Below are 115343 nucleotides of genomic sequence, written 5' to 3' on the forward strand. Positions count from 1 at the left end.
AATAGGATATTTGGTTCCGGAATTGTATGATATGCGAGGGGACTGGATAATGGCCTTGACACCAGGTGGTGTAGACCAAGATTTAGAGCGCCTGGGATACAAAAATATTAAAAGACCGATGTTTCCTTTAGATAAAAACATGGAGGAACCCGACCTCAAAGCCCAATTAGTACCCGCATCCGACGAATTATAATATTCTGGGCACAGCACTAGTGGGGTTCGACCTGAAAAATCTTTTCAATATTATATTTTGAGACCGGCTTTTCAAAATATCCTTGTATTGCGGGATGTTCTTTCGCTCTCTGCAGATCTTTGGAACTTGTAAAAGCCGACAAAATGTATATGGCCGTTTTGCTCGATTTACTCGATATGGTTTTCAATTCGTCTAAAAAATCCCAACCGCTCATATTGGGCATGACAAGATCCAACAAAATAATGTCCGGTAACCTTTTACCGTCCTGAATACAATCGGAATACACCTTTAGGGCTACCTCACCACTATCAAAATCAACCACTCTGCATTTAGGATTACCCTGTTCGATGCCGTATCGGGCCGCGAACAAGGAAACGAGATCATCATCTATTATCCATACCAATGGCTTATCGGCCAGTTGCGAGTTAGGATTCATTTCCCCTTAGTTTAGTTGTATCGGTTACTCAAGTGTCGTAAATCTAGTATTTATGCCGAATTAAAGCAAATAGTTGCCGTAAAACTATGGAATACATATCTAAGTACAGGATTGTAATTATATCTTGTTTGGTTATTTATATTACATTTAGGCAAAACCGAATTACAGTTTGTCAAATGGCTAACAACTCTTCAAGTATAATGAAAAGAATCTATCTAATACTCTGTCTACTTTTATCGATGCATACCTATGCGACCGAAAAATGGGAAATCTTTGAATTATCCATGAAAGGGCCCAAAGTTGAAAATCCCTTTACGGATATTAATGTACGCGCAGAGTTCAAATATAAGAATTACTCGTATTATGTAGACGGTTTTTATGATGGGAACCAAACATATAAAATCAGGTTTATGCCTCTATTCGAGGGGGAGTGGAATTATAGCGTTCACAGTGATAGCCCTGCAATTAAATCTTATACAGGTACCTTTACGTGCACCCCGCCCAAGGCGGACAACCATGGGCCAGTATCTGTTCGCGACACCTTCCACTTTGTGTATGCTGACGGACGCCCCTACTACCCTATTGGCACAACGGCCTATGCTTGGGTTCATCAGGAAAAAAAATTGATTCAAGAGACCCTTGAAACATTAGGGAACCATACGTTTAATAAAATACGTATGACCGTCATGCCGAAATATTATGGCCGTTACGTCTCAAACGAACCGCCACATTATCCTTATGAAGGCTCCCAAGATTCAGGTTGGGACCGTAAAAGGTTTAATGTAGAATTTTTTCAACACTTGGAAAAACAGGTCGACGCTCTAAAAGACTTAAATATCGAGGCCGACATCATTCTTTTCCATCCTTATGACAAGTGGGGATTTGATGAGGGAAGCATTGAAGAGAATAGATTCTATCTCAAATATCTGGTGGCAAGGTTGGCAGCCTATCGCAATGTCTGGTGGAGCATGGCCAATGAATACGATATTATGAACAAACCTGATTCGGAGTGGAAATCATATTTTGAACAACTTTTGTTATCAGACCCTTATAGCCACTTAAAATCCATTCATAATGGTAAAGGATGGTACAACCACTCACTCCCATGGATTACCCATTTAAGTGTTCAAACTCCTTTTTTGGAAAAAACCCAGCAATGGCGAGAGACCTATCATAAACCTGTCATCAATGATGAGTTCGTGTACGAGGGCAATGTTCCTTTCGATTGGGGCAACCTGACCGCAGAAGAGACCGTAAACCGTTTTTGGACGATGTACTGCCGCGGTGGATATGCCTCTCATGGGGAAACCTACAGGCATCCGGAAAATATATTATGGTGGGCAAAAGGGGGCAAGCTCTATGGAAAAAGCCCTGATCGTTTGGCTTTTTTACATAAAATTATGCGAGAGGCACCGAGACATGGGCTACAACCGATTCATACCGCTTGGAACAAAGAGACCTATCTCTTTAAAAATGATTCGTACTTTCTGTATTACTATGGAAATAGCCAGCAGGCCTCTGCCCTGCTCAAACTATCGGAAGACAAGAACTATACGTTAGAAATTATCGATGCATGGAATATGACCATAGAGGAGCTTCCTGAAGTATATCATGGTGTAACCGAGATTGAACTCCCCCAAAGACCCTATATAGCGGTGAGGGCCCGATCAATTTCATCTCATTAAACGGTGATCGCCCTGTTCAGATATTTTCGAAAAGGCAACATTTCTTGATAAACTTCGATGACCTTGTCCTCAAAATGGTCTTGTAGAACTTCTTTTGTAGCAAAAGAATGGACGACGGCAAAAGTCTTATTTCGCAATAAATCGATATGCGGGTGGTCATTCGAAAAACCTTTTGGTGACTTTACCAACTTGGTATCCTCGTAAAGTCCGCCGAATACTTTCTTAAATGATGTTTTTTCCAAGATTTCTTGGAGTTCTTCCCCATTATAGTCGATGGCCTCGCGGATACTCCTAAGGCGTTTGGCTTCCGGTCTCCAAAAGCCCCCGGCCAATAACGAACGTTCTATACCTATTTCAATATAAAAATCGCCCGTTCCGGGGCGCTTGTCCAAACCAGAGCCAAAGTGGTCTTTATAGATGGGCTTTTCGGGATGGAACATAAGGTTATTATTGATTCTGTTGATTCCCTTCCTCCCCGGCGTATCGTAATAATCAGGGTCGATCAACCCCATTTTTACGTTCATATGATCGAGCCAACCAATAAAATCGTTTCGTACCTCTTTGTACCAGTTGCGGTGGCTGTCCATCCATTCCTTGGAATTGTTCTTGTTGAGTTCCTCTAAAAAGTGAATTAAATTTTTGAAATCCATGGGTCGAAAGTACGGTATAGCATCCGGAAATTACAAATTAGTCGAGGTAAAAATATGATCCGAGCAACTAAGTTCCCCGCTATACTGTCAAAACCCAAATAGGTTCTGCCCCACTGGCCAGCGGCCATGGTCCGTATTTGAAGTTAAAAGCGATTGTCGCCATCTAGTAAATCGCCCAACCCCCCAAGAATACTGCCCTCACCTTTGTCTTTGCCCCCTCCTTTTGGGGCAGCGGCCCATACTCTACCGGCCAGTCTACTGAAGGGCAAGGATTGAATGTAGACCGTTCCTGGTCCTGTTAATTTGGCAAAGAAAAGTCCTTCACCCCCAAATATTGTATTTCTGATACCTCCGATAAACTCAATATCGTAATCGACCGTTTGGGAAAAACCTACGATACAGCCCGTATCTACCCGTAGCACTTCTCCGGCGCTCAAGACTTTTTTGGCCAAAGTACCCCCAGCATGTACGAAGGCCATTCCATCACCTTCAAGTTTTTGCATGATAAAGCCTTCTCCTCCGAAGAAACCCCTACCCAACCGTTTTGAAAATTCGATTCCTACTGAAACACCTTGGGCAGCGCATAGAAACGCATCTTTTTGACAAATAAACTTTCCGTTTTTTTCTGAAAGATCGATGGGTACTATTTTGCCAGGATAGGGAGAGGCAAAACTGACTAACTTTTTACCTTGGCCAACGTTTAAAAAAGCGGTCATAAAAAGGCTTTCGCCCGTCAAGATTCTTTTGCCTGCCGAAAAAATCTTGCCCAATACGCTATTATCCTGATTCGAGCCGTCGCCAAAAATGGTATTCATTTGAATGTCTGTATCCATCATCATAAAACTGCCGGCTTCGGCTATTACAGCCTCCTGTGGATCGAGCTCAATCTCGACGTATTGCATTTCTTCTCCGTAAATTTGGTAATCTATTTCGTGTGCATTCATGATTTTTGATACGTTTTATGACTATTAGTGCATGGGTATAGACAAAATGTTACAGTATTGACCCAAAATTTATGAGGTAAAGCATCAATCAAGTTACCTGTCCTTCTTTTACCTTAATGGTCCACTCAAAATCAAAGGTCGAAACAACAACTCCTTCTTCATTAACCCCGGTCGACTTCATCCATAAGGTCTGCCCCTCGCCAGTTTTTAGTGTACGATCTATGGCCCCTTGAATCAAATATCCATCTTCACAGGTAAAGGTTATTTTACCGGTCGCCTTTTTGGAAAAAGTAGCCTTATTATTGGCCACAAGCATCGAAATTTTCTTGCCGCTCTGTCGAATCTGGGTAATCACCATAGCCCCTGTACTAAGTTCGGCGGCCATACCCTGTACTGCCCAGAACATAGATTTAAACGGATTTTGATTGAACCATCGATGTCGTACGGTCGTAATAGCCTTCTCTTCATCGAGATGTTTTAGACGAACACCGCACCACCAAGCAGCGGGCAGTTTGAAGAATAAAAAGGTATTGAATTCACCAGTATTTACAGTCATCAGCGTAGCTTTTCAAGCTAAAAGTAGAGAAAATATTCGAAGCTACGATTGTTAAATAAAAGTTAATATTTAGTACTTTGTTTTGCATAGTACCTTTTTTTAGACATATATTTGCATAAGAAATTACTAAGCGATGGAAAGTACATTGACCAAACACGAAAGAAATTTATCGGCATTGATACATGCCTCTACCTTTTCTAAGTTTTTCATTCCCTTTGGAAATTTTATCATTCCATTGGTGCTTTGGACCGCCAATAAGAAAGCTTATGATTATGTAGACCACAATGGAAAGCAGGCCTTGAACTTTCAAATTAGTATGCTGCTCTATTCCATTGTTTTAGGGGCTATAAGCATTCCTTTTTTTATCGGTTTTTTCCCTGACATATTCAACCTTGACTTTTTCGGTTTTGACCGGTTAAACAGTTACAACAACCTCGATTTTCATTTCGACAGCGATAATTTTATGTTCGGCACGTGGTTGTTACCTCTTGGAATTGCAGGATTGGCGCAAGGTGCCCTTTTTGTTGTCAACATAGTGTATACCATTTTGGCAACTCTTAGAACCAACGAAGGACAATTATTCAAATATCCCCTAACCATCAAATTTATAAAGTAAACGGGTACTCATCACACCCGAAAGCAAGGAGTTTAACCATCAATCAATTATGGAGTTTAATCATCAATCAAATCACCTTATGCCGAATGTCATTCGGGTTCCATTCCTTTTAAATAGGCATTCAGTAGACATTCGGCAAAAGAAAAACGAACAGTCAAATCATGCAGAAAACGGTTTCAACAGAACAACGCTTTCCCCCGAAGTCGGTGGAACTGCATAAAAAGCAAAAAGAAATTATGAATGTAGAAAACACTAAAGCCCAGATGCGCAAGGGGGTTCTCGAATATTGCATTCTTTCGATTCTCAACGGAAAAGACAAGTATGCCTCTGAAATTCTTGAGACCCTGAAAGACGCTAAAATGCTAGTCGTAGAGGGTACGATATATCCACTACTGACTCGTTTAAAGAATGCTGGTCTGCTCAGCTATCGCTGGGAGGAATCGACTTCAGGTCCCCCAAGAAAGTATTATGCCCTAACCGAAACCGGTAAACTTTTCTTAAAGGAATTGGATAGTACTTGGGACGAACTGAGAACCGCAACGAACATTGTAACCAAAAACGACTAACCCTGAAACGAACACCCCAAGAAATATTTGGGACAAAACAGCTAAAAAATGAACAAGACAGTAAATATTAATCTAGCCAATATGCTCTTTCACATCGACGAAGGAGCGTACAACAAGATGCAGCGTTATCTTGAGTCGGTAAAACGCTCGTTTGCGAATACCCCTGGCAGCGACGAAATTCTCGCCGATATAGAAGCCCGCATTGCAGAACTTTTTCATGAGAAATTGGAAAACGAACGGCAGGTCATCACCGAGAAAGAGGTCGATGAAGTCATAGCCATCATGGGCCAGCCCGAAGATTACATGGTAGACGAAGACATCTTTGAAGACGAGCCCAAAACGAAATATTCCGAACCCAGAAGAACCAAAAAACTTTATCGTGATACGGAACACAAGTATGTGGCAGGGGTATCATCGGGGCTAGGCCATTATTTAGGAATTGATGCCCTATGGGTACGTCTTTTATGGATATTGCTGACCATCGGGTCAGGAGGCGGTTTCATCATCATCTACGCCCTGTTGTGGTTACTTATTCCTGAAGCGGCTACCACTTCCCAAAAATTGGATATGCGGGGGGAGGATGTCAACATCAGCAATATAGAACGCAAGGTCAAGGAAGGCTTTGATGATGTTGCCCAAAAAATCAAGAGCGTCGATTACGAAGGAGTAGGAAACAAAGTTAAGAAAGGAGGAAAAACCTTTTTTGATACCCTCGGTGAGGTTTTTATGTTCCTCTTTAAGGTATTAGGTAAATTTATCGGTATTCTTCTAATTATAATAGGGGCATCGACCATAATTGGCCTTTTCATTGGATTAATTACTTTAGGTATAGCCGATATGGTACAGATTCCAGGAATAAATTTTTACCATGTTCTGGATGCAAGCAATATGCCCATATGGCTGGTTTCGCTCTTAGGCTTTTTAGCTATTGGCATCCCCTTTTTCTTTGTACTATATCTTGGACTGAAAATTTTGGTAAACAACCTGAAATCGATTGGCAAAGTGGCCAAATTTTCACTGCTTGGCCTATGGTTGCTGGCCATCATACTGCTGATCGTATTCGGAATTCGTCAAGCTTCGGCCCGGGCCTATTCAGAATCGACCGTAAAGACCGAAGCATTGTACTTTCAAGATCTGAACGATACCCTACAAATAAATTTGGCCTCCTATGACCGTATGTATCGTAACAAAAGAAAGGTGAAAATGGCCAACGGAATTACCATAAGCCGAAACGAAGCTGGCGAAGAGGTCATGGTTATGGACGAAGTTCACATTTACCTTGAAAAATCGAAAGATTCCATAGCACGAATCGAGATTATTAAAGAGTCTGACGGCCCGTCTTTTGAAAAGGCCGAAGCATTGGCAGCCAATATTCAATACAATTACGAGATTGAGGGTAATACGTTGTATTTAGAAGACTTTATTACCACAGCGCGAAAGAACAAGTTGATGAATCAAGAGGTGAGGGTAAACTTATATCTCCCCGAAGGCACGGTCTTGAATTATTTGAACGAAAGTAATTACCGTTGTTGGAGAATCCGTTTCGATAACGACAGAGATTTGGGCAGCTGTGACATGAAAGATTTTACATGGAAAATGGGTGCTGATGGGGAACTCAAGTGCCTAGACTGTCCAGAGCCAGTTTTGGAATCTGAAGAAGATTCTAACGACAAGAATAAGGTAATCATCGACGAAGATGGTATAGACATCGATATCAAAGATGGTAGTGACTCGTTTAAACTGAAAATCAATGAGGACGGCGTGGAAATCAAGGCCAACGAAGGTACCATTGATGAAGATATAAATTCTGACGATACGCAGGAAGAACTTCAGAATGAAGAAGAAAGTCCACGGCCTTAAGATTTGTATTTTTGGTTTCCCCGAATACGGTTCATCACCGTTATTCGACAACTCGAGACTTTAAAAAACCATCATCGTTCACAAAATAAGAATTTTATAAAAACAAAACAGCAATCAGTCCCTTCTAAAATGTAAGGGCTTAAAACATCAATCATGACAACCTTAGCACGAATCGCAATCGCATTTTTAATAGCCTTATTTTTGTCTTCCTGTGGAATGGACATTAATTTTGGAAATTTCGGAACCGGTGAAAAAGGAAACGGCCATATTATTACCGAGACAAGAAACGTCAAGGAAGATTTTCAATCGGTCGTAGCTTCCGAGGGAATCGCCGTATACGTTACTCAGGCAGACGCATTCAAAATTGAGGTCGAAGCCGATGAAAATATTATTGACCTCATCGGCACTGACATTAAGAACGGTAAATTACGTATTCATGCTAGGGAAAATATTGGCAACGCTACGAAAAACGTCTATGTTCACCTTCCTGAAATTAGTGCATTAAGCGGTTCCAGTGGAGCTCATCTCAAAACCGAAAGCCGTATTACCGCTTCTAATCTGGATATTGAAGGAAGCAGTGGCTCCCTCATCAATATTGAATTGACCACTGAAAGGTTAAAAGTCGATACCAGTAGTGGTGCGAACTTGAGTATTTCCGGCAATGCCGACCATATCACCATGCAAGCAAGTAGCGGTAGTAATATCAATGCCAAAGCGCTTAAAACATCTATATGCCAAGCCGATGCCAGTAGCGGTGGGAATATTAAGGTACAAGTAACGGAAACTTTATCGGCACATGCGAGTAGCGGGGGCAACATTGCGTATTTGGGCAACCCTAAGGTTCAAACGAAAAAATCAGTTTCCGGTAGCGTTCATAAATACTAGTTACATACCGAAATACGAGATATGACCTGTTGGTATTTTATGAACCTGACAGGTCTTTTCTTATCTTAGGGCCAAATTTATCACATGCGAATAAGTCTAAGAAAATACATACTGCCTTTAAAGCACACCTTCAGTATATCGCGTGAATCACACGACTTTCAAGACACCCTCATCGTTGGTCTGACCGACAATGGAAGTACAGGATACGGTGAGGCGACTTCAAATCCATATTACCACATCACCATCGAGAGTATGATTGCGGAAATAGAGGCCGTTAGAAATGACATAGAGTCGCAGCATTTTGAAACACCCGAAGCTTTGTATCAATTACTTGTCGCCAAAGAACTTTCAAACTTTGCCATCTGTGCCTTGGATCTTGCAGCTTGGGATCTCTTTGGAAAACAAAGAGGAAAACCACTATACCAACTTTGGGGCACTTCGATAGAGAACTATCCTATTACGAACTACACCATTGGCATTGCTTCAATCGACAAAATGGTCGCCAAAATGAAAGAAACCCCTTGGCCTATCTACAAGATAAAGCTGGGCACTGAAGATGATGTGGCCATAGTAAGGGAACTCCGAAAATATTCGGATGCTATTTTTCGCATAGATGCCAACTGTGCATGGTCGGCCGAAGAAACAGTTTATAATGCCCCTTTGCTTAAAGATTTAGGGGTCGAGTTTCTGGAACAGCCTTTACCGGCTTCCGATTGGGAAGGCATGGAGCAGGTGAAGGCAAAAAGCGTTCTTCCCGTTATTGCCGATGAAAGTTGCATTGTAGAAAGTGACGTGGATCAATGTGGCTCCTATTTCGATGGTATAAATATCAAACTCACCAAATGTGGCGGCCTTACCCCGGCCCTGCGAATGATCGAAAAGGGTAAGCAGTTGGGGTTGAAAATCATGGTGGGATGTATGACCGAGTCGACCGTTGGCATTTCTGCAATCGCTCAGCTCTTGCCGCAACTGGATTATGTCGATATGGATGGCCCTCTTTTGCTAAAGGAGGATATTGCGGACGGAGTTGAAATATGTGATAAGGGAAATCTTATTTTTCCCAGATTGGGGGGAACAGGTGTAACTTTACGATCATGACCTACACAATAGATAGCTTTCCAGGAAGGGAAATACTGATTCAGGGGGAACCTTATCTCTATTTTGGAGGTACATCGTATTTAGGGCTGCAAACAGATGAAGCGTTTCAGCATATATTTTTGGAGAACATAAAGAAGTATGGTACCAATTACGGGGCATCGAGAAAATCCAACCTTCGCCTATCCATATTCGAAGAAACCGAAAGGTATTTAGCCGATATAGTCGGAAGCCCTGCCAGCCTTACCCTATCCTCTGGGTACCTAGCCGGTCAATTGGTAGCGCATCGCTTTCATACCGAGTCTTACAAATTATTTTATGCCCCTAAAGTACATTCGGCTCTTTTTGTACCCACGGTATCGGCGAGTACCGTCAAGGAGTATACTACCTTCACGGCATTGAACATAGCTGTTCGTGCACATTTGGCCTCTAACCATAACAAATCGACCCCCGTGGTGTTTTTGGATGCCATAGATTTTTCAGGTTGCAACTATCCCGACTTCGAAGCTTTAAGGATATTGCCCTTAGAAGATATCATAGTTGTAGTCGACGATTCACACGGCATTGGAGTGGTGGGGCAGAATGGTGGAGGGGTCTATAGAAAACTCCAAGAACTCAAAATGAAAGAACTGCTGGTGTGTTGTTCTTTGGGCAAAGGTTTCGGAATACAGGCCGGTGCCATATTCGGCACGAAAGATCGCATCTCGAGTATGCAACACGCCCCATTATTCGGAGGAGCTAGTCCCGCTACTCCTGCAGCCCTGGCCACTTTATTGGAAGCAGAGCCTATTTTCGAGGCCAATAGAAAAATTTTACAAGGGAACTTGGCCTTTTTTCTTGCCAATCTCACTAAAAAGAAAAAATTTACCTTTATGGAAAACCATCCAGCTTTCAGCTTTTCCGATCTCCAGCTTACCGAATACCTTGCGGCTCATAAAATTGTTGTAACCAGTTTTCCGTATCCCGATGAGCACTCACCGTTGATGAGTCGCATTGTTATCAGCGCCGCCCATAAAAAAGAGGATATCGAACGTCTTTTGGACTGCATCAATATCCTACCTTAAGCAAGATTTTGCCTTACTCCGTATCCCAAAATATGCGATCAAGCAATGTCACCTCGGGTACATTATTACCATTTCGACTGGTCTCACTGTCGGGATAAGGTAATCTTCTAATGAACTGCCCGGATAGATCAGGGTTCAAGTTAGCGGGCAAGGTAAAGTTTTCGTATTGATAGTCAAATCGTCTGGCATCATTCCAAGATTCAGGATGCAGAAATAACGCCACCCACTTTTCCTTGAAAATATCATTAAGCGTAAAAGCGCTCTCTCCCATACTCACATCAGGCCCTGCCAAATAAGTGTCTATATCGGTCTGCGGCACTCCCAACATATTCATATGGGCTACAATGCCATCTAAATATGCCTGATATGATCTGGACTTATCCGTCGCAAATGCGGCTTCAGCTTCAATAAATTTTTGCTCGCTATACGTTGCGATCAATATGGGAGAAGTAACCGAAGTATAATATTGTCCTTCTATCAAAGTAGAACGAGCGCCCTGTTCTGGCGCGTCTCCCCTACCGGCACCGTTTTCTGTACCGATATATTGACCATCATCGGTGGCACCCACCATAAGGGGTAATCTAGGATCCACGGTATTGTATGATGTTCCGTCCAAGGCCTGGATAAATTGTTCGGAAATCCAGCCCCCCAATAATAGATCCGCATTGTCCCTGGCCACCTCTGCCCAAGGATTAATGGATTGCTCAAAGAAATTCACCCCCGCATTGTCGTCTCCAGATTGAAAGCCATTGTCTACCGATGCCAATACCTCTTCTGAACTATAGCTTCCTGTATTCTTAAGATGAATCATATACCTTGCCTTAAGCATGTTTGCGAAGGCCAGCCATTTTGCTACATCTCCTTGGTAGATAAAATCATCACTTCCCATTGTCGCTGTCGTTTCACCATTTAGATGTGAAATGCCTATATCAAGGTAATTCATGACAACCCCATACAGTTCTTGATCTGCATCATATTTAGGGGTTACCGTCTCAAAATTGAAACTTTCGGAAAAGGGAATATCCCCAAAAATATCTACGGTCATGCCCAAATTCAAGGCCATCAAGACTTCGGCAGCGCCTTGATAGTGCCCTGCACCTTGCTCCTCGGCCTTATCGATCAATACCGTTAAATCCGTCATCACATTATACAGACTGAACCACGTATTATTATTGCTCACGGGTTCCATGGTGTCTGAAGCACTAGCCGGGTTGGGCGATGCCAAATATTGCACATAATTTGAAACGATATCCCCAATACGGTAGACATTCAAAGCCGATTCATAAGTACTATTGATCATCAAACCCGATATGGGCGCATCTTGAGGGTTATTGGGGTTCTCATTGACATCTAAATATGAATCACATGCCAAAACCATAAACACCAGCCCAATGGCAACTATTCCTTTTGTTCTATTTATAATTTTCATTTGTATGTTTTTTTAGTTCGCCTAAAGCTTTTAAGTTCGATAGCGTTGCGTTCGATTATAATCCGAAATTAAAGGTTAAGAAATAACTTTGCGTACCTGGAAAACCAAGGCCCGTAAACCCAATGGCATTTCCTCCGGCGCCGGCCGAAAAGGATTCAGGATCAAAACCATCCCACGGGGAATACAGAATGATATTATTAGCGGCCAAGGAAACCCTTAATGACGAAAATGGTATTCTATCTAGAATCTTATTCCCTAGAGTATAAGTCAATGAAATATTTCTGAGCTTGACGAAACTGGCATCCTGTACAAAGTTTTCGGTAATGCCCCTGTAGTCATTTCGCCAGAAACCGGCTCCGTAATCCCTACCGTCGGGGCCAACACCCTGCCCCAACCAAACTTCTTGGGTATTGGCCGAACCATCTTCCAAAACCCCATCGAAAATCCTCAAATCATTTCTGGCCAAGGTATACTCATTCTTTCCAAAAGCGGAGAGAAAATTATCGTATTGGTTATACTGTTCGACATCGGCCCTGAAATCAATTAAGAAGTTCAATTCGAAATTTTTATAGGTCAGTTGGTTTCTCACCCCTCCTATCCACTTCGGAACGGCATTTCCTAAAATAAGTTGATTGGCATTTCTTTCGGGAAAGCCATCGTCACCGATAATAACGGGCAGCCCACGCTGCAAAAACAAGGCGTCTTCATCAGCGCCAAATCGCTGATAACTCGTTCCGTATAAATTCCCATACGCCTCTCCTTCAATTAGTTTCATGGTAACCGTACTGCCCGCATACCCGAACTGACTGCCTACGACAATTTCTTCTATGCCCTCTCTAATGGCCTTGATTTCATTATCATTTTTCGACAAATTGGCAGTAGTGGTCCATTGAAAGTTATCGGTCTTAATAATATCAACACCGAGTACGAGTTCGACACCACTGTTTTCAATCTCACCTGCATTCGTAATATATTCTGAAAAACCGGTGCCGTCGGAAATAGGAACGGGAATAATTTGGTCTTCGGCATTCGACTTATAATAGGTTACGTCAATATCAAGGCGGCTCTGGAAAAATGACAACTGAGCTCCAAATTCGATTGAGGTAGTCAACTCCGGCTTCAAGGAAGGATCCCCGAAAGTACTGTTTCTACTGAAACCCACCTGACCATCAAGCGGGAAAACAGACGGGGAAACAAAGGTCGCTCCCAAAATATGGGGATTTGTATCTTTACCTACTTGAGCCCAAGAACCCCTAAGTTTACCGAACGTAAACCATTGAGGGAGCTCAAAACTTTCGGAGAAGACATAACCTAGATTGACCGAGGGATAGAAAAAGGAATTATTGTCTTTTGGTAATGTGGAAGAAATATCATTTCTACCCGTTAAGTTAAGGTAGAGAAAGTCTTTGTAATTGACCATCAAATCTCCGTAAAACCCTACCAACCGTCGAATACTTTTATTTTGACTTGCGAAGATTTGTCTTGTATTGTTCAAATTATAGAACTCAGGTATCACAAAATCCTCACCTGTAGCGGTGACCCTATCGAATTTTCGTTGAAAAATATCGTTACCCAACCTTAAACTGGTGTTCCAGTCGTCGTTCCATTGCTTCTTTAGAGTAACATAGAGGTTTGAAGTGATATCTTTACTATTGATTCTAGTTTCTTCGATGAATCCGGTAGAACTAAGAGAATTCTCCCCATCAATACCTTTTGGGCCCGGTGTAATCTCGGAACGCATATCACTATAGAAATCCGTTCCGATTCGGTAGGAAAGCATGAGCCAATCGGTAGGGCTATAATTAAAATTTAAATTTCCGATGACACGATTTACGTTGTCTTCATAGGTACTGAAACGGGCATCGTAAATTGGATTTGTATTACCGTATGTCTTCATGGTTCCATCTGGATTGATATAGTCCCTAACATCTTGAGTTTCGGCCCAATACATCATTCGTTCCATGAACCTGTCGTGGGGCACTCTGTTACCTCCTGAATTGGTATAATTGATTGAACCACTAAAATCGAACTTCTCACTTACTTTTACGGTTCCTGAGAGCTTGGCCGAAGTTCGGGCCCAATCGCTGAAAGGTATTATCCCTTTTTGGTCAAACCGGCCGAAAGAACCATAAAAGGTCGCGTTCTCCCCACCTCCGGAAATGCTGATACTGTGGTCTGACTGAACGCCCGTGTTAAAGGCCCTGTTCCAATTGTCTTGATATTTGTGACCCGGAACGGTCTGTGCCACTTCGGAGATAGGTGCTCCCCATGAAGGCCAAAAACTGGTAGGATCGTATTCCCCGCTAAATCCTTGTCCGTATTGGGTTTGCAATTCCGGAAGCCTGTTCAATTCCTCGAATCCTACGGAGGTGTTGAGATTAATCCTTACTTGACCTTTCTGGCCCTTTTTCGTTGTAATAATTACCGCACCATTTGCAGCCCTGACACCGTACAAAGCAGTGGCAGCCGCCCCTTTTAGTACCGACATTGATTCTACGTCCGCTGGATTGATATCGGCTGCCCTATTCGAAAGGCCCCTAGGCGTATTAGGTGATTCTACAGTAGAATTATCGATAGGCACCCCATCTATTACGAATAAGGGTTGATTATCGGCAGCTGGATCTAAAGAGTTAATACCCCGGATAATAATTCTAGCACTTTGACCGGGGGCCCCGCCAGAATTCGTTATTTGAACCCCGGCTACCTGCCCCTGAAGGGCATTGACCAAATTGGTCTGTTTGGTTTGCGAGATGGCATCGGCATCTATACTTTGTGCCGCATAGCCCAAGGCTTTCTTTTCTTGGGAAATACCAAAAGCGGTTACGATTACCTCATCCAATTGTTCCGAATCCTCCTCCATTGAAACATCAATTACCGAATTTAGACCGACGATGATTTCTTTGGGTTCCATTCCGAGATACGTAAATTCAAGCGTATCACCAGTCTCCGCTGTAATCGAATAATTCCCATCGAAATCAGTGGTAGTACCGCGAGTCGTCCCGGAAACAATGATGCTTACCCCAGGCAACGGTTGACCAGAAGCATCGGCAACATTGCCGGTTATAGTTTGCCCTAAGACACTAGAGCACCCTAAGAGTAAAAACAAGATTATAGTAATATTCTTCATAGTGTTTCAAGTTAATTCTTCTATATAAAAGTAAGAATTAATGGCATCAATCTTAGTGGAAACCCTATAATTATGAAAATCTCAAGAAGAGAGGTCCGATTTTGAACAATTGTAGAAGACAACTCCAAAAAAATAAAAAGATCTACTTAGACCAACTACTTTAAAATATTGATATGTTAATATATCACCTTAAAAATTAAGAATATTTTAAAATAAATTGTACCTTATTATGGTAAAACTATTTAAGAACCTCAAAACACTCGAATATGAAAAATTCTATCAAAACTGTTGTTTTGATGTTAGTCTTTGTTTCTCTTGCAGGACTCACTTCCTTAAAACCTCAGAACGCGAATTCCCTAGAAGGAACTTGGGAATTGATCAATCGTTATAATTGGAAAGATGGTAATGTCACCGATACCCTTCCTAATACAAACGGTTATAGACAAGTAAAAATCTACAGTAAAGATAAAGTGATGTGGACCCGTTATTCTCCAGATGACCCCAATGAATGGTTCGGGTATGGATCATACACCAATACCGAAGACCGACTTGAAGAAAGGTTGGAATACGGCTCAAAGGTGATGATGGCCATTCAGGATACTATCGAAGCATTCCGGTTCGAGCTACAGCTCGATAAAGACACGTATAGCCAGATTACGATCGATGAGGAAGGTAATCGCACATTTTCAGAAAATTACAGACGAATCGATTAGAATTTAAAAAAGAGCGGAAATCCGTAGAGATGGACTTCCGCTCTTTTTATCCTTGAAACGTATAGTGTATTAACCGACTTCTTCAGGTGTTTCGATAGTAGCCAAGTACCGTTCGGCATCGAGAGCGGCCATGCAACCGGTTCCCGCAGCGGTTACGGCCTGCCTATATTCCTTATCCTGAGCATCGCCACTAGCAAAAACACCAGGCTTGTTGGTTTTGGTACTCTTTCCCTTTGTAACGATATATCCCGTTTCATCCATATCAAGTTGCCCCTTAAATATATCGGTATTAGGTTTATGGCCTATGGCAATAAAAAGTCCGGTAACGGTAATTTCTTTTTTGTCTCCTGTCTGATTGTTCACAATCCTGAGCCCCTCGACTACTTGATCCCCTAAGACCTCATCAACTTCGGTATTGTACAAAATCTCGATATTCTTAAGGTTGTTTACCCTATGTTGCATCGCCTTCGAAGCCCTCATATAATCTTTACGAACAAGCATGGTCACCTTACTACAGATATTGGCCAAATACGAGGCCTCTTCAGCGGCAGTGTCCCCGGCTCCCACGATGGCCACGTCTTGTCCCTTATAAAAAAAACCGTCACACACTGCACAAGCCGAAACTCCTCCTCCTCTTAAGCGCTGTTCACTGGGTATATTAAGATACTTTGCCGATGCTCCGGTAGAAATTATAATGGTCTCTGCCTCTATTGATTTGTTGTCATCAATGGTAGCTTTGTGAATGCCCCCGACCTCATCACTTAGCTCGACCGCTGTAACCATACCGATACGCACATCGGTTCCGAAACGTTCGGCCTGCTGTTGCAACTGTACCATCATTGTCGGGCCATCAATACCTTCGGGATACCCAGGGAAATTATCTACCTCCGTCGTCGTTGTCAACTGCCCTCCAGGCTCCATACCGGTATAGACCACCGGCTTTAAATCGGCGCGAGCCGCATAGATAGCCGCCGTATAACCTGCGGGGCCTGACCCAATAATCAATGTTTTTATCCTTTCAATCTTTTCAGACATGTCTAAAACTTGCTTTAAAAATTAGTGTAACAAAAGTAGCCTTTTTATAAAAAAACGAATCAACGAGTTATTAAAAGTTTTCCTCTTTTGGTCGCTATAGCTCCTTAAAAATTACAAGTCGAGAAAAGTTCGAAATATTCTTCGCTAAGATGAGATATATCAATCTTACTTGAGAGGATCTAGCGAAACTTAGTTCAGAAACCAAACCTTTCTATTTGTAATCCGTAGGTATAGGTAAGAGCAACACAAAAAGTATGAAAATTCAAAAATTGAACAGTATCCTCATCGAGGATTCCCCATTGCATTGCAAAACCTTGACAAAAATGGTAAAACGCCATCCGAATCTGACTTTACAAGGATATTGTCGTAATGCTTTTAGAGCCCAGCAAATGATTACAGATCTGGATATTGACCTTATTTTTCTTAATATAGAAATACCCATAATCAATGGTTTCGATTTTCTAGAAACCTTGGAAGAGGTTCCTCAAGTAATTATCGTTAGCGATTCAGATAAATATGCGTTAAAAGCCTATGAGTATGATGTTACTGATTATCTATTGAACCCCATTTGCATCAATAGGTTTGAAAAAGCTGTAAAAAGAGCTTTGCAAAACCAAAAAGGGTCTCTTTGTGAACAAAATGATAAACATTTGTTCGTGAAAAGCAATTTTAGAAAGGTTAAAGTTAGATGTAACGAAATAAAATGGATAGAGGCCTTGGGGGATTACGTGCGTCTGGTAACTGAAAAATCGAACCTAGTTGTACAAAGTTCAATGAAATCTTTCTATGAAAAACTGCCTAACGACCAATTCGTACGAACACACAAATCGTACATCGTAAACCTTCGTAGAATTGAAAGATTCAATACTACTGAAATCGAAGTGGATGGCAAGAAAATTCCACTCAGTAGAAAAAGGAGAACGGTATTTATGAACACACTTGGTGTTGAATGACAATGTCAAAATTATACATGCTTTCCGTTTTAAACTATTCCAAAAATAGTTCAGGTGTATTGAGAAAAAAGCCATTTTTTGATTCTCTAATGAAAATAGATCAATTTTTACTTTGAAATCATTACAATTGGTTATTTCAATTAGGCATAACAATTATAACCCTTATATTTGAATTGAAAATCGTTAACAAAAATTGAAGAAAATCCTTAAAAGGTTTAACGACAATGGCCTATCAAGGTTTTTTTCGGAACGCTTAATCTATAATTATGGGCAAACTTAAACTGAAGACAATAGTCATTGACGATTCAAAACTGCAGCGCAAGGCGGTAGTCAAGCTCATTAATGATCATCAGGGTCTAGAGCTGGTAGCCGACTTCGACAATGCCGTAAAAGTGGAAAAAATGATACGGGACACCCACATAGATATCATTTTTTTAGACATCGAAATGCCGATAATCAATGGATTTGAATTCATGGATTCCTTAGCCAATAGGCCACAAATTATATTAATTACCGCCAAACAGGAATATGCCATGCAAGCTTTCGATTACGATGTGACCGATTATTTACTCAAACCTATTACCATTACTCGGTTTAATGCATCGGTCAAAAAGGCGCTATTAAAACATTCCCTAAAGGAAGATACGGAAGAACCTTATATTTTTGTAAGCAGTCAGCTGAAAAAAGTAAAGGTCTATATCAAAGACATTAAATGGATCGAGGGTTGGGGAGACTATGTCAAGGTAGTTACATACGATACCACGCTCTTAGTACTTTCCACGATGAAAGCGTTCATGGAGGATTTGCCGGACGATCAATTTTTGCGAATCCATAAATCCTATATCGTTAATTTAGACAAAGTAGAGAAATTCAACGGTTCTAAAGTCGAAGTCTGTGGAAGTCAAATTCCATTAAGTCGACATAAAAGAACGCTATTGGAAGAAGCCTTATTCAATACCTCCCTAAATTAACCGACGCTATTCGACAACTATTGAAGTACCCCCACTAGGTTTGACCTCAAAGGCTTCCAATTGAATTCCAAATTTATCTTTATAGGATTTCGAGGCACTTTCAATAAATTCAAGGACCGCATCTTGATGTACAATATTTAGCGTACAACCGCCAAAGCCCCCACCAGTTTGTCGAGCTCCCAACACATTCGAATTCTTCTTTGAGAATGCCACCAAAAAATCGGATTCTTTGCAGCTCACTTCATACTGCCTGCTGATACCTTCATGGGCCTCATACAACAGACCGCCCAAGGTTGGCAGGTCTTTTTCCTTGAGTGCCTTGGCCATTTTTATCACTCTTTCATTCTCGGCTATGATGAATTTACATCTGAGATAAACCTTTTGGGAAAGATTATTTTTACATTCCTCAAGCATACTTTGATTTACATCCCTAAGCGAATCGACCTGAGGAAATTGCTTTCGTATGATTGCAACTCCCTGTTCACACTCTTCTTTTCGTGTATTGTATTCGCTAGAAGCCAAATTATGTGATACTTTGGTATTCAACAAAATAATGCGATACGGGAAAAGATCGATCGGTATATAATCATATTTCAAAGACCTACAATCTAGCATGATGACATGACCAGCCTTGCTCATTACCGAAGCAAACTGGTCCATGATACCACATTGTGTTCCTACATAAGTATGCTCGGCTGTTTGTGATAGTTGAACAAGTTGTAATTTAGTTAGACCTAGACCAAATAATTCGTTAAGACCAAAAGCGAGTCCGCACTCTAGCGCGGCCGAAGAGCTTAGCCCTGATCCGGTAGGCAAATTACTTTCAACAATACAGTCAAAACCTCCGAGTTCATTGCTTATTTTAGAAATTTCATAGAGTACCCCTAGAATATAGTTTTCCCATTCTACTCTACTTACCGAAATTTTATTCAGGTCTATTTCAAAACCAGTATCATAAGTACGGCTGTAGACATTGCAATGATGGTCAGAGTCATTTTTTTGTAAACTGAACTTAATATTCTTTTCGATGGCGGTGGGCAATACATATCCCATGTTATAATCGGTATGCTCGCCTATTAGGTTTATTCTACCCGGAGATTTTACGACCAATTCTGGGGAAAAGTGCTTTAAAAAATGCATGGGTACATTATTTGTTCCTATTACGGAGCATATCGGGTGTGGCTACGGTGCGAAAGCCTAAATGCTCTAAAGATGAATCTAAACTGGTCGCCATTCGTGATGATACACGGTAGCTGGCACAATAGGAGGCGTTGCATAAAAAAGACCCCCCTTTCATTACTTTTTCTCGAGCATAGGGATCTCTTTCATTGAACGGGGATTCAGCTCCATTAGGATTTTTGATTATTGTATTTTGTGAGAAAAGATCATTATAATACGTGGTATTGTACCAATCGCTCGTCCATTCCCACACATTACCGGCCATATCAAAAAGTCCGAAATCGTTAGGGGCAAAAGACCTCACAGGCGCACGACGTTCAAAGCCATCAGCCTTATTATTGGTCACAGGAAATTCTCCTTCCCAGGTATTTGCCATTTTCGATAGTGGTGATTCATCATCTCCCCAAAAGTAAATCGTACGTGTTTGATTGCCCCTAGCGGCCCTTTCCCATTCGGCCTCTGTGGGCAGTCGACGGCCAGCCCATTCACAATAAGCCAAGGCATCTTCATAGGCTATATGAACTACCGGAAAGTCATCCATACCCTTAATAGAACTGCCCGGACCATTTGGATGCCTCCAATTCGCCCCTATGGTCCAATTCCACCACTGTGAGAAATCATAGAGATTTGGCACCGAGGTTTTCGTCTTTTTAAAGGTCAGCGAGCCCGGTTGCATAATCGAATCAGGGGGTCTAGGGGTACCTTCTGGTAATTGCTTTTTCATCTCCTCCCAGTCGATTTCCCGCTCAGCAACAGTTTTGTAACCCGTCTCTTCAACAAACTTTTTGAATTGGGCATTCGTGACTTCGGTAATATCCATGAAAAATCCATCAACCGCTACTTTATGGGCCGGTTTTTCATGGTTCATGGCCATCTTATCCTGAGCAACAGCACCTTGATCGAATACGGCCCCTGGAACCCAAACCATACCTTTGGGCACCTCAATATCTTTTGGCTTTTCCTTGATTACCGTAGTATCTCCCTGACGCGATTCAGATTGATCGATAGACGGTGAAGTAACGGTCTTCGTGTTGGCAATATTCTTATCTTCTTTACATCCCACGAAAGCCGTAAACAAAATAAATCCTACTAAAAAACTAATATTCTTTTGCATGAATGGTTCTAAATATTAAGGTTCAAAGTTACCCTATTTTTTTATATCACTTGGCATACCCATAATCATCTTTCGCAAGAATTCATGCAGTCGTTAGTAACAAAAAACCTTTCAATATCTTACTATTAGTAATAAAAATGTCCCTGCCAAAAGACAGGGACATCGCTAAATTAAGTGGAGTGTTTGAAAATTATAGTGCTTACATCACCTCAGTCTTTCCTGGTGTTGGAATCTCATAAGTACCATCAGATTTCGGCTGCACTGGTGCAGGGGAATCCCACGTAAGATTATCGGGGGCCAAATCAAGGTTAGACTGCATGGCTTCGTCCCAGTTGATGACCTTACCGGAATATGTGGCCATTCTACCGATGATTGCACTCATGGTACTTTTCGCGCCATTTTCGGCATCTGCAAGAACACCACCGTTTCGAATAGATTCAAAAAGTTTGATGTGTTCAACCTGATAAGGGTTGGGATCGTCTTTGCCACGGTGTTCGAATATCGTATTACCTCCCCAATCTTTTAGTAAAGCGTTATCGCCTTCGGTAGAAACTGTTCCCTTCGTTCCTTGAAAAAATTCTGAAACACGGCTCATGGTCTCTGGTTGATGACGACATTGACTTGCGATTACCGCCCCGCTCGGATAGGTATATTCAACAAAGTGATGGTCAAATATTTCACCATGATCCTTACCGGTACGTACTTGTCTGCCACCCATTCCTTGAGCCGAAATAGGGTATTCTCCAATAAACCAGTTAGCCACATCAATATTATGTATATGTTGTTCAAGAATATGATCACCACACAGCCAGTTAAAGTAATACCAATTACGCATTTGATATTCAAGCTCCGATTGTTGCGGTTGTCTTTCACGCACCCAGACCCCGGCACTGTCCCAGTATACCTGCCCAGAAACTATTTTGCCTATCGCATCTTTCTTCAAATGCTCAATTGCCGCCAAATAACTATCTTGATAATGTCTTTGAAGCCCGACAACGACGTTCAATTTATTTTCTTTAGCAATTTTGGCTGCGGCAAGAACTTTACGCACCCCTGGCACATCGGTCGCCACAGGCTTTTCCATGAACACATGCTTCCCATTATTTATAGCATATTCAAAGTGTTGAGGGCGAAAACCCGGAGGTGTAGCCAAGATGACCACATCAGCTTGGTCTATTGCCTTTTCGGCAGCGTCAAAGCCCACATACTGATGTTTTTTCTTGACCTTGACCTTTTTTGTCTCCCCCATTGCCTTTGAAATATTCATAAGGCTCGATTGCAACCGATCTTCAAAAGCGTCTGCCATAGCAACTAATTCTACATTATCATCGGCAGTTAAGGCCTGTACGGCTGCGCCGGTACCACGGCCTCCACAGCCTACCAAAGCGAGTTTCAACTTTTTATCGTTAAAGACATTTACCATGGCATTCATTTGTAGATTTGGCAACAACATGGCACTTCCTGTAAACAAAGCCGTGTTCTTAACAAAGCTTCTTCTAGACCCACCTGAGGTAGGAATTTTCTCTTTTTTCATTTGTTTTTATTTACTTTATATCGATGGTTCTTAAAATTCACGCACTGCGTGGGTGAATATAAAGATAATATGACAAATTCTAATGCGATTACCTTCAATTTTCTTAATGAAATACATTAAAAAATGACAAAATTCAATCTTGACCCTTAACATATGATTGACCGATCAAGGTAATAAAAAGAGTTTTTGTGTCCTGCGCTGTCCGTATATCAAGCGTTTTAAAAAACGCTATTTTATTCCTGTTTTTTTAAAGATCCAACAATCTTAAAACCAATTCTTTATTCAAAAAAACTTTGGCCATCCCGATATTGGATTGCAATCTTGAATCAATTTTTTTTATCAATTACATATTTTTAGATTATCTTTCCTTGCGGAATTCTCATTCTCAACCAAGAAAACAAACATATTTTTAATTTTGAAATACCAGTAAACAATAAACCAAATTTTATGGAAACATCTAAAAGTGTTACAACATCAAATGCCAACAGGCTATTTTACGGTAGTTGTTTTGCCCTGATCACTACCGCCTTTTCATTCAGTATCAGAGCGGGTATATTACCTCAATTGGGGGAAGAATTGAGCCTCAATGCGACCCAGCTTGGTTTTATCAACCAGATGTGGTTTCTCGGCTTTCCTATCTCAATGGTCATTGGAGGTCTCATCTACCACAAAGTTGGAGGAAAGGCCATTATGCAATTTGCATTTTTCGCCCATGCGGTCGGTATTCTCATGACCATTTATTCTGGAAGCTATACGGGTCTTTTGATATCAACTTTGCTTATCGGTTTGGGTAACGGTTGTACCGAAGCTGCCTGTAATCCTATGATTGCAGATGCCTATCAAGGAACTAGAATGAGCAAGATGATGAACCGTTTTCATATGTGGTTTCCAGGAGGTATTGTCATCGGTAGTCTAATTTCTAATTTTATGACCGGAGCAGGCATGAGTTGGGAAACACAGATTTGGATCATTATGATACCCACTTTAATATACGCCTATCTCTTTTTTGGTCAGGCATGGCCCAAAGCCAAGGTGGAAGAAGCCGCTACCCTTTCAGGCAATTTCAAGGCAATGGTATCCCCTTTGTTTATTTTCATGGTAATCTGTATGGCTCTAACCGCTATTACGGAATTCGGACCCCAACAATGGACGAGTGTTATTCTTGCCAAAAGTGGAGCACAGCCTATGCTTATATTGGCCTTAGTTACCGGTATAATGGCAGTAGCCCGATATTTTGGAGGTGAAATCGTACATAAATTCGATCAGACCGGCGTATTGTTGGGTTCTGCGGTACTTGCTACCATAGGTGTATATCTGTTTAGTACCCAAACAGGGTCCATGGCCTATGTAGCTGCTATTTTCTTCGCATTGGGAGTTGCCTATTTCTGGCCGAACATGTTAGGTTTCGTAGCAGATAAAATTCCGAGAAGTGGGGCGTTAGGGCTATCCATCATGGGTGCGGTAGGTATGTTTTCCTCATCGATTTTTCAGCCTATTATAGGAAGCTGGATTGACGCTGACCGCGCCGAAGCCTCTGCCCAGGGTCTTACCGGTGATGAACTTGAACTAGTGGCCGGACAGGAAACCTTAGGTACTATGGTGACCTTCCCTGCTATTTTAATTGTACTTTTTATCATCTTATTGTTTTGGGTGAAATCGCGAAAGGCCAAGTCTGAAGCACAGGCCCAGTCAGAACAAGCTACAGCCATGTAAATTTTTACATGAAAAAAAAAGGAGGGGTTCCGATTCGGAACCCCTCCTTTTTTTTATCAAAATCTCAGGTATTCTACCAATTCTCGATTTCTTCTTTAAGGGCTTCTTTATTTTTTCCAGTCTTCTCTTGGAGTCGACCTAGCATTTCATCGAATTTGCCCTCGGCATACGTAGCGTCATCATCGGTTACATTACCGTATTTTTGTTTGAATTCTCCTTTGACCTGCTTCCACTTACCTTCTAATTGATCTTTATTCATGGTTTTACTTTTTATTAATTATTAAACGACTCCCATAAAATTACCAGAAGATTCCTACTTTATTTGACTCCCTTAATTTAAATGTTGACGCGATTGCTGGGTTTCAAATAATCTGGATTCCGACGACCTATCATTTAAAAGTGTGCTGAACATGTAGTCCTAATTTTTAAAACCAAGGTCTTATGAGAGAATTTGGTAAATGTACACTACCATAAATAATGTGGGGCTCTCATAAATAAAGGTGTCCTTAAAATGATAGAAGAAAACTCAAGAAACAAGTATCTATTTATTTATAAAAAAAAGCATCTTTTAAGGTGACACCACAGTACTTAAAATTCCATATCGTTAAATGTATAGCATCAATATTAAGCACTAATGGGCTAACATTCCTACAAGAGTTTAGTTATCCTAGTAGGTGTTTAATAGGAAATAAAATTCCGAGTAATTATTGAACGCTAGGCTTACGAATTTTTAAATACAATGGTTTAAAATTGCACGAGATGAACAGAGAAGAACAAATTAGGTTAGAGAACATTGCCGATACAGAACACGAGATTTTTGCACTGTTAAAACAAAGATATAGTCCCAGAATTTTTGAGGAAAAAATGATTTCCGAGAAAGATTTAAACCGGTTATTCGAGGCTGTACGATGGTCTGCAAGTAGTTTTAATCGTCAGCCTTGGCGGTTTATCTATGCCAAAAAAGGAGAAGATGGATACACGTCTATTTTAGAATGCTTGACCGATGGTAACAAAAAATGGGCAGACAATGCCCCTTTGCTTATGATAACCCTATTCAAGGAAGATAACGATGAAGGAGAGAAAAATTTTCATGCCCTGCATGATTTGGGGCTCTCTTTAGGCAACATGACCATACAGGCGCAATATATGGGTATAGGTTTACATCATATGGCAGGAATAGATCAAGAAAAGGCACAAAAGATGTTTGAAGTTTCTGATGGTTTTAAAGTAGCCTCTGCCCTAGCCTTGGGTTATTATGGGGGTAATATTGAAGCGTTACCCGAAGATTTAAAAAAACGGGAAGTTGCGGAAAGAAAGAGAAAGCGTATCGATCAATTTGCCTTTCATGGGAAGTGGAAAAACTAGCAGCTCACAAAACTTTCAGGAAGAACCTGACCTAAACTTAAAACGCCAAAGAGGCGTCGGGTCTTTGGACAGGAGAAATAACGATAGTATAGAAAAAATATGAACATCCTTTCATTCAAAAGGAAAAAAATAAATAGCAATGAAAATAGGAATAATAGGAAGCGGAAAAATTGGTGGAAATTTAGGAAAACACTGGGCTAAAGCTGGTCATGACGTATTGCTCAGCTCAAGACACCCCGAAGAATTGGGCAGTTTGGTAAAGGAGGCGGGTAAGAACGCCAAAGCCGTTAGTGTAACGGAAGCTTTTGAAGCAAATGCTGACGTTTATCTCTTGGCTATGCCGTTCAAAGCCATAGACAAAATTGCTGAACTTTACGCAGGTGAGTATAGTAACAAGATAATTATTGATGCCACTAATCCCTATCCACAAAGAGATGGAGAGATGGCTCAAGAAGTAAGGGACGCCAATTATAATGCGTCTGAGTATACCGCCCTGAAATTCAGCACTGCCAAAACAGTTAAGGCCTTCAATACGATACAGGCCGAGCACCTAAAGGATAGAGCCTTTGAAGATCGAGATAGACTAACCGTACCCTACGCAGCACAAGATGAAGCGAGTAAATCAATAGCCAAACAATTAATTGAAGATATTGGGTTTGACTCCCTTTATGTAGGTAATTTGAGCGATACGAGGATAATGGATCCCGATCAGGCCATTTACGGCAAGTCCTTGACTCATACGGAACTTAAAAAAGTAATTGATTCCGTAAATGCTTACTAAATGGTAAAATCAAATTACGATTATATGAGACGGGCCTTATTTTTGGCCGTTGAATCACATAAATCGGGAAACGGGCCATTTGGTGCTATTGTAGTCAAGGGTTCTGAAATTATTGCAGAATCACAAAATTCCGTTCACTCCGATGCCGATTGTACCCAACACGCCGAGCTTTCCGTAATTCAAAAGGCCTGCAACGCTCTGCACACAGAAGACTTAAGAAATTGCATACTTTACACGAGTTGTGAACCCTGTATGATGTGTCTCGTTATTCATCAGATGAAAGCAGAAGACGGAGCGAATTTAATTTAAAGCAAATAATGCGCAAGAAGGCTATAACCGTATTTAAAAAAGATTAATTTAAACGTAAGAACTATGCAAATTATATATGAATATCATGATGTTTCATCAAGCGATAGACTAGAACAAATAGTGGCGCAAAAACTATCACAACTTGAAGAGCGATATCAATTTGTTCATCGTGCCGACGTATTTTTCAAAACAGAAAACCGTAGTGATAACGATGAAATGTGTTGTGATATAAGATTAAGCATGCCCGGACCGAGAATTTTCGCTTCTACTAATGCGGAAAATTTCGAAGCCGCCATATCGGAAACCGTGAAAGATCTTGAAGACCAATTGCGGAAAGTCAAGGAAAAGATGAAGGCGAGGTAGCCCCAACTCATACTCTTTTATCTCAATTTCAGAAAATTCTTTTTTATTAGTCGGTGCCATTCCAGATTTCTACCGGTATTTTAACTGAAAGTCGTGTGGAAATCAAGGTAAAATGCTAGGTTAGATAATAGGTTAAGAAAACTAGTAAAAAAACATTCTTGGGTCAAGATCAAAAACTCTCCACATGACATGGGAAATCACGATAATGTTTTTAGTACTGGTCGGCACAGTTGTTCTTTTCATATTTGAGATTTTTCCTGTCGATAAGATAGCTTTTCTAATAATAATTACCTTGGCATTATCGGGGCTTGTCGAACCAGATGAGGCCATCAGCGGGTTTTCGAACACAGCTACGATCGCCGTTCTTGCTTTGATGATATTGGCTATTGCCATGGAGGAGAACGGCGTTATAGAATGGCTCACTTCGGGCGTGGACAGTATAAAATCGTTCCCCCTGTACATCATGGCTCCAATATTAATGTTCGTGACCGCAGGGATGTCCGCTTTTATAAGTACTACGGCCGTTGTAATCGTTTTTGTCAAAATTGTAAATCGGCTTTCAGAGAAATATAAAGTATCAAGTTCAAAACTCTTGATGCCCATATCGTTTGCCGGTATTTTGGGTGGATCGTGCACCCTTATGGGAACTTCGACCAATTTGATCGTAAATGCTGTATCTTCCAACCTAGGTGCTGAAAAACTTGGCTTTTTTGATTTTACCCTCTTTGGCACTATTTTTTTAGTCATTTCCATTATTTACCTTACTGTAACGTTACGCTGGCTTCCTTGGTCGAAAAACAAAGAACTTGTAGAAGATTACAATATACACGACTATATCACCCGTATTTTTATCAGTGCCGATTCCAAATTGGTGGGTAAAAACATTGAAGAGACTTTTCTATATAATAATCCCGAAATATCGTTACTAAGGTTGACGCGCAACAACCGTATACACAATACCCCAGGGAAATACATTACCCTTAGGGCAAACGATGAAATACTATTGATGTGCGACCTTAAAAATTTAGCGCGAATCAATGAATCTGAAGACTTGGGAATCAACGAGGAAAAGTACCTTACGCAAGCTAAAAAAGGGGAAAACGAAAGCGAAGAAAAGAATATTGACATCGATTCACAAATCTTCGTGGAACTGCTTATATTACCTGGTGCCTCCTTTATCGGCAAGACGTTGGGGAACTTGAGAAATACGATCATGCAGAATGTAATTCTGGTAGCCATAAAAAAGAGAAAAACATTGGTAAATCTCAAAGAACGTTTGGTCCGCAGTAGTATGGATTCTTTAGCCATCAAGGCAGGAGACCGGCTCTTGGTAGAGACCACGAGAAATAACCTGAATACCCTAGCCTCTATCGAGAACATAGAACTACTGCAGGAATACGATAAGGTCAGCCATATCTCAAGACGAAAAAAATACTTTTCGCTAATCGTGCTCTTGTCGGTCATAGGTCTGGCGGGGAGCGGCACTCTTTCAATAATGGTCAGCGCCCTGACTGGCATCGGCCTATTACTGATCACCCAAAACCTTGATTTAGCCAGTGTCTATAAAAAGGTAGATTGGCAAATCTTCTTTTTGTTGGCCGGAATGATCCCCTTGGGAATCGCCATGCACAATACCGGGGCAGATATGTGGATTTCTAAAGAACTATTGTATTTTTTGGAAGGAAAACCAAACTACTTTATTATAGGTACTCTGTTCTTAACGACAATGCTATTGAGCGGTGTAATTAGCAATAACGCAACCGCCATAATTATGACGCCCATCGCTTTCGCGGTGGCTCAAGGCATGCAAATGGACTTCAAGCCGTTCATTCTTTCCGTCTTATTTGCCGCTAATTTTAGCTTTTTCACCCCTGTAGGTTATCAGACCAATACCCTTATTTATAGCATTGGCAATTACAGTTTTCGTCATTTCCTTTTTATAGGTGGTATCTTAAGTCTATTGCTTTGGATAACCGCCACCTTTTTGTTGACCGCCATGCTTTGAATTACATTCGATTGAAGTATATCAACGAAGTCCTCTAAGACAGGTTTTAAACTATGAAATAACAGTTCATATAGTGCGTGTTTTCTTCGCCTCCACGGGGAATGGGTCAAGAACATATTGTATCGTGTCAATCTGGCCCAAGTAATTAATTCATCTTTAGTGGTATTGGTCGGTAACACGACTGAACACATATTAAACTTAAAATCATATTTTATGTTACGTTGGACAGTTATATTCGTAGTACTAGCAATTATCGCTGCTATTTTCGGGTTTGGAGGAATAGCCGCCGGTGCTGCAAGCATTGCGAAAATCTTATTTTTCATTTTTGTAGTATTATTCATTATTTCACTCATCGCTGGAAGAAAGAGTGTTTAGATTACTTCACTTCCGACATACGAAGTAGTATGTAAATATCAGTCACTAACCCTTAAATCACTATTTATGAAACGATTACTTTTTATTTTACTTTTCGCACTCAGCACGGGTTCTACTCTAGTACTTACAAGTTGTAGGGAGGATAGAAAAGATGCTGGAGACAAAATTGAAGAAGCTGCAGAAGATACCGGGGATGCCATTGAAGAAGGCGCTGAGGAAGTCGAAGATGCAGCTGAGGACGCCGTTGACGACAATTAGGAATAGTTTCAATTGTCAGATAGATCTTTATACAGAGGTTCTGTTAAGTAAGAGCCATCAAAAATCTACAACATTATAGAAAAAGCGGAACTCATCTGTACTTGATGGTCCGTTTTTTTTTAACAATAACCTTTAATACGAATACCCATGGAAAATACATTTTCGAAACATGAATCAAATTACATTTCTGCCTACGGCCAAAAAGGTTATTCAACCAATTTTCACTTTAATAACGGTGTATTGGTGAGTGGCGAAACCGATACTACATACAAGCCCAAAGATATCCATGTGGTTGCGGAACACCGCTTTGAAGGCATGAGCAATCCCTCCGACTTATCAATTCTTTATATTGTCGAAACCAACGAAGGAGAAAAAGGCACCGTGCTGATGGCCTACGGGCCCAATGGTGACATGGAGCAGGCAGAATTTTTTAAAAAAATTCCTGAATCACAAATTTCCGATAAAGAGAATATCGATGAAAATTGAGGTCGACTTCTTTTAAACAAAATTTCAACCTTTCGAACCTTTATTGCCTTCATTCACTCGAGAAAGTGAATTCTGCTTATGATCACCATCGAATTCACCTATTACGAATACTTCTTTCGCCAATTTGTATCCTTACACACCACCACGCATGAGGCCTTTGGGTATAAAAGATCTGTTGATGGTACATTTCCCTCGATCACTATTTCAAGACTCAAATTTGTTAAAGAAAGTTCCTATATCGTTAACGGCCAAGACTTATAATTGATCTTCATATCTTTTTTCTTTAAAAAATCACATATCTTTCGCCCGAAAAAGAAACAACTTTAAGGTCGAATGACTCTATTTCTAAAATACGATTTCCATCTGGCTTGCAGAACCATTCTAAAGGAGCATCTTGATGCACTTAATATTTCGTATACCCTAGGAAATCTTGGAGAACTCCATATTAAAGGGGATTTGGATGAAAGCAAAAAGGAAGCTTTGGAAAATTCACTTAAAAAATATGGAATACAGTTTTTAGACGACCAAAAATCAACCTTTGTCGAGCGCATTAAAAGTGCCATCGATATGATGTTGAGAGATGAGAACGCCAAGTCAGTGAAAGTGTCTACTTATTTGGCCGACAAGATGAATTACTCGTATTCATATTTATCCAACATCTTTTCCGAAAGTACGTTTACTTCGATCGAAAATTTTGTAATACTTAGAAAAGTTGACTTTGCAAAGCAACTTATTTGCAAAACGGACCTAACATTGACTGAGATTGCATTTAAGTTAAATTACAGCAGCGTGGCCCATTTATCAGGACAATTCAAGAAAACTACAGGTCTTACCCCAAGCACTTTTTTACGAATTATGAAGAACAAAAAAGATTATGCCGAAGAGGTTTAACTTAAACAATGAGTACTAAACTCTTAAATATTGCTTTGGCCGATGATGACGAAGATGACAGATTTTTGTTTAGCGAAGCCATTGATGAAATAGACATCAGAACCAAGTTGTCACTCTTCAACCATGGCCAAGAGCTTATGGACTACCTTAACCTTCCCAAGGTCGTATTACCGAACCTTATTTTTCTAGATTTGAACATGCCCATAAAAAATGGCATGCAGTGCCTGACCGAAATTCGTAAAAATCCGACCCTGAGGGACATTGCCATAGCTATTTACTCCACTTCCTCCTCTGAAAAGGATATTGAGGAAACTTTCTTAAATGGAGCAAACATTTATATAAATAAGCCCAACAACTTTACTAAATTGCAAGAGGTAATCGAAAAAGTACTTCAACTCAATTGGCAGTACCACACCTCTAATCTTAATCGGGAGACCTTTTTATACAGGATTTAGAATTTTATGGATTTCAAACGCGTTTCAACCTCCACCAAGACCTATATCATCTCACTGGTGTTGGCCATAGCGGTTCTTTTGTTCAGCGTGAGCATGACGTATCGACAAATCAAGCGCTCTCAAGAATCATCGGAACTAATTGCTTATACCCTTAAGGTATATAATACACTAAGTGAACTGTCGGCTTACTGTATAAAGGCCGAATCTGAAGAATTCAAGCGTAGCCTTATGAACAGTAAAATTTCTACAGGGGTTCTCGAGGATTACAGATCGCAGGGTAGGGCTATATTAGATAGATTGCGAATTCTGGTCGATCACATCCATTCGCAAAAGCAACAGATCCCTGCCTTGGAGAAATTTATGGAAACATTGCATGGGCAAATGGAAGCTTTAATTCCCCTATCTAGCATGGGCGATGAGCACAATAAAAGCCTTCAATTGGTCGAATCAAATATTGGCACCACGCTGTATCGCATCAGAAGCCTTAAAAATGAAATGCTGAGCGAAGAAAAACAGCTCATGTTACAAAGGGAGGCCGATTATGCTTCCACGAAGTTTTTGGCCCCCGCAACATCACTATTGCTGGGCTTTTTCGCCTTGTTGGTCTTTGTGCTTGCTTTTTATCGTATTTACCATAATAAATTGAAGTTGCGCGAATCGGAAAACTTTTTGAAAAACGTACTATCGACCACAGATAATATCGTTAACTATTATGAACCGATTTTTGGGGATAACAAAGGTATTGTCGATTTTAAGATTGCTTTTGCCAATTCGTGTAATTACGATTATTTCAACCGACAACCTAAAGATATCGTTGGTAAAAAAGTTTCTGAGGTTTTTCCTTTTCTATTGCTCAATGGAGAACTCGAAAAAATGATCAAATGTTACCAAGATCAAAAGAAGGCCGACTTTAAAAGACAGGTGGCCTTTAATGGGGAAAAGATGTGGCTCCATTCGGTGATTACACCAATGGAAAAAGGCATTTTAGTGACCGTATATAATACTACGGCAGAGGAAAGTGCCAAAGAAGCCCAATTGGAACTGAACGAAAGATTAGAGGAACAGAACAAGGAATTACTTGATAATCGAGCATTTCTAAACAACATTTTTAAAAGTATATCCCACGTAGTGATGCATTTGGCCTGTATGCGGGACGATCAGGGTCGAATTTTCGATTTCAGGGTACTGTTCGTCAACGAGCGATTGAACAATATTACCGGACATCTTACGGCGGAAATTTTGAATAAAAAAGCTTCGGAGGTTTTTCCCAACATATTTGAATCAGGAGTGTTCGAGCACCTTGTCGAGAGTATAGAAACGGATAACCCTATAAACTATGAAACCTCTTACACTAACAAAGGGGAAACAAAATGGTTCCGTGCGACTGCCATCAAATTAAACGATGGGGTAACTATAACCACCCAAGAAATAACGGAAGAAAAGGCAAAAGCGAGTCAACTTCAAGAGCTGAACGAACAATTATCTGTACAAAATTCGATTTTCAAAGAGTCGGAACGGGTCGCAAAAACGGGAAGCTTTATCTGGTATCTCGATACCGGGGATGCCGTAATTTCAGAAAATTTTTATCGTATTTTAGGCCACGAACCCGATTCATTTCCGGTTACTTATGAGAGTTATCGTGACTTTGTACATCCTAAAGATCGTGCGGAATACGACAGGGTGGGTATAGAAACCCAAGAAAGAGGCAAAACAGATGTAGAAGGCTATCGCATTATCACCGCTCAAGGAAATGTGAAGTATTTAAGCGTAAACAATTTATACATAGAAAAAGACGGCAGGCCCACATCGCTAGGTGTGGTGCAAGATATTACCGATCGTATCAGAAAAGACGAAGACCTGCGCGTTAGAAATATTCAACTGCGTAAAAGTAACGCCGAGTTGGAATCTTTTAACCGCGTAGCCAGTCACGACCTACAAGAACCGCTGCGAAAAATTCAAATGTTCATTTCCCGTATCGAGGCTACCGAAATGGACAAAATATCTGAAAAAGGTCGCGATTATTTTAATAAAGTGGATAACGCTGCTGCTAGGATGCAATCTTTGATCGTCAATCTCTTGACCTACTCAAGAATCGAGGGGAGGCATGAAAATTTCGAGGAAGTGGACCTAAATGATATTTTACATAAGGCCTTGGACAATCTTTCTACTATTATCGAAAATTCGAATACCAAAGTAAAGGGTACAGCATTGCCCGAGGTTAAAGGAGTAGCTTATCAACTAGAACAGCTATTCAGCAATCTTATTTCTAACGCCATAAAATACAAAAAAGAGAATCAAGCACCCCAAATCACAATAAATTCTGAAAGAATCAATCAAAAGGATATACCTGAAAACTTTTTTAAAAAATCAGATTATTTCCATAAGATAACCATTGAGGACAATGGCATCGGCTTTGGTTCAGAACATTCCGAAAAAATATTTGAAGTATTCCAGCGTCTTCATCAGAAATCACAATACTCGGGTACGGGTATCGGTTTGGCAATCTGCAAAAAAATTATCGAGAACCACCATGGGTATATTTATGCGACCAGTTCACCTGGCGAAGGATCCACATTTATCTTTTATTTGCCCGGCTGATCTTATTGTGTATATCCCCCGTTAAACTTTCCCTCTAAACAGGCTTTGCTTTAAACAAGGTACTTTCCCGCCGTTCGTTAAGATTTTTTAACAACATTTTATTCCTTTTTTGCCCTTATTCCACAATTATATAACACAATGCCAAAATTGTATAACGCAAAAGCTTTGCTCTATACCGACCTTTGAGACCATAGGAATTGAAAACCGCATGAAAGTGCCGATCTACCATCAAATAACGGTTACAGATCTAAAAAGAGGAATGAGATTCTTAACTAACAGCAATCTAAAAAGAGAAACACTATGACATCTACAAAATTAAAGCCCACGTCGGTAAAGAAAATTTTCAATCAACTGCACCAAAATTTTGGTGGTGTTTTGAGTGTCGATTTTAAAGAACACGTATTGAATTTTACCAACGAATTCGGACAAGGAAAAATACGGGGAATCGAATTCAAAGGAGGGATATCGTATTTAGAACTTGATATGACCTGCTCGGAAGATTATAATTTAAGCATCTCAAATTCGGAATATGCTCCTGTTTGTTTTGCCTATTGTTCTAGAGGGAAAATCACACATCAGTTCGATTCGGAAACTAAATCTGAAACAAACCGAGTGGAAAATTTTCAAACCGCAATTTTGACTTGTGCCCCAAATACGGACAATGTACTTACTTTTACTAAAGATGTGCGTACTAAAATGTCATTGATAGTTGTAAATACAGCGTCAAAAACCGCTACGCCAAAACCTACAAGCCTGAATTTTAGGCTTCAAGAATTATTTATGAAAAATGGACGAGTTGAGAATTCTATTTTCATCAGTTCCTATAATCTTAAAATCGCTGATAAAATACAAGATATTGAAGCTATTCGTCAAGAAGGAGTGGTTAGAAATCTATTGCTTGAGGGGCTTGTGCATATGATTTTAGGTTTTGAAATTCAGCAACACGCAGAAGACACCAGCAACAAAAATAAAGGGCTTGGTAGTCTGAGCTCACGTGAACTCGATTCGGTAAGTGAAATTTCGAAATTTGTGAACAATTATCCCGAAACTCAGCTTTGCATTGCGCAACTAAGTAGAAAATCGGGTCTTTCACCCAACAAGTTGCAAGAAGGTTTTAAATTGATGCATGGTACCACCGTAACTGATTATATAAGGGACGTGCGCATTCAAAAAGCCGAGCACCTTATTAAAACTACCGATTTAAATATTTCGGAAGTGGTCTATAGTATTGGTTTTACAAGCCGTAGTTATTTTTCCAAAATTTTCAAGAAGAAGTACAATTGTAGCCCAAAACAATATAAGGACAGGCAAAAAACTGTGTCCGTGGCAGTTTAATTTCAAAATATAGTGAATAGTTAAGGTTGATTACTACTTAAGACCGACTCCATTAGAGTCGGTCTTTCTTTTGTAAACATGCCAAAGAACCTACTTCTATAACCTATAAAATTCTTTTACGACGATGCGATTCGAATAAGAAAAGGGTATGAATGATATGTAGAAAATCTTAGGGTCCTGTTTTTGTTATTTTCAGTATATTTGATAACTATCAACCTACTACATACATGATCAATCAAAAACCACCGGTGATTGCACTAGCGGACGATGATGCCGACGACAGGGAAATCTTTACTGAAGTCTGTGCTGATTTAGGATTGGACCTCAAGGTACTACTTTTTGAAAACGGACGTACTTTGATGAATGCACTGGAACATCCAAGCACAGATCAGCCATCCATAATTTTCATGGATATCAACATGCCCGTCAAAAACGGCTTCGAAGCGCTTAAAAATATTAGAAGTAATCCTGATCTTAAAGGGATCTGTGTTATTGTCTATTCCACTTCCATCAGTGAATCGGATGTCAAAAAGGCAAAGGAGCTGTGTGCCGATGGTTTTTTTCAAAAACCGTCCGATTATTCAAAACTTAGCCGTGCTATCAAACAAATACTCGATACCGATTGGAAAGACCCCTGTGCTGAATTCAACGATTCGAATTTTATAATTTCTATATAGATGATTCGTTTTCCGACAACACTCATAGACAACAAATGCTACCGATTCATTTAGAAATCCCGCAACCGTTAAAAGTTTTAGGGTCAATATTATTAGGGATAAGTATCCTTGAGCAATTGAATACATCTTATTTTAGTACGCATGTTTAAACCCACATTCGTTGTTGTAAAGAATTAGAAGCTTTTTGAAATCAAAATCGAACGTGAAAAAAATAATTGAAAGGATCGCGCTAAACGTTTGAACTATGACACCGCTACAAATTTATTTGACCGACGATGACCACGAAGACCGTGAACTTTTCATCGAAGCCTTAAGAGAACTACCCATTGAAACAGATATAACACAATTCGATAATGGTGTCGATCTAATGGCCGACCTGTTCTCTGACAAAGAACTGCCCGATGCTATTTTTTTGGATCTCTATATGCCTATAATGGACGGATTCGAATGTTTGGCCGACATAAGGAATTTTTCAAAATTTTCTGACATTCAAGTAATCGTATTCTCTTCGTATTACCGAAAGAGAGAAATAAACCAATTAAAGTTGGATGGCGCCAATCAATTTCTCCAGAAGCCTACTTCTTTTGATCAAATGAAATCTTTATTATACAAATCACTTCGATTGATACAAAGTGATTCGGCAACTACCAAAGGTATAACAAACTTTATCGCAATTTCTTAGAATCAACTCTCTCCACATACCTTCCATACTGAATATCAATTGTTAAAGGGTTCCTGCAATGAAGGGTCCAGCTTCACCATACTCCTACTAAGACGGTAGGCAACAGCGAAAATGGAAATCAAAGGGATGGAAAACGGACCATATAGTCTCTAAAATGAGGTTAAGCACGAATTTCTTTTATGAAACAAGGGTAATACTTAAAAATCCCATCTCGGCCAACGAGGTCTGGCCTAATTTTTGTGGTCATCTACGTACATCAAAATTCAGGATTTCTTTTAGCATAAAGGATTTTCTAACCACCAATACAGATATCATGTTCAGTAAATTAACAGAATATTTCAAGCTGACCTCCCAGCCTGGTTGTTTATCCGAAATGGATGTACTCTATAAGGATACTATTTCGGCCTTCGACACCGACCAGCGCATCGCTTATTGTCAAAGGCTCATCCGTAGAACCCAATTTGACTTGAAAAATACCCAAGAAAAACAGAAGAAAAAGGCCTTGAAGGAGCTATTGAACGTTGCCGAGAAAGAAATTTCAAGTTTACGGCCGTAAGCGTACCACATATTCTTGATAAACGACGCGGACCTCCCTCTTTGCATTAGACCTAAATAAAACATACTTTCGGTGTGTCCGTTCATAGCGTCACCCGATGAAAGTTAGGTATTCCATAGTCACCCGTTTCGCCTTATTTTTTACAGGTCTTTTAATTTTTTGCATTTTATTGACAGGATATCTTGTCTTTAATAGGGCTTCTGGAGTCATTGTGGCCTACTCGCAAGAACGAATACTGCATGCCTCGGAGTTGGCCGAACAGTCATTTTACTCCCTTCTTAACGAGGTATCGAACGACATAGCCTTAATTGCCTCAAGCCCTACCCTTCAGAATTACGTGAACCAACCAACGGAAAAGACCAAAGATGATATCGAGCACCTTTTCCGTAGTACCCTTGAAAATAAAAGGTCATATTTTCAGATACGGTTGATCGGAATCGAAAATAATGGCAAAGAGATAATCCGTTTTGATAAGCGAAACAAAAATGTCTTCGCCCCCAAAACCCTTCAAGAAAAGGGAAATCTCGATTACTTCAAAGAGACCGTAAAGATTAATCAAGGTGCGTTATACTTTTCCAAAATAAACCTGAACGAAGAATATGGGGTTATCAGTGACCCGCCTACTCCTACGGTTCGTGCCGCCAGCCCCATTTTTAATAGTGACGAAAAGCTCGTGGGCATACTGGTGATTAACGTGAGTCTCGTACAGTTATATAGAAACCTGGCACAAATATCGGGTAACGAATCAAAATTCTATCTCATTGATAAGCAGGGTCAGTATTTATATGCTCCTGACAAGGAAAAACAATTCGGAATACAAACTCATCTAAATCATAACTTTTTCTCAGACTTCCAAGTGCCTAAAGACAGCTTACTTTCTTCAAGTACCTATTTCGGAAGACTTATTGATGACCAAAACGAGGCCTTTCTAAGTTTCAGTAAAAGACTTTCGTATTTTCAGGAGAAAAGAAGTATTGTACTTATCTCGGCCATACAACAGAATGTACTTCTGAGAAGTGCACATGCCGTTCGGGACGAAAGTATTCAAACTTTATTTTGGGTCTGTGTCTTTTCTATTTTTATGTCCTGGTTCTTTGTCAGCTTCTTCTCGAAAAAAATTGTACAGGTAACCCAAGCCATTGCAAATTATGATAAAGGAATTAGCGATGATATAGACCTTCCCACGAACCGAAAAGACGAAATAGGGGTTTTGGCCAGTACTTTCTCCAAAATGAAAACAAAGATTGACCATAATCTTCGTGAATTGAACGCCGTCATCGAAAAAGAAAAAGAGGCCCGAAAACAGAAAGACGAGTTTTTACAAAATATGAGCCATGAAATGCGTACTCCCTTGAACGCCATATTGGGATTGACGCAGTTACTACGTAAACAGTCACCTCCTGAAAGTCAACTGCCCATCATCGCCTCCTTGGAAAGAAGCGCAACTAATTTAGCGGGATTAATGTACGATGTATTGGACCATCAAAAGCTAGTGGAAGGTAAATTAGAGATTTCATATAAACCTACCGATATAGCCGAACTCATATCGGAAATACATGCAAACTACGAGTATGACGCGCTTCAGAAGGGACTGGACTTTCAAGTGCGTATTGAAAAGAAACTCAGGGAGCGACCCTATCAGACGGATTCGCTTCGACTCTCTCAAATTGTAACCAATTTGGTCATTAACGCCCTTAAATATACCCAGAAAGGTAGTGTTATTCTTGAGGCAAAAATCATCCCTGGGAAGAAAGAAATATTGGAAATTAGGGTTAAAGATACCGGCATAGGCATTTTACCCGAAAATATCGCCAAAATCAATGAGCGCTTTTTTAGGGAAAAACAAGATTTATCCGGGCGTTATGGAGGGTATGGCCTAGGCCTTTCCATCGTAAAACAATTGACCGAATTGTTTGGAGGCACATTACGAGCAACTTCAAAAACCGGTGAAGGGTCTGAATTTTTTGTAAAAATCCCCATTACCGAAGCCCAGTGGACTACATCGGAAATTAAATCGGTCACTAAAAACGTGGCAGCACCTCAATTGACCCACAACTATAAGATACTCTACATTGAAGATGATGCTTCGACCGCTGAATTGATCAAGTATATGTTTAATACTAATAAACTAGTCCTTACTCATGTTAAAGACATAGAAAGTGCTTCCCTGCATCTGGAGCGTGATTCCCCTGATCTAGTGATCAGCGACTTAATGATCGAAGACCAAAGTTTGGTAGACCTTCTTATGGACTGGATTACCACAAAAAAAATTCATTGTCCCCTAATCTTGATTTCAGCCCTTGAGCCGAAAATCATGAAATCCATAAGTACGTTGTATTTCCAAAAACCCTTTGACACCGATAATCTTGTAGCTATGGTGTACCAACTATTAGGGAGTCAAGAATTTGAAACCCCTGATTTTTCTGTAATTTATGCCAATTACGACAACGAAGCTGCTAAAATAACCAAGGTGCTTAAACTACTCCGGGAGGAGTTTGAAACCTATTTGGATAGAATAAATAAAGCCGCCGTATCAAAAGATCAAAATGAATGGGACGCGATATTGCATAAACTTATCGCTCACATCAATACTTTGAACCTTACCGATTTCAAAAAGGCCATACCCAAAAAAGTGACCGATTTAAACGACGACGCCCTTTATACTATTTCAAATGTTTTCAGCTATTACATTTGCTGTTTCAAAGCACAAGAGCATTATTGGAAATCATAAGGTGCGAAGGATTATGGTACGTACGCGACAGCACAATAACTAGTTCAACAGGTTTATTTTTTTGAGTAGTTGTTCTTCATAACGTGAGCTGATTGGAATCTCGTCATTTTTTATCCTAAGGGAATTGGAATCAATAGCCTCTATTTTATTGAGATTTACAATGTAAGACCGATGAACCTTTTGAAAAAAATCGGGCAGTTTAGTGGCTAGGTCCTTAAGGGTCATCAAGGTCAATATTTTCCTATTTTCAAGTACAACCGCAATATAATTTGCCTCTGACTTAAAATAGCCCACTTCATGCAGATCAATCTTCACCAGCTTCTGTCCTTCTTTAATGAAAAGTCTAGAAACTGACGACGTTTTTTTTGCCAGAAAACTTTGTGCTTTTTGAAACCCTTGGAAAAAACGGGCAAAGTCTATGGGTTTAACCAAATAATCAACGACTTGATCATAATTGTAAGAATCGGAAGCAAAATCCCTATTGGAAGTCACCATTATTACCGCCGCATCGGCATTGATGATATTCAAAATTTCTTTGCCGGTAATATCAGGAAGGTCGAAATCAAGAAGAACAAGGTCAAAAGATGAACTGTTAATAAGATTGACCGCTTCAAAACCGGACATTGCCACGGTTACACCGCCAATATCGTTTACCTTTCCGCAAAAATGCTCTAAAAGGTCACAAATCAACGGGTCGTCATCAACAATCAAGCATTTCATAGTTCATCAAATAATTATGGCCTTTTATCAATTTAAACCCGCGGTTCGTACATTCGTTTCCTCGTATTGAATGTAAAATTATATTATTGAACCTTAAATTACTTATGAAATGAAATTAAAATTATTCAGGGTTTCGTTATGTGTCCTTTTTGTAGCCCTATCGGCTCGAGGTACTGAAGGAAAAGACCCTTCCCCAAGCAAACAGATTAAAGAACCTACCGGAAAGGATAATGTAGCCCATCAATGGGCCTATATGGCTCTCGAGGGTACTGCGAACGATACCGACCGTTTTAAGCCAAGGCCAACCATAACTTCAAGGTATCTCGGGCTAATCTTTACCTCAATGTTCGATGCTTGGTCTCGCTACGATGAAAAGGCCAGTCCCCTTTATCTTTCCAAGGTAGACCGTCGTCCTCTAAGTGAAAGAACTTTAAAAAACAAGCAAATTGCGGTGAGTTATGCAGCATATCGGGCTTTAAGTGAATATTACTATTCTGACAGTACCATGTTCAAGGATAAAATGGAAGAATTGGGCCTCGACCCCGATAATATGTCTATGGATCCTGCTACTCCCGAAGGTATTGGAAACTTGGCGGCCAAGATGGTCATTGATATGCGTAAGAACGATGGTTCTAATCAATACGGCGAAGTGCCCGGGTCGAACGGAGAGCCCTATTTCGATTATTCGGGGTATACTCCGGTTAACGATATTGAAACTAATGTAGATATCAACAGATGGCAGCCAAAATATTTTATTAACGAAAATGGCGAAAAATACGACCCGGGTTGTTTGACTCCCTATTGGCAAGAAGTCAAACCGCTGTTATTAAAGAGTGCCGATCAATTTCGGCCTGGCCCCCCGCCTATGATAGGCTCAGAACAATTGGAACAAGAGGTGAAAGAGGTTATTGATCTACAGGCCAATTTAACCCCGAAAAATAAAGCGTTGGTAGAGTTCATGAGAGATGGACCCAAATCGGTACAGCAAGCAGGTCACTGGCTTAAATTTGCCTTGGATGTATCCCTCAGAGACCAAAATACCTTGGATGAGGATGTCAAAATGTATTTTTTGGTAGAGTCGGTGGCAATGGATGCTTTCATAGCGTGTTGGGATTCAAAAATGTACTACGATTTCGCCCGGCCCTATGCATTAGTACATAAATACTATCAAGATCAGGTGATCAAGGCTTGGGGTGGCCCCGAGAAAGGCATGACGGAAATGAAAGGTCAACAATGGAGGCCCTATTCCCCCGATTCTTTTCTCTGTCCGCCTTTTCCAAGTTACGTTTCTGGGCATAGCACAATTAGTGGTGGATGTGCAGAAGCCCTAAAATTATTTACCGGAGACGAAAAATTTGGCGTCGAGGTTGAATTGGTACCGGGAGCTCTCACCGAACCGGATAATTTGGGGGATCCTGTGGTGTTGGAGTTTCCCACCTTTACCAAAACAGCGGAGATGGCCGGCATGTCACGGGTAATGGGAGGGTACCATATTCAAGCGGACAATATTGAAGGACTTGAACTTGGCCGTAAGGTGGCTCGCTATAACTATAAAAGATTTTTAAAGCTTTTGGGAGAAGACGGAGTTGATACCGACAAAAATAGAAAATCGGAACCTTAAAAAGCTGTTAGACCCTTAGTTTATCATTTTCCATCATTTATATTAGTTTCTTAATTTAGGTTATTTGACCCGAACACCAAGGTGTTCGGGTTTTCCCATTAGAAGGAGATACACTATGTTTTTGTTTCTCATGTAAAGAGTCTAAGCTGTAGACCAAAACCTTACCCATTTTGGTATTTGCGATGTACTTCCTTTTTATCGCTTATTGAGAAAGCTATAACAAGTCTAACTGACGATAATATTCGTATAAAAAAAAGCATGCCCAGAAAAATCTGGGCATGCTTTTCAACGAATTATCGATTTGATTAATCTTCCAAATCTTCCAAAGACCTAATTTTATTCAAATCTGTACGTATCTTCATATTTTGATCGCGTATCAATGTAGAAACTCTCATTGGCAACGCTGTATCTTTCAATACTTCTTCGTATTCTTCTACCGAGGCCTTGTCACCCCTAATTGCTTCCTCCAACATAGCCTCATCGCTATTTCCGGAAAAGAAATTCTTAATGTCCATCCAAGTACGGTGTATCGTACCCGTAAAACTGCCGTCATCGTCAATCTCATCATAGGTCGCTACAAGCTCAGCTCTAAGCGCATCATTAAATGACTTCCGCTCGCTGGACTTACGGTTAAAATAGCTCTGCAGACTATGACTCTCGGCATTTTCTGCCGCCTTTGCATATCCTTTTTGCGCATCCCTATTTTTCTCTAAAATTTCCTCTAGTTGATCAACTAACTTTTTACTTTTTGTCTCCATTTTTTTAAGTGTTTTAAGTTCATAAATTGAATAATGAATTTAGGGGTATGACCCTTCTAAACTTGATGCGATACGCTATAATATTGTCCTTATAAAATTGGTGAATGACACACCAGACGGTATCAATAAAATAAAACTTACTTTCAAAGATGACCTATATTCTAAATTAGACTTCGGCATTGCCAGGCCGACTATCAGAGGTCTTTGCTGAAATGCAGAACCATTCTCGTAAAATGCGTAAATTCATTGAAATTCAAAGGATTTTTAATTTTGAAACGTATGTTTGAAGTCATAAGTATTTGAAAAACATTGCATGAAACGACGCGATTACTTGAAAAAAATAGTATACGGAAGTGCCATTCCGTGTATTACTCCCAGCTTATGGGCTCGGACCGATTCAGGGTTATGGCCCTATAAAACAGGGGTTGTCTTTAAAAGCAATTGGCATAATTGGCCCGATACGAAATGGTGTGGCCCAGAATATTGGGGAAACCGATTGCAAGATTGGGAGATAAAAAATGGAGAGGTAGTTTGTCAGGTGACCGACAGCAATAGGAGTCTTCATCTGCTTCCTGTTCAAATACCCGAAACCCAGATCGGGTTTACCGTTTCGATAGGTATAAGAACCTTGAACAAAGTAAGCGCCACCCTTGAGGACGGATGTTTAGGAATACGTCTTGGAGGAAAAGGTCCCACCGAAGATTATAGATCGGCGGCCGTATTTGGTATGGGACTGGATATCGGACTTCTGCCATCGGGGAAATTGAAAATAGGCGATGCGCAAATTGAAACAGGTCTAAATGGTATACCTGAAGGGTTCGGACTTACCGTTGAAGCCATTGCCCGACCTAAAGCGGAAACCTACGAACTCATTGTAAGCATTACCGATTTAAATTCCGACCAGCTTCTCGTTCAAAAGCATAAGAACGCGGCCAGTGATCAAATTAAGGGCAATCTCGCCCTAATAGCCGACTTGAAAGCCGAAAATAATACGGGTTCCGAAATACCCTCTGCCTCTTTTTCCAGTTGGTCGATAACTTCGGAAGAACTGAATTCCAATGCGGAAAACACCTTTGGCCCTGTATGCTTTGCGCAATATACCCTGCATCGGAAAAAGCTAAAACTCACTGCCCAATTGGCGCCAATAGAAGCTATTGATAACCATTCAGTCACCTTGCAAACTAAGGTGAGTGGCCAATGGAAATCAATGAAAACCGATAAAGTCGATCATCCTGGACGAGCAGTTAACTTCACCCTGCAGAACTGGGAAGAAAATGAAGATATTCCGTACCGCCTTGTAGTCGAGCTTCCTTTAAGAAATAAAAACGAACACTATTACTACGAAGGTACGATTGCCAAAGAACCGAAAGAGAAAGAAACTCTTAAAGCGGCTGTTTTCAGTTGCAACTTTGATTATGGGTTTCCTGATAGCGATATCGTAAAAAATATGACCAAGCTGGAGCCAGACATTATTCTTTTTCTTGGCGACCAATTTTACGAGGCCACAGGAGGGTTTGGGGTTAACTTTGGGGGACATTTCGATAAGACTTGTTTAGACTATCTAAGAAAATGGTACATGTTCGGTTGGTCTTATCGTGAACTATTCAGACATAAACCCTGTGCTATAATTCCTGATGATCACGATGTATTTCATGGAAATGTTTGGGGTGAAGAAGGCAAAAAGGCCGATGTCAGCCAAGGGTTCGGAGCCCCTGCACAAGATTCAGGAGGGTATAAAATGCCGGCTGAGTGGGTCAACATGGTTCAATTTACACAAACCAGCCATTTACCGGATGCGGTCGACCCGACCCCTGTAAAGCAAGGTATCGGTGTATATTACACCAATTGGAACTATGCGGGCATAAGTTTTGCCATCCTCGAAGACCGAAAGTTTAAATCTGCTCCGAAACACGTTTTGCCTAAAGAGGCGGAAGTTTTCAACGGATGGATTTTAAACGACGAATTCGATATCAAAAAATATAAACATATCAAAGCCGACCTATTGGGAGAGCGACAGGAGCATTTTTTGGAAGAATGGGTAACGGATTGGTCAGAGGGGACTGAAATAAAAGTTGTTCTCTCCCAGACCAACTTTGCTACCGTGGCCACCTTACCTAAGGAAGCAAAAACAGGCGAAGTTATTCCCTCTTTGTATATACCCGAGAAAGGCGAGTATATAGAGGGAGACCGTCCAACGGTCGATATGGACTCCAACGGGTGGCCATCCGCCAAACGAGATTTGGCCGTTGAAATTATACGAAAAGGCTTTGCCTTTCATATTGCAGGCGATCAGCACCTGGCAAGCTTTGTACAATATGGGCTACAAGAACATGGCGACAGTGGTTTTGCCTTTGCAGGGCCCGCACTTAACAATATTTGGCCAAGAAGGTTCTGGCCCCCGACCAAGAGCCACGAACACAGCTATGAAAATCCGGCCTATACTGGTAATCACATTGATGGGTTTGGAAACAAAATGACAGTTCGGGCGGTCGCCAACCCACATAATGTGCATAAAGAACCAGAAATATTGCACAATAGGGCCGTGGGATACGGACTGGTAACCTTCAATAAAAAAGACCGTACTATCAAAACGGAATGTTGGCCCCGTTTTGTGGATCCAAAAATACAGGGTAATCAATATCCTGGTTGGCCAATCACTATTCGCCAAAAAGAAAATTATGGAAGAAAAGCTATTGCGTGGTTACCTGAGATTATAGTAGAAGGAAAACATCGGCCCGTAGTCAAGGTTTTCAGTTCCGATGAAAAACTGGTACATGCTATTAGAATTAAAGGTAATTCGTACCGGCCAAAGGTCTTCGCCAAAGGGAGGTATACGATTATCGTACAAATTCCGGAAACGGGTTTTGTGAAAAAGTTTGAAAATGTGCGTGCAAAAACGAACCGCACCCGAACCATCCAGATCAAGACAGATGGAGTACCTGCTCAAACCTTTTTCAACCGACCGTAGAAATAGGGGTACGACCAATATCAATGGATTATACATTGGGAATCACGAATCGATACAAAGTGCCTACAGCATATACAAAACAGGCAATAAAATTCTGCATATATATAATGACAGGGTGGGACCCACAATTCGGTTTATCGCCAAGACGAATAAAAGAAGCTTGTCGATCAAATCCCTAAAGAAAAATGCCGAAATTAGAAGAATCTAAATATTACTATCCAAAACAACCAAAAACTGTGTCACGAATTGTTTTTCCACTATTCCTCCTTTTAACCCTTTCATATTCATGTGTACAAAAGGGCAAAACGAATGAAAAAGAACCTCAAAAACCGAACATTATCTATATCCTGGCCGATGATCTGGGCTATGGTGAACTCGGGGTCTACGGACAAGAAAAAATTGAAACCCCCCATATCGATGCCTTGGCTAAAGAAGGAATGCGTTTTACACAACATTATACTAGTGCACCGGTGTGCGCCCCTGCGCGTTATATGCTGTTGACAGGTATACATGCAGGGCATGCCTATATCAGGGGTAATGACGAATGGGCGGAACGTGGGGATGTTTGGAACTATAAGGCCGCTATTTTAGACTCTACCTTAGAAGGTCAGAGGCCTATTCCTTCGAATACAGTTTTACTTCCGAAAAAATTAAAGGCAAAGGGTTATAGCACAGGAATGGTTGGCAAATGGGGTTTGGGGGCTCCACATACCGATGCTATTCCCACAAATATGGGATTCGATTTCTTCTATGGCTATAATTGTCAGCGTCAGGCGCACACCTATTATCCCGTGCATCTATACCATAATGAAAATCGGGTTTATCTGGGCAATGATACCATACCTCCTTCCAAAAAATTAGCAGCTGATGCAGACCCAGGTAATCCAAAGAGCTATCAAGAGTATCGTTTGAAAAGCTATACTCCCGACCTTATGTTCGATCAAATGATGAATTTCATTTCAGCGCAGAAAGCGTCACCTTTCTTTTTCTACTGGGCAACGCCTATTCCACACAACCCCATACAAGCTCCCCAAAGATGGGTCGATTACTATAAAAAGAAATTCGGTAACGAAGACCCTTATTTAGGAGGTCAAGGGTACTACCCCCATCAAAACCCAAGGGCGGGTTATGCGGCAATGATATCCTATCTTGATGAAAACGTAGGTAAACTAGTAGATTACCTAAAAAAAGAAGGACTCTATGATAATACATTGATCATTTTCAGCTCTGATAACGGAGTGACATATACCGGGGGTACGGACGGATCATTCTTCAATAGCTCAGGGCCTTTTGGAGAATCGTACGGCAAGGCAAAGGGCTTTGTGTACGAGGGTGGAATTAGGGTGCCCATGATTGCTAGCTGGCCAGGGCATATCAAGGCAGGATCGAAAAGCGACCTTATTTCTTCACAATATGATGTGATGGCCACGCTCGCCGAATTGGTCGGTTTTGATTCTCCGGATAATGGGGACGGAATCAGCTTTTTACCAACGCTTTTAGGTGAAGACCAACAAAAGGAACATGAATTCCTTTTTTGGGAATACCCCGAATATGGAGGTCAAGTAGCCATCAGAATGGGAGATTGGAAATTGGTTCGTCAGCACCTAAAGGATAAGGAAGAACCTACCCTTGAGCTGTATAACTTAGCGACCGACCCCTCTGAATCCACCAATGTGGCCGATAAACATCCGGAAATTATAGAAAAAGCAGCTTCAATCTTCAAAAAAGAACATCGTGATGCACAAACGGAGCGCTTTAGAATTCCCAGTATTGAAACGGGGTTGCTTTCGGATAGGCCATAAATAGTCACCATGTAAATAGCACCAAGAAGGTCAAAAATAGAGAGCCCTACGGTGTAATTAGTACCGATTGTTTACGACTAAATACGTATTATACGGTCAATGAATATGGACTTCATTGACAATTAATACGATATAAGACAACTTATTTAAGTTGTTCCCTTTTAACGAAAAAAATTATATGGAAAATACAAAAGAAGAACATATGTTAACTTGGTCCGATGTCATACATTTTGCATCAAAAGGCAATCCCGAGCCCGACCAAAGGGTTACAAAGACCGAAGCGGAATGGAAAGCTATTCTGACCCCTGAACAATTTAGGGTAACCCGTAAGAAGGGAACAGAAGCACCTCACAGTGGAGCCTTGTGTAGTACACATGAACCGGGTATCTACAACTGTGTATGCTGCAATACTCCACTTTTTGATTCCACCATAAAGTTCGATTCCGGAACGGGATGGCCCAGTTTTACCCAACCTATCAAAGAAAATGCCATCAAATATAAAAAAGATTCATCCTTTGGTATGATACGGGTAGAGGTGCTTTGTAATACCTGTGATGCACACCAAGGTCATGTCTTTCCTGACGGACCCGAACCCAGTGGTTTGCGGTATTGTATTAATTCGGAATCCCTCGTACTTCAAAAAGGATAAAAACGGTTAAAGAAATGCCAATTGAAAAACTAGCAACCTTGACCGTAGGCGGTGGATGCTTCTGGTGTTTGGAAGCCATTTTTCAACAAATAGACGGCGTTGAAAAAGTTGTAGCAGGCTACTGCGGGGTTACATGCCCAGGGCATCCTACCTATAGGGAAGTATGCTCCGGAAAAACAGGTCACGCCGAAGTGGTACAGGTCACCTATGACCCTAGGGGGGCAACGTATGCGGATTTATTGAAGATTTTCATGTCAAGCCACAATCCGACATTGACCAACGTCGAAAGGTTTAGTTACGGCTCACAATATCGTTCGGTAATCTTTTACCATGATGAGCAAGAAAAAGTAATGGGCGAAACTATTTTAAGAACACTACAACCCCATTTTAAAGAAACGATCGGCACGGAGCTGCGCCCTATAGAACCATTCTACGCCGCAGAAGAATATCACCAAAACTACTATGATAAAAATAGGAAGGCCCCCTTTTGCGAGGCGATTATCGACCCGAAACTATCGAAACTTCGAAAAATATACCCAAAGCTTGGAAGCAATCCCATATTCTAAGCGAAAAAAATACGAAGACGCTAGTGTCCTTGAAATAGGAGGGTTATCGAAAAACATAGCATCAAACGGAAAGAATGAGTGAAACGAGGTCGAACAAAGCATTGAAAAAACGAATTGAACAGTGCACCTTATGTGCTGGTTCTTTATCTCACGAACCGAAACCGGTATTCAGTTTCGGAGCGAATACAAAAATTTTAATTATTGGTCAGGCACCTGGTAATAAGGTGCACCAAAGTGGAAAAGCCTTCGATGATAAAAGCGGGGACACCTTGCGCACTTGGCTCGGAATCGATCGTGACACGTTTTATAATACAGTTTTTTTCGGTATCGTACCTATGGGTTTTTGTTTTCCCGGTAAGAATCCGAAGGGCGGTGACCTTCCCCCAAGACCGGTATGTGCTCCAAAATGGCATCACCAAATATTCGAACAATTAAAAGATCTAGACTTAGTGCTCTTGGTCGGCCAATACGCCCAAAAATATTATTTGGGCAAGACTGCAAAAAGGAACCTTACGGAAACAGTCAGATGCTACGATGAATACTTACCCACCTATTTTCCCTTGGTGCACCCTTCACCACTTAATTTTCGATGGCACGCTAAAAACCATTGGTTTATTGACAGGGTGGTTCCCGAGTTACAAGAACAAGTACGTAAAATTCTTAATGGAATATAAAAAACTAGTATATCATATCGATCGCATTGCTGAAGGCTATTCGGAAGGTCTGTATCATGGAAAGAAATTCGGTATCGTAAAATCGGTTTTCAATAACGGAAAATCATCTAAAGTATATGCCAAAGAACTGGGCGGCAACAATTTTATCAGTTTGAACTACTATATCACAAAAAACAATCATAAATTAAAACCTTGTGAAATGTCAGATGAAAAGGTAATCAACTTTTTGCGGCATGTTATCTTAAAATAAAGTCTATGAAAAACACAAAAAAAGCATACATCGCAGGGGGCTGCTTCTGGGGAATGGAAGATCTTTTTCGAACAAGACCCGGTATTTTGGATACCGAGGTAGGTTATATGGGAGGGAAAAACGAGAGCCCAACGTATCAAAACCATCCAGGCCATGCGGAGGCCATCGAACTCACCTATGATGTGAACGAAACTTCCTTCAGGGAAATTCTCGATTTTTTCTTTAGGGTTCACGACCCTACTACCATTAACCGGCAGGGGAATGATCGGGGAGATAGTTATCGATCGGCCATATTCTACCAAAATGAAGAAGAGAAAAAGATAGCCGAAGAGGTTATCCATATCGTGGATGCGGCACAACGATGGTCGGGAAAGGTCGTCACCACTTTAGAGGCCTATTCCGAATTTTGGCCGGCCGAATCCTATCATCAAGACTATCTCGTTAAAAATCCTAACGGTTATACATGCCATTTTGAACGGTTCGACACCTTTTTGGAGGAAAACGTCCAATAGTAAAAAATCATGTCATGGTCTTTGCCGAATGCGATCTGATAGGCACCTCGTGCTTTCCCGTAAGGAAGGTCAGCTACACCATCTTACACGCAAATGAGCGTAGGGAACATGTGTTGTCTTCCTTGCTAAAGTAGGGGTTATTTCACCCGTGGCACCGTCAAAGGCCACTTTGTACAGCATCCCTGCAAAAAGGGTCGACCAAAGCTTGTACGGGGCTATAAAAAGTGCGGATTTTGCAACCCTCTCAGCTAAAGTTCCACCTGGTTATCCTTTTGCATAAGAGTATTCCCTAAAACCAGCCATCCCAAATCTTTTTCTTGGAAAAGATAAAAACGTATATACTGTATATCCGTTAAAAACTGATTTGTAATTCCCTGAAATACCATTATACTTCAATGTCGAGAGTAAAAAAGGAAATGCCTTCGGGCGGAAACAGAACCCGGTATCCTATAGATTTTTTAATCTCTATGATTGACTATTTTGGCGATAATCGGCAGTACCTGTACAGCATGGCTTTTGAAACCCCTTGAAATTCTGTTTGCGTGCCTATTTAAATTGTATCGAGAATTCCCACTTGGTCTTATAGTTCTTGTTCAACGGTAATTCTTGGATCAGGGCGCGCAACAACTCTATGGGCATTCTTCCTTCTTTCATCACCCTGTCGTGATATTGCTTTTCCGTCCAGCCTTTTTCCAACATTTCGTTCCGCAGCGCATAAAATTGTAAGCCGCCGATCATATAAGCCAGTTGATATAGTGGTGGGTAGCTCGTGGTGAACGAACGACGGACCTCAGCCTCGGCATTGGCATACTCATGCCCTACCCCGTTTACCAATAGGTCGATACACTCTTGTGGAGTCATTTCGCCCAAATGGAACTTCAAAGAGAAAATAATTCGTGCACATCGGTGAATTCTCCAAAAGAGCATTCCTAATTTTTGCTCTGGTGTTTGAGGAAAATCTTTGTTCCACAAAATAATTTCCCAATACAGGGCCCAGCCCTCTGTCCAGAATGGCGTGGAGAAAGCATTCCGGTAATTCTTATGGCGACTGGTCATAAAATATTGCAAATTATGACCAGGTAGCAATTCGTGTTGTACCGTGGGGAATGAGAAATTCGGATTATTCCCTCGCATACTCATCAATTTATCGTCATGGGCCATTTCATGAGTAGGATATGAAATGCTAATCTCCCTTCCCCCGGTGAAAAATGGATTGACTTTTTGCCGTTCCGGGGACATCATGATCATGCCCCAAGTTTCCTTGGCCAGGTCAGGAAGGGTAATCAAATCCCTTTCCTCAATGAACGCCACGGAATGGTCGTAGAGATTCGTAATGGTCTGGGGCTGTTCCCCCGCTGGAACATAGGTGTTTTTTACATGTTCTAGAGCAGCTTGCCAATCATTTCCGTAGCCTAACTCTTGCGAAGCCTTTATCATTTCATTTTTGCACCAGTCAAATTGTTCTTCAGCCGCAGCTATAAGCTCTTCGGGCGTGTAGGGTATAAAAGCCATGGCAAGGCTTTCATTGAGTGCATCCAAACCGATTGGTTTGCCAACAATTCCACTGCCATCATCTTTGACACTATCTTGTGAATAATTGCTTTTTAGGAACTCAATGTAGTATGTTAACTTTTGATCAAGCTTTTCATAGGGTTCTTTTACCCACCATGTAAAATCGGGGTCGTAGCCATAGTAAAAATCATAAGCCTCTTTAACTCCCTCTCGAAATGACACAATCAATTTCGCCGCCTTTTCTGCCGTTTGCCAATCTTTAAAGGGCCTCGATTGCAACGATTTCATTTTCGTTGTCACCGTTTCTTTCGCATCATGGAATTTTTGGGCCACTATTTTTGCATCCGGCTTTTTTCCCCTTCGTCGTTCCTCAATAAACGGAAAAATATCTTTGGTAAAGTGGCCTATTTCGCTCACTTCTTTGAAAGCGGTGTAGTCCAGTTCCAAAAAATACTTCCCTTTGGCAACCAAATTTTTCAATAGCACAAAGTCTACCTTACCCTGTTGGGAGAGTGAATTAAAATCAAGAGCGGCCATTCTCTTTTGCCATTCGTCATAAAAGGTCGAGAATCTAGTATAGTATTCTTCGGATTCTTCTATGTTGTAGGTTCGCTTCAAGGCACTTTTGTCTGCCTCAAATTCGTTTACCAAATCGGCCAATTTGCTATTTTGTGCCCATAGAATGGGGGCAGCCATAACCATCAACGTTAGTATTATTTTTCTCAAACCTAATTTATTTTTGTTTAGTAATTGCTTTTTCATTTTAGACTATACTTGATTATCCAAACTTCAAGCTATGCTTTTCATTACCAATCAACGAGCGCATCCTTTATAGTCAAGAAGGGTTTAAAAATCTGGATTGCCTAATTGTTCAACCCTGATCTATGATACTTTCCATTCTATTTCAAGATAGCATCTAGATGATAAGGATCGACATCTTATTGAAATTTTTTACTCACCAATTTTTGCCCAAGGTTACAATATCGAAAAGTTTCCCCTGCCTTTTATCGTTGGTATTGTTTATAAACCACAAGACATCATTTTCGAGCCCATGAAAATCAAAGGATGCGTATATTACTTTATCGCAAAAAGGGAATCTAAAGCGTTGGCCTTTTTATATTCCTCTACCGTTCCCTGAGCAAATACTTGGGTTGACGCCAATACGATTAAAAAATAAACATATTATTTGCAATAAAGGCTCCGTACCATAAAAGAGTTCAAAACTAAGTATTATACCCCGATACCTATCAGTTTACAGGTAGCTCATATTTTTACTATATAAATCATAACGAGATCATAGAGGAAATAAATTAGTGTACTTAAGCCCTTCTCCCTTAAATGGAATCATATGTTAAAACATGAAGTGGAAGCTACAACGATCAAGAATTCACATATTATGAACTGATTTCCCACAGGCGGTTGACATGCACCAGACCACGTAGAACCGGTTCAAAAACCTGACAAATATCATCTTTTTCAGCGCCCAGGTACCTTAGTTTAGCCATATTTCGAAAAAACAACGATTATCCCATATTTTGCATATTCAAAATAAAACACCAAACAGCTCATTATGAAAACAATCGGCCTCTATTTATCGCAACGCATAGAGGGTAATTCCTTGTTACCTATCTGTATAGGAGTCATTTACATCTGGTTCGGCTTACTGAAATTTTTTCCTGGTGTAAGTCCCGCCGAAACTATTGCCCTGAACACCATTCATGAGTTGACCCTTGGGTATATTCCATCTCGATTATCACTTTTATTATTGGCTTTTTGGGAAACGGCCCTGGGCATTCTATTAGTTACCGGGCTACTGAAGAAAATGGCTTACAAAATCGCACTCTTGCATATGATACTGACCTTCACCCCTTTTCTGTTCTTCCCAGACCAAACCTTTACCAGTGCGCCCTTCGGACTCACATTATTAGGACAGTACATTATGAAAAATATTGTCTTCTTAGGCCTCTTAGTGTTTTTACTCAGAAAAGAACAAAAAGGGTAAATACTTTGAAATTTTAAAAAGGAAAAAACAATTCAGACGGCCCTAATAAAAGACTCCATAAATACAAGGTATACTGACCTTTGACTCATGAGATCAATTGGAAGAAGCCCTCAATGTTTAAGATTTTCTCCCTACCATTTCCTAGCCCTATTTTTTAGACCTTCACACACTACTTCACTAGAATCAGATTGTTTACAAGAGGATCTTATGTTCGGTTTCTTAGCGATTTCCCTAAAATATAGAAACTTTCGAAACAGCATTCGAAAGAAAAGGAACCGAAATAACTCAAAGTTGCTATCGCGTACGGGCCTGCCGGCTGTCTATACAAAATCAAATTTGTAAATAATACTGACTCCGGTCAAGAGCTGCTATTCAAAAAAACACGAAAAAATATGGCTTCCACCACATGCACTTGAGAAGTGTATGATGATATTAATCATAGTTTTCCATTGAGTAGGGTACTACATTTAGACTCATTGCAATCTTGAGATTATGAGAACTATATTGATTCCTACCGACTTTTCACAGAATGCCCAACATGCCATTGACTATGCCCTTAATTTATATAAAGGTGAAAAAATTAACGTCTATTTTATACATGCCTATGCCGACGAGGTACACGGACCTCTTATCAAAGGGAACGGCGAATCTATAGAAGCTCAAAGAAAAGCCGTCAAAGCTAGAACTGATCAAGCACTTGAAAAGTTGACCAGTGATGTACGTGAAAAAACCCTTAATCCGAAACACTCTTATGAATGGGTATCGGCCTTTAAATCGTTGGTCAATGCCATGAACGATTTTGTCAAGGAGCGAAATATCGATTTGGTCATAATGGGCACACAGGGACAATCGGCGAAGAAAAAAATCACCTTCGGTAGCCATACCGTTCAGGTATTTAAATATGTACAATGCCCGGTTTTGGCTATTCCCGAAAATTATGAATTCCGAGAACCGAAAAAGATTGTATTTCCAACTGATTTTTTGCTGCCTTATAAAACCAGGGAACTAAAGCTTTTAAATGAAATCATAGCAGAATATAAATCTGAAGTTCATTGTCTCCATATCTCCGATTTTGATGAGTTAAGCCATAGACAGCTTAACAATAAGCAGTTTCTTCGTGAATCTTTGACACAAGCCGCTATAGTTTTTGAAACAACTCCTGTCAAGAACAAAGCGGAATCTATTTTAGAATATATCAATGAGAATGAAATAGATCTACTAACGATGGTCAATTCTCGTCATTCGTTATTCGAGGACATGCTGTATAGATCTACCATCGACGAAATAGGACTACATCCAAAAGTACCTTTCTTGGTGATGCAAAATCTGTCAAGATAAACCTTAAAGTTTTGAAACGATGAAAAAAATACTCCTGCCCACTGATTTTTCCGACAATGCCTGGAATGCCATTTTTACGGCCTTAAAGCTTTATGCAGACGTAAAATGCCAATTCTATATCGTACACGCATACGAGCCAAAAGCAATAAATCTTCTTGGCCGAAAAACCCAACAACGGCTCGGGGTCATTTACGACTCGCTCTCACAATACTCCGAACAGGAATTAGAAAAGGTCATAGGGTACTTAGATCAAAACCATTCGAATGCCAATCACAGGTTTGAGTCCATCTCAAAATCCGAAACCTTGGAAGAGGCCATAGCGGAAATAATTACCGAACTGGATATTGACCTTGTGGTAATGGGTACCCAAGGCGCATCCGATGTAAAGGAAGTTTTCATGGGAAGCAATACGGTCAATGTTCTAAAAAAGGTCAAAAATTGTCCGGTTCTGGTTGTTCCCTCAACCTATAATTTCCGGCAGCTGCACAAGGTAGCCTTTCCCACTGATTTCATAAGAACCTATGAAAAGTATGAGCTTATGCCCCTAACCGAATTGGTTTCACTTTGGAAGGCTCAGATAGAGGTTTTGCATGTGGGCATCGAATTTGTCTTGAACGATGCGCAGCTATCGAATAGAAAAAATTTGGAGCATCGGTTTTCAAGTGTAAACTACTCATATACCAACGTTCCCTTTGAAGGGAGCGTCTCCAAAAGTGTGGAAAAATACGTTCTGCAAAATGAGGTGGACTTCATGGCCATGATACGCCACCACCATACGTTTTGGGAAAAAGTCATTGGGGAGCCTGTTGTGAAAAAAATCGCCTTTCACTCGAAAGTTCCCGTCTTGATGCTTCCGGAACATTGAAAACCTTGATAGTATAACTTTTCTACTCCATTTTATAGTCAACTACTTCCATTACTTTGGAATCTAATTAGACCCTTTACGTTTGAGTAATTCTCTATGTTCGACTGTTATACTAAAAAGAAAGACATAATACATTGGGCTTTTTCGATTCTCACCATAGAATAGAAGTTCTCATATTTCTTTATGTCATGCGATTTTGTCTCATACCCAAATAGTTAAGCACCGGCCAGTACGCTATGATAAACAACTTCCAAAAACCCAAAAGATTATTTTTCAGTCTATTTAATACTAAGGCAGCTGGACTCTATTTAATTCTATTCGCCGCTGCCATAGGTATCGCCACTTTTGTAGAGAATGATTTTGGCACCAGCGCGGCTCAAAAGGTGATATTTAAATCTTGGTGGTTTGAATTATTGCTCTTTTTATTCGGTATTAGCATTCTTGTAAATATTTTCAAGTTCCGAATGATACCTCAAAGGAAATGGCCTATACTGCTTTTTCATACATCTATACTAATCATTTTAATAGGTGCGGGAGTCACAAGGTATTTTGGCTTTGAGGGCGTAATGCATATTCGAGAAAACAATGCATCGAACAGTTTTTTATCTTCTAATTCATTTTTAAAGTTTAACGTTTCCAAAGGAGGCCAGACCTACGATTTTGAAGAACCGGTATTATTTGCCTCCTTGGGTAGTAATGAATGGCATGAATCTTATTTACTTGGTGAAGATTTAATTGAGATAAAAGTCACAGGTTTTATTCCCAACCCAAAACAAAGGTTGGTTGAGAGCATTAATGGCAAACCCACATTACAACTGGTAATTGCCGGATTAAACGGTAGGGAAGAATATTTCATACATCAAGGTCAAACCAAGCGCATACGTAATCTTGTATTCAATTTCAAGGAAACGTAATTACCTAATGCCTTTAATATTGTTCTTCGCAATGACTCCCTATTGTTTTCTTCCGACAAGACTTTTACACAAACCGTAATGGCCACCCAACAAAAGGATACCATTATTGGCTCCGACACCTATAATTCCCTGTTCTTACGATCGCTGTATTCTGATGGCTTTACAAGGCCTAGACAGCCTCGCTCGACCTAATTACAGAATGTTGACACCACGGAACCTATTCAATAGCTTACGTGTAACTATGAACAAAGTCAACTATAAAACCATGGGTAAAAACTAGACCAGTACTTTAAGTGCATTGGGAAGCACCTCAATTTCTATTTCCTTTTTGTCAACGACCAATGATTCACCATCTTGTTGGGTAAGCCATTTATAGCTTCCGTTTTCACTGACCAATTTTAGACTACGCACCTGTTCATGATGAAGCCCTTTGATACGTTTGGACTGTCTAAGCAGCACTAAGAAGCTAATCCACAAGATTTTTAACTTGTTTGTGTTCTCGATTAAAACTACGTCCAAAAGTCCATCTTTCAACGATGCTTTTTTTGTAAGCGAGACGTTATACCCCAATATGCTGGAGTTCGATATGAAAAATAAAAATGGACTGATATTTCTACTTTTTCCGGCCAATTCGACGGAAATATTCTCCAAAGATTTGAACTCAAAAAATGTGGTAACTATAGACTTTATATAGCCAATTAACCGGTGTCTACCTCCCAATTGATAGCAATTGATGACCTCAGCATCAAAACCGATACCCATATTGCTGAAAAAATAAGATTCATTAGCTCTACCAATATCTATAAGGGAGGTATTATTTCGTTTGATCAACGCAATTGACTCCACTATATCTTTGGGAATGTTCAGACTGGCAGCCAAACCATTACCAGAACCTATGGGTATAATACCTAAAACAATCTCGGAATTCACTAGAATAGATGCGACTTCATTGATAGTTCCGTCACCTCCGCAAGCAACAATGATCTGGGCTTTCTCAACCACAGATTCTTCAGTTAAAAGTTTAGCATGTCCTTTATAATTGGAATATTTGACTACCGTTTTGAATTTATCTGTTTCAAAGAATTTATTGAGATAGTGTTCGGTAATCCAATTTTTTCCTCCTCCTGCTATTGGGTTTACAATGAAATGAACAATTTTCATGGGTTCATTTTTACGGTTAATCCGTGATTATTGTACAAATAATCAGCCACTTGAAAATAGGATATTGTTTCCTTTAAAAATTTATTGTTTAAAGGCAGTGGATCAAGACTGTTATCCGACGTATCCCAGTGATAAAAATTTGCCGTTTTTTGATCTCCAAGCACCATTAACCCATCACTCTTTAAGAGTCCCAATTTTCTGTAATTCCCAATAAATGCCCGTTCATCTTTCTTGGTCATTTTAAAGATATCCTTGCCGAACAGGTTACTTTCGTAATCCCACCCCAATTGAGCGAACAAAGTTGGGAAAATATCGATTTGGGAACATAGCTTGTCTACATGCTTGTTTTTAATTCCCTTCAGGTTCACTATCAATGCCGGTATACGGTAATTGGCAACATCTAATTCCCAACGTCCAGCACTACTCCCACAATGATCGGCCATAAATACAAAAACCGTAGTATCAAACCAGGGTTTTTTCTTTGCCTCCATTAAAAACTCATGAATAGTGAAATCCGTATATTTTATCCCTCCATTTCTACCCGACCCGGATGGAATATCAATTTTACCCGAGGGATAGGTAAAGGGTTTGTGGTTGGAGGTCGTCATGATAAAATTGAAGAACGGCCTGCCGCTAGCTGCATAAATATCCGATTCCTTGATGACCTTTCTATAAATATCCTCATCACAGACACCCCAAGCATTTTCAAACGTCACTTCATCGTCCTCAATATTTTTTCTGGTCGTCACTATGTCACCGTCAGGTAGGAACCCCCTACCCCTATCAACGATATCGAACCCATTACCGCTAAAATATTTGTCCATATTGTCAAAATATCCATCGCCCCCATAAAAGAAAGTCCGGCTATAGCCTTTTGATTTAAATACTTCCCCTATGGTGAACAAGTTTTGGTTCTTCGGTCGCTTAACGATACTTCTTCCAGGGGTTGGAGGTATCGAGAGTGTAATAGCCTCCATACCGCGAACGGTTCGGGTACCCGTAGCAAATAAATTGTCAAACGAAATTCCTACTTGCATTAATGAATCCAAGGTAGGTGTCAGATTTTCTCGATTGCCGAAAGTTCCAAGGTATTTGGCACTTAAGCTTTCGATACATATAAAAATTACGTTGGGCTTCTTTTCTTGCCCTTCATTTTTGACAAATCTTCGTATGCTCAATGACGGCTCAAATCTCTTTTCTTGACCCTCCCTTAGATATTCATTTACTTTCAAAAAGGCTTCTTCATTTTTCTCTGTTCTATAGAACTCGGAATAATTAAGTTCGTTGTTTCTGAAGGCTGCGAAAAATGAATATATTCCTGCTTTTGCTAGCTCATTATTGTAGCGATTCTCGTAAATTTCGGCATACTCGTTTTTAACGAACAGGGTGAAACAAAGCATTATCCCAAGAACTATTGTAGCAGGTAGTATTCGCTTTTTAAAGCTGTGCTTACTCTTAAAGGTCTTTTGAAAAATTCCTACTTTTTCCACAAAGTATATCGTTACGCCGACCCCTACCAAAATACCCCCAATCAAAAGCGGTAAAGGATAGGATTCATTTATATTTTTAACGACCTCATAGGTGTAAATCAGGTAGTCTACAGCTATAAAGTTAAACCTTCGATGAAACTCGCTCCAAAATGTAATTTCCGCAAAGAATGAAAAGTAGATGATTAGAAGTCCTACTGCAAAACCCAAATAACATAAGATTCTATCCACATATGTACCTATGAACTTTTTGGGCATGGCCATAAAATAAAGGGCGGCCACTGCCCCAAAAAAAGATACTGTACCCAAATCATAAAATAATCCAATCAAAATTATTGAGGAGAAACCAAGTACCCCATTGTCGACTTCAGAAAAATTCCATATTAAAAATACCAACCTGAGAATAAATGAAAGGCAGAGAAATATTAAGGTAAATGTTTTTACTAACATAAACCGTTTTGAGAATTGAAAACGCATTTTAGTTCAAACAGTTTTGTCTTTTGTTTAAAAGAAATAAATTATCCGGAGGCCTATAGCACATTTTTTAAACAACCTAATTGACAAAATTACTAGAAAAGTAATGTTAATTTTTTTTTAAAATAATAGACCAGTTGCAACGCATAATGTATGCCATTGACCTCATATCTTTTAGCGTACTGAAAACCTTATTATATACTTTTTTGATACAAAGAAAACCGCATTCAAAAAGTATTAATACTTCTGACTATGGTTCTGATACCTATTCAGGAAAAAATTGGGTTTAATAAGAAACGGAGAAAACGATCAAGTATTGTTTTGAATGAAATGGTCTACCTATTCTATTTATGACCTTATTAGGTTTCGTAAAAAACTAAAAATACATATACTCCAACCATTAATTTTACTCATGAGATTGTGAAGTAAGACCGCCCTATCATAGTCATTTAAAAACAAGTTGGTCTAATTTAATTTCCCAAAAATATCCGAAAAAGTCTATAAGAAAGAAATGCCGAGACAAGTCTAATGGAATTGAATTTTATTTTCTGAAGTCAGAGTCCATACTCGGGTTTAGAGTAAATCGGGTACAGTTTTCTAAAGCTAATGAAAACCACTTCTTAGTCATCACAATCAACTTTGACCTCTTTTAGTCATTAGTAGCCTAGAACTAAAGCATAAACGAAGTGGCATTTGCCCTTAAGAAATGAAGTGCTTTTGTCATCTGGTTTTCTACGGTCTTCACAGATATGCCCAAATCCAGAGCAATTTCTTTATATTTTTTTTTCTGTAATTTGTTTTGGATAAAAATCTCCTTACAACGCGGGGGCAATTCATTGATCAAATCATCCAATTTTTTCAGTTTGGTTTCCTTTAAGTCTTGCTCCAAGGTAGCTTCCGAAATTACATCCCACTTAATCTTATCGAGCTCATCGAATCTAAGCTTCTGGCTCCGAAGGTGTAATAAAAATTGATTATGACATGTCTTAAAAAGGTAATTCTTAAGGGACGATGTAATCAAAATAGTCTTTCTTTTCTCCCACAAGATTACCATAGCACTCTGAACAATATCCTCTGCCAAATGTCGGTCACGGCAAAGTTTGAAGATGTAGTTGCACAGCCAATCATAGTATTCACTAAATAAATAGCGATATGCCTTTGAATGACCCTTTCGTAGTCCGGAGATTACTTTTTGTTCTTTCATTATGGCCGATTATCAATCAAATCTAAGAAAAATTAAAAATAAGTAGGGGTTTTTTGAATTTATTGTATCCGATAGATAAAAGTATTACTGAATGTCTAAACATTTATTACTAATCGATAGGTTTTTAGAGGGCTCGATATCGCCTGATGAGCGCATAGCTTTAAAGAATTGGGTGTTAGAAAGCGAGTCCAACATGGACTTTTTCAAAAAGCGCATTAAAGAACCTAGTCAAGACATCTCTTTTGATTTCGACTCGGATTCGGCATACCAAAAATTTTTGAAGTCCTTAGAATCAGGGAAAAAGCCAAAGAAACATGTCCAAAAACTCTTGAAATATGCGGCAATACTAGCTATATTATTGACATCAGGCATTTATATAAATCGACAACTAAAATCAAGTGCTTCTACTACACCTATAAAAGTCGTCGAAAGCAAGGAAACACCAAAGACCGGTCAGGAAATTATGATTACATTTTCGGATGGAAACTCAAAAACACTGAGCTCCGATGCCACCGAGAAAGTAACGGACTCAAAAGGAAATATCATAGCAAGCCAACGTGGAAACTCACTTAAATTTGGTGGTCAAAAGGAGACACGAGGGTCAGAAGAGTTATACAACGAAATCTATATCCCATTCGGACAAACGTTCAAATTAGTACTTTCAGATGGTACTCTGGTATGGTTAAATGCCGGTTCGAAACTTCGTTTCCCGACAAGTTTCAACGGTAGTGAAAAAACCAGGACGGTGTATTTGGACGGTGAAGCCTATTTAGAAGTCGTCACCAACAAGCAGAAACCGTTTATCGTGAACACACAGGAAGTAGGTGTGAAGGTATTAGGTACCAAATTTAATATCGCTTCGTATGATACCGACGACTATATCGCCACAACCCTGGTAGAAGGGTCGGTAAATGTCTACGAGACAAGAGCTCCCGAAAATGCGATTACACTGAGTCCAAATTTCCAAGCCAAGTATCAAAAAATCGGAAACAATTTTAGCACGACCTTAGTCGATACCGATGTATTTACCTCTTGGATGAGAGACCGTTTAATCATCGATAACTTAAAATTTTCTGAAATCTTGGCAAAACTTGAGCGCAAGTACTTTGTACAGTTCATCAATAAGGCCGGGCACTTGAACAATGAAGTGTTTAAGGGGGAGTTTGTTGATGAGGATATCGAATCCGTACTTAAAACCATTTCGCTGAGTACACCCTTTAATTACGAAATAAATCAAAATACAATCACCATAACACCGTAACATAAAAAAGTAAGGGAAGTGTTGGAGCACTCCCCTTATGATAATGATCATTAATAGACCAGTACTAACAATCAAAAACATTCAAAATTATGAAAAAAAGTGATGAGGACAATTCGCTCGACAAAGAGCGTCATAAAGGATTGCATCTAAAAATGAAGTTTTGCTTTCTTTCCGCTTGTTTGATGATGTTTCAGTTATCCGCCCATACGGTACTGTCCCAGAAAAGGGTCGACTTAAATTATAGTGAAGTACCGTTAAAACGTATCCTGAACGAAATCCAGTCACAGACCGATTATCGGTTTTTTTATAACATCAAAGAAATAGATGACACCCAGAAAACTAGCTTGAGCGCAAGCAAGGCAACTGTACCCGAAGTCTTGAAAAAATTGGCCTTAAAAGCCCATTTTGAGTATAAAATCAACAAGAACCAGATTATTCTTACCCGAAAAAAAGTTGCCGTACTTGAGTTACAAAAAACGCAGATAAACGGTACGGTGAAGGATCAAAACGGTTCTCCCCTACCTGGGGCGAGCATCGTTGAAAAGGGAACTACAAACGGCACCCAAACGGATTTCGACGGCAATTTTACCCTTGAACTTTCGGAGAGCAATAGTATTTTGGTGGTTTCCTATATCGGTTTCGCAACCAAGGAAATAGCGGTGAACGACCAAACGGAATTCGATATCGTCTTGGAGGAAAGTGCTGCTGGTTTAGATGAGGTCGTAGTAGTAGGCTACGGGCTCCAGAGCAAAAGAAAAGTAACCTCCGCGATATCGGAGGTAGATATGGATGGTGCCCAAGACATGCCCAATTCCAATTCGGGCCAAGTGCTTCAAGGTAGGGTCTCCGGTGTTACCGTGGCAGAGAACAACGGATCCCCAGGAGCTGCACCCAGTATCAGGGTCAGGGGAATTAGTTCCATCAACGCCGGAATCGAGCCCTTAGTGGTCATCGATGGTTTTCCCGTCGGTAATGGTATTCCGCAAAGTCTTAATCCAAATGATATTGAGAAAATAACCGTCTTAAAGGATGCGGCATCGACTTCTATTTATGGTGCCCGGGGTACCAATGGTGTCATATTGATACAGACCCTTAAGGCAAAAGAATCTCAAAGTGAGCTGACGTACAATGGAACAAGCGGTTTTCAATCCGTGCCGAATAGTTGGCGTCCCAAAACACTGAACGCCCAACAGTATGCACAATATAATGTCGAAAGAGTACAAGAAATCAATGAAAGGAGTGGCACCGATTCGCCGGTACCCCAGATTTATCTCGACGCTTTAGGCAATTCACGGAATAGCGGAACGGATTGGCAAGATTTGCTTATGCGAAATGCTCTTTTTCAAGACCATAATCTGACCTTTAGAGGGGGAAACAGCAAGTTTAGAGGGGTCGTGTCCGCAGGCTATTTGAGCCAACAGGGTACGCTTCTTAATACGGACTTCTCACGCCTATCGCTTAGGGCAAATACCGATGCATCCATCAGTGACTGGTTAAAAGTGGGCACGAACATGTTTGTTTCATTTTCGGATAACAATTCGATTCCGGAAAGCGGATCAAGGGGAGTAATTATGAAAGCTGTGACGGCAAGTCCGCTTCAATCGCCATTTGATGCGGAAGGTAATCTAAGGCCGTACATCCCCGCCGATTCCCCAGGATATTTTGCCTATGCCAATCCAATATTCGAGGCGCAAGCGGTTACGAACGAACGTATAGAAAGGGACATCAATGTAAGCGTGAACTTGGATATGGAAATTTTACCAGGTCTCCATTATAAGCCCCAATTATATGGGCGTCTCTTGACCCGAGAAGTAAATACCTTTACGCCAAGTACCATCGGAAGATTTGCCATAGGCAACGCCTCCAACCTTTCGCCGGGAGCACCACCTTTTGTGAACTCCGGTACGAATCAAAAAAGTGATATTACCAACTGGGGTATTGATAATCTTTTGAACTATGATGCTTCATTCGGCAATCACTACCTAAGCGTACTTCTAGGTTATACCGCACAAAAGCAGAGTGGGGAACTATCTACTATCAATGGAACCGGGTTTCCGAGCGACGCTACCCTCAATTACCTTGAGGCAGCGGAGGTGTCGGCAGCCGTTACGGATTTGACCAATTGGTCGTTAGCTGCCTATTTTGCCCGAATTAGCTATGACTACAAATCAAAATATTTGTTGGAGATGAATTTTAGAAGGGAGGGGTCATCCAGGTTTGGAGCAGATAACAAATACGGTAATTTTCCCTCAGCCTCGGTGGGCTGGAGGGTTTCCGAAGAAAGCTTCTTCCCAGAGGATTTCGTCATGAACGAACTAAAATTCAGAGCGAGTTATGGGGTAACCGGAAATTCGGCCATTGGAGATTTCGACCGATTTGGTACGTTACTCTCCATTCCGAACCTTAGTAACCTTAGCAATAATTTCAACTACGTGTTGAGCGACAATATTGAAATTGGAAAGTCTTTAACCTCCTTAGGGTCGAGCAACCTAAAATGGGAGACGAGCAGACAACTGGACCTAGGACTATCCATGGGTTTTTTCAGGGATGCGATTACCCTTAATGCCAGCTATTTTGAGAAAACAACGGAAGACATGCTCTTTAACCTTTCCATTCCGAGAGCATCCGGTTTTGGTTCGACACGAACCAACATTGGCGAAATGGTCAATAAGGGTGTTGATATTGAGTTGGCGACTAGAGTGAATGGAGAAAACTTTACATGGAACAGTAACTTGAATCTCTCGTTCATTAAAAATGAGGTCACCTATTTACCGGAAGAAATTTCCCAGATTGTCTCCAGATGGAATATTACCCAAGTGGGTCTGCCCGTAGGCTCTCTACGCGGACATGTCATCGAGGGAATTTTCAATACACAGGAACAACTTGACGACCCTAACCTATTTGCATGGCCGGGTGCGCGGGAACTCGGTGCTTATATTTTTAAGGATATCAACGACGATGGTATTATCAGCGGAGTAGATATGGAGGATATCGGAAATCCCCATCCCAAAGTTATATTGGGGTTTAACAATGTTATCAACTATAAAAACCTATCGCTTTCGATATTGACCACTGGCGCATTCGGATATCAAATCATGCCGCAGGTGAACGAGGTGTTCTACAATCAAAAAGGCAGATGGAACGTGAGTCCAGAAGTAATGAACAGATGGAGGTCGCCCGACAATCCAGGAGACGGATTGCTTCCGGCCATACCTTTTCCGCGCTCGCATAATGCCTCTAATCTTTGGTTGGAAGACGGAGATCATGTATGGATCAAAAATGTTACGCTAGGATACCAAATACCGGTTTCCGCACTTGAAAACACCTTTATTTCGGCACTACGTTTCCATTTTGGCGTTCAGAACTTGGCAAAATTCACCAGTTACTCCGGGTGGAATCCACAGGTGAGTACGTTCGGCAACAACCCACAACAATTGGGAGTCGATGATTTTACCTACCCTACGAACCGCACCTACACCCTTGGTGTCAACCTTAATTTTTAAACCCATAGTGATGAGAAAATATAAATCAACAATACCATCAAAGATTTTACTACTATTGCTGGCCACATTACTATTATCGGCCTGTGATGACGAATTTTTAAACGTTACCCCGAACCATTTTTTGACCGAAGGTAACTTTTACCAAACCGAAGACGATTTTGATCAGGCCGTATTGGGAGTGTATGGAAGTTTACAAGATTATGTACTAAGCGCTCATTTTTTAGAGGAAGGAAGATCTGACAATACCACCTATGACAATCTCTTGGACCAAGGCTCGCTGGGGGGATCAAGGCAGTACGGTTTTCTTGATCAATTCTTATTGACCTCGGACGCAGGACCGATCAGTGAAGCATGGAACACTATTTACAGTGCCATAAAAGACTGTAACGTTACGATGTTCTATTTAAACAATAGCCCGGAAATCGACTCTGCATTTGCAACACAGGCCGAAGCGGAACTACGTTTTTTCAGGGCATTTTACCATTTTGTCGCCGTAAGGTATTGGGGCGATGTACCCTTGCTCATTGAACCGATCGGCTCTGCCGAAGAGGCATTCGCTATCGAGCGAAATCCAATTTCCGAGGTCTATGCCGCCATCGTTCAAGATGCGGAATTTGCCATGGCCAACTTACCGGCTTCCTATTCCGGAAACGATGTGGGGCGCGTCACCCAGGGCGCGGCAAGAATGCTTCTGGCAAAGGTCTATCTGACTCGGGGCGATTACGCCAATGCACAAACCCAATTGAATACCCTTGTTAACTCCAATCAATATCGGTTGCTGAACAACTACGCCGATGTCTTTGACCCGGCAAATAAGAACCATGCCGAATCGATTTTTGAGGTACAGTTCAAGGAAGGTCCGGAAGGCGAAGCCAGTAATTTTATCTACCAATTTGCTCCGGTAGGATCTAGGGGGGTGGTTATCTTAGGGCCGGAAAACAGTCCAGGTCGTAATATCCCAACATTGGATATGGTGGATGCGTACGAGGTGGACGATTTAAGGAAAGATATATCCATTGCTTTCTTTGACAGAGATCCCAGTCCGCTGTATTATGTCAACAAATACGACCACGATTCAGATCCCGATTTCTCAAGGGCACCTGATAATTGGCCTATTTACAGGTATGCCGATGTTTTATTAATGCTCGCCGAAGTTATTAATGAACAAGGCTACCAAACGGGTACGTCATTCGATATGTTGAATATGGTCAGAAGTCGGGCAGGATTGCCAGAACTGACCCCGAGCCAACTGCCTGATCAAGAATCATTTCGCGAAGCAGTTGCCCAAGAACGAAGGGTTGAACTCGCCTTTGAAAACCATCGTTGGTTCGATTTGGTTAGAACAGGCAAGGCTGTTGAAGTAATGACTGCCTTTGGTATTGAAGAAATGGCCAATCCTACCCTTGTACCACCAGATTTTATTGCCTATGGTCCCCAATCATTTCAAATAACCCAAGACAAACTCCTATATCCGATTCCTATAAACGAATTGGACTTAAACCCAAACATGATACAAAACCCCGGGTATTAATGATTCTTTTCAAACCATTACAACGCGGTGTATTTAAACCTAAAAAAGACAGTATGATCAATAAACTATTCCCACTATTAGCGGTATTGACGCTATCTTGTTTTACTTCCTGCAAAGAGGCCAAACAAGAAACCAAGGAAGAAGTTCAAGAAAATCTTCCGAACATTGTATTTATTCTTTCCGATGACCAGGCGTGGACGGATTACAGCTTTATGGGCCATGAACATATCGAGACCCCGAATATCGACAGGTTGGCCAGGGAAAGCCATACGTTCACCCATGGTTACGTGCCCACTTCATTGTGCTCTCCGTCCTTGGCATCAATAATTACCGGGGTTTACCCCCGATATCACAAGGTATTGGGCAATGACCGGGTACTCCCCACCGATGACAAAGAGGGAAAGCCGGCCTGGACCGCGTCTTGGAGGCATGAAAACTATATTCCGGTAATCGAAAACTTCAAAAAACTGAATACCCTGCCCAAAATGTTAAAGGATAAAGGATACCTCTCCTTTCAAACAGGAAAATGGTGGATAGGGAATCACGCCAATGGAGGTTTTGACTATGGTATGACCCACGGCGATCCCGAACGTGGCGGAAGACACGGTGACTATGGGCTTGAAATAGGCCGTAAAGGCATGGATACCCTTTACAGTTATATCGATTTGGCGATGGAGAAAAAGAAACCTTTTTTTATGTGGTATGCTCCATTTTTACCGCATTCACCCCACAATCCCCCAGACAGTCTGTTGCAAAAATATTTACCAAAAGCACCTACGGAATATGTGGCCAAATACTGGGCCATGTGTGAATGGTTCGATACCACCTGTGGTGAACTGATGGATTATATTGAAGAGAAAGGCCAGACCGAGAATACCCTTTTCGTGTATGTTTGTGACAATGGCTGGGTGCAAAACGAAAACAATGGCGCCTATAATCCGATTTCAAAGCAATCACCCTACGATTACGGATTACGGACGCCGATTATGTATAAGTGGAAAGGAAAGATAACTCCGAATTTTGACGAGCGTTCCCTGACAAGCAGCGTCGATATGGTACCCACGGTATTGGATCTTTTGAATATGGAGCGACCTGACAATCTGGATGGCATCAATGTGCTCGATGATACCGAACGAGAAAATCGAGACGCCATTTTTGGGGAGATCTATAACCACGACTTCAATACGGTAGAAGAAAGTTTAAAATATAGAATGGTGATGACAGATCCTTATAAGCTCATCATACCCAACGAAAAAAATAGGCCTGGCGAAACTATTCAATTGTACAATATTTACGAAGACCCCTATGAAGAGAATAACCTTGCGGACAGCCGCCCTGAAATAGTCGAAAAATTGAAGGGTACGATTGAATCCGAATGGAATGAATAATGTATTTCCAATATACACCGAGGCAATAAGAAGCTAGAACTGATTTTTTTGATTTTTGGACCTTCTATTTTCGGATCTTTTCGCGCTGAACATGGGTAAAAAATACTTAAAAGTAATATTAGGGCGGTACACATCATTTCGTCTACCATTTGCATGGTACTTTACTTTAACTTTGATATATGGATGTATCAAAAATACATAAGACTATTGAGCAGTACACTCCACATTTATCATTAAAATCCCGCAAAGAATTTGCTACGCTTTGTGAAGAACAAAACTTTAAAAGTGGGGTGCTTCTTTTTAAACCAAATCAACCCAATGATTCAGAGTATATACTTCTCAACGGTATTGCACGTACCTTTTTATTAAATACCGAAGGTGACGAAACCACACTATCCTTTTTTGAGGACCATTCAGTTTTACCTCCTTATGTCACACGTACTGCAAACGGAAAGTCTTTACTATACTGTGAAATCATTACCGACTGCACCTTTGCTAGAATCAATGCAAAGGCCTTTGAATCTTTGATGATAGATAATCTAGAGATACGCGATTTCGGAAACACGGTGTTGAGGCAAGAATTATTGAACAAAGTGCATAAAGAAATTCGAATGGCATCTTGGTCTGCCAAAGAGCGGTTAGCGCAATTCCGCAAAGACTTTTCCATGTTGGAAAATAAAATTCCCCACCCGATGATTGCATCCTATTTGGGCATAACCAATGTTTCCCTGAGCCGTTTGAGGAAACGACAATAATCGCTTTTTATCATTTGTTAATTTGGGCGGTACATAACCTTTGTTCCTTTGTAGGATACATCCAAAAAAAATGAAAAAGCTAAGTGTGATTATTGAAAAGAATCTTCAGGTCAAAAAAGTATTGGCTCTTTTAATATTGACCAGCTTGATATATCTTATCATGTTGGGGGTAACCATTCCACTAGTTTCCACTTATGCTGAAGAATTGAAATTGTTGGATATGATGCCGATGGGGTACGACTTCGATGATGTAAACGCGCTGTTCAGTGCCCTTGGCCCCAAGGGCAGGAATGCGTATTTATACAATCAGCTTCCTGTGGATATGATTTATCCTGCCCTTTTCGGCATGAGTTTTTGTCTACTGCTGGCTTATCTTCTGAAAAAGCTGAATAGGTATAATGGTAAGCTGTTCTACCTCTGTTTGCTACCCTTGTTTGCGGGATTTGCCGATTATATGGAGAATGTTGGAATCATCGTTCTATTGACCAATTATCCAAATTTAACATCAGGCCTGGTACCAATAACTGCTTTTTTCAGTCTTCTTAAAAGTGGGGTCACGACCTTGTACTTTCTAATTTTAATAGGGACATTTATTCTATTAGGAATTAAAACCCTAAAAAAATGAAAAAATTATGTGTTTATGAATGACGCTGATGCTAACTTCCAGATTTGCCCCATAATACAAAGGAAGTTGGAAGATAAGGAACTTACAGAGGTATTTTTCAGTCATCGTAATTTTTTCATGTAGTTGGAGTTAGGTTGGTTAAAAATTACGTTTATATATTATATGGAAATCCTTTATTCTTTTAAGGCCAGGATATATTCCGCGACGGCCATCTTTGCCTCATCGGAGAGATAATCTTGTGGCGGCATTTCAGGATAATCTTCTCTTAAATTCTTGGGGTTATTGATATAATCAACAATGCCTTGCGGATTACCGCTATGTATGGCCTGCAGAATTTCAGTCGGTGGTCCAATCAATCGCGAACCAAAAGCGTGACAGCCAGCACACACGCCATAATAAGTTAATTCGCCCAGTTGGTCTTTAGAAACCGACCGATCAGGTACAGGTGCCGGAGTCATCATTGTAGGAATGTGTTGGGTATCCATTATTTGTGCAGGACCGTAATCTTCAATGCCAAAGGTGCGGTACTTATTCTTGTCCCTAATAGTACTCCCTGTTCCACCCCCATAGGCAAAAATATCCGGGCCTTTCGAGTCCATTTGAGTAAGCATGATCGCCTTAATCTCACCCGTAGGTTCATTCCCGTTGTTGTACATAATATTGTCAAGAATGACCACCCGGTCAGGATTTCCCTCTGAATTTGGGTCATTGGCCTTAGGGTCTCCGGTGGCTAGATCGACTATGGTAATGCCCGTATTGTTATTACCGGTAATGATGTTGTTCTCGACGATTACATCATCGGCTGCCATGATGAGAACGCCTGTACCGGCCGGAATACTAGAAACTGTTGATCCAGGGGCACCGAAATTTTCATGGTTGTTGTTGACCACGAAATTATTTCGGAAAATAATATCAAAGGTAGTTTTGATGGGCAACCCCGGTGTTATAAAAGCCAACAATCCTCCTGTATTATCATGGACGTAGTTGTTCTCGACCAAACAATGCCTAGAATTTTCAATCTCGATACCCGCCACACTATCAAATACTTCGTTGTGAAGTACGTCTACATTATCACACATGCCCACATAAATGGCGGCATCGGCGATAACGCTCAATACATTGTGTTCAATGAGTCCGTTTTTTCCGTATTGCGGAAAGATGCCATAAACGCCGGTATCGATGATCCAATTGTTACGGATTACAAAATTGTTTCCGGCCTGGCCCATAATACCATTACCTTTGTAATTGATGATCTTGAAATTCTCTATTAAAATCCCGTTGCCCGAATAGAGAAAGGCATCGTTTATTTCTTTTTTTCCGTCCAAAGTGGGCCATTCTCCATTGATGACCACGCCTTGAAGGCTAATGTCGTCTTTGTCTATGTAGACATTCTCTGAATAAGTGCCGGGGAATACACGAATCAAATCGCCCGAATTGGCTGTTTTGACCGCTTTCTGTATAGATGTACCATCTTTGACCTCAATGATTTTTCCGTTGAAAGCTTTGCTTTGGGCTACTTGAGTAGTATCTCTTGACAGCCCTACATTTCTGTATTTGATGGTCGAAGGCATGGGTACGGTAGTTACTTCAGGAGATGAGAAAAATGATTTCCCCAAAAACACACCAGCAACGAGAAGAAAGATCGCGGCAATGATTTTGAACAGTGTTGATTTCATAGTAATATAAATTGGATTGATTAAACAGATGGTTTTAATCCAGAGGGTAGGTTCTCCGGTATTTTAGGTATAAAAGTTTCGTCGGTCAAGGTCTTTAGAAAGTCTACGAGTCGGTCTAATTCATAATCGGACAATTCGGGCTCCCAGATATGCCAATGAATAATCAGGTTTTCATCTTCGGGTACTGCGTGTCCTCTTCCATCGGTATAGAATTGAACGGTCTCGCGAAGGGTTTTAAATTTTCCTGAATGCATGTATGGGGCCGTCTTTTCAATATTTCTCAAACTCGGGACTTTAAAAGCGCCCCTTAAAGTTTTGTCCTGAAAAGGTACTTCTGCACCGGAATCTAGCGGTAAGCCGTCAGGCTCGGGGGTACCAATAACGGCGAACTGTTGGTTAGTGAATAGTGGGGGCGTATGGCATTCGGCACAGCGCGCTACAAAAGAGCGGAACACATTCATGCCTTCTATTTCTTGCTCGTTCAATGCCTGATGATACCCGTGGGCATAACGGTCGTATTTGCTGTTCAGAGAAACCAAAGAAGCCTGAAAGGCAGCAATGGAAGTGTAAATTTCATCTAGTTGAATAGCGGAATCTTCGACTCTATTAGGAAAAGCCTCTACGAACAGTTGTTGGTATTCTTCAATGGAATTTAAGGTGTTTAGAAGGTTGACCCTAGTGTTGTTCATTTCTTCCTTGGAAAATAATGGACCTTGCATTTGTTCTTCCAAAGAAGATGCACGACCATCCCAAAAAAGTTTTCTCAAATAGCCTACGTTCCAAAGACTTGGAGCGGCACGTTTGAGTTTGTGGCCATCGTTACCAATGCTTGTAGGCAGGCCATCTGAAAATCCTTTATTTGGATCATGACAACTGGCACAGGAAATGGTTTTATTTCCCGATAGAACAGGGTCAAAGAATAGATACCTCCCCAAATCGATTTGTTGCGGAGAAAAACCATCACGAATTTTAGGAAGTCCTGTTTGAAGTCCGCCGACCCCAACGTTATTAGGAGAATCGTACTGCATATATAAATTTTGTGCAATACACTCGTTTTTGATATTCTTCTTAAAACCTGGTGGGCAGTTCGAGTTTAACTTTGGAAGTTTCTCGTAATTTACGGAGGATTTTTTTGGAAGGAATAAAAACAGTGAAAAGGCCAGAAGGATTCCGGAAATACTTGATTTTAAAATACTATTTTTCTTGCTCATTATCCTAATGACCTAATAACCGGCCTACCAGCTGAAAGAACCAAAAATCGGTAGTTCGATGCGAAATAAAAACAATTAGGGAAACCGCAAGGAGAATTTATCGCTTTTGTTATGAAATGACCCTATGCTGTGACAAATGGGTCATTTATAACTCAAGGGCTTCCTCGAATTTATCTCTGTAACCGATGGAAACGGGAAGCATTTCCCCAGAGGCATGTTGAACGATAAGTTTGTACCCCTTTCGGGTTTTTTTAAAGGAAGAAATTTTGTGTTTGTTGACCATATACGAGCGGTGTATTCGCACGATACTCGAATCAATGATTTTTGTTTCCAACTCTTTCAAACTTAATCGCACCAATTCTTTCGAAGCTTTTTCTCCTTTTAAATGATAAATATTCAGATAATTTCCTGAAGATTTTACGTAAAGCAATTGATCATAATTTATGGCCAAGATCACCTTATTGTTCTCCCCGGTAATGGTCAAAAGTTCATTGCCTTTTTCGTGTACGGATGTTAAATTATTATGTTCGATTTTCTCTAAAGAGGCAAATTTGAATCGTACCGATAAATACCATAAAATAAAAAAATAGGGCGCTACCATTATAAGCACAACATACCTCAGGGTTCTATAATACTCATATATTTTCTCATTCAAAGAGGTTAATTCGGGACTGTAAACTACATAAATTCCAAAGGTTATTAAGAGTACTTCAGCAACAAACCATAACATAAAACTTGATACTTTTAGTTCTCGAAACCCTAAGGCAGGCCGTAAAATAAATTGGGTTAATAAAAGAACACCAATACCTATACTTACGTAACCAACGTACAGATTATCTCCCCATTGGTTCATGTTAAAAGGGGCGTAGACCGCCAAAAAAACAAAAACAAGCAATGCCAAAAAACCAATTAGCAAGAATTTATTATTGAAAGAATCCAAATAAGGAAAACTTTTATTCAATATTTCTTTGATGGTCTTCATCTCGAATGCCATACGATTTTTTAATATGTATCTACTAAAGATAAAACAAACTTGACAATTGTCTAGATGCAGTAAATCTGTAGAAGGAACTCTTCCAAAAGGCAGTAGACAATAAAACCCTGATGCGTTTAGCGGAAAATAGCTGTAGAGAATGAAAGCGATAAGTTTTCAAATTTTATTTTAAATAAGCCAACATAGTGGACCTTAACATCAATGGAGATTGAACTAAAGTTTTATGAAACTGTTTTAATAGCTTATAACTGGGGGCCATCACCAATTCCATCATCAAATCCCTTAGAAATGCTCCGCATATTTAAGTAACTACTTAAAAATGCACGGGGAATACTTCTTCCGCAAGTCGTTTTAAACGAACAACAATAGAACACCACGAACGACAATTATAAAAGAGAAAGCTTTAACCTGAAAGGTTAATGACTTGGATGCTGGCTTTGATACGGGTAAATACTATCTGTTTGCACATTACACGGGTGTTCATTAAATCTTTCCGGTGATACTTCTTGATCCATACCTTCATGTGCGGGATTGTATCCCGTAAATTAAAGCAATTTGTCTTTTGGAATCGTTTCCTATGCTAAGTCCGTCAAGAATCTTCAGTTTGAAAGGTTCCGAATACCGTCTGAAAACTTTGTAATTATTGTACCTAATTGCAAGAATTATGTTGCCTTTATTAAGGACGGGGCAAAATATTTCCCAACGTTTTTGTGTATAGTTTGTTGCGGGGTTGACAGCTTGCGTGAGAAGCTAGATCTCCATTGGTACGATAAATTACTTGATTAAAGTAACTGAGCAATTAATTCTACTTTGTTATATTTTTTTAATCATGCTAATTGTAATATTTTTCTCCCTGGAATTTTATTTTTTGTAAATAAGAATAACCTCGTTCTCTTCGGTCTCTAAAAAATATTCATAAAAGTCGGGCAAATTTATTTCTGGCAAATCTATTTTCTTATGGTCCAAATATTCTCCCGGATCCATTGGTAGCAACAAAGGATTTGTTGTCCGGGTATTTATTGACCTTCCACCTTCAATACTCAATGGCACCATACTTCTCAACGGAAGTATACCACCTTGTTTGCACGTTATTTTCGCCTTTTTAAAGCTATTGTCCTCCCATTCAATGTCGACTTCAAAATTACCTCTTGCTTTCAGACCGGAGATAGCGCCTTGCTTCCATTTGGCCGGAAGAGCAGGAAGTAAGTGCACGAAGCCATCATGAGATTGCAACAGCATTTCTGCAATACCAGCCGTTGCCCCAAAATTACCATCGATTTGAAAGGGTGGATGCGCATCAAACATGTTTGGATAGCTACCCGATCCTTTGAACTTAGGGTCGTTTTCTTTTACAAGATTCATTAGTTTGGACATAATTTCCAAAGACTTGTCTCCATCATAAAGCCGTGCCCACATATTTACTTTCCAACCCATTGACCATCCGGTAGCCTGATCACCCCTTCGAATCAATACTTGCTTTACAGCCTGAGTCAATTCAGGATTGGAGGTAGGTGTAATCTGGTTTCCCGGATGAAAGGGATACAAATGGGAAATATGGCGATGGTGTATTTCCTTGTCCTCAAAATCTAACTGCCATTCTTGCAATTGCGCATGCTTTCCAATCTGGTAGGGCAACAATCGCCTTTGTTTTTCCAAGATTTCATTTTTAAGTTCAATATCTTCAATTTTTAAAATTTCGACGGCCTTAAGATATCGTTCGAAACTTTCCTTGATCAAAGCCATATCCATGGTAGGTCCAGGACTCAGGGTAGAACTTTTTCCGTCCCCATAGATAAAACTCTGTTCTGGCGAATGTCCGACCGGAGTCACTAAATATCCTTCTTTGTTGGGAATCAGCCAATCCTTATAAAAAAGTACAGCGCCTTTTAGCAAAGGGTAGACCTCTTGGCGTAGAAATTGCTCGTCGCCAGTAAAAAGGTAATGCTCCCAAAAATGGCTAACCAACCAACCAGAAGCCACGGGCCAAAAGGAACAGGGACAAGAATCAACTGGACCCGAATTTCTCCAAATCGACATGTTATGATTGGCCAACCACCCCGAGCTCCCGTACATTGACCGTGCTACTTTGGCTCCATTTTTTGCCAGTTCCTTGACGGATTTAAAAAAAGGTTCATGGCATTCGGAAAGATTGGTGACTTCCGCGGGCCAATAGTTCATTTCCATATTGATATTCATCGTATAGGCACTAGCCCAAGGTGGTATCAATTCATCGTTCCATATTCCCTGTAAATTTAAGGGTTGCCCTCCCGGTCTTGAACCCGATATCATTAAGTAGCGACCGTATTGAAAAAATAATGATACGAGACTTTCATCACCTCCCTTTTTATACCTCATAATCCGCTGATCGGTCGGTAAACCCGAACCTTTTCCGGATTTGTTTATCCGAAGATCAACGCGGTCGAATAGCGAAGTATAATCTGCAATATGTCGTTTCTTAATGGTTTGATAATCATCATCCTTAATATTTTCAAAAAAGGATATGGTTCTTTTCTCAGGTAGCTCTTTGTTTGTCGGACTTTCGTCATATGCTGTAAAACTGGTGGCAGCGGTGACCAAAATGACCATTTCAGAAACATTAGAAAACTTGAGCTTTCCTTCGAAATAAGATACTTCCCCATCGGTATGCTCCAACTTTAAACGAGATTGGAAGTACATACCCAAACCATCAACCTCATCGTGGTAAAGAATTTGTTTTGCGATAGGCTTTCTACTTCGGTCACGGTTATAGATTTCCGGGTATTTGTGCTCATCGCCATAATTTTCAACATGCTCAAGGGTTCTTCGAAGGGCAAAACCAGGTACTTGTGCATTTATAAAAAGCATATTATCAGTACCTCCAACTTGCATGGTCGGCTCATGGATTGTCGAAAAAGATATGGCACCACTCATTTTATCCTGTCCTTCGGCAGAGAGTTTTAATGCGAAAATATGATCGGGATAACTGGCCAAAATCTCACGGGTATACCTTGTTTTACCAATTACATAAGATACATTGTGAATCGCTTTTGAAATATCCAAACTTCTTCTGTAGTCGGAAACCTCTCCCCTATGATCCATTTCAATCCATAAATCACTCATGGGTTGATATAGATCTTGAGGTCTGCCCAACCACCTTTTTTGAACCATTTTTTGACCCTCCTCATATTTGCCCGCATCGAACAGGGTCATAATTTCATTATAGTCCTCGCGAATACTGAAATTTTCGTATTTCCGATTCGGATCACCACTGTAGAGTGTCGATTCGTTGAGCTGAATATGTTCCATCCAAGGATTGCCAAAGATCATTCCCCCCATATTTCCATTACCTATAGGCAAGGCTTCGGTCCACACCTCGGCCGGCTCATTATATTTCAAAATGTTCGTATTCGTTTGGCCATATCCCTGTACCGTTTGAAAAAGACAGGCCACTATTATGGAAGTTACTTTTGTTATTTTCATTTTATTGTTTCAATTCAAAGTTTACCAGGTTCACATCTTGTCTTCTATTTACGGGCGTCACATCTAGCTCGACCAATTTACCATCTTTAAAAACCCCTTTGACAATGGTATTTTTAGGTGCGTGGAGTTTAAACTCGACATTCCATTCTTTTGGCCATGCCGGAAACAGAACTATTTTATCATTGATGGTTTGCATCAACATCTCTTGCAGGCCAATCATACCAGATCCGCCCCAATTATGATCTGGCACCCAATCGTGACCGGGACCCCAGAAAGTCGGAAACTTCCGTTCAGAGTCCAATAATTTTCTAGTGTTATATTCCGCCGCAGCTTCTGTCATTCCCATTCTTGCAAGAAAAATTCCATCTTGATGCCAGCTTACGACGTTTCCTTTCCGAAATACCGGAGCCAGTTCATAGGTATTTTTAAACGAGCTAATTTCTTTATCCCCAATTTTAAACTGATTGAAAGGGAAAAGTGGGTAAAACTGGGGTAATTCTTGGTTCGATTCCCGAATCCAGCTCTCCGCAGGTTTAATTATGGGAAGCCCATCGATTTCCTCAAATGCATAATCGGGAACTCTATTTAAAAAATCGCTGTAGTATTGTTTTTTTTCCGAAGAGATGTATTTCTCTTCTAATTCGAGCAAATTTTTTAAACATGCCTTAAGACCGGAAACCACATCGACAGGATTTTTCGCACCTCGATAAGATTCGCAGGAAGTAGAGGGAAAGATTACGAGTTTCCCATTTTCATTCAATTCTTTACCGTTTCGCATTTTCTGCCTTATCCGGTAGTGTTCATCAAAAAAAATAAGGGACTGTTCTATGAAAGGAATATACCTTGAAATATCAGCACCGGTAAAACGATGATATTCCAAAACCATATAAGATTGTTCTAGCTGCGATTCCCAGTGGTATGAAATAGACCCATTGGCCATCACTCCTTTTTCCACTATGTCGTTATACGCTTTTGAACCATCTACTCTTTTATCTCCAAATGCGACCTCCTTTCCCCTTTCACGAACACCTTCGGGCCAGCCATAACCCGCACCCAAAGCTAATCCTGGCACACCAATATACTCGCTATAAACGGCCCCCTTGTGGGCAAAATTCTTTTTTACTCTAGCCAAAGCCCCCGATAATGCCTTTCGATACAATTCAAAATGTGGTGTCAGTGCATCAAAATCACCTGATTTTAACATCGGCCAATATAACAATCTTTGATTTTGTGCGGTAAAGACACCCCCGCCCCATGCCCTAAAATCAGGACCATAATCTCTCTGTCCTTCGACAAGGCCAGCGTCAAAAGTGAAATTACCACCATTGAATTTTGTAGGGTACTCACCATACATATTGCACCCCAATTGGTATCGAAACAATTGATAATTTCGTGCCACAGTCCATGCTTTGTCGTCTGGCCCAGCAGTTTCCGAGTTTATGAGAATGTAACTTCTGGACCAGAATTTATGCCACCATGCACGAGTAGAAACACGAACTTTGTTAGTATTCGTTTCCCAACTTTTTACTATAGTTGTGTTCAATCCAGTTCTCCAGTCCTCTAAAGATTTAGTTTGGTCAATATGCGTAACCATTTTAATGTGATGTCTCTTTCTTTCCTTCCTTGAAACGATATGCCAGGCCCTGAAAGGTTTACCGGCGTAAACACCTGTTGAATTCTTAGATGAAATAAAACCATCACCTAAAAGCATACCTCCAAAAGTTCGGCCTTTAAGATCATCGGTAATTTCCTCTTTATAGTTTTCCAAGCCTTGTTGTTGAATCAGCAAATTGGGAACTAGTTTATTGTCGGGGTTTCGATGATAGAAGAAAATACCGTTATCTTTCTGCTCGACGTGGTCTTTTGATAGCGTAACTTCACCTGGATAAGCATGTAGTGTAAAGGTAGAATGCCTTCGCCCATCATTGGTGATCATCTCTTCATCCATACGCCAGTTTTCATAGGCGGCATCGACCCTGACTTTTTTGTTTGCTTCGACCTCTAGGTGAACAATAGGGTCTTGAACTTCGACCCAAATCGCTATTTTTACTTCCAGGGGCATTCCGGAATGCTTGTTTTTACCCCGAATATCTATATATCCATCCTTAAGTTTTAATTCTTGACTGAATTTAGGGTTTGAACCTTCTTCGGAGAAGGGGTTCGGACTCAATTTTACGCGAATACGCCCTAATTTCAAATATTCATTGGTCTCAGCTAAACTTCCGCTTCGCTGAACATATATTAAAAGTTCGCCGTTCTCGACCCAAACATTACAGCCAATATCACCTCCTCCAACTGGCATTGATTCCGCACTATTTTCACTTTGCTCCGTCCATTTAATATTATAAGTTTTAAAATCAGGCTCTTGAAATTGAACCGCACAGACGCTTTCAAAATTTATCAAGTACCACATAAGAAATAAAACTTTATATAGTTTCATAGATCTTCAATTTTAAACTGGGCAATTTCTATCAAAAGAAAATGAGACTGATATAGATATACCAAGTCCCATTTTCCAAACTAACTCAACCAACTCAACTGTTTAACATTTATCGCCATACCATGGCATTACCTATCACTCTAAAGTAAAGTGGAAATAAATGGTCGTTTTTAATATCCAGGATTTTGTTCCAATGTTGCTTCAGTATTCCTTTCAATTTCTGTATTAGGTATCGGCCATACATTCTGATAATCAAAAATCGGATTCGAAGCATATTGACCGTTATGCATCGGATTATAGGTGCGCACGCGGTCGACGATAACCCCAATTCTCATTAAGGTCATCAACCTATTTTCTTCTACAAAAAGTTCCCTGGCCCTTTCATCCAAAATAAATTCCATATTTACATCTCCCCCGGTAATAGGGGTCGCCAAAGAACGCTCCCGTACTTCATTGATATCGGAAGCAGCAGCATCTGAATCCCCATTTAGAAAATAGGCTTCCGCCCTTAATAAGTAGGTTTCGGCCAAACGTATGACATAGCGATCACGAAAGGAACTATTCGCTTGATTATCTACTATTTGATCGGGGAAATTATTGATTGGAGTGCTTTTGGCGAAAATAGCACTCCACCATCGTTTAGTAGGATCATCAAACTCTGTGAAGGATCCACTCTCGACAATTTTTTGTCCAAAATAATCGGATTCGGGATTGTCGGCCACGATATCCCGGATAATATTAAATTCGGAATTTCGAATATCATTTTGCGCGTCTTCCCAGACCTGGTTCAGCATGTAATCGGAAGCTGCCCACCAACCGATACCACGTCCTCCATTTTTCTTGGTAGGTCCCAAAAATAGGTTTTCGCCATCACTATTGCCTTTTAATTGCCAATAAAGAGGCACAAGAAAACGGGCCAAATTATCATTGATTTCACCCCCAGGAACAAGAAATTCATATTGCGAAACATAAATTGCTTCCGTGTTACCACTCCCTCTATTTTGATTACCCCTTCTAAATAAATCCCAATAGACATCACCGGGTTCATCACTTCTAGTGCCAAATCTTTCTCTCATCAAAGCATAGCCAAGATTGTCTATGACCTCTGAAGCGGCGGTAATTGCTTTTTGATATTCTTTTGTTACAATGTAGGCTTCCGCTAGCAAATGGTAGGCAGCACCTTTGGCCATTCTACCATCTTGTTGGACTTCATCGGCTCCCGGTAAAAATTGTGCGGCCTCAGTCAGATCGCTTATTATCTGTGTCCAGACATCTGCTACGGAGGCTCTTCTAAAATCTCTTTTTGGGGAATCTGTTTCTTCCAAGACCAATGGTACACCTCCATAAATAGTAACTAAACCCCTATATGCAAATGCTCTAAAAAATTTAGCTTCTCCTATTTTAATATTTCTTTCCTCTTCCGAACTATATTCAATAGTGTTTATCCTGTTTAAGATTACATTAGCATCATAGATTTGTTGGTAAAAATCGTTCCAAAATCTTGATATCTGTCGTTTTTCAGGTCGTATTTGATCTCCCCATGAGTTCAATTCATGGTTGGGTGCAATCGCATCATAGCCAACATCTGTAGTGTACTGAAAAGTAAACGCATCGCCGTTTGCTCCGCTACCATATAACATCTGACTTACATTTTCATAAAGCTGCACGACCGCTATATCTATCTGCTCAGGGGTGGTATACGAATTATCAGGAGTGTAAAAACTGAAGGCTTGCTCTTCTAACAACTCATCTTCATTGCACGAAATCGTTATCAATAACAAAACCAATATATATTTTAAATTTTTCATCGTTCTACGTTTAAAATTCAACATTTAGTCCCAAGGTATAGCTTCTCAATAAAGGCGCACCAGGAGCAAAGCCTGCCCCTGTCTCAGGATCTAAGCCCTTCCATTTTGTCCATGTTGCCAAATTTTTACCGGAAACAAACAACTTTAAGTTACTTACCCGTAATGCATCTTGTAATTGATCAGGAAAAACATAGGACAATGACACATCTTGTAACCGCACAAAACTTCTTTGACTGTAAGGCGTTGCCCCAAACTGTGAAGCCAGGTCTAAACGTCTATATTTTGCATTTGGGTTCTCCGGCATCCAATAGTCCCATGCGCCCTTGGGTACATTGCTATAGGATAGTTGATCCCTTTTGTTCCAATTTCCATGGGCATGGGGAGCATCATTGCCGTAGTAAAAATCGTTGCCGCCTTGAATAGAATTAATGAATACGTATAGGCTTAGATTTTTATGGCTTACCGTATTAGCAATGCCGAAACGATAGGCAGGATCTTCATAGCCCAATATCTTTCTGTCATCCAAGGAAGAAATATCGCCACTGTTGTCAAGATCGCGAAGCTTATAGGTTCCTGGGAAAAACCCTGTTAAAATTGAACCATCAGCCTCATCTGCCAGTTGCCACATTCCGGTTATTTCGTAATCATAGATTACATTTTGGGGCTCACCAATAAAAAGACCGTCACCGACTAAATCATCTTCTTTTCCATCACCGTTGTTGTCGTTCTGCGGGCCTAGAATTGATTCTATTTTATTTCGATAGCTACTAAAATTAAACGAGGCCTCCCAATTCCAATCATCATTGCCCACTAAAGTACTGGAAAGCACCAACTCCAAACCATGGTTGGAGACCTTAGCTATGTTACTATTTATCGAATTGAAACCAGTTAGATTGGGTAATTGAATGGCATAAAGAATATTTTCGGTGTCATTTTTATAGTATTCGATATTGCCCCTAAGTTTTGAGCCGATTAACGCAAAGTCAAGCCCTAAATTCGTTCCGGTCGTTGTTTCCCATCCCAATGCATCATTCGGTAGCGAACTAATAGACTGACCTTGATAACTTTGACCCCCATCTCCAAAGACATAACTTGGGCCAGTACTTATTATCGCCGCCGTATCGTAGCGCCCAAGCCCTCTTCTTCCAGATTGTCCGTAAGAAGCCCTTAGTTTTAGAAAATCAACCCAAGAACTATTTTCAAATAGGCCTTCATTGCTTATGACCCAGCCCAACCCAACTGTAGGAAATACCGCGGTCTTATCTTTTTTTCCAAAGCCTGAGAATCCATCCCTTCGAACAGTTCCAGTAATGTAATATTTGTTTTTATAATCATATAAAAGCCGAACCATTGAATATAGGCTGGTTTCTTCTTCTTTATTAGATTCTATTACATTTTGGGTAGGATCCCCGGCTTGCAATCTATTGAATCCCAAAATGTCTATTCCAAACTGTTTGGCTTCGGCTCTAAAGGAATTAATATTTCGTTTTTCAACCCCGTACAATAAGGTTAAATTTATATTATGGTCCTCGTTAAAAGTACGTTGATAGGTTAAAATATTATCTAGGGTCCAGTCACGAGCTTCCGCATAGCTTTTTGAGGCGCCTCCTGTGAAACTGTTAGCGGAGGGATTAAAACGGGCATTATTCTGGGTTCTATAGTTATTAGAGTAATTAAGTCTGTAGGAAAGACCATTTAATGGCAATTTTACGTCTGCATACAGGTTACTGAAGAAATTCTTTTCGACCTCTGAATCGTCTTGAGCAATGGTCAAAAAGGGGTTCAACCATCCTCCCTCCGGATTCGGAATGATTTCTCTATCCTCGTCACGAATAGGTGCCCAAGGCTGCAATACAAACGGAATTGTATTTCCTCCTGTCACACCAGAAAAATCCCCAATAGAAACGAATGTCTGGGTACCAATTTTCAACCAATCCGTAATATTAGCATCAAAGTTTATCCTAAAATTATATCGGGTATACTTGTCGTTTTTTAAATAAGCTTGTTGGTCTGTAATACCTCCAGAGACGAAGTACCCTATAGCTTCCGTTTTGCCACGTATGCTGAGGTTATGCGTATTGACGAAACCGCTTCCTGAGAAAAGGTCCCACCAAGGAGTGTCTTGCCCATTAGCATATCCCTCAGATATTTCAGTTGTTTTAAAGTTATTTTGCCACACATAATCTGGGTTTACTTGTAAATAATCAGGGGCCAGCCTACCACCTTCTGCCCAAAAAATATCTGGATAAAATTCTTCCAACTCACTGGCATTCATTGGAAGAAGTACATTAGAAGGAGATTGAATGGAGTAACTTGTACTGTATTCAATAGTGGGCTTAAGTAATGTTCTGCCCGTTTTTGTGGTAATAAGAATTACACCATTGGAGGCCTGTGAACCATAAATAGCCGCAGAACTTGCATCTTTTAGCACATCTATAGAGGCAATATCTGCAGGATTTAAATCAACCAAGTTTCCCCTATAAATAATACCATCCAAAACAATCAGTGGTGCGTTGGCACCAGCATCACTTGATAGAGTGCTTTGGCCCCTGACAGATATGATCGGGTTTTGCCCCGCATTGGTGGTTGCACCTACATTGAGGCCCGCAACACTGCCTTGAAGAGCTTGGGCTATCGATACATTTGGAAATTCGTTAGCATTATCTAAATCAGCACTTGCAACGGCACCGGTCAGATCCTTTTTCTTAACTGTGACTCCGTAGCCTATTACTACTACCTCATCAAGGTCTGACGCACTCTCTTCCAAAACAATCGATATCGAATTCTGATTGTTGACCGGAATATCTTTTGTGCCATAGCCGATATATGAAAAAGTTAGTGTGGCACTGGCATTCGATAAAGAAAGTGTGTAGTTTCCATCAAAATCGGACTGTGTACCATTTGTCGTACCCTTTTCCAAGACACTCGCACCAGCCAAGGGAATCCCTTGGGTATCCGTAACAGTTCCCGAAACCGTAAAATCTTGTGGAGTAAAATGTATGCCTGTTTCTGCCTGTATTACCATATCCCGCTTCTTTATGACTACCTGGCGGTCATCTATACTATAGTCTAAATCGGTATTTAGAAACACACGGTCCAATATGGTCGATAGTTCGGCTTTCTTTATCTGTAGGTATACTTTTTTATTCGGATTGAGCACGTTATCCTTATAAAAGAAGATAAATTCACTTTTTCCTTGAATCCGATTGAATAGTTCTTCATAAGTGATACCGTTCGCGTCTATGGTGATTTTGGTCTGTGCATACGAAGGATTCGCGTATACAGCACCTAGACCGATACCAATGAACAACAGAAAAACTCTCATAAGGATTATGCTGGCGATCTTTAAGGTCATTATACCCTGGATATGGGTAAGACCAACAATTTTATTCATAATTTAGTAATTAGGTTAGTTAATATTGCCTTTTAGGCAATGTTGCTATTTCGGCCAGAGGATGTTGCACCATCTTCTGGCTTTTTTATTTTTACTGTTCATTTATGCCATAAAGTAATTGCTTTTAGTTAGTAGTTATCTTCATCTTTTGTTTTTCTATTCTTTCGTATTTCAAATCCGTAGTTTTTTTGATATTTTCCATAACTTTTTCAATATCATCTTTAAGGTCTAAATAGCCCGAAAAAGTTTCACCGGCAATTTTCTCGCTCTCGATGTCAATGTCGATATTATAATATCGAGACAACCTTCGCATTATCGTATTCAAATCGTCATTTTTAAAAATCAACACACCTTCGCGCCATGAAAAATATCGATTCACATCAACTTTCTTTGATGAGATTTTATGGTATCTTTTGTCGTAATTGGCCAAGGTACCTGGTTCGATAGTCAAGCTTTCGGCAAATGTCTCCGAGAAATTACCGGTGTAACTTATTTGTACGCTACCACTTTTTAGCACAGTAAACGCCGAACCCTCGTCGGCATAGTTATTGACATTGAAGACTGTACCCAATACCTCTATCCTCTGATTTTCAGAGCTTACGACAAAAGGTCGGTTTCTATTATGCTTAACTTCAAAAATTGCTTCTCCCTCAATATAAACCTCTCTTTTATCTTTTGCGAAAACTGCTGGATATATGAATCGAGACCCTGAATTAATCCAAACTGTGCTACCATCGGACAGCTGTATTTTTGATCTTTTACCAAAGGGCACCACCAAGGTATTGTAAATCACCTTGTCGTCATCTAAAGTTTCTTGACTTAATGATCGGGAATTGCCTACACTTACATTTTTTCCGGAAGTAGAATAAATTATCATTGGATTATCTTCATCCAAATTAATTTTTTCGCCCTTATTGAGAACGAGCGTCACTTTTTGTGTATTTTCAGATTGTATACGCTTTAAAGATTTTGCAAAATCTCTAATCGTAGTTTCTTTTTCTTGATTAAGATATAACCCTAAAGCCAAAAGCACTAGAAGTGATGCGGCCAATGAAAGGGCATAGCCAAACCTTTTCTTTTTCCTTCTATGGCCTTCAACGGTGGAGAGTATTCGAGCTTTCAGTTTCTTTTTTTCAGCTACTGAAATGGATTTAGAACCAATATTTTCAAGTTTATGATTTTTCATAAATTAACTATTAAGGACCTAGAGATTCTTCAGAGGCATCCAAAAAGTACGGACATGTAACTAGACCCTACATATATTATAAGTGACCAATTAGGTTTTTATAGACAAAAAAATTAAACTTTTTAAGAAAACAAGTAAGAATGTAGCAAAACGAACAAGGAAAGTGGTTGTCTTCGAAGCATTTTAATGGCCCTATAAATTGTAGTTCTTGCGGTTGGTATAGAAGTTTTCATGATTTCTGCAATTTCTTCATAAGACTTATCCTGATAAAAACGAAGAAGCAAACCTTTTTTCTGTTTTTTGGTCAACGTTTCGAGAGCCGTTGTCAGTTTAGCACTTTTTTCAGCAGTATTTTCTGAACGAATAATATCTTCTTCAACCGAACTCGTATGGTCTGTTTGCAAATCCTTTGTCGAAAAAGGGTATTTGGTTTGTTGAGGTAAAATTTTTCTGGAATATTTTCTATTAACCTTTCGCCGTAACGATTTAAACAAATAAGATTTTACATTATCCGTCATGTTTAGCTTAACTCTGTATTTATACAAATCAAAAAAGAGGTCATGAATACAATCCATAACATATTCCCTATCCTTAGAATATTCAGTTCCAAATGAAAATAGATCATCTATATAAATGTCGTACAAACTACCTAAGGCAGAAGTACTACCTTTTTTCAGCTCGCACCATAGCCGTAGGGCATTCTTTTGGTGTTGTCTATTCGTGGCCTTTGAGGTTTGCATTAGTTCGAGAATCGTTCCTTCATTAAAAAATGGCTACATATACTAGTGATGGTTACACATACCGAATTGAAAAGCTAGTTCAATTTTCATTTTTTGTTAATAGTTGAAAATAACCATAGTCGATTTCACAAAATAAAAATTAATTTAATAAAAAATTATGAATATTAATGGTTATATGTAAGATCGAATATTTCAACTCACTTATAATTGGTCAAATTGATCTTACATAAATGTTATGCCTGTAAAGCACAACATCTTTGTTGGTATACCACAATGAATAGGTAGTTTAAAATCTAAATTTTTACAGTGATAGAAAATTGCAATATCTTCGATGTTATTAGGGTGTCGGTTATGAACAGTATCAAGAATAGACGTAAACTACTGATAATAAAAACAATGTCATATATACCCATCGTCCTACTTACGGCAAAAGATTCAATAAAATCGAAATTCCACAGACCGTAATCCGGAGCGATTGACTATATCCAAGAGTCCTTCAATCCCAATAAACTTTTGCTCAAGATTGACTATGCCCCACTAATAAGTTAAAAATTATTTCAAAGCACAAGAAATATGTACGCCGCAAAAAGGAGAAGTGACCTTTAAAGACAATGAATTTTGACTGATTTGTCGACCTCTTTGATTGATTTTATCATAAAATTGAGCTTTTTACAAAAAGGTGTGAAAAATAAAACCCTGTAAATCAAATATTTACAGGGTTTTATTTTCAATTTGTCGGGGTGGCAGGGTTAGAACCGTTAGCTACACTCGTTTGTAAATCAGCTTATTACAATATTTTTTCCGAAACAGGACACGTGTAAAGACATGTGCTTCAGCGTTTTGACTCTTTCGTTATCTAAATATAGGAAAAGCGTACCAAAACAGTATGAATCAGTTTGAATTTAATTGGTTCTCATAATCTTTCCGATTAATCTGGACGGCATCCGCCAATGTGTACATTTAGATAAATGGAAATAGCCCAGATTCTCTAGTTATGGCCGGCTCCTAAAATATGGGAGGAGATCAATTTCCAACAAAAACAAAATTCGGATACTGAGTTAATAAAATCTTATCTTGAAATTATTAAGACTATAGTAAAGGTTCTTAACAATGAAGGTAAATTCTAGGGGACTCTTCAAACCTTATCGAACCAAGATATTAACTTCAAAAGTAGAAGGATTAGTCCATTATAGATCCATAAAACTTAAAACTTAGCTAGACTGTGAAATGGATTTTGTTTTATGCACTTTGAATAGTTACTTCAGGTATTTGATTATGTTTAAAAAAGACTACTTATTTCTAAGCAATTTGAAAGAGTAAAGGGTATGCTTGAAAACGCCTTCATGAAGGATTCCATTCGTATAAATATACGTGTTCATCTTACCGTTTTCCGAGTCATCAATTTCATAAACATTCTTTTTTATTTTATGAACGTTGTGGTCAACTCCTTCTAATTCTGCAAATACTGTTTTCATATTATCAGGTTGTTCAAAATATAATCGAGCGGCGCTATAGTAAATCGGCGCACTAATTATTGATTTATCCCCATCATAATCAATGTGATACTTTTCGCCCACTCTATCAATTGTTGTTTTTTTATAGGGACTGCCATTTTTAGTAACACGGTATTGGCTGTTTTGTAAGATCCCATTCTTGTAGACTACCTGCAAACTAGTTTTTATCGTAGTTTTTCCCAAAAAATGGATGATAGTTTTACTCTCTTCGTCATAAAGGATGGTATTTTCACTCGTCTCAGTTCTAGTTGCCGTCAATGAACCAACCCTATCCCCCCTAAATTGAAGTCCATAGGATAAGGTATCTGTTTGGGCTTCCGTAGAATGACCTAAAAAGAATATTGCCAATAAAATGAAGGTTGTGTATTTCACTGAACTCGATTTTCACCCTCTTCATTATCCGAGGAATTCTCCCAAATATATTGGCATCTTTATAGGAAAATAACATAGGCCCGGATAGTGTTCCTAGTAGCCATTGAAAAAATCAATCCATATTATTTCCAGGTCCTTTTCTATCTATATATCAATCCTATGAATATATCTATTTTTTTTGATTTTGCAATAAAAACTCCACTATATCAGCAAGTTCTTCTTTTGTCAAGGATCCACCATAAGCAGGCATATTTTCAGCCCCGTTTACAATGCGAATAATCAACTGATCTTTGTTCAATCTGTTTTGCACATTGGTCAGGTTCGGTCCTCTAATTCCACCTTGCTCTCCTATTTGATGACAATAGATGCACCCCTCATCATTGAACAATTGTATCCCTCTTTCCACTTGAGAAGATGCTTTTGGAACGGTGTATTTTGTTAAAGGTTCGGCATCAAACCTAGGGGACCATGGGGCAATTGACCCAATATACCAAAGTGAAGAAATTGATAAAACAATAAAAAGGGTTCCTGCCACCGCCCAAGGTCTCTTCAACGGACTGCGCTCTCCTTTATTGGATAGAAAGGGAAGAGCAAATAATAACCCTATTCCTATGACTGGCCCAAAAAACATTACGTAGGACTCTATTTCGCGAGGCATCAACGCAAAAAGCGCAAATATCCAAGTAAAATACCAGTCCGGTTTTGGATCAACGTTGACATTGGTCATATCCGGAGCCGTTGTTAACGCTGGTGCACCCACAAAAAAAGCCAATACCAAAAGTACCACTAACACCAATGCACTGAAAATCGCATCTCGCCATAAAGCGTCGGGGAAAAAGGGTACTCCTTTTTTCTGCAGCATCTCCTCATACCATTTACGATAGGTTTTAGGATTTACGGGTCTTCCTGCCTTTGGTGGTTCCGATATCCCGTTCCTGAAAACTAAATACAGATGATACGTGACCATTAAAAATATAAGTGCCGGAAATAAAAATACATGCATGGAAAAAAACCGATTCAATGTTTCTCCCCCTATGGTATCACCTCCCAAAAGAAAATAAGAAATTGACTTGCCAATAAAAGGTATTCTGCCCATTTGCTCAGCAGCCACTACTGCCGACCATACCCCGTTATTGTCCCACCGCAACAATTGTCCCGTGAAGGCCATAATAATGGTTATCGCCATTAGGATAACCCCGGTAATCCATGACATTTCCCTTGGATATTTATAGGCCGCGTTTAAATACACGCGTACCATGTGTATTCCCATTAAGAAAACCATGCCAGATGCACCCCAATTGTGTAAACCTCTTATAAAACTTCCCAGAAATGCATCATTCTCAATATATTGGAGCGATTCGTAAGCCACATCTGCAGATGGTTGATAGAGGAAACCTAGAGAAATACCGGTTACCACCTGTAAAACAAGGCAAAATAAGGTTGCGCTACCCCATACATAGTTCCATGTTGCATCGGGTGGAACCAGGTGCGTGGTTAGTGGCTTGAGCAGTTCACTGAATCCGCCCCGGTCATCCATCCATTTTAGTATATTTTTCAAATAGCTCCTCAAGTTTCTTAAATTATTTTAGACCATTTTTTAAGCGTCCATCGTAGTAATAGGTATTGCTTGTGTTTCAATTTCCAAAACTTCATCTTTTACTCGCAAAGGATACCTATATAATCCTCTGGGCGGGGGGCCAGCGGCCCTCGAACCATCTTTGTAATACACCCCTCCATGGCAGGGGCAAAGAAACAATTCAGATTTTTCAACCCAGCGAACGGGACAGCCCAAATGAGCACAGTTTACCGAAAATGCAACGAAATCATTGCTACTTTCCCGCCGTACATAGGCCGCGGAATTAGCAATTTTTTTACTCCATGTATAGGGTGACGCAGATTTAAATGTGACCATTTTTGTTTCGCCCAATTTGAAATCATTCATGCTTCCTACCCGTCTCCACACTTGTTTTTTCTTCCTTGTAACCGGATCCAACATAGCCGTTATCAATGGAAAAGCCAGTATCGCACCGATTACCATACCAATTCCGCTGGTAAGCTTGGTTAAAAAATTTCTGCGTTTTATCGTATCCTTATCTTGTCCTTCTTCACAATCGCACATAGCTTCAGTCATTTTTCAATTCATGATACAGGTCATTTATCCAGCCGATCAAGGCCACTGTAAAAACAATTGCACCAATTATGGAGATGATCCATGTTGTCAATACTCCCCACAATAAGCAGCTTACCCCAAAAGCCAAAAAGAATGGCCAATAGGTAGGTCTCGGTAGTTTTTCCGGTTTCGGTCTATATATACCCATATACTCTTATGTATGAATTTGTTCAATTTTTTTTGTTTTCATTATCAAAGGTTGTGGCTTAAGCTGTCCCTCCTTTTCATCATACCATCGCATCAGTATTGCCATACATAAAAACACATATAAGAAACAACCTGGAACCCACATGAGCATCCCCGCCAATTCCTGATCTGCAATAGAGCTCAATGAAAATGGGTTGCGAAGTGTTGTAGTATTGAGTGTCGCATTCGAGACGGCCGAGAAAGTCACGTAAAGCCCCAATATGGAACAACTGACACAAGATGTGAACAAATAGGCAACAGACTGCAAAGCTCCTATTCGATGAGAGCGATTGGGATTAAATACGGGCAAGGCGAACAACACCCCCATTAAAAGTAGCACCGCTAAAATTAAATTTTCAGGAACCGCGGAAAACCATCCCTCAATAGGTGCCGAAATACCGCAAATTGCCAAACCGGTCTTTGCAGACATCACAATGGCTCCAAAAAAATGTCCTCCCCACATGGCCAAAGCGCCTAAGAACCAAGCAACCATAACCAATTTCTTGCTGTTGCCACTATTCCAAAAATCATTACGCATTGAGCCTGCAAAAATATTCTTTGGCACTCCGTTTAAAATTAATATGGGTGCGACCATTACTATTAGCATTTGCTTAACCATCGCTGTACTGTGCAAACCATACTCCGAAAGAAGAGCCAAAGGAGAACCAAAAACCAAGTATAAAATGAACAAGCCCGAGGCAAAACAAACCTTGTGCACTCGTGAAGATTTTAGGACGACTACATGGGAAATCCACAAGAAGACAAAAAACAAAAGCCAACCCGCAGACCAATTTTCAAATCTTAAAAAATATTCCATTCCACTCATAATAAAGGCATTATATATACAAAATAGAAGACAAAAATCCATACCACATCCACAAAATGCCAGTAGACATCCATGCCGCTAAAGGCAGCAACCCCTACCCTCTCCATTTTTCCAATAGATAATAAAAAAATAATCGTCAACGCTATCAATCCCAATATCACGTGCAGCCCATGAAACCCTGTTAGGGTAAAAAAACTAGACCCGAATACATCAGAATCCAAAGTAATCTGTTTTTTATATAAGCCGATATATTCTCCTATCTGACCTGAAATAAAAATGACTCCCAATAACACGGTGAGCACGAGAAAAATTTTAAACCGTTTTCTGTTATCCTTTTTCAGTGCATTTTTTGCCACAATCAGGGTAACGCTGCTCGCTATCAAAAAAAGCGTGAAAATACCAGCCCTGGTTGCATCTAGGGTATGTGCCACAGTATCTACCGTATTCGTGAAATTTCTGTAATACACATATGCGATTATCAACGAAATGAAAAAAAACGTTTCAGATCCAACCAGCAAGAGTATCAACAATTTTCCTTTATCCTTCATCAATTTAAGCGTTTATCAGGATTGTCCGGATTATTCAAATCCCACAGGGGCCTACGGCTATGTATGGGGGGCAATTGCTCAAAATTCTTCAAGTTTGGCGGAGAGGGCGTACTCCATTCAAGGGTCCATGCCTCCCATGGATTGTCCTCTGCGCTTCTTGGTTTTTTCAACGTTATAAAAATGTTGTAAAGAAAAATACCAATGGCCACAAACATAAAAATTGCACCTATGGACGATATGAGATTCAAAATCTTCCAATAGGGGAGATCTGGATAGGTATAGATGCGCCTTGGCATACCCAAAATACCTAACATATGCTGCAACAAGAAAGTCATGTTGAACCCAAATACGAACAACCAGAGATGCCATTTTCCTAATTTTTCAGACAAATGCCTTCCCGTAATTTTAGGAAACCAATAAAAAATACCGGCGAATATGCCAAAGGCGGTACCTCCCAGGAACACGTAATGAATGTGGGCAACTACATAATAAGTATCTGTCAATTGCCAATCAATAGGTACTATGGCAAAAGATGCCCCACTTAACCCGCCAATCGTAAAATCTATTAAAAAGGCAAGGGCAAACATCATGGATACCGTCATACGGATACTCCCCTTGTACATCGTTCCTATCCAATTAATGACCTTGATACCCGTTGGAATACCAATGAGCATGCTACTAGCTGCAAAAAAACCGTTCACCGTGTTCGACATGCCAACGGCAAACATATGGTGTACCCAAACGCCAAATGCCAAAAGTGCAATGGCTACAGTGGATGAAGCTACAAACTTATAGCCAAAAATGGGTTTTCTTGAAAATACAGGAATAACTTCGGATATGATACCGAATGCCGGCAGAGCTAAAATGTAAACTTCCGGATGACCAAAGGCCCAGAAAAAATGTTGCCATAAGATGGCAGATCCCCCGGAAGAAGGTATAAAAAAATGGGCATCGAACTGACGATCGATAAGCATCATAAAAAGTCCCGCGTTTAATAAAGGAAAAGCGGCCAAAATCAAAAAACCATTGATAAACATCATCCAGACAAATAGTGGGAGCATGTTCAACTTCATGTCTGGAGCACGCAAGGTCAAGACCGTTGTCACAAAATTTAGAGCGGCCCCGATGCTGCCAATACCGGTTAAAATCAACCCGATAAGGTAGTAATCTACCCCATGGCTGGAGGAATAATTATTTTCGCTCAAAGGGGCATAATTGAACCACCCTGCATCGGGCCCTCCCCCTGCAAAAAAGCTAAAATACAACAGGGTTCCTCCCATGAAAGTCATCCAAAGACTAAACGCATTCAATCTAGGGAAAGCCATTTCATTGGCTCCTATCATCAAAGGTATCAGATAGGTTCCCAAGCCGATCAATGCGGGCATAAGGACTAAAAAAATCATAGTGGTCCCGTGCATGGTGAACAGCTGGTTGTAGGTCTCTGGAGATATCAACTCATTATTGGGCAACGCAAGTTGTGCTCTTAAAACCATAGCTTCCAATCCTCCTATGATAAAAAAGAAAAGTGCCAACCAGAGATACATTATGCCCAACTGCTTATGGTCCACAGAAGAAATCCAAAGTAGTTTTCCATTACCTGTTTTTATGGATGGCAATTGCTCAATGGATTCTGGTATTTTAATAAAGAATTTCACCCTTGGCTATTGTATAATTTTAAAGTTTGGTTTCTCTTGGTCTGTAAGCTTATGTCTATTTTAAATTACTCAGGTAATGCACTAGGGCTTCAAGTTCTTCTTCCGGAAAAATAAAATTCGGCATTTTAGCCCCGGATTTAACCTGTTGGGGATCCTTTAGCCAAGCCCTTAAATTTTCTTTATTATTTTCCTTCATGTCGCTTAGAAAATGTTTACGGCTTGCAAAATGGGTCAGGTTGGGGCCTATATCAGCACTATCCTGATTTACGGTTATACTGTGGCAATTGGTACAGGTGCGTTCCTCGAACACTTGTTTGCCTCGATTAAAAAGTGCATCGGAACTAAACTTTGCCTCTTTTAACTGTCCTTGCTCCCAAGCTTCAAAATCTTCTCGGCTTTGCACAATAACACGAATACGCATCCTAGCATGTTGCGCTCCACAAAACTCGCTGCAAGCCCCTAAAAACTCTCCTTCCTTTTCTGAGTAAAGCCACATATAGCTTTTCATTCCTGGAATCATATCAAGTTTTCTTCCCAAATCAGGAATCCACCAACTATGGATTACATCTGCCGATGTAAGTCCCAATAATATTTTTTCTCCGACTGGTATATGTATCTCGTTTGCCGTCAATACACCGCTTTCGGTATATCTTGCTTCCCACCACCACTGATGCCCGATGATATTTAGATCTGCCTTAGGATTATCTGGGATAGTCTGTATACTCTTCATCCCCATCAATGTCATTACCAAAAAAAAAGTGGTAATGCAAACAGCGATGATAATCATTCCTACCTCGAATTTTTCATTACCCCCACTTTGCACGGGAATTTCACCTTTGTCCCTATACTTAACCGTAAATCTGTTTATAAAGAAAACAACGAGGACAAAAATGATAAAGGCTACAATACCGAAATAAAGAAAAAGTCTTTCTGTTATTTCAATGTCGGGGAACTGCATTGGCGGTTAAAATACTTTTATTAGAAAATCTCTCCGTACAACTATTGGTCTTGCTTATCGCCGCATTCATGATAGAGACCACATCTTAAAGAATCCTTCACCTTTATCTTCTTTGTCTTATTCTGAACGTCCAACGGCTTTATCTTGCCCATGATTTTATGGTAGTCAATATAGCCAAAAAAATAAAGAAATAACTCTTAGTTTTAGCCTTTCCATAATTGAAAACCCAGTGTAATCCTGAATAACCCCATAAAGAAAAGGGCAAAGCTTACTAAATAAACTAGACTGAGTTCACCGATTAGTGGATTGATCAATATTACTAAAGCAAAAATCAAATTCAAGAAAGCTATGGCCAACGCCCATTTTGAAATTTTCTCGGTGCTGTTGATTTTCCAATAAAACATAATAAAGGTCAAGGAACGAAAAATAAGCCATATCCCTAGTATATAGGGCAATATGCTTAAGGTAACCGATTCGTAGGTTATAAGATAACACCCTATTACAAGGTCTACAAAACCCGCCAAAAACACCCAACTCCATCTTTGAAAGTGTTTTCGGACATTGAAGGCATTAAAAATTTCAAAAATACCAGTGGCCAACATCGCATAGCTAAATAGCAGGGCAAAAGAGATATAGGTTTCTATAGGTGTAAAGTAAGACCAAATAGAAAGTGCCATAAGCCCGAAACCGAGTAAAAAATGTGCCCACCAGTACTTTGGGTTCACTCCCATGGGTTTGTTCATTGTTATTGTTTGCGAATTCATACTATCAGTTTTTTAGTTTAGTATCAAAATTAGCTAGGTGATGGCAGAGCTATGGCTACTTATGTAGCAAAGAGGGCAATTTTTTTGGAAACAAATTGCCCTCTATCTTATGCTCCTTTAGGATTTTTTTGTGGTACGGTCTTATAATTAACCCCAAGGGTCGGTCATAATTCAGATAGTTTGAGAACCAATCGATAAAGGCTATTGACTTGTTTCGAAAACCGACCAAGGAAAAAATGTGTACAAACATCCATACGAACCAAGCAAATACACCTTGAAATTTATAGTGCGGTAAATCTACCACGGCTCTATTTCTTCCAATAGTGGCCATGACACCTTTGTTTTTATATGAAAACGAGCTCATCTCTTTACCCGATACCAATTTTTGTAGGTTTTTGGCCAACAAGCTTCCTTGTTGTTGTGCTACGGGAGCCAACATGGGCAACCCTTTTGGATTTTTTTCACTTTCATACGCAGCTACATCGCCAATGGCAAAACAATTTTTTGTTCCTAGTATTTGGTTGAATTCATTGACCTTTATTCGGTTTCCTTTAGTGATAAAATCCTGTGATAAACCTTCTATTGGAGCTCCCTTTACCCCTGCTGCCCAAACTAAGGTATCCGTTAAAAATGTAGTGCCATCACCAAGTTGTACCACTTTGCCGTCATAATTACTAACCTTGGCATCCAAAAAGACATTTACCCCTAATTGCTTGAGAAAGTCCAGCGCCTTTACGGATGCCTCATCGGACATAGCAGATAATAATTTGGGTGCTGCCTCATAAAGGTTGATATGCATTTTGGTTAAATCCAATCCCGGAAAATCCTTTGGGAGCATATATTTTTTCATCTCTGCCAACGCACCTGCCAACTCAATTCCCGCAGGTCCACCACCAACAATGGCTACATTAATCATTTCCTCAAGTTTAGCCTTTTCTTTTTTGGCAAAAGCCTTTTCCAAATTCTGGAATAAAAAACTGCGAAGGTTAAGAGCATCTGGAATAGATTTTAAGTTGAACATCGCATCCTTGACAGCATCAAAATTGAAAAAATTGGTCATGCTTCCTGTGGCAACCACCAAATAATCAAAGGTGATATTCCCTATAGAAGTTTCCAGTATTCCGTTATCCACATCAACCTGTTTCACCTCCGCCATCTTAAAACTTATATGTTCATATTTTCTGAAAATTCGTCGTACTGGATAGGCTATACTATCCGGTTCTAATCCGCCAGTGGCTACCTGGTACAACAAGGGCTGAAAATTGTGATAGTTATTACGGTCTATAAGTAGGATGTCAAACTGTTTTTTATTCAATTTTTTTACGAGTTCAATTCCGCCGAAACCCGCACCCACTACTACTATTCTTTTATTTTTGTGCATGGAACAAGATTATATATCATCTAATTAATTTTTTAACATCATTCTGAAAGAGAAGGATTAAAGAAATCTATTTCCTTTTTTAAATTAGGTTTTGAAAAATCTTAATTTACTGGTGGTTCAATTGTCTTTTTTCTTTGGCAAATGCCGAAATGGGAGCTGAGACCAATGCAGAAATAAATATAAATGCCGGCATTTCGACAAACAAGGTTCCCATAATTTCAAGATCTGTGAGTTGGTTCGCAAAAGGCATATCAAGTTTTAATCTGACCAGCTCGGAAGGGTCAATTTCCAAAACCAAAGCCAATAACGGGAAAAACAAAATCAAGAGATAAACCCCAGCTCTTAAACATAGCTTAAAAGCTTCCAAATAACTGACGGTATGAGACCTATTGTTCGTATAACGATAAACCATTAGCATAAAACCGATTATGATAAAAACTAGGTTCAATAACCGAACCCCTCTATTTTCATAGCTTTCGTCCAAGGAAAATAATAGTTCCAATAAGGACATTACAGCTATGATACCTATGGCACAAATCCATGCGTATCGGGACGCGCTCCATGTGTTTTTTTGTGGGTCTTGATATTTCATAATTATGATGTTTTTAATTATTCTATTTTAATTCTATGTCTATTATTGCCGATTTTTTCTCAGAGAGAAAGTTTCTTTGGCTATGACCAAATAAATTTTTGGAATACCTCCTTAACAATGTGCAGCTAAAGGCACATGACTATTCTGTACAATCATCATAAGCCTATCCGTATTTTCGATATTGATTTTTTTGCGCTGAACAGATATGGCGCCACAACCCTTTAACTCTTGAATGTGCCTGTTCAAAACAGCCCTTGTAGTTCCAATTAATTTTGCCAGTTCGCTGTTCGGCAGGTTATCAATCCTACGTAAACATCCCCTATCCATATCAAAACTTTGAATCAACAGCTTGGACAATCTTACCAATGTAGGACGCATGGAAAGATCTGCGGTCATATCCTCCAACATTCTTACATGCGAAGCCATGTATTGATATAAATGTTTTTGTGCTTGTGGATATTTATCCATCCAGCGAAGCATTTCTTCCTTTCTTATCATTAAAACCTCTGTTTCTTCAAGGGTTTCCCAATGAATTTTATGGGGTCTGTCATCCAACAAATTGAGAACATCAAAAACGTCCCCGGTGGACAAAATAAAATTGGTACGCTCCTTTTCACTGATCTCATCAACTTGATATTCCTTAATTTTTCCAGTAACCACTATGTAAAAAAATGGGAGCGGTTCGTAGGCACCACTCAAGTATGTTCCCTTGTCCCATTTTCTATACACCAATTTTTCCATTAATTCCGCTAGGGCATCTTTTGGGGTAGCTTTAAAAAATGTTGAGTCTTTCAGTGTTTCTATACTTCTTAGGTATTGACTATTTTCAGTTTGCATGATGGTTTATTTTTGTGGTTTTCTATTTCAGTGATGAACCTGTAAATGTTCCACACAAAGATTTGGGTACTAAGAGAAAATAACTAGGAAAATAAAGTACGGGAAGTTCGGAATTCGGAAAATCGAACCCGCCATCATAATCTGAACACTGTAAACCTATATGAACCAACACATTATACTCCTTATATTTTTATACGGCAGGAATGGACATAGTTCCCATTAAAAACTTTAACGGGGCAGTATTCAATCAAAAGAACACCAAAAAACAAAAGTAAAGGGAATCAAACGTTTGGATAAGGGGAGCCCGTTATTCGTAATAAATTACCATCGGGGTCATGTAGATAGATACATTCTTGTTCTTCTCTTTCTTCATTATAGAATGTATCCCTAGAAATAATGGGGATCTGTTGCCCCAATAAAATATGTTCAAGTTCTTCTATGGCCCTTTTTGAGAAAAAATGAATCTCCGAGCTTCCTGGACACACGTGACGCGGTGTGTATTTTGATCGTGTACCTAACTGATCCAAACAAATTTGGGGCCTGTTTTTTATCCTGCCATGCTCCTTACTGCCACTTACAATTACATTAAGGCCCATTTTATTAGCATAGAAGTCCCTTGATCTTTTTAAAGAGGCCACTTTTAATATCACTATATGTTCTAAGTCATGAAGTCCTAACATCGATATTGTATTTAACGGTAATTGATGCCTTGAATACGTTTTAACTAACTCTTCCCTCAAGTTCTGGGATAACTAAATTCAACCCTTGTACACCTTATCCTCTATTTTCAATAATAGTATTAAGATTACATTCGTCAAAAATCAATTCCCCCACACAGATTTTTGTAATAGAGTATCATCTGTGAAACATTATTTTAATATGCTATAAATTTCGAGAGAACGGTAATGCAAAGACGTTGAAAAGTTGAAAAAAATGTACGGATTTCGGAATTTTGAACATAATACTAGGAACCAAATCTTCTAAATTTTGCCGGAGTGGTGCCCTCTAATTTATTAAAAGAGCTGTAAAAGGTAGATTTGGAGTGAAACCCCGCTTCCATGCCAATACCTTCAATGGACAACTTTTTGGCTTTGTCACTTTGGAAGAGCTCTTTGGCGTATTCCACTCTAAAATTATTGATAAAGCTGTTAAAATTAAGATCCAAGGCTTTGTTTATGGCATAGGAAATTCTCTTTGGATGTATGTTGACGGCATCCGCCAAATCCATAATTGTAAGGTCCTGCTTTGTGAAACATTTAGATGCCTCAATATATTCCTCAATGGCATTTATCATATTTTCAACCTCTTCATCCGAAACCAAATCCTGCTTTTTCTTTGAATTTTCATAAATATCGGATTCATCCGTACTCGATGGCTTCACGGTATTGACTCTATTACTATCAGGTGCCAAGCCATCCATTTCTTCCTGTAAACTATTGATGTTCTTTTGCATCAACCCTTGGTAGGATATCCAATAGATAAGAACAACGTTGGCTATTGCTACGAAGAGATATAGAGGTTCATTACCCCAAAAATGATATTCCAACAAGAACAAATGAAAAAGTATACTGCCACAAATAAACCAAATTACCCAGTCCAATTTCCTGTGAATCAACAAACTATACTGATTCTCCAACTCCCTTCGATGCATTCTAATCCAATTCAATATCAACATACATATAAAAAACGTATAACCTAGTCCTGTTGAAAAATAGATTTTTTCCCAAATTGAATTGGCCAGTATCATTTTCGTATCTACTGGCATAAAGAAAATGACCAGCCCTATCAACACCTCCAATATTCCAGGTATCAAGGTCCAATAACTGGTCTTTCTATGTTCCAAAATGGAAACCTTTTGAATATAGATATAGAATAAGGGGTAGGCTAAAAAGTGAAATCCAAAAGGAAGTAGCTCTAATTGGGGATGAGTTTTTAGAATATTAAGGTCGCCCAATATATTAGTCACGGGTTCCAAGGAAAACAGTATAATGAAAAGTCCTAAATAATGCGTAGCTCTTTTTCTTTTGGTTCTAACAAATATCAACATAAAGCCCAACAGCAATCCTTGAACAACTCCCAAGGATTCTATAAAACTTACAAAGTTATATGTGACGTCCATCCGCGATAAAAAACAAACCGGTAACTTGGATTTTGAAATTAAAAATATGAATGTCCGAAAATAATATAAAAAACATCATTAATAATTAATATGTCTAAGTACTACCGCAATCATTAAAAACCAAATATATGTTTTGTCTTCTTAGGGACAAAAATCTTCCAATTTCAATTAAGTTTGAACTACTTCCAACCCCTACTTTAAAAACTCGTAATTCTCTTTAAGGGCTTTAGTTACTTTTCCTTAAACCCTACCATAGATTAATCTCTGTGGAATAGACAATTTGCCCTTACTGCTACTTTGGTAGCAAAAGTTCTTTACTACCCTATATAATTTAGCTCTAAGAAATAATCAAACAATCCTTAAACTTTTTAAAATGACATCAGAAATATCATCAACAAAAAAATTTCCAGGTCTAAACACCAAATATTGGTGGGTAGAAATTTTATTGGGAATAGGATTTATAGCCCTATCCATTTGGTTTTATGCCACTCCCGTTGCAACATATATCTCTTTAGCGGTATTTTTTAGCTACGTGATGTTCGTTACAGGAATTTTTGAAATTACTAATGCTATTGGCTTAATTAAGACCTCTAAGCAATGGATTATATTTCTTTTTGGAGGTATTATAGATTTGGTATTAGGTTATTTTCTCATTGCAAATGAAAATCTTACCATGGAGGTACTGCCTATTCTTCTTGGTATATGGTTCGTAATTAGGTCATTCGCTTTTTTTCTAACCTATAGCAAACTTAAAAGCAGTTCCATAAAAAATTCAGGTTGGTTCATGGCAGCCGCAGTTTTAACCTTACTCTTAGGTTTAGCGGTGTTGGCAAAACCAATACTGGGTCAATTAACTTTGGTTTATACCATAAGTTTTGCCTTTTTCTTTATGGGATTGTTTCGATTCACATTGGGAATCAAAATGTTTAAGGCACACAAAGAATAGTTTAAACAATTAAATATTAATTAAAAATTTAAAATTATGATGGAACATGATATTACTCATAGAGATCAATTAGCTCGCTTGCACGATCGCCACAAAAGGCTTTCCTTAATGGTTTATGACCATTTAAACGCAAATGAAGAAGAAAAGATGATCAAGGCCCATGAGGAAATGAAGGAAACAGCTAGGGAGTTAGAGCTATTACAGGAGAAATTACATGGAAGATAGCAGTATCATTTTTTAGAAAAGAAAAGCCGTTCAAAACATATACTTGAACGGCTTTTTTATATAATCATCTTCCTTTATCTCCATAACTGGCCATATAAAAGGTAATTCCGTAGATGTAGTATTTATACGGTTTTCCTTACTGAAAATCAATACTGCATTGGGCAATGATTCTTGCCCTGATTTCAGGGATTTAAAATCCGTCCATATACATAGGCAAAATTGGTAAAGACTTCTATTTTAACCATGTATTTCATAAAAAGGAATAACAAATTAAAAGGTCACCGTACAGCTTATAAAGAATAATAAACATAATCGCAGTAGTTTACGAAGCATACTACGAATACTTCGGATATTTTATAAAAGGTATTTTTACGCATAGTAGAACGGGCCTTTTATAAGGCTATTAAAATACTTCGCCACTCCAGAACAAATAGAAATTGGCTTTCAATTTTTTTAAAGTAAAACAGGGCTGACCAAAAGTCCAATAATTCTTTCATTTTTTCAGTATGTCGTCGCCGAATATAGGGGAATAGTACAGGTCATAAAGTACCGCTAAAGTATGGCCGAAACTCCTAACAAAACAAAGACCAAAACACTTTAAAGAATCCAAAAAAATAAGGTAAAAATGAATAGGTTCTGCTACAAAAGTAGCAACAGAGGTTGTAAACCGAACTTACATTTGTTATAGATTAATTTCTAAAAAAATAAATGGTTAAACAATAAATAAAAACTAAAAACCATGAAAAAAGTAGTATTAAGTTTAGTTGTTTTAGGGCTAAGTGCCCAGGCGTTCGCACAGGATGTTCTCTATTCCGCAAAAATCAAAGAGGAAGATGTTCCTGAAGTTATTATTGAAGCAGTAGAGCGGGATTATCCGGATTTCACCATAGAGGAATATGCAGCAATACCCATTGAATACGTTGAAAGCGACGTATATGTCAATAGAAGTATTGACTCAGTCGATGATTATGACACTTTTGATATCACTCTTGAAGGAAAGGGAAAAGAGTTTACAGCTACCTATAATAAGTATGGAGATTTAATTAGCACATCTGAACACCTCAAAAACATAGCTCCTCCAGCTGCTGTTAGAAACGCGGTGGCCAAATCCTATCCAGGATGGACAATAGAAAAAGACGTTTACAATATGAAAAGTTATGGAAATGGGAAAGCACGTGAGCGTTATAGAATGGAATTGACCAAAGGCAACGAAAAAATGCACGTCTACACAAATGCCAATGGGAAAATCCTTAATAGGCCCAAAATGAAAAAAATGGGCAAATAAAAATATCACATATACCTGGTTAAAAATCTGTTTCCAAATTCAGGTTGCCAGGTATATTTTAATAAAAGCGTAAAATTTAGAAAGATGAAAACCAAAGGAGTTTTAGCGTTCATAATGATTACTTCCCTCTTTCTCGGTTGTAAAGAAACCCCAAAGGAAGTGGACAATGTAATAGAAGATTATACGGTCACAAAGCTGCCCAATGAGTCTGATGGACATTTTGCCGCCGCATTGGTAAGTCTAAAACAGGACAATAAAAAAGAGGCTGCACAACATCTACAAAAAGGTATTGAAGAACTCAATAAAGAAGGAGCCGACGTTTCAGGGCTATACAAAGTAAACTTGGAAAAGGCCATGAGCGGCCTTTCCAAATTGGAGAATGACTTAAAAACCGGCAAAGAAGTTTCTGTAGAATCGCTTCGTGAAATGATGGCAAATGCAGAAATAAACATTGCACATGATTATCTCTCAACAGATGACGTGTATGTCTTGGAAGAGCCTACGACAACGTCGTCACAACATACACGAAGGGCCTTTGAGCATTCACTCAACAATTTGAAAAAAGAAGAAGGAAAATTTAATAAAGAAGTACAAAAAGAAGGTGAGTCGTTGTTAGACGAAGGGCGGAAACTGGAAAAGGAATATCAAGATTGGGAAAAACGCGCAGCTGCCCATACTAAAAAACTAAATGAACACTTTAAGGAGTATTACCCAGAATATTATGTAGGGGTATACGCATTTTAGTGGTATGATTGGTTGAAGAGGGATGGCCCGTTTAGGGCCTTCCTTTTTTATTGTCAAAATATTGCCCTGTACTAAAAAAGCTTAGCCTATTTCTACCCAAATTTATTTTTCTTAGTAAAGAATCTCATTGATTTCCTATCCATTCTAGGATAACAAATCCTATGTTCTGTTTATCCATTAAAATCATACAAAATTATAGGTTCTGCTACCAAAGTAGCAACACGGCTTTTTTAAAAAAGATACATTTGATCTACAAATTTGTAAAATTAAATGCCATGCCAGAAATCGCCACTTCAGAATGGGAAATTGTTCTTTTCTATAATCCCAATCATCCGGGTTCTCAGAAGACCTTAGCTTATGCCAAGGGGGAAGGCCTTCCCTTACGGGATGTAGATATCATCAAAAATCAATTTACCGGGACACAATTGGAAGAACTTGCGGGACGTTTGGGCTTACCTATAGATGGTTTAGTAAACAAAGAACATCCTCATTATGATAAACATTATGCAAATGCGAATTTTGACGACGAAGGTTGGATAAAAATTATGAGAAAGAACCCAGCACTTATAAAAGAACCTATTGCTATACGTGGGCACAAAGCTATTATTGTCAATACCCCGAGTGACCTCTCAAGACTGTAGTTTTTTATGCTCCAGATCCAATTCCTCCCACTTAAATAATTTATTTTAATGTGCTACCAAAGTAGTATTCGCTATATGGACTATTCAATACATATATCTCGATAAGAAAAAACCATGGAAAACAAACCTTTTCTAGGAATAGAATAGGTCGGCTAAAGACCAATTCATTATAAGGATTTTCAATGAAGCAGAGAGCATACTTGTCCACAGAGCATTTTTATCTAAAAAGAACTGGCAGATATTCCGTAGTCTCTGCTACAAAATACTAAAAACAAATAGTTGAATTATGAATGAGCAGTATGATATTATCATTGTTGGGTCAGGTGCAGGAGGAGCTACACTGGCACTCAAATTGGCAGATTCCGGTAAAAAAATCTTGGTAATCGAAAGAGGGGGGTATATTCCTGTAGAAAAGGAGAATTGGGATAGTGAGGAGGTGTTTGTAAAGAATAGATACACTACTAACGAAAATTGGTTGGATAAAAAAGAAAAGCCCTTTCAGCCTGGTCAACATTATAACGTAGGTGGAAATACAAAGCTCTATGGCGCCGCTCTTTTTAGAATGCGGGAGAATGATTTTAACGAGGTAAGGCACCATGGTGGCATCTCCCCCAAATGGCCTATTTCCTACACCGATTTGAAACCTTATTATTTGGAAGCTGAACAATTGTATTCGGTTCACGGGAAAAGAGGGGTGGATCCTACTGAACCATTTGAAGAAAATCCTTTTCCATTTGGCCCACTACCGCACGAACCGCGCATTCAAGAAGTGATTACCGACTTAAAAGAATTCGGACTTCATCCTTTTCCTTTACCTATTGGAGTTAATCCTACAAACGCTAAAAAAGCTAATGCCCCTTTCGTATTGGATCGATTTGATGGCTATCCGGACCCAACGGAACACAAGGCCGATGCCCATGTCAATGCATTACGCAAGGCACTGGAATATGAAAATGTAACCTTGATGACCCAGACCAAGGTAACCAAATTGCTTACCAATGCATCTGGCTCAGAAATTAAAGAGGTACATGCGGAATGCGAGGGGAGAATTCTGAAGCTACAGGCCGATTTGATTGTCCTTTCCTGTGGTGCCATTAATTCTGCCGCGCTTTTGCTTAAAAGTGCCAATTCTCAATTTCCCAATGGCCTGTCAAATTCTTCCGATGTTGTAGGTAGGCATTATATGTTCCATAACAACTCTGCCATGTTGGCCATCTCCAAAGAGGAAAATCAGACCAAATTCGGAAAGACCTTCGGAATCAATGATTATTATTATGGGAGCGATGATTTTGAATTTCCTTTGGGCCATATCCAAATGCTGGGTAAATCCGATAAAATACAGATCAGTGGCGATAGTCCAATTCCCGCTCCTGGATTTACTTTTGAGCTCTTGGCGAAACATTCGGTTGATTTTTGGATGGCGTCCGAAGACTTGCCCGATCCCAACAACCGTATTTCAATCGTTAAACAACAGATTAAAATAGAGTATACCCCCAATAATTTAGAGGGGCATAAAAGATTAAAGGAAAAACTGAAATTCGCTTTAGAACATTCCGGAAAATTTTCACATTACTTTCCAAAGAGCATTTACTTTTCAAAAGACATGCCTTTGGCGGCGGTTGCCCATCAAAATGGGACGGTACGCTTTGGAAACGATCCTAAGACCTCCGCTTTGGACATCCATTGTCGGTCGCACGACATCAAAAACCTATTTGTTGTAGATGGAAGCTTTTTCGTTTCCAGCTCAGCGGTCAACCCGGCCCTCACCATCATGGCTATGGCCTTACGCGTTGGGGATTATATAAAAAACCAGGTTTTATGATAAGGTTTGGGATTTTACCAACTACATTTTTGATATACCCACCCAAACTCTTCCAAACTGAGACAGGTATTGTCATTAATAGCTATTATGCATTTTAATGGTCATCAATTGTCACAAATGAAGTACGCTAAAATAACTATGGTCTACCTAGGAGGTTTGCTCACTGGGTTGGCGCTGATTTTATATCCTTCCGTGGGTCCTATTTTAACGGATACAGGTTCCGAGGGATTCGGTTTCAGCAGCGGTCAGTTTGGCAACCTTTTTATTCCTCAGACCGTATTTGCCATAATTTCTGCCTTAAGCTCACCCTTTTTGGCTAAAGTATTCGGTATCAAAAAAATTTTGCTCTTTGGCGCAAATGCACTTTTAGTATCAATGCTCCTATTATATTTTAGTCATTTTCTAATTTTACAAAAGACAGAGGCTTGGATGCTTTTGCTGGTAGGGACAACTTTTTTAGGTACGGGTTTCGGAATGGTAATAACGGGACTGAATCCAATTGCTTTTGCCCTGTTTCCTACTAACAAAGTGGCCTCCGTGGCCGCTCTTCATTTTTTTCTTGGTTTAGGAACTGCCGGTGCTCCTTTACTTTTGGGATTGGTTCAAAAGGGTGGTTCGTGGTTTAATCTTCCATTGGTGGTTGCCGGAGCACTTTTATTATTTGTTGTACTGGTAATGTTTCTGAGTTTTGAAAAGAATAAAGCTTTACTTTCTCCCAAAGGCTTGAAAGTTCCATTGGGATTGTGGGTCTTTGTGGCCATTGTAACTTTATATGGTGTTTGCGAAGGTACGTTTGGAAGCTTCGGCTCCGTTTTTTTAAAGTCACAAGGTTTAAACGTAGCACAGGCATCTTTAGGCCTTGCCTTGTTCTGGGCCGGTCTTGCCTTTGGCCGTATACTTTTCAGTTTGGTGTCCTTAAAGCTAAATCTCAATTGGTTTTATATGGTTTCTTTAATTGTGGTGGGGATACTTCTCTATTTAATACCATCCATAAAAGGTGCCGGATTGAACATCGCCACAATGGCCCTAAGTGGTTTCTTCATGTCATCCATCTTTCCTAGGTCCGTTAGTTGGGCGACAGAAACCTTTAAGGATAATGCTGTGATGGCATCTGGACTAATGGTAGCATCATTGCAATTTGGTACTGGAATAAGTACCAATTTTCTAGGAATTGTCAGCAAGACCCAATCGTTTGCTCTTCTGTTCAAGATAATAGCAGGAGTAGCCATTATAGCTTTTGTACTGATTATTTTTGCAAGTAAAAAATTTCCGCAAGACAACACTACTTAACTTTTTAATATAAAAAATAATGATCACTGGTGTGCTATTAAAAATGCCAGATTCATTATTCCCAATAGTTGAACTTTTAAAACTTAGGGGACGAGCGAACTTACTTTTCGAAATGAAATTTTAATTCAATGCTACCAAAGTAGCAATCTAACCTTGCACATCACCCTACATTTGAAATATGAAATCCTGTAAATAAATACGTATGAAAAGTATACTGCTTACCACCATTATTATGACTACCACTTTTGCTTTTTCACAAGAACTTCCAGAAGCGGTAAGTCGATCTTTCCACAAACAATTCCCAAATAAGGAAATATCCTCTTGGCAAGACAATAGCAATTATCAATTTTATACTGACTGGGATGAGGACACCTATTTTGCCGACTACAATCTTGATGGTTTTACCGATACCGCAAAAGAGGAAGTTTTTGGTGTAGAACCCGGATCTGATATCCAAAGTATTTATATGGTTCCATTAGACCATGTAATAGAAGACCTCCGGCCACCGACCCTATATCAAATTAATTTCATTAAAAATGAAAGAAGAATGGCCTCCATTTTCACGCCTGACGGAACCTTTGTGATGGCTAAAGAAAGAGTGCGATTACTGCCCAACATTGTACGATCGGCACTTCTGGGGGAATTCAAAGGTAAGACCATTAAGGTTGGCAATGATATCGAAAAAATGATAGTCCCTAACCAACCCCTGGCCATATACAGGGTAAAAGTAGAAATTCAACATGGCAAGGAGCATATTCTCAAAATCGATGAAAATGGAACGATCATTTCCAATAGGGCTTTATGATATTTCCCGACCGTTGCTATGAATATTCGTTCCTAAATTGATTCTTATTGAAGATTCTAAAAATAAAGTTTTCTAATTTAAAAAAATGAAAATGGAAAAATTAACCACCATCTTTTTAACTAGTGTCACCGGGCTATTAATGACATTCAATGTAGCTGCAGCACAAAATAATAATATTCAAACCCACATATCCTATCAGGTAAATATGGGGCCCGTTTACCCAATAAACGGTGACAACTATCAAATAATAGGCAAAGTCACACTCAATGATGAAACTAACGCACTGGAGGCTATTTCCTTTGATGTACCCTTAAATAGTTTTAATGGCCAAAACGCAGGCTATCTTGCTTGGGTGGCCAATAGCTGGAACAATCCCAACATGGAATTTACAAGCAATTCCATTATGGACAAGGGGGATGGCAAACTTATTATCAAGGGGGATTTGAAGCTTAGGAGAAGGTTTTCCTCCATTAAAATCAATATGGAAAGAAGGGACATAGACAATAAAATAGTATTGGAAGGGGATTTTACATTGAATACTAATGACTTTTTCATTGTCCCCCCTTCAAATACCTTGGTACCCACGTGGATTCCGTTTAGGTTGACCTTGGTTTTTGACAAGCCGTCAAAAAATGATAAACAAATCTCTTTATACTAAACAAGATGATTTCTGTCTTACAAAAGAAAAGTTATTAAATTGGATTGACTGAAGATTAAATTCACAAGGTCCCTGAAAAGGAATCAACATCAAATAATGAATGGCCATGTTCAATTATAACTAACCGTACAGGTCAAACCCCATTGATAATAGCACCTTTCTATACTGTGCGGCAATAGTAAAACAGGGATAAGTAAGATGCGATTCACAAGATTACCGTTTAAGAAACAAACTTTAAAAAGAATAATATGCAAAAACCAAATAATAGGTTGGCCGGTCAAACGGCCATTGTCACGGGAGCCAATTCTGGAATTGGGGAAGCCATTGCCATAGCTTTGGGACGTGATGGCGCCAACGTGGTCGTCAATTATATTTCACACCCCGAAGTGGCCGAGGAAATTGCGCAAAAAATCAGTCACAACGATATCTCGGGAAATGCCATTGCCATTAAATGTGATGTAAGTAAGGAGGACGACGTAATACACATGTTCAAACAGACCGTTGATCATTTTGGCACAGTTGATATCTGCGTCCCCAACGCAGGGTTGCAGAAAGATTCGGCAATGCATGAAATGTCCTTGGCAGATTGGCAATTGGTGTTGGACGTGAACCTTACGGGGCAGTTTTTATGTGCTAGGGAAGCTATCCGTGAGTTCTTGAAAAGAGGTATGCGTCCAACTATTTCAAAATCCCTGGGAAAGATCATCCATACAAGTTCGGTTCATCAAATAATTCCTTGGGCGGGACATGCAAATTATGCGGCTACCAAAGGCGCTATCGTAATGCTTATGGAAAGTATCTGTCAAGAATATGCACCCCTTAAAGTACGCTGCAACAGCATAGCACCCGGGGCCATAAAGACCCCAATCAACAAATCCGCATGGGACACTCCGGAGGCATTGCAGGAACTTAATAAATTAATTCCGTATAAAAGGATTGGAATACCGGAGGATATTGGCAGTGCCGCAGCCTGGTTGGCTTCAGATGAATCTGAATACGTTAATGGAACCACAATCTTTGTGGATGGCGGCATGACATGTTATCCCGGTTTCACAACCAATGGTTAATACTATAAAAGATGAAAAAAGTACTTATTGCAGTAGATTATCATCCCAATGCTACAAAAGTCGTAAAAGCAGGTTATGACCTTGCCAAAACCTTAAATGCAAAGGTTTGTTTGCTACATGTGGTAATGGAATTTGGATATTACAACACCCAATACCCAACATTTATGGGCTACGATTTCATCTCCATGGGATCAAATATGAACATTCATAAAGATTTATTGGAAGTGTCGGATAACTATTTGACCAAAATTTCCGGCTATTTAGAAGACCCACAAGTGGAGACCCATACGGAGGACGGCGAAACCGCCGATACTATTTTAGACTATGCAAAAAAATGGAATGCCAACATCATCGTAATGGGAACCCATAGCCATAGTGTACTGGAAAAGTTGTTGATGGGCAATGTGGCAAAAAAAGTTTTGGAACATAGTCATATACCGATCTATATGGTTCCAATTAAGAATAAATAAGAATGGGTGCCGAGGAAAAAAGGATTCAAGAAAAAGATGCACACCAAAAAAACTGGCTCCATTGGGGACCCTATTTAAGCGAGCGCCAGTGGGGAACTGTCCGTGAGGATTATAGTGCCCAAGGTAACGCTTGGGAATATTTTCCCCATGACCATGCCCGAAGCAGGTCTTATCGTTGGGGCGAGGATGGCCTTGCCGGCATCTGTGATCAATATTGCAATATCTGTTTTGGGGTTTCCTTTTGGAATGGTAAAGACCCCATTTTAAAAGAGCGTTTATTCGGACTTACGGGCAATCAGGGGAATCATGGTGAAGACGTAAAAGAACTTTATTATTATCTGGAAAACACGCCTACCCATTCGTACATGAAGCACTTGTACAAATACCCTCAAAACGAATTTCCGTATGGACATATAGTTGAGGAGAATGCAAGAAGAAACCGAAATGATTTAGAGTATGAATTATTGGATACCGGAATTTTTGAAAACGACGAATATTTTGACATTTTTACGGAGTATGCCAAAGCGGATGCCGAGGATATTTTAATAAAAATAACGGTAGTCAACAGAAGTAAAGACGATGCCACTTTATCCCTACTCCCTACTTTATGGATACGGAATTATTGGAGTTTTAAGGAAAGACCACTAAAACCGATAATTAAAAAACAGATGGGGAACGAACAGACTTATGTTTCCATAGACCATCATCATATTGGGAACTATAACCTGTACTTTGATCAGGCCTCTAAGCTTTTATTTACGGAGAACGAAACCAATTTTGAAAAAGTCTTTGGCGCCCAAAACGACCACCCTTTTAAAAAAGACTTGTTTCATAATGCGGTAATTAATAATAAGTGTGCCTTGGCCACCCAAAAACAGGAAGGTACTAAGTTTGCCCCGCTGTATAATTTGAATGTTAAGGCGGGAGAATCAGTTACTATCAAACTAAGGCTTACCGATAAAACGTTAGATGACCCCTTAAGCAGTAATTTCGAAACTATTTTTGATCAACGTGTTAATGAATGTAACGATTTCTATAAAGCTATGGGGAAGCAAGTAAGTGATGAAATAAATGGTATTCAACGCCAAGCCTTGGCTTCGTTACTCTGGTCAAAACAATATTATAATTATGAAGTGGAACCTTGGTTGTACGGTGATCCAAAACAGCCAACCCCACCCCCCGAACGTTTACACGGAAGAAACAGTAATTGGAAAACCTTAAGAAACCATGATGTTATGGCTATGCCCGATACTTGGGAATATCCATGGTATGCCGCTTGGGATTCTTCTTTTCACTGCACGAGCTTGGCACTGGTTGACCCCACCTTTGCAAAAAAACAGTTGCTTTTGTTCACCAAGGAATGGTACATGGCGCCGAACGGGCAAATTCCTGCTTATGAGTGGAATTTTAGCGATGTAAACCCTCCTGTTCAAGCTTGGGCAGCTATCAATATTTACCAAATCGAAAAAAGTAAAACGGGCAAAGGGGACATCGACTTTTTAAAACAAATGTTCAATAAACTGGCCCTAAATTTCACGTGGTGGGTCAACAGGTTGGATAATAAGGACAACAATGTCTTTGAAGGAGGTTTTTTAGGACTGGACAATATCGGTGTCTTCGACCGAAGCCATGGAATACCGGGTGGGGGACATTTGGAGCAAGTAGATGGTACTTCTTGGATGGCATTATATTGCCTAAATATGTTAAAGATTAGCTTGGATCTGGCTTTGGAAGACTTTACTTATGAGGACATGGCCATAAAGTATTTCGGACATTTCGTGTTCATTGCTGAAGCATTGAACAAAAGAAGTGAGGAATTTATTGGAACATGGGACGAACAGGAAGGTTTTTTCTATGACAAATTGGTATTGCCCAATGGTCAATATACCCCGATCAAAGTCCGTTCCATTTCGGGTATGCTTGCGATGGTGGCCGTTTTTTGTATAAAAAAGGAGGTTTTTGAAAAACTTCCACAGTTTGCAAAAAGTGTAGATTGGTTTAAAAAATATCGTATGAATACCCTTAAATATCCCGTCATCCAAGAGATAGGGGAAAACGATAATCTATTACTCAGCCTGGTCCCCAACGAACGAATGCAAATTTTGATAAAGACCCTGTTGGACGAAAATGAATTTTTAGGGCCCTGCGGCATTAGGTCTTTATCTAAAAAACATGAAAACCCATATACTATAGACATCAACAACGTTCAATATAGTATTGACTACGAGCCTGCCGAGTCCACTACAAGTCTTTTTGGAGGCAATTCCAACTGGAGGGGACCCATATGGTTTCCAATGAACTACCTCTTTATACAGGCCTTACGTGAATATTATTCCTATTGTGGGGGCAATCTAAAATTTGAATATCCCACAGGAAACAATAATGCAATGGATCTTAAAGAAATAAGCAATGCGTTATCAAGGCGGCTTATCAAAATTTTTGAAAAAGATTCCAACGGAAATAGACCGGTACATGCATTGCACCAATCACAATATGCCGATGAGCATTTTAAAGACTTGATTTTATTCTACGAATACTTTCATGGAGACACGGGCCGTGGCGTAGGTGCATCGCACCAAACAGGGTGGACGGCGCTTGTCGCCAATTTAATCAACGAAATGGAAGAGAAATGAATGAATGGTATGATAGGGAATGGCTCTTGACCAATGGTCTTGGAGGTTTCGTTTCAAGTACGGTGAGCAATGCCAACACCCGGCACTACCATGGGCTGCTGATGGCCGCTTTTAAACCACCTACCAGTCGTAAGGTCTTAGTGGCAAAAATTGAGGAAAGGGTGCTGTTGCAAGGGGAATATTTTGATCTCTCCTGCAACCAATATCCAGATGTAATACACCCAGACGGCCGTCAATTTTTAAAGAATTTTAATGCAAGCCCCTTACCTTACTGGCAATATGCCAACGATAACTGGAAAATAGAAAAAAGTATCTGTATGGTCGATGGTGCAAACACCTCACTTGTCAAATACAAAAATAATGGTTCTGAAACCTTTGTTTTAGAACTACATCCGTTATATGCCTATTGCGATTACCACGCTACTTTTCATGAAGACCCGGCGTTTGATTTTTATACAGAATTCAATCGCGACCATTTAAAAACGTATGCTACCTATGGCGCTCATCCTATTTTTTCCAAATGGTCTGAAGGACAGTTTATAGAGGCGAGAACTTGGTACAAAAACATTCAACTATTAAAATCTCGGGATAGAGGGTTGGATTATACGTGTGATTATTATCGCATTGGTTATGTAAAAAAGGAACTTAAGCCCGGTGAACACCTTTTTATATGTTTTTCGTCCGAAGAGCAGCTGTCCGAGGAGGACCTTGGGAAATTATGGGACAAGCAATATCGGAAGGCAACAAAAAAAAGTTCTAGTACCACATCGGAATTTTATAAAGACCTCTTAGTTGCTGGAAATCAATTTTTGGTAGAGCGAACATCGACCAAAAGTAAATCAATAATCGCCGGTTATCATTGGTTTACCGACTGGGGAAGGGACACTATGATCTCAATACGAGGTTTGACCATAACCACGGGCAGAAAACAAATATCAAAAGCCATTCTAACTACTTTTTATAAAAGCCTGGATCGGGGAATGCTCCCAAATCGGTTTCCCGACAATGAGGAAGATAAACCGGAGTACAACAATATAGACGCCACCCTTTGGCTTTTTGTGGCGACCTATGAATACTTTAAAAAGTTTAATGATTGTACTTTCATCAAAAAACATATAAAAGACCTCAAGGAAATTTTGGTTTGTCATATAAAAGGAACCCGTTTTAACATCCACGTTACCGATGAAGGTTTTTTATATGGT

At 39.8% G+C, this 115343-nt stretch carries 99 protein-coding genes (2 of these 99 cut by a window edge); 59 read left to right on the top strand and 40 right to left on the bottom strand.

From position 1 onward, the window contains the following. Positions 1 to 193, top strand: the 3' portion of a protein-coding gene (locus F2B13_RS05115; protein WP_149303457.1) for a M81 family metallopeptidase. The gene continues 1379 nt to the left of window position 1, outside the view; the window shows 193 of its 1572 coding nt (coding positions 1380-1572); its start codon lies beyond the left edge, outside the window; the stop codon is at positions 191 to 193. A 16-nt stretch (positions 194 to 209) separates the two neighbouring features. Here the strand turns inward: F2B13_RS05115 and F2B13_RS05120 are convergent, their stop codons facing one another. After that, the gene (locus F2B13_RS05120; RefSeq protein ID WP_149276201.1) at positions 210 to 629 is read right to left on the bottom strand and encodes a response regulator; all 420 of its coding nucleotides are present in this window, start codon (positions 627 to 629) and stop codon (positions 210 to 212) included. Between the two features lie 200 nt (positions 630 to 829). On the opposite strand from F2B13_RS05120, the gene F2B13_RS05125 reads away from it, so the two are divergent. Beyond that, positions 830 to 2314: a DUF5060 domain-containing protein gene (locus tag F2B13_RS05125; protein ID WP_198439810.1), complete on the top strand. Its 1485-nt coding sequence runs from the start codon at positions 830 to 832 to the stop codon at positions 2312 to 2314. Here the strand turns inward: F2B13_RS05125 and F2B13_RS05130 are convergent. The 3 genes from F2B13_RS05130 to F2B13_RS05140 all read right to left on the bottom strand — a co-directional run bounded on the left by F2B13_RS05130 (position 2311) and on the right by F2B13_RS05140 (position 4464). Continuing rightward, positions 2311 to 2964 (bottom strand): DUF2461 domain-containing protein, encoded by a 654-nt coding sequence (locus F2B13_RS05130; protein ID WP_149303459.1) that lies wholly within the window; start codon positions 2962 to 2964, stop codon positions 2311 to 2313. The two genes, F2B13_RS05125 and F2B13_RS05130, sit on opposite strands and share 4 nt — an antisense overlap. A 143-nt stretch (positions 2965 to 3107) precedes the next feature. Further along, positions 3108 to 3908: a TIGR00266 family protein gene (locus F2B13_RS05135; RefSeq protein WP_149276203.1), complete on the bottom strand. Its 801-nt coding sequence runs from the start codon at positions 3906 to 3908 to the stop codon at positions 3108 to 3110. 88 nt (positions 3909 to 3996) lie between these two features. Continuing rightward, positions 3997 to 4464 carry a DUF4442 domain-containing protein gene (locus tag F2B13_RS05140; protein WP_149276204.1) on the bottom strand — a complete coding sequence of 156 codons (468 nt, stop codon included), beginning with the start codon at positions 4462 to 4464 and terminating at the stop codon, positions 3997 to 3999. 133 nt (positions 4465 to 4597) lie between these two features. Between F2B13_RS05140 and F2B13_RS05145 the strand changes: the two genes are divergently transcribed. The 6 genes from F2B13_RS05145 to F2B13_RS05170 all read left to right on the top strand — a co-directional run bounded on the left by F2B13_RS05145 (position 4598) and on the right by F2B13_RS05170 (position 10550). Next, positions 4598 to 5080 carry a DUF4870 domain-containing protein gene (locus F2B13_RS05145; protein WP_149276205.1) on the top strand — a complete coding sequence of 161 codons (483 nt, stop codon included), beginning with the start codon at positions 4598 to 4600 and terminating at the stop codon, positions 5078 to 5080. 236 nt (positions 5081 to 5316) lie between these two features. After that, entirely contained in the window at positions 5317 to 5646 is a 330-nt protein-coding gene (locus F2B13_RS05150) for a PadR family transcriptional regulator (protein ID WP_149276206.1), read from the top strand. Between the two features lie 48 nt (positions 5647 to 5694). Then, positions 5695 to 7506 carry a PspC domain-containing protein gene (locus F2B13_RS05155; RefSeq protein ID WP_149276207.1) on the top strand — a complete coding sequence of 604 codons (1812 nt, stop codon included), beginning with the start codon at positions 5695 to 5697 and terminating at the stop codon, positions 7504 to 7506. Between the two features lie 153 nt (positions 7507 to 7659). Beyond that, positions 7660 to 8391: a head GIN domain-containing protein gene (locus F2B13_RS05160; RefSeq protein ID WP_149303461.1), complete on the top strand. Its 732-nt coding sequence runs from the start codon at positions 7660 to 7662 to the stop codon at positions 8389 to 8391. An 84-nt stretch (positions 8392 to 8475) separates the two neighbouring features. Then, positions 8476 to 9489 (top strand): dipeptide epimerase, encoded by a 1014-nt coding sequence (locus F2B13_RS05165; protein WP_149303463.1) that lies wholly within the window; start codon positions 8476 to 8478, stop codon positions 9487 to 9489. Continuing rightward, entirely contained in the window at positions 9486 to 10550 is a 1065-nt protein-coding gene (locus tag F2B13_RS05170; protein WP_149303464.1) for an aminotransferase class I/II-fold pyridoxal phosphate-dependent enzyme, read from the top strand. The genes F2B13_RS05165 and F2B13_RS05170 overlap by 4 nt, the downstream gene beginning before the upstream one ends. A gap of 13 nt (positions 10551 to 10563) precedes the next feature. Here the strand turns inward: F2B13_RS05170 and F2B13_RS05175 are convergent, their stop codons facing one another. Then, the gene (locus F2B13_RS05175) at positions 10564 to 11979 is read right to left on the bottom strand and encodes a SusD/RagB family nutrient-binding outer membrane lipoprotein (RefSeq protein ID WP_149303466.1); all 1416 of its coding nucleotides are present in this window, start codon (positions 11977 to 11979) and stop codon (positions 10564 to 10566) included. A gap of 55 nt (positions 11980 to 12034) precedes the next feature. Continuing rightward, positions 12035 to 15106 (bottom strand): SusC/RagA family TonB-linked outer membrane protein, encoded by a 3072-nt coding sequence (locus F2B13_RS05180; RefSeq protein WP_149303468.1) that lies wholly within the window; start codon positions 15104 to 15106, stop codon positions 12035 to 12037. Between the two features lie 266 nt (positions 15107 to 15372). On the opposite strand from F2B13_RS05180, the gene F2B13_RS05185 reads away from it, so the two are divergent. Next, positions 15373 to 15819 (top strand): hypothetical protein, encoded by a 447-nt coding sequence (locus F2B13_RS05185; protein WP_149276213.1) that lies wholly within the window; start codon positions 15373 to 15375, stop codon positions 15817 to 15819. A 69-nt stretch (positions 15820 to 15888) separates the two neighbouring features. Here the strand turns inward: F2B13_RS05185 and trxB are convergent, their stop codons facing one another. Then, positions 15889 to 16854 carry a thioredoxin-disulfide reductase gene (gene trxB / locus F2B13_RS05190; protein ID WP_149276214.1) on the bottom strand — a complete coding sequence of 322 codons (966 nt, stop codon included), beginning with the start codon at positions 16852 to 16854 and terminating at the stop codon, positions 15889 to 15891. A 254-nt stretch (positions 16855 to 17108) separates the two neighbouring features. Here trxB and F2B13_RS05195 point away from each other — a divergent pair, with 254 nt between their 5' ends. Together F2B13_RS05195 and F2B13_RS05200 are read left to right on the top strand one after the other, a co-directional pair. Next, positions 17109 to 17807 carry a LytR/AlgR family response regulator transcription factor gene (locus F2B13_RS05195; protein WP_149303470.1) on the top strand — a complete coding sequence of 233 codons (699 nt, stop codon included), beginning with the start codon at positions 17109 to 17111 and terminating at the stop codon, positions 17805 to 17807. A gap of 266 nt (positions 17808 to 18073) precedes the next feature. Further along, positions 18074 to 18778, top strand: coding sequence for a LytR/AlgR family response regulator transcription factor (locus F2B13_RS05200; protein WP_149276216.1), 705 nt, complete (start codon positions 18074 to 18076; stop codon positions 18776 to 18778). 6 nt (positions 18779 to 18784) lie between these two features. Here the strand turns inward: F2B13_RS05200 and galK are convergent, their stop codons facing one another. The 3 genes from galK to F2B13_RS05215 all read right to left on the bottom strand — a co-directional run bounded on the left by galK (position 18785) and on the right by F2B13_RS05215 (position 22605). After that, on the bottom strand, positions 18785 to 19918 hold the full coding sequence (gene galK / locus F2B13_RS05205; protein ID WP_149303472.1) for a galactokinase: 1134 nt from the start codon (positions 19916 to 19918) through the stop codon (positions 18785 to 18787). A gap of 7 nt (positions 19919 to 19925) precedes the next feature. Further along, on the bottom strand, positions 19926 to 21071 hold the full coding sequence (locus F2B13_RS05210; RefSeq protein WP_149303474.1) for a formylglycine-generating enzyme family protein: 1146 nt from the start codon (positions 21069 to 21071) through the stop codon (positions 19926 to 19928). Between the two features lie 199 nt (positions 21072 to 21270). Then, the gene (locus tag F2B13_RS05215) at positions 21271 to 22605 is read right to left on the bottom strand and encodes a Gfo/Idh/MocA family protein (RefSeq protein WP_149276219.1); all 1335 of its coding nucleotides are present in this window, start codon (positions 22603 to 22605) and stop codon (positions 21271 to 21273) included. A gap of 447 nt (positions 22606 to 23052) precedes the next feature. Here F2B13_RS05215 and F2B13_RS05220 point away from each other — a divergent pair, with 447 nt between their 5' ends. Beyond that, a complete protein-coding gene (locus tag F2B13_RS05220) occupies positions 23053 to 24318 on the top strand; it encodes an MFS transporter (protein ID WP_149276220.1) in 1266 nt (421 codons plus the stop codon). A 73-nt stretch (positions 24319 to 24391) separates the two neighbouring features. Here F2B13_RS05220 and F2B13_RS05225 read toward each other — a convergent pair whose 3' ends face one another. Then, positions 24392 to 24577 (bottom strand): CsbD family protein, encoded by a 186-nt coding sequence (locus F2B13_RS05225; RefSeq protein WP_149276221.1) that lies wholly within the window; start codon positions 24575 to 24577, stop codon positions 24392 to 24394. A gap of 500 nt (positions 24578 to 25077) precedes the next feature. On the opposite strand from F2B13_RS05225, the gene F2B13_RS05230 reads away from it, so the two are divergent. From F2B13_RS05230 to F2B13_RS05305, 16 genes are all read left to right on the top strand, one after another. Then, positions 25078 to 25683, top strand: coding sequence for a nitroreductase family protein (locus F2B13_RS05230; protein ID WP_149303476.1), 606 nt, complete (start codon positions 25078 to 25080; stop codon positions 25681 to 25683). Between the two features lie 139 nt (positions 25684 to 25822). Next, on the top strand, positions 25823 to 26464 hold the full coding sequence (locus F2B13_RS05235; protein WP_149303478.1) for an NADPH-dependent F420 reductase: 642 nt from the start codon (positions 25823 to 25825) through the stop codon (positions 26462 to 26464). A 24-nt stretch (positions 26465 to 26488) separates the two neighbouring features. Further along, complete coding sequence (locus F2B13_RS05240) at positions 26489 to 26773, top strand: nucleoside deaminase (protein WP_198440082.1); 285 nt, start codon at positions 26489 to 26491, stop codon at positions 26771 to 26773. A 63-nt stretch (positions 26774 to 26836) separates the two neighbouring features. Continuing rightward, the gene (gene hpf, locus F2B13_RS05245) at positions 26837 to 27136 is read left to right on the top strand and encodes a ribosome hibernation-promoting factor, HPF/YfiA family (RefSeq protein WP_149303481.1); all 300 of its coding nucleotides are present in this window, start codon (positions 26837 to 26839) and stop codon (positions 27134 to 27136) included. A gap of 184 nt (positions 27137 to 27320) precedes the next feature. Further along, the gene (locus F2B13_RS05250; protein ID WP_149303483.1) at positions 27321 to 29141 is read left to right on the top strand and encodes an SLC13 family permease; all 1821 of its coding nucleotides are present in this window, start codon (positions 27321 to 27323) and stop codon (positions 29139 to 29141) included. A 213-nt stretch (positions 29142 to 29354) separates the two neighbouring features. Then, positions 29355 to 29516, top strand: a complete 162-nt coding sequence (locus tag F2B13_RS05255; protein WP_149276227.1) for a DUF1328 family protein — start codon at positions 29355 to 29357, stop codon at positions 29514 to 29516. A 66-nt stretch (positions 29517 to 29582) separates the two neighbouring features. Next, positions 29583 to 29774 carry a hypothetical protein gene (locus tag F2B13_RS05260; protein ID WP_149303485.1) on the top strand — a complete coding sequence of 64 codons (192 nt, stop codon included), beginning with the start codon at positions 29583 to 29585 and terminating at the stop codon, positions 29772 to 29774. Positions 29775 to 29921: 147 nt separating this feature from the next. Beyond that, positions 29922 to 30260 carry a hypothetical protein gene (locus F2B13_RS05265; protein ID WP_149276229.1) on the top strand — a complete coding sequence of 113 codons (339 nt, stop codon included), beginning with the start codon at positions 29922 to 29924 and terminating at the stop codon, positions 30258 to 30260. A 333-nt stretch (positions 30261 to 30593) separates the two neighbouring features. Next, on the top strand, positions 30594 to 31151 hold the full coding sequence (locus F2B13_RS05270) for a helix-turn-helix domain-containing protein (RefSeq protein ID WP_149303487.1): 558 nt from the start codon (positions 30594 to 30596) through the stop codon (positions 31149 to 31151). Between the two features lie 8 nt (positions 31152 to 31159). Next, positions 31160 to 31606, top strand: a complete 447-nt coding sequence (locus tag F2B13_RS05275) for a response regulator (protein WP_149276231.1) — start codon at positions 31160 to 31162, stop codon at positions 31604 to 31606. Positions 31607 to 31612: 6 nt separating this feature from the next. Further along, positions 31613 to 34204, top strand: a complete 2592-nt coding sequence (locus tag F2B13_RS05280) for an ATP-binding protein (protein WP_149303489.1) — start codon at positions 31613 to 31615, stop codon at positions 34202 to 34204. Positions 34205 to 34504: 300 nt separating this feature from the next. Beyond that, positions 34505 to 35539 (top strand): helix-turn-helix domain-containing protein, encoded by a 1035-nt coding sequence (locus tag F2B13_RS05285; RefSeq protein WP_149276233.1) that lies wholly within the window; start codon positions 34505 to 34507, stop codon positions 35537 to 35539. A 227-nt stretch (positions 35540 to 35766) separates the two neighbouring features. Then, positions 35767 to 36216 carry a response regulator gene (locus tag F2B13_RS05290; protein WP_149303491.1) on the top strand — a complete coding sequence of 150 codons (450 nt, stop codon included), beginning with the start codon at positions 35767 to 35769 and terminating at the stop codon, positions 36214 to 36216. 244 nt (positions 36217 to 36460) lie between these two features. Then, complete coding sequence (locus F2B13_RS05295) at positions 36461 to 36898, top strand: response regulator (RefSeq protein ID WP_149276235.1); 438 nt, start codon at positions 36461 to 36463, stop codon at positions 36896 to 36898. 154 nt (positions 36899 to 37052) lie between these two features. Further along, a complete protein-coding gene (locus tag F2B13_RS05300; RefSeq protein WP_149276236.1) occupies positions 37053 to 37454 on the top strand; it encodes a hypothetical protein in 402 nt (133 codons plus the stop codon). Positions 37455 to 37551: 97 nt separating this feature from the next. Then, entirely contained in the window at positions 37552 to 40185 is a 2634-nt protein-coding gene (locus tag F2B13_RS05305) for an ATP-binding protein (RefSeq protein ID WP_149303492.1), read from the top strand. Positions 40186 to 40224: 39 nt separating this feature from the next. On the opposite strand, the gene F2B13_RS05310 is transcribed toward F2B13_RS05305, so the two are convergent. Next, a complete protein-coding gene (locus tag F2B13_RS05310) occupies positions 40225 to 40905 on the bottom strand; it encodes a LytR/AlgR family response regulator transcription factor (protein WP_149303494.1) in 681 nt (226 codons plus the stop codon). Between the two features lie 109 nt (positions 40906 to 41014). Between F2B13_RS05310 and F2B13_RS05315 the strand changes: the two genes are divergently transcribed. Continuing rightward, entirely contained in the window at positions 41015 to 42526 is a 1512-nt protein-coding gene (locus F2B13_RS05315) for a vanadium-dependent haloperoxidase (protein ID WP_149303496.1), read from the top strand. Positions 42527 to 42831: 305 nt separating this feature from the next. Here F2B13_RS05315 and F2B13_RS05320 read toward each other — a convergent pair whose 3' ends face one another. Continuing rightward, complete coding sequence (locus F2B13_RS05320) at positions 42832 to 43284, bottom strand: ferritin-like domain-containing protein (protein ID WP_149276240.1); 453 nt, start codon at positions 43282 to 43284, stop codon at positions 42832 to 42834. A 313-nt stretch (positions 43285 to 43597) separates the two neighbouring features. On the opposite strand from F2B13_RS05320, the gene F2B13_RS05325 reads away from it, so the two are divergent. The 7 genes from F2B13_RS05325 (at position 43598) to msrA (F2B13_RS05355) (ending at position 50705) form a co-directional block, all read left to right on the top strand. Beyond that, on the top strand, positions 43598 to 46252 hold the full coding sequence (locus F2B13_RS05325) for an alkaline phosphatase D family protein (RefSeq protein WP_149303498.1): 2655 nt from the start codon (positions 43598 to 43600) through the stop codon (positions 46250 to 46252). A 236-nt stretch (positions 46253 to 46488) separates the two neighbouring features. Continuing rightward, positions 46489 to 48054 carry an arylsulfatase gene (locus tag F2B13_RS05330; protein WP_232625193.1) on the top strand — a complete coding sequence of 522 codons (1566 nt, stop codon included), beginning with the start codon at positions 46489 to 46491 and terminating at the stop codon, positions 48052 to 48054. A gap of 202 nt (positions 48055 to 48256) precedes the next feature. After that, positions 48257 to 48703, top strand: a complete 447-nt coding sequence (gene msrB / locus F2B13_RS05335) for a peptide-methionine (R)-S-oxide reductase MsrB (protein ID WP_149276437.1) — start codon at positions 48257 to 48259, stop codon at positions 48701 to 48703. A 14-nt stretch (positions 48704 to 48717) separates the two neighbouring features. Then, a complete protein-coding gene (msrA, locus tag F2B13_RS05340) occupies positions 48718 to 49269 on the top strand; it encodes a peptide-methionine (S)-S-oxide reductase MsrA (protein ID WP_149303502.1) in 552 nt (183 codons plus the stop codon). A 74-nt stretch (positions 49270 to 49343) separates the two neighbouring features. After that, complete coding sequence (locus F2B13_RS05345; protein WP_149303504.1) at positions 49344 to 49943, top strand: uracil-DNA glycosylase family protein; 600 nt, start codon at positions 49344 to 49346, stop codon at positions 49941 to 49943. After that, positions 49933 to 50193 (top strand): peptide methionine sulfoxide reductase, encoded by a 261-nt coding sequence (locus tag F2B13_RS05350; RefSeq protein WP_149276245.1) that lies wholly within the window; start codon positions 49933 to 49935, stop codon positions 50191 to 50193. The genes F2B13_RS05345 and F2B13_RS05350 overlap by 11 nt, the downstream gene beginning before the upstream one ends. A gap of 5 nt (positions 50194 to 50198) precedes the next feature. Then, the gene (gene msrA / locus F2B13_RS05355; protein WP_149303506.1) at positions 50199 to 50705 is read left to right on the top strand and encodes a peptide-methionine (S)-S-oxide reductase MsrA; all 507 of its coding nucleotides are present in this window, start codon (positions 50199 to 50201) and stop codon (positions 50703 to 50705) included. A 546-nt stretch (positions 50706 to 51251) separates the two neighbouring features. Here the strand turns inward: msrA (F2B13_RS05355) and F2B13_RS05360 are convergent. Continuing rightward, positions 51252 to 52943 (bottom strand): DUF885 family protein, encoded by a 1692-nt coding sequence (locus tag F2B13_RS05360; protein WP_232625194.1) that lies wholly within the window; start codon positions 52941 to 52943, stop codon positions 51252 to 51254. Between the two features lie 844 nt (positions 52944 to 53787). Between F2B13_RS05360 and F2B13_RS05365 the strand changes: the two genes are divergently transcribed. The 4 genes from F2B13_RS05365 (at position 53788) to F2B13_RS05380 (ending at position 57336) form a co-directional block, all read left to right on the top strand. Further along, on the top strand, positions 53788 to 54219 hold the full coding sequence (locus tag F2B13_RS05365) for a doxx family protein (RefSeq protein WP_232623011.1): 432 nt from the start codon (positions 53788 to 53790) through the stop codon (positions 54217 to 54219). A 492-nt stretch (positions 54220 to 54711) separates the two neighbouring features. Next, positions 54712 to 55557: a universal stress protein gene (locus F2B13_RS05370; RefSeq protein ID WP_149276247.1), complete on the top strand. Its 846-nt coding sequence runs from the start codon at positions 54712 to 54714 to the stop codon at positions 55555 to 55557. A 19-nt stretch (positions 55558 to 55576) separates the two neighbouring features. Further along, positions 55577 to 56422: a universal stress protein gene (locus F2B13_RS05375; protein ID WP_149303507.1), complete on the top strand. Its 846-nt coding sequence runs from the start codon at positions 55577 to 55579 to the stop codon at positions 56420 to 56422. A 236-nt stretch (positions 56423 to 56658) separates the two neighbouring features. Further along, positions 56659 to 57336: a cytochrome c biogenesis protein ResB gene (locus tag F2B13_RS05380; protein WP_149303509.1), complete on the top strand. Its 678-nt coding sequence runs from the start codon at positions 56659 to 56661 to the stop codon at positions 57334 to 57336. A 276-nt stretch (positions 57337 to 57612) separates the two neighbouring features. Here the strand turns inward: F2B13_RS05380 and F2B13_RS05385 are convergent, their stop codons facing one another. The 3 genes from F2B13_RS05385 to F2B13_RS05395 all read right to left on the bottom strand — a co-directional run bounded on the left by F2B13_RS05385 (position 57613) and on the right by F2B13_RS05395 (position 61662). Next, positions 57613 to 58497, bottom strand: coding sequence for a diacylglycerol/lipid kinase family protein (locus F2B13_RS05385; RefSeq protein WP_149303511.1), 885 nt, complete (start codon positions 58495 to 58497; stop codon positions 57613 to 57615). Beyond that, the gene (locus F2B13_RS05390; RefSeq protein WP_232625195.1) at positions 58494 to 60434 is read right to left on the bottom strand and encodes an LTA synthase family protein; all 1941 of its coding nucleotides are present in this window, start codon (positions 60432 to 60434) and stop codon (positions 58494 to 58496) included. The genes F2B13_RS05385 and F2B13_RS05390 overlap by 4 nt, the downstream gene beginning before the upstream one ends. Before the next feature lie 694 nt (positions 60435 to 61128). Beyond that, positions 61129 to 61662, bottom strand: a complete 534-nt coding sequence (locus tag F2B13_RS05395; protein ID WP_149276252.1) for an RNA polymerase sigma-70 factor — start codon at positions 61660 to 61662, stop codon at positions 61129 to 61131. Between the two features lie 91 nt (positions 61663 to 61753). On the opposite strand from F2B13_RS05395, the gene F2B13_RS05400 reads away from it, so the two are divergent. From F2B13_RS05400 to F2B13_RS05425, 6 genes are all read left to right on the top strand, one after another. Next, positions 61754 to 62923, top strand: coding sequence for a FecR family protein (locus F2B13_RS05400; RefSeq protein WP_149303515.1), 1170 nt, complete (start codon positions 61754 to 61756; stop codon positions 62921 to 62923). A gap of 89 nt (positions 62924 to 63012) precedes the next feature. Further along, positions 63013 to 66426: a TonB-dependent receptor gene (locus tag F2B13_RS05405; RefSeq protein WP_149303517.1), complete on the top strand. Its 3414-nt coding sequence runs from the start codon at positions 63013 to 63015 to the stop codon at positions 66424 to 66426. A gap of 10 nt (positions 66427 to 66436) precedes the next feature. Beyond that, positions 66437 to 67957 carry a RagB/SusD family nutrient uptake outer membrane protein gene (locus F2B13_RS05410; protein WP_198440083.1) on the top strand — a complete coding sequence of 507 codons (1521 nt, stop codon included), beginning with the start codon at positions 66437 to 66439 and terminating at the stop codon, positions 67955 to 67957. Between the two features lie 53 nt (positions 67958 to 68010). Next, positions 68011 to 69345: a sulfatase family protein gene (locus F2B13_RS05415; RefSeq protein WP_149276256.1), complete on the top strand. Its 1335-nt coding sequence runs from the start codon at positions 68011 to 68013 to the stop codon at positions 69343 to 69345. 179 nt (positions 69346 to 69524) lie between these two features. Next, entirely contained in the window at positions 69525 to 70100 is a 576-nt protein-coding gene (locus F2B13_RS05420; protein WP_149276257.1) for a Crp/Fnr family transcriptional regulator, read from the top strand. Between the two features lie 70 nt (positions 70101 to 70170). After that, positions 70171 to 70725: a hypothetical protein gene (locus F2B13_RS05425; protein ID WP_149276258.1), complete on the top strand. Its 555-nt coding sequence runs from the start codon at positions 70171 to 70173 to the stop codon at positions 70723 to 70725. A 173-nt stretch (positions 70726 to 70898) separates the two neighbouring features. On the opposite strand, the gene F2B13_RS05430 is transcribed toward F2B13_RS05425, so the two are convergent. The 23 genes from F2B13_RS05430 to F2B13_RS05540 form a co-directional block, all read right to left on the bottom strand. After that, complete coding sequence (locus F2B13_RS05430; RefSeq protein ID WP_232623014.1) at positions 70899 to 72401, bottom strand: parallel beta-helix domain-containing protein; 1503 nt, start codon at positions 72399 to 72401, stop codon at positions 70899 to 70901. Positions 72402 to 72421: 20 nt separating this feature from the next. Then, positions 72422 to 73429 carry a cytochrome-c peroxidase gene (locus tag F2B13_RS05435; protein WP_232623015.1) on the bottom strand — a complete coding sequence of 336 codons (1008 nt, stop codon included), beginning with the start codon at positions 73427 to 73429 and terminating at the stop codon, positions 72422 to 72424. Positions 73430 to 73757: 328 nt separating this feature from the next. Then, the gene (locus F2B13_RS05440; RefSeq protein WP_149276261.1) at positions 73758 to 74606 is read right to left on the bottom strand and encodes a LytR/AlgR family response regulator transcription factor; all 849 of its coding nucleotides are present in this window, start codon (positions 74604 to 74606) and stop codon (positions 73758 to 73760) included. A gap of 861 nt (positions 74607 to 75467) precedes the next feature. Next, positions 75468 to 78065 (bottom strand): glycoside hydrolase family 95 protein, encoded by a 2598-nt coding sequence (locus F2B13_RS05445; protein ID WP_149276262.1) that lies wholly within the window; start codon positions 78063 to 78065, stop codon positions 75468 to 75470. Position 78066: 1 nt separating this feature from the next. Further along, on the bottom strand, positions 78067 to 80505 hold the full coding sequence (locus F2B13_RS05450) for a DUF5703 domain-containing protein (RefSeq protein ID WP_149276263.1): 2439 nt from the start codon (positions 80503 to 80505) through the stop codon (positions 78067 to 78069). 170 nt (positions 80506 to 80675) lie between these two features. Beyond that, the gene (locus F2B13_RS05455; protein WP_198439812.1) at positions 80676 to 82313 is read right to left on the bottom strand and encodes a RagB/SusD family nutrient uptake outer membrane protein; all 1638 of its coding nucleotides are present in this window, start codon (positions 82311 to 82313) and stop codon (positions 80676 to 80678) included. A gap of 10 nt (positions 82314 to 82323) precedes the next feature. Continuing rightward, positions 82324 to 85707, bottom strand: a complete 3384-nt coding sequence (locus F2B13_RS05460) for a TonB-dependent receptor (RefSeq protein ID WP_149303521.1) — start codon at positions 85705 to 85707, stop codon at positions 82324 to 82326. 124 nt (positions 85708 to 85831) lie between these two features. Then, on the bottom strand, positions 85832 to 86893 hold the full coding sequence (locus F2B13_RS05465; protein WP_149276266.1) for a FecR family protein: 1062 nt from the start codon (positions 86891 to 86893) through the stop codon (positions 85832 to 85834). Between the two features lie 122 nt (positions 86894 to 87015). Continuing rightward, positions 87016 to 87537: an RNA polymerase sigma factor gene (locus F2B13_RS05470; protein ID WP_198439813.1), complete on the bottom strand. Its 522-nt coding sequence runs from the start codon at positions 87535 to 87537 to the stop codon at positions 87016 to 87018. 1385 nt (positions 87538 to 88922) lie between these two features. Next, a complete protein-coding gene (locus F2B13_RS05475) occupies positions 88923 to 89519 on the bottom strand; it encodes a DUF6134 family protein (RefSeq protein ID WP_149303523.1) in 597 nt (198 codons plus the stop codon). 169 nt (positions 89520 to 89688) lie between these two features. Then, the gene (locus F2B13_RS05480) at positions 89689 to 91077 is read right to left on the bottom strand and encodes a cytochrome b N-terminal domain-containing protein (protein ID WP_232623016.1); all 1389 of its coding nucleotides are present in this window, start codon (positions 91075 to 91077) and stop codon (positions 89689 to 89691) included. A gap of 39 nt (positions 91078 to 91116) precedes the next feature. Continuing rightward, a complete protein-coding gene (locus F2B13_RS05485) occupies positions 91117 to 91638 on the bottom strand; it encodes a QcrA and Rieske domain-containing protein (RefSeq protein WP_149303525.1) in 522 nt (173 codons plus the stop codon). Positions 91639 to 91642: 4 nt separating this feature from the next. After that, entirely contained in the window at positions 91643 to 91837 is a 195-nt protein-coding gene (gene ctaF / locus F2B13_RS05490; RefSeq protein WP_149276271.1) for an aa3-type cytochrome oxidase subunit IV, read from the bottom strand. 6 nt (positions 91838 to 91843) lie between these two features. Next, positions 91844 to 92701 (bottom strand): cytochrome c oxidase assembly protein, encoded by an 858-nt coding sequence (locus tag F2B13_RS05495; protein WP_198439814.1) that lies wholly within the window; start codon positions 92699 to 92701, stop codon positions 91844 to 91846. Further along, a complete protein-coding gene (locus F2B13_RS05500; RefSeq protein ID WP_149276273.1) occupies positions 92698 to 93249 on the bottom strand; it encodes a cytochrome c oxidase subunit 3 in 552 nt (183 codons plus the stop codon). Before F2B13_RS05500 ends, F2B13_RS05495 begins: the two co-directional genes overlap by 4 nt. Continuing rightward, the gene (gene ctaD, locus F2B13_RS05505; protein ID WP_149276274.1) at positions 93249 to 94904 is read right to left on the bottom strand and encodes a cytochrome c oxidase subunit I; all 1656 of its coding nucleotides are present in this window, start codon (positions 94902 to 94904) and stop codon (positions 93249 to 93251) included. Before ctaD ends, F2B13_RS05500 begins: the two co-directional genes overlap by 1 nt. A 55-nt stretch (positions 94905 to 94959) precedes the next feature. Continuing rightward, positions 94960 to 95862, bottom strand: coding sequence for a cytochrome c oxidase subunit II (coxB, locus tag F2B13_RS05510; protein ID WP_149276275.1), 903 nt, complete (start codon positions 95860 to 95862; stop codon positions 94960 to 94962). A 203-nt stretch (positions 95863 to 96065) separates the two neighbouring features. Next, a complete protein-coding gene (locus F2B13_RS05515) occupies positions 96066 to 96626 on the bottom strand; it encodes an HdeD family acid-resistance protein (protein ID WP_149303527.1) in 561 nt (186 codons plus the stop codon). Positions 96627 to 96681: 55 nt separating this feature from the next. Further along, positions 96682 to 98007 carry an NAD(P)/FAD-dependent oxidoreductase gene (locus tag F2B13_RS05520; protein ID WP_149276277.1) on the bottom strand — a complete coding sequence of 442 codons (1326 nt, stop codon included), beginning with the start codon at positions 98005 to 98007 and terminating at the stop codon, positions 96682 to 96684. Positions 98008 to 98113: 106 nt separating this feature from the next. Then, positions 98114 to 98599: a hypothetical protein gene (locus F2B13_RS05525; protein WP_149303529.1), complete on the bottom strand. Its 486-nt coding sequence runs from the start codon at positions 98597 to 98599 to the stop codon at positions 98114 to 98116. A 111-nt stretch (positions 98600 to 98710) separates the two neighbouring features. Beyond that, positions 98711 to 99436: a Crp/Fnr family transcriptional regulator gene (locus F2B13_RS05530; RefSeq protein ID WP_149276279.1), complete on the bottom strand. Its 726-nt coding sequence runs from the start codon at positions 99434 to 99436 to the stop codon at positions 98711 to 98713. Positions 99437 to 99717: 281 nt separating this feature from the next. Beyond that, positions 99718 to 100116 (bottom strand): VOC family protein, encoded by a 399-nt coding sequence (locus F2B13_RS05535; RefSeq protein ID WP_149276280.1) that lies wholly within the window; start codon positions 100114 to 100116, stop codon positions 99718 to 99720. A gap of 284 nt (positions 100117 to 100400) precedes the next feature. Next, positions 100401 to 101555, bottom strand: a complete 1155-nt coding sequence (locus F2B13_RS05540) for a helix-turn-helix domain-containing protein (protein WP_149276281.1) — start codon at positions 101553 to 101555, stop codon at positions 100401 to 100403. A gap of 373 nt (positions 101556 to 101928) precedes the next feature. Here F2B13_RS05540 and F2B13_RS05545 point away from each other — a divergent pair, with 373 nt between their 5' ends. The 13 genes from F2B13_RS05545 to F2B13_RS05605 all read left to right on the top strand — a co-directional run. Continuing rightward, positions 101929 to 102501, top strand: a complete 573-nt coding sequence (locus F2B13_RS05545; RefSeq protein ID WP_149276282.1) for an HdeD family acid-resistance protein — start codon at positions 101929 to 101931, stop codon at positions 102499 to 102501. Positions 102502 to 102537: 36 nt separating this feature from the next. Continuing rightward, entirely contained in the window at positions 102538 to 102726 is a 189-nt protein-coding gene (locus tag F2B13_RS05550; protein ID WP_149276283.1) for a hypothetical protein, read from the top strand. Between the two features lie 739 nt (positions 102727 to 103465). Next, a complete protein-coding gene (locus F2B13_RS05555; protein ID WP_149276284.1) occupies positions 103466 to 104011 on the top strand; it encodes a hypothetical protein in 546 nt (181 codons plus the stop codon). A gap of 84 nt (positions 104012 to 104095) precedes the next feature. Then, positions 104096 to 104755, top strand: a complete 660-nt coding sequence (locus tag F2B13_RS05560; RefSeq protein WP_149276285.1) for a hypothetical protein — start codon at positions 104096 to 104098, stop codon at positions 104753 to 104755. A gap of 275 nt (positions 104756 to 105030) precedes the next feature. Further along, positions 105031 to 105396 carry an arsenate reductase family protein gene (locus tag F2B13_RS05565; protein WP_198440084.1) on the top strand — a complete coding sequence of 122 codons (366 nt, stop codon included), beginning with the start codon at positions 105031 to 105033 and terminating at the stop codon, positions 105394 to 105396. A gap of 286 nt (positions 105397 to 105682) precedes the next feature. Continuing rightward, the gene (locus F2B13_RS05570) at positions 105683 to 107218 is read left to right on the top strand and encodes a GMC oxidoreductase (RefSeq protein WP_149276287.1); all 1536 of its coding nucleotides are present in this window, start codon (positions 105683 to 105685) and stop codon (positions 107216 to 107218) included. A gap of 117 nt (positions 107219 to 107335) precedes the next feature. Then, complete coding sequence (locus tag F2B13_RS05575; protein WP_149276288.1) at positions 107336 to 108508, top strand: MFS transporter; 1173 nt, start codon at positions 107336 to 107338, stop codon at positions 108506 to 108508. A gap of 202 nt (positions 108509 to 108710) precedes the next feature. Continuing rightward, positions 108711 to 109313, top strand: a complete 603-nt coding sequence (locus F2B13_RS05580; protein WP_149276289.1) for a hypothetical protein — start codon at positions 108711 to 108713, stop codon at positions 109311 to 109313. A 91-nt stretch (positions 109314 to 109404) separates the two neighbouring features. Beyond that, on the top strand, positions 109405 to 109971 hold the full coding sequence (locus F2B13_RS05585) for a YceI family protein (RefSeq protein WP_149303533.1): 567 nt from the start codon (positions 109405 to 109407) through the stop codon (positions 109969 to 109971). Between the two features lie 248 nt (positions 109972 to 110219). Further along, positions 110220 to 111038 (top strand): SDR family oxidoreductase, encoded by an 819-nt coding sequence (locus F2B13_RS05590; protein ID WP_149303535.1) that lies wholly within the window; start codon positions 110220 to 110222, stop codon positions 111036 to 111038. An 11-nt stretch (positions 111039 to 111049) separates the two neighbouring features. Further along, positions 111050 to 111508 (top strand): universal stress protein, encoded by a 459-nt coding sequence (locus F2B13_RS05595; protein ID WP_149303537.1) that lies wholly within the window; start codon positions 111050 to 111052, stop codon positions 111506 to 111508. 2 nt (positions 111509 to 111510) lie between these two features. Beyond that, a complete protein-coding gene (locus tag F2B13_RS05600; RefSeq protein WP_149303539.1) occupies positions 111511 to 114141 on the top strand; it encodes an MGH1-like glycoside hydrolase domain-containing protein in 2631 nt (876 codons plus the stop codon). Continuing rightward, positions 114138 to 115343: the 5' portion of an amylo-alpha-1,6-glucosidase gene (locus tag F2B13_RS05605; RefSeq protein ID WP_149276294.1), read on the top strand. It continues 729 nt past the right edge of the window; the window shows 1206 of its 1935 coding nt (coding positions 1-1206); it begins with the start codon at positions 114138 to 114140; its stop codon lies off the right edge, out of view. Before F2B13_RS05600 ends, F2B13_RS05605 begins: the two co-directional genes overlap by 4 nt.

The organism is Pareuzebyella sediminis (assembly GCF_008367235.1).
GTDB lineage: Bacteria > Bacteroidota > Bacteroidia > Flavobacteriales > Flavobacteriaceae > Pareuzebyella > Pareuzebyella sediminis.

What these genes read in the sequence shown, in the direction of transcription:
- F2B13_RS05120 (WP_149276201.1), bottom strand. Translation starts at nt 629, where the DNA reads ATGAATCCTAACTCGCAACTGGCCGATAAGCCATTGGTATGGATAATA.
- F2B13_RS05125 (WP_198439810.1), top strand. Translation starts at nt 830, where the DNA reads ATGAAAAGAATCTATCTAATACTCTGTCTACTTTTATCGATGCATACC.
- F2B13_RS05130 (WP_149303459.1), bottom strand. Translation starts at nt 2,964, where the DNA reads ATGGATTTCAAAAATTTAATTCACTTTTTAGAGGAACTCAACAAGAAC.
- F2B13_RS05135 (WP_149276203.1), bottom strand. Translation starts at nt 3,908, where the DNA reads ATGAATGCACACGAAATAGATTACCAAATTTACGGAGAAGAAATGCAA.
- F2B13_RS05140 (WP_149276204.1), bottom strand. Translation starts at nt 4,464, where the DNA reads ATGACTGTAAATACTGGTGAATTCAATACCTTTTTATTCTTCAAACTG.
- F2B13_RS05145 (WP_149276205.1), top strand. Translation starts at nt 4,598, where the DNA reads ATGGAAAGTACATTGACCAAACACGAAAGAAATTTATCGGCATTGATA.
- F2B13_RS05150 (WP_149276206.1), top strand. Translation starts at nt 5,317, where the DNA reads ATGAATGTAGAAAACACTAAAGCCCAGATGCGCAAGGGGGTTCTCGAA.
- F2B13_RS05155 (WP_149276207.1), top strand. Translation starts at nt 5,695, where the DNA reads ATGAACAAGACAGTAAATATTAATCTAGCCAATATGCTCTTTCACATC.
- F2B13_RS05160 (WP_149303461.1), top strand. Translation starts at nt 7,660, where the DNA reads ATGACAACCTTAGCACGAATCGCAATCGCATTTTTAATAGCCTTATTT.
- F2B13_RS05165 (WP_149303463.1), top strand. Translation starts at nt 8,476, where the DNA reads ATGCGAATAAGTCTAAGAAAATACATACTGCCTTTAAAGCACACCTTC.
- F2B13_RS05170 (WP_149303464.1), top strand. Translation starts at nt 9,486, where the DNA reads ATGACCTACACAATAGATAGCTTTCCAGGAAGGGAAATACTGATTCAG.
- F2B13_RS05175 (WP_149303466.1), bottom strand. Translation starts at nt 11,979, where the DNA reads ATGAAAATTATAAATAGAACAAAAGGAATAGTTGCCATTGGGCTGGTG.
- F2B13_RS05180 (WP_149303468.1), bottom strand. Translation starts at nt 15,106, where the DNA reads ATGAAGAATATTACTATAATCTTGTTTTTACTCTTAGGGTGCTCTAGT.
- F2B13_RS05185 (WP_149276213.1), top strand. Translation starts at nt 15,373, where the DNA reads ATGAAAAATTCTATCAAAACTGTTGTTTTGATGTTAGTCTTTGTTTCT.
- trxB (WP_149276214.1), bottom strand. Translation starts at nt 16,854, where the DNA reads ATGTCTGAAAAGATTGAAAGGATAAAAACATTGATTATTGGGTCAGGC.
- F2B13_RS05195 (WP_149303470.1), top strand. Translation starts at nt 17,109, where the DNA reads ATGAAAATTCAAAAATTGAACAGTATCCTCATCGAGGATTCCCCATTG.
- F2B13_RS05200 (WP_149276216.1), top strand. Translation starts at nt 18,074, where the DNA reads ATGGGCAAACTTAAACTGAAGACAATAGTCATTGACGATTCAAAACTG.
- galK (WP_149303472.1), bottom strand. Translation starts at nt 19,918, where the DNA reads ATGCATTTTTTAAAGCACTTTTCCCCAGAATTGGTCGTAAAATCTCCG.
- F2B13_RS05210 (WP_149303474.1), bottom strand. Translation starts at nt 21,071, where the DNA reads ATGCAAAAGAATATTAGTTTTTTAGTAGGATTTATTTTGTTTACGGCT.
- F2B13_RS05215 (WP_149276219.1), bottom strand. Translation starts at nt 22,605, where the DNA reads ATGAAAAAAGAGAAAATTCCTACCTCAGGTGGGTCTAGAAGAAGCTTT.
- F2B13_RS05220 (WP_149276220.1), top strand. Translation starts at nt 23,053, where the DNA reads ATGGAAACATCTAAAAGTGTTACAACATCAAATGCCAACAGGCTATTT.
- F2B13_RS05225 (WP_149276221.1), bottom strand. Translation starts at nt 24,577, where the DNA reads ATGAATAAAGATCAATTAGAAGGTAAGTGGAAGCAGGTCAAAGGAGAA.
- F2B13_RS05230 (WP_149303476.1), top strand. Translation starts at nt 25,078, where the DNA reads ATGAACAGAGAAGAACAAATTAGGTTAGAGAACATTGCCGATACAGAA.
- F2B13_RS05235 (WP_149303478.1), top strand. Translation starts at nt 25,823, where the DNA reads ATGAAAATAGGAATAATAGGAAGCGGAAAAATTGGTGGAAATTTAGGA.
- F2B13_RS05240 (WP_198440082.1), top strand. Translation starts at nt 26,489, where the DNA reads ATGAGACGGGCCTTATTTTTGGCCGTTGAATCACATAAATCGGGAAAC.
- hpf (WP_149303481.1), top strand. Translation starts at nt 26,837, where the DNA reads ATGCAAATTATATATGAATATCATGATGTTTCATCAAGCGATAGACTA.
- F2B13_RS05250 (WP_149303483.1), top strand. Translation starts at nt 27,321, where the DNA reads ATGACATGGGAAATCACGATAATGTTTTTAGTACTGGTCGGCACAGTT.
- F2B13_RS05255 (WP_149276227.1), top strand. Translation starts at nt 29,355, where the DNA reads ATGTTACGTTGGACAGTTATATTCGTAGTACTAGCAATTATCGCTGCT.
- F2B13_RS05260 (WP_149303485.1), top strand. Translation starts at nt 29,583, where the DNA reads ATGAAACGATTACTTTTTATTTTACTTTTCGCACTCAGCACGGGTTCT.
- F2B13_RS05265 (WP_149276229.1), top strand. Translation starts at nt 29,922, where the DNA reads ATGGAAAATACATTTTCGAAACATGAATCAAATTACATTTCTGCCTAC.
- F2B13_RS05270 (WP_149303487.1), top strand. Translation starts at nt 30,594, where the DNA reads ATGACTCTATTTCTAAAATACGATTTCCATCTGGCTTGCAGAACCATT.
- F2B13_RS05275 (WP_149276231.1), top strand. Translation starts at nt 31,160, where the DNA reads ATGAGTACTAAACTCTTAAATATTGCTTTGGCCGATGATGACGAAGAT.
- F2B13_RS05280 (WP_149303489.1), top strand. Translation starts at nt 31,613, where the DNA reads ATGGATTTCAAACGCGTTTCAACCTCCACCAAGACCTATATCATCTCA.
- F2B13_RS05285 (WP_149276233.1), top strand. Translation starts at nt 34,505, where the DNA reads ATGACATCTACAAAATTAAAGCCCACGTCGGTAAAGAAAATTTTCAAT.
- F2B13_RS05290 (WP_149303491.1), top strand. Translation starts at nt 35,767, where the DNA reads ATGATCAATCAAAAACCACCGGTGATTGCACTAGCGGACGATGATGCC.
- F2B13_RS05295 (WP_149276235.1), top strand. Translation starts at nt 36,461, where the DNA reads ATGACACCGCTACAAATTTATTTGACCGACGATGACCACGAAGACCGT.
- F2B13_RS05300 (WP_149276236.1), top strand. Translation starts at nt 37,053, where the DNA reads ATGAGGTTAAGCACGAATTTCTTTTATGAAACAAGGGTAATACTTAAA.
- F2B13_RS05305 (WP_149303492.1), top strand. Translation starts at nt 37,552, where the DNA reads ATGAAAGTTAGGTATTCCATAGTCACCCGTTTCGCCTTATTTTTTACA.
- F2B13_RS05310 (WP_149303494.1), bottom strand. Translation starts at nt 40,905, where the DNA reads ATGAAATGCTTGATTGTTGATGACGACCCGTTGATTTGTGACCTTTTA.
- F2B13_RS05315 (WP_149303496.1), top strand. Translation starts at nt 41,015, where the DNA reads ATGAAATTAAAATTATTCAGGGTTTCGTTATGTGTCCTTTTTGTAGCC.
- F2B13_RS05320 (WP_149276240.1), bottom strand. Translation starts at nt 43,284, where the DNA reads ATGGAGACAAAAAGTAAAAAGTTAGTTGATCAACTAGAGGAAATTTTA.
- F2B13_RS05325 (WP_149303498.1), top strand. Translation starts at nt 43,598, where the DNA reads ATGAAACGACGCGATTACTTGAAAAAAATAGTATACGGAAGTGCCATT.
- msrB (WP_149276437.1), top strand. Translation starts at nt 48,257, where the DNA reads ATGTTAACTTGGTCCGATGTCATACATTTTGCATCAAAAGGCAATCCC.
- msrA (WP_149303502.1), top strand. Translation starts at nt 48,718, where the DNA reads ATGCCAATTGAAAAACTAGCAACCTTGACCGTAGGCGGTGGATGCTTC.
- F2B13_RS05345 (WP_149303504.1), top strand. Translation starts at nt 49,344, where the DNA reads ATGAGTGAAACGAGGTCGAACAAAGCATTGAAAAAACGAATTGAACAG.
- F2B13_RS05350 (WP_149276245.1), top strand. Translation starts at nt 49,933, where the DNA reads ATGGAATATAAAAAACTAGTATATCATATCGATCGCATTGCTGAAGGC.
- msrA (WP_149303506.1), top strand. Translation starts at nt 50,199, where the DNA reads ATGAAAAACACAAAAAAAGCATACATCGCAGGGGGCTGCTTCTGGGGA.
- F2B13_RS05365 (WP_232623011.1), top strand. Translation starts at nt 53,788, where the DNA reads ATGAAAACAATCGGCCTCTATTTATCGCAACGCATAGAGGGTAATTCC.
- F2B13_RS05370 (WP_149276247.1), top strand. Translation starts at nt 54,712, where the DNA reads ATGAGAACTATATTGATTCCTACCGACTTTTCACAGAATGCCCAACAT.
- F2B13_RS05375 (WP_149303507.1), top strand. Translation starts at nt 55,577, where the DNA reads ATGAAAAAAATACTCCTGCCCACTGATTTTTCCGACAATGCCTGGAAT.
- F2B13_RS05380 (WP_149303509.1), top strand. Translation starts at nt 56,659, where the DNA reads ATGATAAACAACTTCCAAAAACCCAAAAGATTATTTTTCAGTCTATTT.
- F2B13_RS05385 (WP_149303511.1), bottom strand. Translation starts at nt 58,497, where the DNA reads ATGAAAATTGTTCATTTCATTGTAAACCCAATAGCAGGAGGAGGAAAA.
- F2B13_RS05390 (WP_232625195.1), bottom strand. Translation starts at nt 60,434, where the DNA reads ATGTTAGTAAAAACATTTACCTTAATATTTCTCTGCCTTTCATTTATT.
- F2B13_RS05395 (WP_149276252.1), bottom strand. Translation starts at nt 61,662, where the DNA reads ATGAAAGAACAAAAAGTAATCTCCGGACTACGAAAGGGTCATTCAAAG.
- F2B13_RS05400 (WP_149303515.1), top strand. Translation starts at nt 61,754, where the DNA reads ATGTCTAAACATTTATTACTAATCGATAGGTTTTTAGAGGGCTCGATA.
- F2B13_RS05405 (WP_149303517.1), top strand. Translation starts at nt 63,013, where the DNA reads ATGAAAAAAAGTGATGAGGACAATTCGCTCGACAAAGAGCGTCATAAA.
- F2B13_RS05410 (WP_198440083.1), top strand. Translation starts at nt 66,437, where the DNA reads ATGAGAAAATATAAATCAACAATACCATCAAAGATTTTACTACTATTG.
- F2B13_RS05415 (WP_149276256.1), top strand. Translation starts at nt 68,011, where the DNA reads ATGATCAATAAACTATTCCCACTATTAGCGGTATTGACGCTATCTTGT.
- F2B13_RS05420 (WP_149276257.1), top strand. Translation starts at nt 69,525, where the DNA reads ATGGATGTATCAAAAATACATAAGACTATTGAGCAGTACACTCCACAT.
- F2B13_RS05425 (WP_149276258.1), top strand. Translation starts at nt 70,171, where the DNA reads ATGAAAAAGCTAAGTGTGATTATTGAAAAGAATCTTCAGGTCAAAAAA.
- F2B13_RS05430 (WP_232623014.1), bottom strand. Translation starts at nt 72,401, where the DNA reads ATGAAATCAACACTGTTCAAAATCATTGCCGCGATCTTTCTTCTCGTT.
- F2B13_RS05435 (WP_232623015.1), bottom strand. Translation starts at nt 73,429, where the DNA reads ATGCAGTACGATTCTCCTAATAACGTTGGGGTCGGCGGACTTCAAACA.
- F2B13_RS05440 (WP_149276261.1), bottom strand. Translation starts at nt 74,606, where the DNA reads ATGGCATTCGAGATGAAGACCATCAAAGAAATATTGAATAAAAGTTTT.
- F2B13_RS05445 (WP_149276262.1), bottom strand. Translation starts at nt 78,065, where the DNA reads ATGAAAATAACAAAAGTAACTTCCATAATAGTGGCCTGTCTTTTTCAA.
- F2B13_RS05450 (WP_149276263.1), bottom strand. Translation starts at nt 80,505, where the DNA reads ATGAAACTATATAAAGTTTTATTTCTTATGTGGTACTTGATAAATTTT.
- F2B13_RS05455 (WP_198439812.1), bottom strand. Translation starts at nt 82,313, where the DNA reads ATGAAAAATTTAAAATATATATTGGTTTTGTTATTGATAACGATTTCG.
- F2B13_RS05460 (WP_149303521.1), bottom strand. Translation starts at nt 85,707, where the DNA reads ATGAATAAAATTGTTGGTCTTACCCATATCCAGGGTATAATGACCTTA.
- F2B13_RS05465 (WP_149276266.1), bottom strand. Translation starts at nt 86,893, where the DNA reads ATGAAAAATCATAAACTTGAAAATATTGGTTCTAAATCCATTTCAGTA.
- F2B13_RS05485 (WP_149303525.1), bottom strand. Translation starts at nt 91,638, where the DNA reads ATGTGCGATTGTGAAGAAGGACAAGATAAGGATACGATAAAACGCAGA.
- ctaF (WP_149276271.1), bottom strand. Translation starts at nt 91,837, where the DNA reads ATGGGTATATATAGACCGAAACCGGAAAAACTACCGAGACCTACCTAT.
- F2B13_RS05495 (WP_198439814.1), bottom strand. Translation starts at nt 92,701, where the DNA reads ATGAGTGGAATGGAATATTTTTTAAGATTTGAAAATTGGTCTGCGGGT.
- F2B13_RS05500 (WP_149276273.1), bottom strand. Translation starts at nt 93,249, where the DNA reads ATGAAGGATAAAGGAAAATTGTTGATACTCTTGCTGGTTGGATCTGAA.
- coxB (WP_149276275.1), bottom strand. Translation starts at nt 95,862, where the DNA reads ATGCAGTTCCCCGACATTGAAATAACAGAAAGACTTTTTCTTTATTTC.
- F2B13_RS05515 (WP_149303527.1), bottom strand. Translation starts at nt 96,626, where the DNA reads ATGAATTCGCAAACAATAACAATGAACAAACCCATGGGAGTGAACCCA.
- F2B13_RS05520 (WP_149276277.1), bottom strand. Translation starts at nt 98,007, where the DNA reads ATGCACAAAAATAAAAGAATAGTAGTAGTGGGTGCGGGTTTCGGCGGA.
- F2B13_RS05525 (WP_149303529.1), bottom strand. Translation starts at nt 98,599, where the DNA reads ATGAAATATCAAGACCCACAAAAAAACACATGGAGCGCGTCCCGATAC.
- F2B13_RS05530 (WP_149276279.1), bottom strand. Translation starts at nt 99,436, where the DNA reads ATGCAAACTGAAAATAGTCAATACCTAAGAAGTATAGAAACACTGAAA.
- F2B13_RS05535 (WP_149276280.1), bottom strand. Translation starts at nt 100,116, where the DNA reads ATGTTAGGACTTCATGACTTAGAACATATAGTGATATTAAAAGTGGCC.
- F2B13_RS05540 (WP_149276281.1), bottom strand. Translation starts at nt 101,555, where the DNA reads ATGGACGTCACATATAACTTTGTAAGTTTTATAGAATCCTTGGGAGTT.
- F2B13_RS05545 (WP_149276282.1), top strand. Translation starts at nt 101,929, where the DNA reads ATGACATCAGAAATATCATCAACAAAAAAATTTCCAGGTCTAAACACC.
- F2B13_RS05550 (WP_149276283.1), top strand. Translation starts at nt 102,538, where the DNA reads ATGATGGAACATGATATTACTCATAGAGATCAATTAGCTCGCTTGCAC.
- F2B13_RS05555 (WP_149276284.1), top strand. Translation starts at nt 103,466, where the DNA reads ATGAAAAAAGTAGTATTAAGTTTAGTTGTTTTAGGGCTAAGTGCCCAG.
- F2B13_RS05560 (WP_149276285.1), top strand. Translation starts at nt 104,096, where the DNA reads ATGAAAACCAAAGGAGTTTTAGCGTTCATAATGATTACTTCCCTCTTT.
- F2B13_RS05565 (WP_198440084.1), top strand. Translation starts at nt 105,031, where the DNA reads ATGCCAGAAATCGCCACTTCAGAATGGGAAATTGTTCTTTTCTATAAT.
- F2B13_RS05570 (WP_149276287.1), top strand. Translation starts at nt 105,683, where the DNA reads ATGAATGAGCAGTATGATATTATCATTGTTGGGTCAGGTGCAGGAGGA.
- F2B13_RS05575 (WP_149276288.1), top strand. Translation starts at nt 107,336, where the DNA reads ATGAAGTACGCTAAAATAACTATGGTCTACCTAGGAGGTTTGCTCACT.
- F2B13_RS05580 (WP_149276289.1), top strand. Translation starts at nt 108,711, where the DNA reads ATGAAAAGTATACTGCTTACCACCATTATTATGACTACCACTTTTGCT.
- F2B13_RS05585 (WP_149303533.1), top strand. Translation starts at nt 109,405, where the DNA reads ATGGAAAAATTAACCACCATCTTTTTAACTAGTGTCACCGGGCTATTA.
- F2B13_RS05590 (WP_149303535.1), top strand. Translation starts at nt 110,220, where the DNA reads ATGCAAAAACCAAATAATAGGTTGGCCGGTCAAACGGCCATTGTCACG.
- F2B13_RS05595 (WP_149303537.1), top strand. Translation starts at nt 111,050, where the DNA reads ATGAAAAAAGTACTTATTGCAGTAGATTATCATCCCAATGCTACAAAA.
- F2B13_RS05600 (WP_149303539.1), top strand. Translation starts at nt 111,511, where the DNA reads ATGGGTGCCGAGGAAAAAAGGATTCAAGAAAAAGATGCACACCAAAAA.